The 115,343-nt window shown below is 31.6% G+C and carries 118 protein-coding genes and 3 riboswitches (2 of these 121 cut by a window edge); of the genes, 48 read left to right on the top strand and 70 right to left on the bottom strand.

Annotated features, from left to right (window positions below):
• The 5 genes from JOC47_RS07730 to splB form a co-directional block, all read left to right on the top strand.
• A protein-coding gene (locus JOC47_RS07730; RefSeq protein WP_204701485.1) for a hypothetical protein crosses the window boundary here: on the top strand, positions 1-971 show its 3' portion. The gene continues 67 nt to the left of window position 1, outside the view; the window shows 971 of its 1,038 coding nt (coding positions 68-1,038); the start codon falls outside the window, past its left edge; its stop codon occupies positions 969-971.
• Between the two features lie 35 nt (positions 972-1,006).
• Positions 1,007-2,062 carry a M42 family metallopeptidase gene (locus tag JOC47_RS07725; protein ID WP_204701484.1) on the top strand — a complete coding sequence of 352 codons (1,056 nt, stop codon included), beginning with the start codon at positions 1,007-1,009 and terminating at the stop codon, positions 2,060-2,062.
• Entirely contained in the window at positions 2,053-3,093 is a 1,041-nt protein-coding gene (locus tag JOC47_RS07720) for a M42 family metallopeptidase (protein WP_204701483.1), read from the top strand. Before JOC47_RS07725 ends, JOC47_RS07720 begins: the two co-directional genes overlap by 10 nt.
• A gap of 458 nt (positions 3,094-3,551) precedes the next feature.
• Positions 3,552-4,550, top strand: a complete 999-nt coding sequence (locus JOC47_RS07715; RefSeq protein ID WP_204701482.1) for a M42 family metallopeptidase — start codon at positions 3,552-3,554, stop codon at positions 4,548-4,550.
• Positions 4,551-4,738: 188 nt separating this feature from the next.
• Positions 4,739-5,752 carry a spore photoproduct lyase gene (gene splB / locus JOC47_RS07710; RefSeq protein WP_204701481.1) on the top strand — a complete coding sequence of 338 codons (1,014 nt, stop codon included), beginning with the start codon at positions 4,739-4,741 and terminating at the stop codon, positions 5,750-5,752.
• A 319-nt stretch (positions 5,753-6,071) separates the two neighbouring features.
• Here the strand turns inward: splB and JOC47_RS07705 are convergent, their stop codons facing one another.
• Entirely contained in the window at positions 6,072-6,638 is a 567-nt protein-coding gene (locus JOC47_RS07705) for an LNS2 domain-containing protein (protein ID WP_204701480.1), read from the bottom strand.
• 757 nt (positions 6,639-7,395) lie between these two features.
• On the opposite strand from JOC47_RS07705, the gene JOC47_RS07700 reads away from it, so the two are divergent.
• On the top strand, positions 7,396-9,318 hold the full coding sequence (locus tag JOC47_RS07700; RefSeq protein WP_239550984.1) for an SLC13 family permease: 1,923 nt from the start codon (positions 7,396-7,398) through the stop codon (positions 9,316-9,318).
• A 56-nt stretch (positions 9,319-9,374) separates the two neighbouring features.
• On the opposite strand, the gene JOC47_RS07695 is transcribed toward JOC47_RS07700, so the two are convergent.
• Positions 9,375-10,538 (bottom strand): dicarboxylate/amino acid:cation symporter, encoded by a 1,164-nt coding sequence (locus tag JOC47_RS07695; protein ID WP_204701478.1) that lies wholly within the window; start codon positions 10,536-10,538, stop codon positions 9,375-9,377.
• A 160-nt stretch (positions 10,539-10,698) separates the two neighbouring features.
• Between JOC47_RS07695 and JOC47_RS07690 the strand changes: the two genes are divergently transcribed.
• The gene (locus tag JOC47_RS07690) at positions 10,699-12,078 is read left to right on the top strand and encodes an MATE family efflux transporter (protein ID WP_204701477.1); all 1,380 of its coding nucleotides are present in this window, start codon (positions 10,699-10,701) and stop codon (positions 12,076-12,078) included.
• A 135-nt stretch (positions 12,079-12,213) separates the two neighbouring features.
• On the opposite strand, the gene JOC47_RS07685 is transcribed toward JOC47_RS07690, so the two are convergent.
• Complete coding sequence (locus JOC47_RS07685) at positions 12,214-12,972, bottom strand: DUF1385 domain-containing protein (RefSeq protein ID WP_204701476.1); 759 nt, start codon at positions 12,970-12,972, stop codon at positions 12,214-12,216.
• A 142-nt stretch (positions 12,973-13,114) separates the two neighbouring features.
• Between JOC47_RS07685 and JOC47_RS07680 the strand changes: the two genes are divergently transcribed.
• The 17 genes from JOC47_RS07680 (at position 13,115) to JOC47_RS07600 (ending at position 29,546) form a co-directional block, all read left to right on the top strand.
• Positions 13,115-14,737 (top strand): radical SAM protein, encoded by a 1,623-nt coding sequence (locus JOC47_RS07680; RefSeq protein ID WP_204701475.1) that lies wholly within the window; start codon positions 13,115-13,117, stop codon positions 14,735-14,737.
• Between the two features lie 204 nt (positions 14,738-14,941).
• On the top strand, positions 14,942-15,262 hold the full coding sequence (locus JOC47_RS07675) for an MTH1187 family thiamine-binding protein (protein ID WP_204701474.1): 321 nt from the start codon (positions 14,942-14,944) through the stop codon (positions 15,260-15,262).
• A gap of 22 nt (positions 15,263-15,284) precedes the next feature.
• Positions 15,285-16,427, top strand: a complete 1,143-nt coding sequence (locus tag JOC47_RS07670) for a cysteine desulfurase family protein (RefSeq protein ID WP_204701473.1) — start codon at positions 15,285-15,287, stop codon at positions 16,425-16,427.
• Positions 16,428-16,437: 10 nt separating this feature from the next.
• Positions 16,438-17,616 (top strand): tRNA uracil 4-sulfurtransferase ThiI, encoded by a 1,179-nt coding sequence (gene thiI, locus JOC47_RS07665; RefSeq protein ID WP_204701472.1) that lies wholly within the window; start codon positions 16,438-16,440, stop codon positions 17,614-17,616.
• Between the two features lie 26 nt (positions 17,617-17,642).
• The gene (locus JOC47_RS07660; RefSeq protein WP_204701471.1) at positions 17,643-18,107 is read left to right on the top strand and encodes a GIY-YIG nuclease family protein; all 465 of its coding nucleotides are present in this window, start codon (positions 17,643-17,645) and stop codon (positions 18,105-18,107) included.
• A 142-nt stretch (positions 18,108-18,249) separates the two neighbouring features.
• Positions 18,250-18,792 (top strand): phosphatase PAP2 family protein, encoded by a 543-nt coding sequence (locus JOC47_RS07655; protein ID WP_338035334.1) that lies wholly within the window; start codon positions 18,250-18,252, stop codon positions 18,790-18,792.
• A 33-nt stretch (positions 18,793-18,825) separates the two neighbouring features.
• Entirely contained in the window at positions 18,826-19,839 is a 1,014-nt protein-coding gene (locus JOC47_RS07650) for a lysylphosphatidylglycerol synthase transmembrane domain-containing protein (protein ID WP_204701470.1), read from the top strand.
• Between the two features lie 19 nt (positions 19,840-19,858).
• Positions 19,859-21,055, top strand: a complete 1,197-nt coding sequence (locus tag JOC47_RS07645; protein WP_204701469.1) for a glycosyltransferase family 4 protein — start codon at positions 19,859-19,861, stop codon at positions 21,053-21,055.
• Positions 21,056-21,071: 16 nt separating this feature from the next.
• Positions 21,072-21,989, top strand: a complete 918-nt coding sequence (locus tag JOC47_RS07640; RefSeq protein ID WP_204701535.1) for a sulfotransferase — start codon at positions 21,072-21,074, stop codon at positions 21,987-21,989.
• Between the two features lie 444 nt (positions 21,990-22,433).
• Positions 22,434-23,069, top strand: coding sequence for an LUD domain-containing protein (locus tag JOC47_RS07635; protein ID WP_204701468.1), 636 nt, complete (start codon positions 22,434-22,436; stop codon positions 23,067-23,069).
• Between the two features lie 202 nt (positions 23,070-23,271).
• The gene (locus JOC47_RS07630; RefSeq protein WP_204701467.1) at positions 23,272-24,285 is read left to right on the top strand and encodes a potassium channel family protein; all 1,014 of its coding nucleotides are present in this window, start codon (positions 23,272-23,274) and stop codon (positions 24,283-24,285) included.
• A gap of 28 nt (positions 24,286-24,313) precedes the next feature.
• Complete coding sequence (locus JOC47_RS07625; protein ID WP_204701466.1) at positions 24,314-24,832, top strand: DUF4178 domain-containing protein; 519 nt, start codon at positions 24,314-24,316, stop codon at positions 24,830-24,832.
• 2 nt (positions 24,833-24,834) lie between these two features.
• Positions 24,835-25,368 (top strand): DUF2617 family protein, encoded by a 534-nt coding sequence (locus JOC47_RS07620; RefSeq protein ID WP_204701465.1) that lies wholly within the window; start codon positions 24,835-24,837, stop codon positions 25,366-25,368.
• 19 nt (positions 25,369-25,387) lie between these two features.
• Complete coding sequence (locus tag JOC47_RS07615) at positions 25,388-25,837, top strand: DUF4247 domain-containing protein (RefSeq protein ID WP_204701464.1); 450 nt, start codon at positions 25,388-25,390, stop codon at positions 25,835-25,837.
• Between the two features lie 12 nt (positions 25,838-25,849).
• Positions 25,850-27,382 (top strand): polyamine aminopropyltransferase, encoded by a 1,533-nt coding sequence (locus tag JOC47_RS07610; RefSeq protein WP_239550982.1) that lies wholly within the window; start codon positions 25,850-25,852, stop codon positions 27,380-27,382.
• A gap of 21 nt (positions 27,383-27,403) precedes the next feature.
• On the top strand, positions 27,404-28,090 hold the full coding sequence (locus tag JOC47_RS07605) for a PspA/IM30 family protein (protein ID WP_204701463.1): 687 nt from the start codon (positions 27,404-27,406) through the stop codon (positions 28,088-28,090).
• A 59-nt stretch (positions 28,091-28,149) separates the two neighbouring features.
• A riboswitch (SAM riboswitch) is annotated at positions 28,150-28,264 on the top strand.
• Between the two features lie 85 nt (positions 28,265-28,349).
• Positions 28,350-29,546 (top strand): O-acetylhomoserine aminocarboxypropyltransferase/cysteine synthase family protein, encoded by a 1,197-nt coding sequence (locus tag JOC47_RS07600; protein ID WP_204701462.1) that lies wholly within the window; start codon positions 28,350-28,352, stop codon positions 29,544-29,546.
• A gap of 63 nt (positions 29,547-29,609) precedes the next feature.
• Here JOC47_RS07600 and JOC47_RS07595 read toward each other — a convergent pair whose 3' ends face one another.
• The gene (locus JOC47_RS07595; protein WP_204701461.1) at positions 29,610-30,587 is read right to left on the bottom strand and encodes a hypothetical protein; all 978 of its coding nucleotides are present in this window, start codon (positions 30,585-30,587) and stop codon (positions 29,610-29,612) included.
• Between the two features lie 324 nt (positions 30,588-30,911).
• Between JOC47_RS07595 and JOC47_RS07590 the strand changes: the two genes are divergently transcribed.
• The 3 genes from JOC47_RS07590 to JOC47_RS07580 are packed head-to-tail and all read left to right on the top strand — an operon-like array spanning position 30,912 to position 32,539.
• Entirely contained in the window at positions 30,912-31,097 is a 186-nt protein-coding gene (locus JOC47_RS07590) for a PspC domain-containing protein (RefSeq protein ID WP_204701460.1), read from the top strand.
• A gap of 17 nt (positions 31,098-31,114) precedes the next feature.
• Positions 31,115-31,438 carry a hypothetical protein gene (locus JOC47_RS07585; RefSeq protein WP_204701459.1) on the top strand — a complete coding sequence of 108 codons (324 nt, stop codon included), beginning with the start codon at positions 31,115-31,117 and terminating at the stop codon, positions 31,436-31,438.
• Positions 31,439-31,489: 51 nt separating this feature from the next.
• Complete coding sequence (locus JOC47_RS07580) at positions 31,490-32,539, top strand: type I phosphomannose isomerase catalytic subunit (RefSeq protein WP_204701458.1); 1,050 nt, start codon at positions 31,490-31,492, stop codon at positions 32,537-32,539.
• A 168-nt stretch (positions 32,540-32,707) separates the two neighbouring features.
• Here JOC47_RS07580 and JOC47_RS07575 read toward each other — a convergent pair whose 3' ends face one another.
• Positions 32,708-34,264: a putative polysaccharide biosynthesis protein gene (locus tag JOC47_RS07575; RefSeq protein WP_239550981.1), complete on the bottom strand. Its 1,557-nt coding sequence runs from the start codon at positions 34,262-34,264 to the stop codon at positions 32,708-32,710.
• Positions 34,265-34,619: 355 nt separating this feature from the next.
• On the opposite strand from JOC47_RS07575, the gene JOC47_RS15690 reads away from it, so the two are divergent.
• The 5 genes from JOC47_RS15690 to JOC47_RS15965 all read left to right on the top strand — a co-directional run bounded on the left by JOC47_RS15690 (position 34,620) and on the right by JOC47_RS15965 (position 36,791).
• The gene (locus JOC47_RS15690) at positions 34,620-34,745 is read left to right on the top strand and encodes a hypothetical protein (protein WP_275579367.1); all 126 of its coding nucleotides are present in this window, start codon (positions 34,620-34,622) and stop codon (positions 34,743-34,745) included.
• A gap of 258 nt (positions 34,746-35,003) precedes the next feature.
• Positions 35,004-35,462, top strand: coding sequence for a DUF5667 domain-containing protein (locus JOC47_RS07570; RefSeq protein WP_204701457.1), 459 nt, complete (start codon positions 35,004-35,006; stop codon positions 35,460-35,462).
• Positions 35,463-35,736: 274 nt separating this feature from the next.
• The gene (locus JOC47_RS07565) at positions 35,737-35,970 is read left to right on the top strand and encodes a hypothetical protein (RefSeq protein WP_204701456.1); all 234 of its coding nucleotides are present in this window, start codon (positions 35,737-35,739) and stop codon (positions 35,968-35,970) included.
• A 64-nt stretch (positions 35,971-36,034) separates the two neighbouring features.
• The gene (locus JOC47_RS07560) at positions 36,035-36,634 is read left to right on the top strand and encodes a prolipoprotein diacylglyceryl transferase (protein WP_204701455.1); all 600 of its coding nucleotides are present in this window, start codon (positions 36,035-36,037) and stop codon (positions 36,632-36,634) included.
• Positions 36,609-36,791, top strand: a complete 183-nt coding sequence (locus tag JOC47_RS15965) for a prolipoprotein diacylglyceryl transferase family protein (protein ID WP_204701532.1) — start codon at positions 36,609-36,611, stop codon at positions 36,789-36,791. Before JOC47_RS07560 ends, JOC47_RS15965 begins: the two co-directional genes overlap by 26 nt.
• A gap of 50 nt (positions 36,792-36,841) precedes the next feature.
• Here the strand turns inward: JOC47_RS15965 and JOC47_RS07550 are convergent, their stop codons facing one another.
• The 3 genes from JOC47_RS07550 to JOC47_RS07540 all read right to left on the bottom strand — a co-directional run bounded on the left by JOC47_RS07550 (position 36,842) and on the right by JOC47_RS07540 (position 41,213).
• Complete coding sequence (locus tag JOC47_RS07550; protein WP_239550980.1) at positions 36,842-37,057, bottom strand: DUF1540 domain-containing protein; 216 nt, start codon at positions 37,055-37,057, stop codon at positions 36,842-36,844.
• Positions 37,058-37,124: 67 nt separating this feature from the next.
• Positions 37,125-38,057 (bottom strand): site-specific tyrosine recombinase/integron integrase, encoded by a 933-nt coding sequence (gene xerA / locus JOC47_RS07545; protein WP_204701453.1) that lies wholly within the window; start codon positions 38,055-38,057, stop codon positions 37,125-37,127.
• A gap of 708 nt (positions 38,058-38,765) precedes the next feature.
• Positions 38,766-41,213 carry a U32 family peptidase gene (locus JOC47_RS07540; protein ID WP_204701452.1) on the bottom strand — a complete coding sequence of 816 codons (2,448 nt, stop codon included), beginning with the start codon at positions 41,211-41,213 and terminating at the stop codon, positions 38,766-38,768.
• 313 nt (positions 41,214-41,526) lie between these two features.
• Here JOC47_RS07540 and JOC47_RS07535 point away from each other — a divergent pair, with 313 nt between their 5' ends.
• Both JOC47_RS07535 and JOC47_RS07530 read left to right on the top strand, forming a co-directional pair.
• On the top strand, positions 41,527-41,760 hold the full coding sequence (locus JOC47_RS07535; RefSeq protein ID WP_204701451.1) for a hypothetical protein: 234 nt from the start codon (positions 41,527-41,529) through the stop codon (positions 41,758-41,760).
• Between the two features lie 88 nt (positions 41,761-41,848).
• Entirely contained in the window at positions 41,849-42,880 is a 1,032-nt protein-coding gene (locus tag JOC47_RS07530; RefSeq protein ID WP_204701450.1) for a DUF4382 domain-containing protein, read from the top strand.
• 77 nt (positions 42,881-42,957) lie between these two features.
• Here the strand turns inward: JOC47_RS07530 and JOC47_RS07525 are convergent, their stop codons facing one another.
• The 5 genes from JOC47_RS07525 to JOC47_RS07505 all read right to left on the bottom strand — a co-directional run bounded on the left by JOC47_RS07525 (position 42,958) and on the right by JOC47_RS07505 (position 47,730).
• Entirely contained in the window at positions 42,958-43,884 is a 927-nt protein-coding gene (locus JOC47_RS07525; RefSeq protein ID WP_204701449.1) for a hypothetical protein, read from the bottom strand.
• Positions 43,885-44,031: 147 nt separating this feature from the next.
• Positions 44,032-44,301 carry a cupin domain-containing protein gene (locus tag JOC47_RS07520; RefSeq protein WP_204701448.1) on the bottom strand — a complete coding sequence of 90 codons (270 nt, stop codon included), beginning with the start codon at positions 44,299-44,301 and terminating at the stop codon, positions 44,032-44,034.
• A 29-nt stretch (positions 44,302-44,330) separates the two neighbouring features.
• Positions 44,331-44,981: a Crp/Fnr family transcriptional regulator gene (locus tag JOC47_RS07515; RefSeq protein WP_204701447.1), complete on the bottom strand. Its 651-nt coding sequence runs from the start codon at positions 44,979-44,981 to the stop codon at positions 44,331-44,333.
• Positions 44,982-45,989: a FecR family protein gene (locus tag JOC47_RS07510; protein ID WP_204701446.1), complete on the bottom strand. Its 1,008-nt coding sequence runs from the start codon at positions 45,987-45,989 to the stop codon at positions 44,982-44,984. It abuts the gene before it with no gap.
• A gap of 16 nt (positions 45,990-46,005) precedes the next feature.
• Positions 46,006-47,730 carry a CHASE2 domain-containing protein gene (locus JOC47_RS07505; protein WP_204701445.1) on the bottom strand — a complete coding sequence of 575 codons (1,725 nt, stop codon included), beginning with the start codon at positions 47,728-47,730 and terminating at the stop codon, positions 46,006-46,008.
• 165 nt (positions 47,731-47,895) lie between these two features.
• On the opposite strand from JOC47_RS07505, the gene JOC47_RS07500 reads away from it, so the two are divergent.
• Positions 47,896-48,384, top strand: a complete 489-nt coding sequence (locus JOC47_RS07500) for an FxsA family protein (RefSeq protein WP_204701444.1) — start codon at positions 47,896-47,898, stop codon at positions 48,382-48,384.
• 232 nt (positions 48,385-48,616) lie between these two features.
• On the opposite strand, the gene JOC47_RS07495 is transcribed toward JOC47_RS07500, so the two are convergent.
• The 10 genes from JOC47_RS07495 to JOC47_RS07450 form a co-directional block, all read right to left on the bottom strand.
• Complete coding sequence (locus JOC47_RS07495; protein WP_204701443.1) at positions 48,617-49,786, bottom strand: methyl-accepting chemotaxis protein; 1,170 nt, start codon at positions 49,784-49,786, stop codon at positions 48,617-48,619.
• 104 nt (positions 49,787-49,890) lie between these two features.
• Complete coding sequence (locus tag JOC47_RS07490) at positions 49,891-51,006, bottom strand: aminopeptidase (protein ID WP_204701442.1); 1,116 nt, start codon at positions 51,004-51,006, stop codon at positions 49,891-49,893.
• A gap of 133 nt (positions 51,007-51,139) precedes the next feature.
• The gene (gene galT / locus JOC47_RS07485; protein WP_204701441.1) at positions 51,140-52,675 is read right to left on the bottom strand and encodes a UDP-glucose--hexose-1-phosphate uridylyltransferase; all 1,536 of its coding nucleotides are present in this window, start codon (positions 52,673-52,675) and stop codon (positions 51,140-51,142) included.
• 12 nt (positions 52,676-52,687) lie between these two features.
• Positions 52,688-54,925 (bottom strand): alpha-galactosidase, encoded by a 2,238-nt coding sequence (locus tag JOC47_RS07480; RefSeq protein ID WP_204701440.1) that lies wholly within the window; start codon positions 54,923-54,925, stop codon positions 52,688-52,690.
• Between the two features lie 68 nt (positions 54,926-54,993).
• Positions 54,994-56,190 (bottom strand): galactokinase, encoded by a 1,197-nt coding sequence (locus JOC47_RS07475; protein WP_204701439.1) that lies wholly within the window; start codon positions 56,188-56,190, stop codon positions 54,994-54,996.
• Between the two features lie 24 nt (positions 56,191-56,214).
• Positions 56,215-57,201 (bottom strand): UDP-glucose 4-epimerase GalE, encoded by a 987-nt coding sequence (gene galE, locus JOC47_RS07470; RefSeq protein ID WP_204701438.1) that lies wholly within the window; start codon positions 57,199-57,201, stop codon positions 56,215-56,217.
• A 168-nt stretch (positions 57,202-57,369) separates the two neighbouring features.
• On the bottom strand, positions 57,370-58,605 hold the full coding sequence (locus JOC47_RS07465; RefSeq protein WP_204701437.1) for an ROK family transcriptional regulator: 1,236 nt from the start codon (positions 58,603-58,605) through the stop codon (positions 57,370-57,372).
• 113 nt (positions 58,606-58,718) lie between these two features.
• The gene (locus JOC47_RS07460; protein ID WP_204701436.1) at positions 58,719-59,549 is read right to left on the bottom strand and encodes a carbohydrate ABC transporter permease; all 831 of its coding nucleotides are present in this window, start codon (positions 59,547-59,549) and stop codon (positions 58,719-58,721) included.
• Positions 59,549-60,427, bottom strand: a complete 879-nt coding sequence (locus JOC47_RS07455; protein WP_204701435.1) for a carbohydrate ABC transporter permease — start codon at positions 60,425-60,427, stop codon at positions 59,549-59,551. Before JOC47_RS07455 ends, JOC47_RS07460 begins: the two co-directional genes overlap by 1 nt.
• Before the next feature lie 116 nt (positions 60,428-60,543).
• Complete coding sequence (locus JOC47_RS07450) at positions 60,544-61,845, bottom strand: ABC transporter substrate-binding protein (RefSeq protein WP_204701434.1); 1,302 nt, start codon at positions 61,843-61,845, stop codon at positions 60,544-60,546.
• Between the two features lie 446 nt (positions 61,846-62,291).
• Positions 62,292-62,406, top strand: a riboswitch (SAM riboswitch).
• Between the two features lie 66 nt (positions 62,407-62,472).
• On the opposite strand from JOC47_RS07450, the gene JOC47_RS07445 reads away from it, so the two are divergent.
• The 3 genes from JOC47_RS07445 (at position 62,473) to JOC47_RS07435 (ending at position 66,869) form a co-directional block, all read left to right on the top strand.
• Entirely contained in the window at positions 62,473-63,147 is a 675-nt protein-coding gene (locus JOC47_RS07445; protein ID WP_204701433.1) for a hypothetical protein, read from the top strand.
• A 273-nt stretch (positions 63,148-63,420) separates the two neighbouring features.
• Entirely contained in the window at positions 63,421-65,826 is a 2,406-nt protein-coding gene (locus JOC47_RS07440) for a homocysteine S-methyltransferase family protein (RefSeq protein WP_204701432.1), read from the top strand.
• 182 nt (positions 65,827-66,008) lie between these two features.
• Positions 66,009-66,869: a methylenetetrahydrofolate reductase gene (locus JOC47_RS07435; RefSeq protein ID WP_204701431.1), complete on the top strand. Its 861-nt coding sequence runs from the start codon at positions 66,009-66,011 to the stop codon at positions 66,867-66,869.
• 75 nt (positions 66,870-66,944) lie between these two features.
• On the opposite strand, the gene JOC47_RS07430 is transcribed toward JOC47_RS07435, so the two are convergent.
• Positions 66,945-67,127: a hypothetical protein gene (locus JOC47_RS07430; protein ID WP_204701430.1), complete on the bottom strand. Its 183-nt coding sequence runs from the start codon at positions 67,125-67,127 to the stop codon at positions 66,945-66,947.
• Positions 67,112-67,603: an HD domain-containing protein gene (locus tag JOC47_RS07425; RefSeq protein ID WP_204701429.1), complete on the bottom strand. Its 492-nt coding sequence runs from the start codon at positions 67,601-67,603 to the stop codon at positions 67,112-67,114. Before JOC47_RS07425 ends, JOC47_RS07430 begins: the two co-directional genes overlap by 16 nt.
• A 243-nt stretch (positions 67,604-67,846) precedes the next feature.
• Between JOC47_RS07425 and JOC47_RS07420 the strand changes: the two genes are divergently transcribed.
• Positions 67,847-68,494, top strand: coding sequence for an undecaprenyl diphosphate synthase family protein (locus JOC47_RS07420; protein WP_204701428.1), 648 nt, complete (start codon positions 67,847-67,849; stop codon positions 68,492-68,494).
• Positions 68,495-68,637: 143 nt separating this feature from the next.
• On the opposite strand, the gene JOC47_RS07415 is transcribed toward JOC47_RS07420, so the two are convergent.
• From JOC47_RS07415 to JOC47_RS07370, 10 genes are read right to left on the bottom strand one after another with little or no spacing between them, the layout of a single operon-like run.
• Complete coding sequence (locus JOC47_RS07415; protein WP_204701427.1) at positions 68,638-70,206, bottom strand: proton-conducting transporter transmembrane domain-containing protein; 1,569 nt, start codon at positions 70,204-70,206, stop codon at positions 68,638-68,640.
• A gap of 2 nt (positions 70,207-70,208) precedes the next feature.
• A complete protein-coding gene (locus JOC47_RS07410) occupies positions 70,209-71,648 on the bottom strand; it encodes a complex I subunit 5 family protein (protein ID WP_204701426.1) in 1,440 nt (479 codons plus the stop codon).
• A 27-nt stretch (positions 71,649-71,675) separates the two neighbouring features.
• On the bottom strand, positions 71,676-73,148 hold the full coding sequence (locus JOC47_RS07405; protein ID WP_204701425.1) for a complex I subunit 5 family protein: 1,473 nt from the start codon (positions 73,146-73,148) through the stop codon (positions 71,676-71,678).
• On the bottom strand, positions 73,145-73,480 hold the full coding sequence (locus JOC47_RS07400) for an NADH-quinone oxidoreductase subunit K (RefSeq protein WP_204701424.1): 336 nt from the start codon (positions 73,478-73,480) through the stop codon (positions 73,145-73,147). Before JOC47_RS07400 ends, JOC47_RS07405 begins: the two co-directional genes overlap by 4 nt.
• A complete protein-coding gene (gene mbhE, locus JOC47_RS07395; RefSeq protein WP_204701423.1) occupies positions 73,481-74,191 on the bottom strand; it encodes a hydrogen gas-evolving membrane-bound hydrogenase subunit E in 711 nt (236 codons plus the stop codon).
• Positions 74,191-74,433, bottom strand: a complete 243-nt coding sequence (locus tag JOC47_RS07390; protein ID WP_204701422.1) for a Na(+)/H(+) antiporter subunit B — start codon at positions 74,431-74,433, stop codon at positions 74,191-74,193. Before JOC47_RS07390 ends, mbhE begins: the two co-directional genes overlap by 1 nt.
• Complete coding sequence (gene mnhG, locus JOC47_RS07385) at positions 74,433-74,765, bottom strand: monovalent cation/H(+) antiporter subunit G (RefSeq protein ID WP_239550979.1); 333 nt, start codon at positions 74,763-74,765, stop codon at positions 74,433-74,435. The genes JOC47_RS07390 and mnhG overlap by 1 nt, the downstream gene beginning before the upstream one ends.
• A gap of 28 nt (positions 74,766-74,793) precedes the next feature.
• Positions 74,794-75,036 (bottom strand): MrpF/PhaF family protein, encoded by a 243-nt coding sequence (locus JOC47_RS07380; RefSeq protein ID WP_204701421.1) that lies wholly within the window; start codon positions 75,034-75,036, stop codon positions 74,794-74,796.
• Positions 75,033-75,551 carry a Na+/H+ antiporter subunit E gene (locus tag JOC47_RS07375; protein ID WP_204701420.1) on the bottom strand — a complete coding sequence of 173 codons (519 nt, stop codon included), beginning with the start codon at positions 75,549-75,551 and terminating at the stop codon, positions 75,033-75,035. Before JOC47_RS07375 ends, JOC47_RS07380 begins: the two co-directional genes overlap by 4 nt.
• Positions 75,552-75,572: 21 nt before the next feature.
• Entirely contained in the window at positions 75,573-76,826 is a 1,254-nt protein-coding gene (locus tag JOC47_RS07370; protein WP_204701419.1) for a SpoIIE family protein phosphatase, read from the bottom strand.
• A gap of 186 nt (positions 76,827-77,012) precedes the next feature.
• On the opposite strand from JOC47_RS07370, the gene JOC47_RS07365 reads away from it, so the two are divergent.
• Positions 77,013-77,234, top strand: a complete 222-nt coding sequence (locus JOC47_RS07365) for an alpha/beta-type small acid-soluble spore protein (RefSeq protein WP_204701418.1) — start codon at positions 77,013-77,015, stop codon at positions 77,232-77,234.
• Positions 77,235-77,309: 75 nt separating this feature from the next.
• On the opposite strand, the gene JOC47_RS07360 is transcribed toward JOC47_RS07365, so the two are convergent.
• The 5 genes from JOC47_RS07360 to thiT all read right to left on the bottom strand — a co-directional run bounded on the left by JOC47_RS07360 (position 77,310) and on the right by thiT (position 80,541).
• Positions 77,310-77,567: a hypothetical protein gene (locus tag JOC47_RS07360; RefSeq protein WP_204701417.1), complete on the bottom strand. Its 258-nt coding sequence runs from the start codon at positions 77,565-77,567 to the stop codon at positions 77,310-77,312.
• 90 nt (positions 77,568-77,657) lie between these two features.
• Positions 77,658-79,007: an FAD-dependent oxidoreductase gene (locus tag JOC47_RS07355; protein ID WP_204701416.1), complete on the bottom strand. Its 1,350-nt coding sequence runs from the start codon at positions 79,005-79,007 to the stop codon at positions 77,658-77,660.
• 39 nt (positions 79,008-79,046) lie between these two features.
• Positions 79,047-79,250 carry a hypothetical protein gene (locus JOC47_RS07350; RefSeq protein ID WP_239550978.1) on the bottom strand — a complete coding sequence of 68 codons (204 nt, stop codon included), beginning with the start codon at positions 79,248-79,250 and terminating at the stop codon, positions 79,047-79,049.
• Between the two features lie 84 nt (positions 79,251-79,334).
• Positions 79,335-79,973, bottom strand: a complete 639-nt coding sequence (locus tag JOC47_RS07345) for a thiamine diphosphokinase (RefSeq protein WP_204701415.1) — start codon at positions 79,971-79,973, stop codon at positions 79,335-79,337.
• Between the two features lies 1 nt (position 79,974).
• Entirely contained in the window at positions 79,975-80,541 is a 567-nt protein-coding gene (thiT, locus tag JOC47_RS07340; RefSeq protein WP_204701414.1) for an energy-coupled thiamine transporter ThiT, read from the bottom strand.
• 83 nt (positions 80,542-80,624) lie between these two features.
• Positions 80,625-80,730, bottom strand: a riboswitch (TPP riboswitch).
• Positions 80,731-80,866: 136 nt separating this feature from the next.
• On the opposite strand from thiT, the gene JOC47_RS07335 reads away from it, so the two are divergent.
• On the top strand, positions 80,867-81,247 hold the full coding sequence (locus JOC47_RS07335) for a hypothetical protein (protein ID WP_204701413.1): 381 nt from the start codon (positions 80,867-80,869) through the stop codon (positions 81,245-81,247).
• A 51-nt stretch (positions 81,248-81,298) separates the two neighbouring features.
• Here the strand turns inward: JOC47_RS07335 and lnt are convergent, their stop codons facing one another.
• From lnt to JOC47_RS07300, 7 genes are all read right to left on the bottom strand, one after another.
• A complete protein-coding gene (gene lnt, locus JOC47_RS07330) occupies positions 81,299-82,777 on the bottom strand; it encodes an apolipoprotein N-acyltransferase (RefSeq protein WP_204701412.1) in 1,479 nt (492 codons plus the stop codon).
• 142 nt (positions 82,778-82,919) lie between these two features.
• The gene (locus JOC47_RS07325) at positions 82,920-83,582 is read right to left on the bottom strand and encodes a cell wall hydrolase (RefSeq protein WP_204701411.1); all 663 of its coding nucleotides are present in this window, start codon (positions 83,580-83,582) and stop codon (positions 82,920-82,922) included.
• A 211-nt stretch (positions 83,583-83,793) separates the two neighbouring features.
• On the bottom strand, positions 83,794-84,561 hold the full coding sequence (locus JOC47_RS07320; RefSeq protein ID WP_204701410.1) for a tRNA lysidine(34) synthetase: 768 nt from the start codon (positions 84,559-84,561) through the stop codon (positions 83,794-83,796).
• Between the two features lie 15 nt (positions 84,562-84,576).
• Complete coding sequence (locus JOC47_RS07315; RefSeq protein WP_204701409.1) at positions 84,577-85,566, bottom strand: AIR synthase related protein; 990 nt, start codon at positions 85,564-85,566, stop codon at positions 84,577-84,579.
• 48 nt (positions 85,567-85,614) lie between these two features.
• Positions 85,615-86,130 (bottom strand): ECF transporter S component, encoded by a 516-nt coding sequence (locus JOC47_RS07310; protein WP_204701408.1) that lies wholly within the window; start codon positions 86,128-86,130, stop codon positions 85,615-85,617.
• Positions 86,131-86,199: 69 nt separating this feature from the next.
• Positions 86,200-86,979, bottom strand: coding sequence for a ribonuclease H family protein (locus tag JOC47_RS07305; RefSeq protein WP_204701407.1), 780 nt, complete (start codon positions 86,977-86,979; stop codon positions 86,200-86,202).
• 153 nt (positions 86,980-87,132) lie between these two features.
• Positions 87,133-87,681, bottom strand: a complete 549-nt coding sequence (locus JOC47_RS07300) for a DJ-1 family glyoxalase III (protein WP_204701406.1) — start codon at positions 87,679-87,681, stop codon at positions 87,133-87,135.
• A 337-nt stretch (positions 87,682-88,018) separates the two neighbouring features.
• Here JOC47_RS07300 and JOC47_RS07295 point away from each other — a divergent pair, with 337 nt between their 5' ends.
• From JOC47_RS07295 to tnpB, 3 genes are read left to right on the top strand one after another with little or no spacing between them, the layout of a single operon-like run.
• Entirely contained in the window at positions 88,019-88,180 is a 162-nt protein-coding gene (locus JOC47_RS07295; protein WP_204701405.1) for a hypothetical protein, read from the top strand.
• Positions 88,170-88,580, top strand: coding sequence for an IS200/IS605 family transposase (tnpA, locus tag JOC47_RS07290; RefSeq protein WP_239550977.1), 411 nt, complete (start codon positions 88,170-88,172; stop codon positions 88,578-88,580). The genes JOC47_RS07295 and tnpA overlap by 11 nt, the downstream gene beginning before the upstream one ends.
• 17 nt (positions 88,581-88,597) lie before the next feature.
• Positions 88,598-89,719 (top strand): IS200/IS605 family element RNA-guided endonuclease TnpB, encoded by a 1,122-nt coding sequence (gene tnpB, locus JOC47_RS07285; RefSeq protein ID WP_204701404.1) that lies wholly within the window; start codon positions 88,598-88,600, stop codon positions 89,717-89,719.
• A gap of 666 nt (positions 89,720-90,385) precedes the next feature.
• On the opposite strand, the gene JOC47_RS07280 is transcribed toward tnpB, so the two are convergent.
• The 7 genes from JOC47_RS07280 to JOC47_RS07250 form a co-directional block, all read right to left on the bottom strand.
• Positions 90,386-91,192 carry a DUF3794 domain-containing protein gene (locus tag JOC47_RS07280; RefSeq protein WP_204701403.1) on the bottom strand — a complete coding sequence of 269 codons (807 nt, stop codon included), beginning with the start codon at positions 91,190-91,192 and terminating at the stop codon, positions 90,386-90,388.
• A gap of 35 nt (positions 91,193-91,227) precedes the next feature.
• Complete coding sequence (locus JOC47_RS07275; protein WP_204701402.1) at positions 91,228-91,740, bottom strand: DUF3794 domain-containing protein; 513 nt, start codon at positions 91,738-91,740, stop codon at positions 91,228-91,230.
• Between the two features lie 90 nt (positions 91,741-91,830).
• Positions 91,831-92,649: a DUF3794 domain-containing protein gene (locus JOC47_RS07270; RefSeq protein ID WP_204701401.1), complete on the bottom strand. Its 819-nt coding sequence runs from the start codon at positions 92,647-92,649 to the stop codon at positions 91,831-91,833.
• Between the two features lie 71 nt (positions 92,650-92,720).
• The gene (locus tag JOC47_RS07265) at positions 92,721-93,221 is read right to left on the bottom strand and encodes a DUF3794 domain-containing protein (RefSeq protein ID WP_204701400.1); all 501 of its coding nucleotides are present in this window, start codon (positions 93,219-93,221) and stop codon (positions 92,721-92,723) included.
• 140 nt (positions 93,222-93,361) lie between these two features.
• Positions 93,362-93,805, bottom strand: a complete 444-nt coding sequence (locus JOC47_RS07260; RefSeq protein WP_204701399.1) for a DUF3794 domain-containing protein — start codon at positions 93,803-93,805, stop codon at positions 93,362-93,364.
• A gap of 12 nt (positions 93,806-93,817) precedes the next feature.
• The gene (locus tag JOC47_RS07255) at positions 93,818-94,360 is read right to left on the bottom strand and encodes an SPOCS domain-containing protein (protein WP_204701398.1); all 543 of its coding nucleotides are present in this window, start codon (positions 94,358-94,360) and stop codon (positions 93,818-93,820) included.
• 17 nt (positions 94,361-94,377) lie between these two features.
• Positions 94,378-97,464: an Ig-like domain-containing protein gene (locus JOC47_RS07250; RefSeq protein WP_204701397.1), complete on the bottom strand. Its 3,087-nt coding sequence runs from the start codon at positions 97,462-97,464 to the stop codon at positions 94,378-94,380.
• Between the two features lie 133 nt (positions 97,465-97,597).
• Here JOC47_RS07250 and JOC47_RS07245 point away from each other — a divergent pair, with 133 nt between their 5' ends.
• Positions 97,598-98,041, top strand: a complete 444-nt coding sequence (locus tag JOC47_RS07245) for an SPOCS domain-containing protein (RefSeq protein WP_204701396.1) — start codon at positions 97,598-97,600, stop codon at positions 98,039-98,041.
• 73 nt (positions 98,042-98,114) lie between these two features.
• On the opposite strand, the gene JOC47_RS07240 is transcribed toward JOC47_RS07245, so the two are convergent.
• From JOC47_RS07240 to JOC47_RS07185, 12 genes are all read right to left on the bottom strand, one after another.
• Positions 98,115-98,723, bottom strand: coding sequence for a hypothetical protein (locus JOC47_RS07240; RefSeq protein WP_204701395.1), 609 nt, complete (start codon positions 98,721-98,723; stop codon positions 98,115-98,117).
• Positions 98,701-98,952, bottom strand: coding sequence for a hypothetical protein (locus JOC47_RS07235; RefSeq protein ID WP_204701394.1), 252 nt, complete (start codon positions 98,950-98,952; stop codon positions 98,701-98,703). The genes JOC47_RS07240 and JOC47_RS07235 overlap by 23 nt, the downstream gene beginning before the upstream one ends.
• A gap of 83 nt (positions 98,953-99,035) precedes the next feature.
• Positions 99,036-99,635 carry a hypothetical protein gene (locus JOC47_RS07230; protein WP_204701393.1) on the bottom strand — a complete coding sequence of 200 codons (600 nt, stop codon included), beginning with the start codon at positions 99,633-99,635 and terminating at the stop codon, positions 99,036-99,038.
• Positions 99,636-99,746: 111 nt separating this feature from the next.
• On the bottom strand, positions 99,747-99,950 hold the full coding sequence (locus JOC47_RS07225) for a hypothetical protein (RefSeq protein WP_204701392.1): 204 nt from the start codon (positions 99,948-99,950) through the stop codon (positions 99,747-99,749).
• 53 nt (positions 99,951-100,003) lie between these two features.
• Entirely contained in the window at positions 100,004-100,282 is a 279-nt protein-coding gene (locus tag JOC47_RS07220) for a hypothetical protein (RefSeq protein WP_204701391.1), read from the bottom strand.
• Between the two features lie 5 nt (positions 100,283-100,287).
• The gene (locus JOC47_RS07215; protein ID WP_204701390.1) at positions 100,288-100,620 is read right to left on the bottom strand and encodes a hypothetical protein; all 333 of its coding nucleotides are present in this window, start codon (positions 100,618-100,620) and stop codon (positions 100,288-100,290) included.
• A gap of 114 nt (positions 100,621-100,734) precedes the next feature.
• Positions 100,735-101,412, bottom strand: coding sequence for a hypothetical protein (locus JOC47_RS15685; protein ID WP_204701389.1), 678 nt, complete (start codon positions 101,410-101,412; stop codon positions 100,735-100,737).
• Positions 101,413-101,650: 238 nt separating this feature from the next.
• Positions 101,651-102,478, bottom strand: a complete 828-nt coding sequence (locus JOC47_RS07205) for a hypothetical protein (RefSeq protein ID WP_204701388.1) — start codon at positions 102,476-102,478, stop codon at positions 101,651-101,653.
• A gap of 114 nt (positions 102,479-102,592) precedes the next feature.
• The gene (locus JOC47_RS07200; RefSeq protein WP_204701387.1) at positions 102,593-103,807 is read right to left on the bottom strand and encodes an EAL and HDOD domain-containing protein; all 1,215 of its coding nucleotides are present in this window, start codon (positions 103,805-103,807) and stop codon (positions 102,593-102,595) included.
• A gap of 222 nt (positions 103,808-104,029) precedes the next feature.
• Complete coding sequence (locus JOC47_RS07195; protein ID WP_204701386.1) at positions 104,030-104,887, bottom strand: thiamine pyrophosphate-dependent enzyme; 858 nt, start codon at positions 104,885-104,887, stop codon at positions 104,030-104,032.
• The gene (locus JOC47_RS07190; RefSeq protein WP_204701385.1) at positions 104,887-106,581 is read right to left on the bottom strand and encodes a 2-oxoacid:acceptor oxidoreductase subunit alpha; all 1,695 of its coding nucleotides are present in this window, start codon (positions 106,579-106,581) and stop codon (positions 104,887-104,889) included. Before JOC47_RS07190 ends, JOC47_RS07195 begins: the two co-directional genes overlap by 1 nt.
• Before the next feature lie 109 nt (positions 106,582-106,690).
• Positions 106,691-106,993, bottom strand: a complete 303-nt coding sequence (locus JOC47_RS07185; RefSeq protein WP_204701384.1) for a hypothetical protein — start codon at positions 106,991-106,993, stop codon at positions 106,691-106,693.
• Positions 106,994-107,159: 166 nt separating this feature from the next.
• Here JOC47_RS07185 and JOC47_RS07180 point away from each other — a divergent pair, with 166 nt between their 5' ends.
• A complete protein-coding gene (locus JOC47_RS07180) occupies positions 107,160-108,233 on the top strand; it encodes a hypothetical protein (RefSeq protein ID WP_204701383.1) in 1,074 nt (357 codons plus the stop codon).
• On the opposite strand, the gene JOC47_RS07175 is transcribed toward JOC47_RS07180, so the two are convergent.
• On the bottom strand, positions 108,218-108,586 hold the full coding sequence (locus JOC47_RS07175) for a hypothetical protein (RefSeq protein WP_204701382.1): 369 nt from the start codon (positions 108,584-108,586) through the stop codon (positions 108,218-108,220). The genes JOC47_RS07180 and JOC47_RS07175 overlap by 16 nt on opposite strands.
• A gap of 160 nt (positions 108,587-108,746) precedes the next feature.
• On the opposite strand from JOC47_RS07175, the gene JOC47_RS07170 reads away from it, so the two are divergent.
• The gene (locus JOC47_RS07170) at positions 108,747-110,105 is read left to right on the top strand and encodes an MATE family efflux transporter (RefSeq protein ID WP_204701381.1); all 1,359 of its coding nucleotides are present in this window, start codon (positions 108,747-108,749) and stop codon (positions 110,103-110,105) included.
• Between the two features lie 30 nt (positions 110,106-110,135).
• Here JOC47_RS07170 and JOC47_RS07165 read toward each other — a convergent pair whose 3' ends face one another.
• Positions 110,136-112,385 carry a cell division protein FtsA gene (locus JOC47_RS07165; RefSeq protein WP_204701380.1) on the bottom strand — a complete coding sequence of 750 codons (2,250 nt, stop codon included), beginning with the start codon at positions 112,383-112,385 and terminating at the stop codon, positions 110,136-110,138.
• A 684-nt stretch (positions 112,386-113,069) separates the two neighbouring features.
• Here JOC47_RS07165 and JOC47_RS15420 point away from each other — a divergent pair.
• On the top strand, positions 113,070-113,696 hold the full coding sequence (locus JOC47_RS15420) for a CPBP family glutamic-type intramembrane protease (protein WP_204701528.1): 627 nt from the start codon (positions 113,070-113,072) through the stop codon (positions 113,694-113,696).
• 45 nt (positions 113,697-113,741) lie between these two features.
• On the opposite strand, the gene JOC47_RS07155 is transcribed toward JOC47_RS15420, so the two are convergent.
• Positions 113,742-114,224, bottom strand: coding sequence for a hypothetical protein (locus JOC47_RS07155; RefSeq protein ID WP_204701379.1), 483 nt, complete (start codon positions 114,222-114,224; stop codon positions 113,742-113,744).
• Positions 114,225-114,266: 42 nt separating this feature from the next.
• A protein-coding gene (locus tag JOC47_RS07150; RefSeq protein ID WP_204701378.1) for an alpha-amylase family glycosyl hydrolase crosses the window boundary here: on the bottom strand, positions 114,267-115,343 show its 3' end. It continues 1,182 nt past the right edge of the window; 1,077 of the gene's 2,259 nt are visible here — the last part of the coding sequence; its start codon lies beyond the right edge, outside the window; it ends in the stop codon at positions 114,267-114,269.

Below are 115,343 nucleotides of genomic sequence, written 5' to 3'. Positions count from 1 at the left end.
CTTTAAAGTTAGCAGAAGGTGATTTAGATAAGGCCTTAAAAATGGAACAATATGTTGATAAAAAATATTTAGTAATTCAAGGAAAGTTTAATTTTGGGGGCTATAATAAATATTATGGGTTATTCCTTTTAATTGCTGATGGCAAAGAAGGAGAAATTCTTAAAACTGAAGTAGTTATTAGTAACGAAGCTGAAGATACTAATATTAGTTTAAGAGTTGATAGTAATGTATTTTTAAAAACTATCAAACAAATAGATAATGATAACCCAAAGCAAGCTAGTAAATTAAGACTATTATTTACTGACCAAGTTAAAGCAGCAAAATTATTTGAGTTTCTAGATCAAGCTAAAAATAATGATATTAGTGGTATTACTCAAGCCCTTAAAGTTAGATTTGAAGATAAAGTAGAAGAAGAGGTAGAGTTGCGATTACGTGCTAAAGCAAAAACAGAAACGCAATTAAAGAAAATTCATCCTGAATTTTTTGAATCTGATGAAAACAATGAAGTGGAAGATGAGGAAGAGGATGGAGATGGTAAACTAGGGGTCAATATTACTCTTAACTGTATTCCTATTGTATCGCCTACTTTTGGTTATAAAATAACTGATTTAGATGTTGGTGATGAACTATTAGTTAAAGTAGTTGACCAAAGAGAAATGGGTCAATATCTAAATAAGTTATTAAGTAGTGACGTAGGAGCAGTAGCAGGCACAATTGAAGGAATTAACTATAAGGAAAAATCAGAACGCTATTCAGTCTTAATGCGTCTTAGTTCTAATGTTTATGGTAAGATCTATATTGAACCGGAAATTAAATTAGCCACTCCTAAATCTGAGCAAGAAAAAATGGAGCGACTACAAAAGGCTGATGAAAAAAAAGATGGAGTTTTTAGTAATGATTTAATAACGATTATGCTTTTAGGTGGATTAATTCTTGTTTTATTAATCATTATTGCTAAACTTTATTTTTAATAATCAATAATATTACATAGATAGAGGTGAAAAATATGAATGATAATGTTGAAATATTAAAGCAATTATCTGAAACAAATGGTGTTTCAGGTCATGAAAAGAACATAACTACGCAGGTAGAAGATATTTTGAAAGAATATACAGATGAAATTAAATATGATAATTTAGGTAATCTTATTGCCTGTAAAAAAGGTTCTGAACAAGATGGACCTAAGGTTATGTTTGCTGCTCATATGGATGAAATAGGATTAATGATTAGTGATATTGAAGATGAAGGTTTTTTACGATTTACTTCTGTGGGGGGAGTGGACCAAAGAACTTTAGTAGGCCAAGAAGTAACTGTGTTAGGTCAAGAAGAACTACAAGGAATCATTGGGGCCAAACCTCCTCATGTACAAAGCGCAAATGAACGAAGAAAAGCATATAAAATGGACGATATGTATATTGATTTAGGATTAGAAGCAGAAGAGGTTAAGGAAAAAGTTAGAATTGGAGATGTAGTTACTGTTAAACGTGAATTTGAAGAATTAAAAAATAATCGCGTAACTGGAAAAGCCTTAGATGATCGAGCAGGAATTTTAGTAATGCTAACTGCTTTACAAGAATTAAAAAATATTGACCACAAGGCTGATTTATATACTGTAGCAACTGTACAAGAAGAAGTAGGTGTGAGAGGAGCAACTACTAGTACCTATGGTATTGTACCTGATATTGGAATTGCAATAGATGTTTGCCATGGTACTATGCCAGGAGTTAGTTCAGAAGATGCTGCAGAATTAGGTGGGGGGAGCGCCATTGGATTTGGCCCGCATGTTCATCCCAAGATGTTTTCTAAATTAAAAGATATTGCAGAAAAGAATGAAATTAAATACCAAGTAGAACCATCTCATACTCCGCGGGGAACAGATGCTTTTGCTATTCAAGTTACTAGAGCAGGAATTCCTACTGCTTTAATTTCTATTCCTTTGCGTTATATGCATACATCAGTAGAAACAATTAGCATGAAGGATATTAAAAGATCAGGAAAATTATTAGCTCGTTTTATTAGAGAGTTAAATGATGAATTTGTGGAGGGATTGCAATGCTTTTAAAGAAATTAACAGAAGCAATTAGTGTTTCTAGTCAAGAAACAGAAGTACGAGATATAATCAAAGAAGAATTAGCAGATGATGTAGATCAAATAACAACTGACGCTTTAGGTAATTTAATCGCCTATCAGCCTGGAGATGAAAGCAAGCCAACTTTAATGTTAGCAGCCCATATGGATGAAATAGGATTGATGATTACTGATATAACCAGCGATGGTTTGTTAAGTTTTAAACCGATTGGAAGTATAGATAAAAGAATGTTAGTCTCTAAAAAAGTAGTTGTAGGAGAAGATAAAGTGACAGGGGTAATTGGGGCTAAAGCTATTCATCTCCAAAAGCCTCAAGAAAGAAAAAAAGTACTAGATTATAAAAAACTATATATTGATATTGGAGCTAAAAATAAAAAGCAAGCTAAAAAAGCTGTTAACATTGGGGATATGGTTGGATTCACTACTCAATATCAACAATTAGGTGATAATACTGCTAAAGCTAAAGCTGTTGACGATAGAGTAGGATGTGCTACTCTAATTCAAATTTTAAAGAACAATTATGATTTTCCACTATATGGTGTCTTTACAGTGCAGGAAGAAGTAGGAGCCAGAGGAGCTACAGCTGTAAGTTATGATATTAACCCTGATCTTTCTTTAGTATTAGAAGGAACTACAGCTTCTGATGTGCCTGATAGTGAAGAGCAGAGCTATTCTACTACTTTGGGCCAAGGACCTGCCCTAACAATGCGTGATGGCGCTATGATTGCTAATAAAGACTTGGTTCAGCAGATAATAGAAATTGCTGATCGAGAAGAGATTAGTTATCAATTCAGAAAATCTACTCGCGCTGGTACTGATGGAGGAACTATTCATCTAACTAAAGAAGGTATTCCAACAGCTACTATTTCAGTACCTAGTCGTTATATTCATTCACCAGCATCATTAATTAATTTAAATGATTTTCAAAATACAATTAAATTAGTTGATCAATTCTGTCAAGAATTGGCTACAGGAGGTTTAAGCAGTTGCAAAATAATGATGTAAAATTATTCAAATCAAGGCAAAATACTTTTTAATTTGTTGCTTAAATATAGGGTATCCTATATTTAAGAGGTGATAGAATGAAATATTTTAAAAGCTATAAAAAATCAATCTAAAATATTAAAAAGGAAGGTGGTGAAAATCCTGCTTATAGCAAAGACTATGCATATTCTAGATACAGGAAAAGGTTGTTGGAAATCGCTTAATAATTATAACCTGATTGAAAGAATTAATTTTCCAATAGTTTAGATAGGGCAAAGCACCACATAGAGAAAGGACTTTGCCTAGAATTTGAATTTTAGGGACGGGTAACACCTGTATCTTTCTAGTACCTTAATATTGTAAATATTAAGGGCAGTAGGGAAGATTATAATCAAGCGATTATACCTAACACAATCTAATCCTGTATGATTGTGGTCTATGTATAGTTTTGCATAGATTTTCATAAGCAGGTTTTAACTATGAAAAACTTGATTAAAAAATTAGTAGAAAGTTATGGACCATCTGGAGATGAAGAACAGATAAGAGAAATAATTAAAGCAGAAATAAAGGATGAAGTAGATAACATAGAAACTGATGCTTTAGGAAACTTAATTGCACTAAAAGAAGGCAAGAAAGATAAAAAAGTTATGCTTGCAGCTCATATGGATGAGATCGGATTAATCGCTAATCACATTGATGAAGATGGATTTATCAGGTTTGATAGAGTTGGAGGAATTAGTCCTTATATGTTATTAGGGGCTCGAGTTTTATTTAATGGTGAAACGCCAGGAGTAATTGATAAAGAAGGACAATTAGATGATATTAAAAAATTAAATTATGATAAGTTATATATTGATATTGGAGCTACAAATAAAGAAGAAGCAGAAGAAAAAGTTACTTTAGGTGATACTGCATCTTACTATCGAGAATTTCAAGATTTAGGTACAAGGGTAACAGCTAAATCTTTAGATGATAGAATTGGGTGTGTGACTTTAATTGAAACCTTAAAAGAAATTGACACTCCAGAATATGATACTTATTTTGTTTTCACTACGCAAGAAGAAGTGGGTACTAGAGGGTCTAAAGTAGCTGCTTATAATATTGAGCCTGATTTAGGATTAGCTGTAGATGTTACATTAACTGGTGATATGCCGGAAGCTAAAAGAATGTCTGTTTCTTTAGGTGAAGGACCTGCGATTAAAGTTAAGGATAGATCTGTTTTAGCTGATCCTAAAGTTAAGAACTTATTAATTGATTTAGCAAAAGAAAATGAGCTACCATATCAATTAGAAGTACTAAAGTATGGTGGTACTGATGCAGGTAGCATGCAGTTAACTAAAGATGGAGTATTAGCAGGAGCAGTTTCTATACCTTGCCGTTATGTTCATTCTCCATCAGAAATGGTTGATATTGATGATGTAGAAAATAGTGTCAAACTATTAGCTGCTTTGTTGGATAATGAAATTAGTTTTCTGTAATTGAATATTTAAATAAAGATAATATTTTAAAGGAGTGTTGGGATTTTCCCCTGACACTCCTTTTTTATCGTTTAAGAATTATATTTTGACTTACAATTAATTATTAAAACTGAATTAAAATGAATGTTAAGACTTTAAATTACATAATCTAATATTAAACAAGCTAATTAATATTGGAGGCAATAAAATTGAAAAAATTCTATCCTAAACGTTTATTAATAGAGAAAGAAGCACTTAAATATCCATTAGGAAAAAAACTAGAAAAGAAATTTTTAGATGATGAGTTAAGTGTCGAATATATCAAATCGCATAATAGAGTTGGCCCTGAGGAACAAATGTCTCCGCTGCAATTATTTAATTGGGCCAAGGAAACATTAGTAGTGGGAGTTAAAAAAACATTAAACTTTAAATCATGCCAACCTTCTGCAGATTATAGATTAGTAACGACAACTAGTTGTCCAGGAAAGTGTGAATATTGTTATCTGTCTACTAATTTAGGTTCAGCTGTTTATCCTAGAATTTATGTCAATATTAAAGAAATACTCAAAGCAGTTAAAAAGCATATCCGGAAGGGTAGAGGAGAAATAGTTACTTTTGAAGCTAGTAGTTCTTCAGATCCTTTAGCAGTTGAACATTTAACTGATTCATTACGTCAAACAATTGAATATTTTGCTACGCAGCCTAAAGGTAGATTAAGAGTAGTTACTAAATTTGGGTTTGTAGATAATTTATTAGATGTTAATCATCAAGGTCGTACTAAATTCAGATTTAGTATTAATCCTGAATATATAATTAAAAATTTTGAACATGGAACATCTTCTTTAGCTGAAAGAATTGCTGCTGCAGCTAAGATTCAAAAGGCAGACTATCCTCTAGGTTTTATTATAGCCCCCTTAATTATGTATCCAGAGTGGAAAGAAGGGTATGAAGAGTTATTAACAACTTTAAAAGACAAATTAGATAATCCCCAAGATCAGCGATTAAGTTTTGAATTGATTCAGTATCGTTTTTCTACGCGGGCCAAAAGATTAATTGAAGCTCGTTTTCCTAATACTAAACTAAAATTAAATAAAGAGGATTATCATCACAAAGGATTTGGGAAATATGTTTATCCCAAAGATCAAGAAGAGGAATTGAAATCATTTATGGAAGAAAGAATAAAAGAGAATTTTCCTCAAGCAGAAATAGAATATTTTGTTTAGCTTAGAAAGGGGGGGATTAAAATCGAGGATAGTTATAAGGCGTTAGAAATTATTTCTACTGCCTTTAAGGTGTTAGCAATAATATCGATTATTTTTACATCATTTATCACTTTTGTTAATGTAGTGAATCAACCTGAAAATATAAACAGACAGAATTCTGCCTTTATAATTTTTAATAATTTATTTCCTATTTTATTTGGGATGTTTCAAGCTCTATTTCTCTATGCTTGTGGAGAAATAATTCTTTTGCTAATTGATATGAAAAATGATTTAAACTCGATTAATAAAAAGACAGAAGTGGGTTAAAACCCACTTCTGTTTAATCTAAATAGTAACTTATTTTTTCTTTTACATCTAGCCAACTTTCTACTCGAGGTATGTCTCCTTTATAGTCTTGATTATGAGTCATAGTCATTAATAAAACTGGAATATTTAATCGTTCTTTAATTGGCAATAAATTTTGTAAGCGATCATCAATAAACAACTCTATATTTTTTTCCTCACAAACATCAGCCTTTTGCTCACTATGGATTAATTCATCATAAGGGATATCATGTTTAGCCAACCATTCTGCTGTTAAATCTTTAAGCTCTGCTTCTCGAGCAGTAACTAAAATTATATTATAATTTTTTTCTTTTAACTCCTTTAAAACAGAAATAGATTTAGGTCGTGGAGGGACTTTACGAAAAACTTTCATTCCCCGCGAAGCCATAAAATCTTTGATTTCATTTTCAGTGATATCATAAGCCTTGGTAAAATCATAATCATTACTTTTTCTACCATCTAAATTGAAATAATCACATAAATGACGGTGCCAGATATTTTCTTCTCCTGTTCCTTCCGCAGTTAATACTGCATCAATATCAACGCCAATTGTTTTCTTCATTTGCTATCACCTCATAATTTAATGCTATTCTAGATTATACCATAATAATCGCTTAAAGTTAAATAGTATCTATATAAAGTGTAGCTTCTGAGATGGCTGAGCAAGCATTTCTTCGTTAAAAAATTTAGGATGATTCGTCTAAAATTCATTCAAGTAAAATCAATTTCACTTCATTAAGACTCATTAACATCCTAAATTTAATGCCACTACGAAAAACTTGCTCAGCCATCTAATGATAGTTTTACTTTAATAGTGAGATCAGGGACTATCTTATCAAGTTAGTTTTGTTTTAATTGTAATCTTTTGATTTTGACTAGTTATTAGCTAAATGGAAAACAAAACCAAAAAGCATAACCAAAAAATAAGCAATCCCAAAATGGTATATCCCTGCTCCCACACTTAAAGTAAGACTGCCTTGGATTGAGATAAAATTATTTCGTAGCGTCTTTAAATCTAGTTTGTAGATGAGTCTTAATGAAGTATAATAAGCTGTAATTTTGAAAGTTTAATTTCTAATTTAATTAAACTAAATTGCAGCTTATTATACGAATTTAGCCGAATCAAACTAGATTTAGGAGCGAAGAAACTATTTTTATCTCAATCCAAAAGCTACACTTTATATAGATATTGACTAGCATTATATGATATGGTATTATTTAGATGGAGATTTTTGTGTTTTAGTAGCTAATAATGTAAAATGATATTTAAAATTATATTTGCTAAGAATAGATCTTTAAAGAAAGGGGGTTCTAAAATCTTGAATCAAAAAAGAAATATATACTTTATATTATTATTAACTATTATATTGATTAGCTTTAATTCAGGTATAATTAATGCTGCAAGTAATTCGAATCAGTTAAATCTTCAACCTCCTGCTTTTAATAGCAAAATTGCTGTAGTAAGCTTTTTAATTATATTAATTTTAGTATTATTTATTTGGGAGCCAATTCCTATAGGAATTATTTCATTATCAATTCCAGTCATGTTAGCATCATTACATAATTGGACTAAAGTTTCTACAGATCAGGCATTATCAGGATTTAGTAATAATGCTACTGTAACTGTTATGGCTATGTTTGTTTTAAGTAGAGGAATTCAAAATAGTGGAGCAGTGCAGATTTTAGGTAGTAAAATAGAAAGTTTTGTTGGTAATAATCAAAAGAAACAAGTAGGTACAATTGCAGGTTTAACAGGTCTGACTGCTAGTGCTATTAATAATACACCCGTAGTAGCAGCCTTTGTTCCAATGGTAACTAATCTTGCTCGTAGGACTAATGTATCTCCATCAAAGTTATTAATTCCTCTTTCTTATGCATCTATGTTAGGAGGGACTATGACTTTATTAGGAACATCGACTAATATTTTAGCTAGTGAAGTTTCAATGCGTTTAATTAATCATCCCTTTGGAATGTTTGAATTTACTAAATTAGGAATTATAGCATTTGGAGTAGGACTTATATATTTAATGACATTAGGATATTATTTAACTCCAGAAAGAATAACTTCTGAAGATCAAGATTTAATGGAAGGTTATGAAATGGAGAAGTTCTTAACTGAAGTAGAAATCAAAGAGAATTCTCCTTTATTAGGTCAAAGTATTGGAGAAGTATTTAAAGAAGCAGATGAAGATTTAGATATAGTACAAATAACTCGGGCCGAAGAGCAATTTATGGAACCTTTAAATGTTAAAACTATTCGTGCAGGAGATCATTTGGTGATTAGAGCTAATCGAACTACTTTATTAGACTTTGTAGACACAAAAGGAATTAAATTATTACCTGATATTCAAGTTAGTCAGAATAAATTAGAAGATTCAGTGCAGGGACAAAAAGTTGTCGAATTGGTTATATCTGATAATTCTTTTATAGCTGGACAAACCATTAATGATGTGCACTTCCTAGAACGCTATAATGCTAGTTTGCTTGCTATTCGTCATGGAGAAAGAATAACTCATAATCAATTAAAAGATTTTACTCTTAGGTCAGGTGATGTATTACTTCTTTTAGTTACAGAATCTACTTTAGATAGATTAGAAAATAATGAAAACTTTATTATTGAAGAAGAAAGCTCTGAACTACCAGATTATAAAAAATCTGATATTTTCCTTGGTTTAACTATTGTAGGAGCTGTAATCACTCTGGCTTCATTAAATATTGTTTCAATTTCGATTGCTACTTTAGGTGGAGTAATAGCAATGGTTGCTAGTAAATTAGTAGAACCTAAGGAGATTTATGAAGCAATAAATTGGGAAGTGTTTTTTCTTTTAGCCGGATTAATTCCTTTAGGAGTAGCAATTGAACAAACAGGAACTGCAAAATTTATAGCCCAGCAATTATTAAGGGCAACTGGAGTTTTTCCACCAGTATTTATTCTGAGTCTGTTTTACCTTTTTACAGCAGTATTGACTAGTGTCATAAGTAATAATGCCAGTGTTGTATTGATGATACCAGTTGCAGTAGGAGCTGCTAATCAAATAGGGGCTAATCCTTTTGCTTTTGTTTTAGCAGTAACTTTTGCAGCTAGTTCAGCCTTTTTAAGCCCCATTGGCTATCAAACTAACCTAATGATTTATGGACCAGGAGGTTATAAGTTCAAAGATTTTATAGTTGTAGGAACACCATTATTACTTATACTATCATTTATCATTCCTGTCTTTATTGCACTGTTTTGGGGAATATAATTCCATAAAGTAAAATAACAGAGGCCAAAAAGGCCTCTGTTATTTAATAGATATATTTATTCTTCATCATCAGATAAGCTATCCATGATAATTGAAATTGCACCATCACCCATAATATTTGAAGCTGTACCAAAACTATCTTGGGCCAAATGCAGTGCGATCATTAATGATTTCTGTGTGGCACCAAAGCCAAGCATACCTTCTAATAATCCTAAAGAAGCCATAACTCCGCCACCTGGAATACCAGGAGCAGCAACCATAGTAATTCCTAGCATTAAAATGAACGGCATCATAGCTCCAAATGTGACTGTTTGACCATGTAACATCATTACAGCCATAGAAGCTAAAGTTAAAGTAATTGTATCACCTGCTAAGTGAATTGTAGCTCCTAAAGGCACTACAAAATCAGCAATATCTTCTTTAACATCATTATCTAATACTGACTGCACTGTAACAGGAATTGTCGCAGCCGAAGATTGAGTTCCAATTGCTGTGAAATAAGCTGGTAACATATTTTTAATAGCTGTAATTGGATTGCGATTACCAATCTGACAAGCTATTAAATATTGTACAATCACATAAGAAATTTGTAGCCCTAAGATCAAAATAAAAACTTTTCCAAAGGCTGCCATAGTAGATGCTACCTTACCTACATAACTCATATTAGCAATAATACCTGCAATATGAACTGGTAATAAAGGAATAATTACTGTTTTAATCACCATTTGAATTATCTCTTGAAAATCTTTAATTACATTGTACAAGTAATCTTCTTCAGCATTAGCCATACCTAATCCAATCATAAAGGCTGTAACTAAGGCAGTCATAATTTTCATAAATGGTGGAATATTAATTTCAAATAATGGCTTAACTGCTTTATCTACCTTGTTTAATTCTTGACTGCCATTAAGCAAAATTGGTAGTAAAGACTTACCAATAAAAAAGGCAGAAGTTCCTGCAATAATCGTAGACAAATAAGCAATTCCTGTTGCTAGTCCTAATAGTTTACTTGCCTTTTTGCCTAATTCTGCAATTCCAGGCGCTACAAAAGCTAAAATAATAAATGGAATAATGTAATTTAAAAAGCTACCAAAAATACTGTTAAAAGTTTTGAATAATTCAATTGGCCATTCAATTTGTGCATTCATACAGATAGTTCCTACGATTAAACCAATAATAATACCTACAATTAATCTTGGTAATAAACCAAATTTCTTCATTTGTATTCATCCTCCTGACATATGTTTGTGATATGTAGACAACACTTGTAGATTATACAATCTAAACTACGTAATTGCAACAAAAATTTGATATTTAATCTAAATTTCGATAAAATCAAAGTGTTGACTACTTAGTCAAAGTAATAAAGGAGGATCTAGAATGGCTGAATTAGACAAAAGTAAATCTAGTAATATCGATGCAGAAAATGTGCTTGAAGGTTCAATTTTAAAAACACTCTGGAAATTAGCAGTACCAATTATGATAGGTAATAGTATGCAGGTGCTATATAACTTAGTCGATACTTTTTGGTTAGGTAAAGTAGGAGCAGATGCTGTTGCTTCGTTATCAGTTGGTTTCCCGATTATCTTTTTATTAATTTCTATTGGAGGAGGAATTACAGTAGCTGGGACTACTTTAGTTTCTCAGTACAAAGGAGCGGGAGATGAAGAACGAACTAATAAAGTTGCCAGTCAAATCTTAATTTTTGTAATGTTTATTTCAATTATACTTTCTATTGTGGGGGTTAGATTCAACCGTCAATTATTAGAATTGATTGGAACTCCTGATAAAATATTGACTACCGCTGAAGGTTATTTAGATATAATCATGGGTGGAGTTAGTTTTATGTTTCTTTTCTTTATCTTTTCAGCCTTATTAAGAGGTTATGGCGATACTAAAACTCCCATGCGGATGATGGTAGCTTCAACTATCTTAAATATAATTTTGGATCCCTTTTTGATTTTTGGCTGGGGATTTTTTCCGCGTTTAGAGGTTTTAGGAGCAGGCATAGCAACTATCTTTTCTAGAGCAGTAGCTGGATTAGTAGGTCTTTTTATTTTATTAACTGGTCAGAAAGGAATCCATTTACGACTTAAATATTTAAGACCCGATTGGAAGTACATAAAAAGAATTATTAAAATTGGTTTTCCATCGGCGGGAGAAATGTCAATTCGCGCTTTAGGAATGACAGCAATGATGGGGATTGTAACAAACTATGGTTCTGCAGTAGTAGCCGCCTATGGTATTGGGATGAGAGTATTATCAGTAATTATGATGCCTTCGCGGGGCTTTGCTCGTGCTGCGACTACAATGGTCGGCCAAAATTTAGGAGCAGATAAGATCGAACGGGCTGAAAAAAGTGTCTGGGTTAGTGCCGGATTAGTGTTTGGATTATTATCTATTTTAGGGATCTTATTTTTTAATTTTGCTACTCAAATTATTGCAATCTTTAATAATGATCCTGCAGTAATTGAAATAGGTAGTGATTTAGTGCGGGTGTTAAGTATTTCCTTTGGCTTTGTAGGAGTTAAGATTGTATTAGGAGGTTCCTTTAGAGGGGCAGGAAATACAGGAATTGCTATGGTTTTAGCTGGAGTATCATTATTTGGGCTGCGAATTCCAATCACTAAATTATTAACTGATATTTTACAGTGGCAGGCTGCAGGAATTTGGTGGGGTATTGCTATAGAAAGTTTTTTAAGTGCTCTGTTAGCAACTATCTGGTTTAAATTCGGCACTTGGAAAGAGAGTGCAATTTAGCAATTAGTGATTAGTAAAGAGTAAAAGAGTAAAATAAAAACCTAAAAATCAAATATATTTTGCAAGGTTTTACTAATAAAAAGTGCTGAGTTTAAAAACTCAGCACTTTAGAATATTTTTATTGATTTAATAATCTTATATTTCTTCGTTTTCATAAGCAAGTAACACTTCTAATGCTGTTTGAGCTGCTTTTAAATGTTTTTCATCAGGTTCAATAGTTGTAAATCGCTGTAATAAATATGGGATTTGCAATATTGTATCAGGGATAATCATTAATAGTTCATAGGCAACTCCTAATAATAGCAGTGTTTCTAATAGAAAATTAAAACCAAAGCCAAAACCTTCTAAAATTATCATTAAAATAAAGAAAATAACAATTAAATTAGTTCCACATCTCCTAGCCAAGCGCGAGTGATCATTTATTTGCCCATCTAAATCTGCTTGATAATAGTTAACTGCTTTATGTTCTGCCCCATGAAATTTAAATATTTCTTTTAATAAAGTGTTTCTTAAAAGAAATATTAGTCCGACTAAGGCGGCCCAATAGAATATAGGTGGCAGGAAAAAGATACTATTAACTACTTTAGTACTACTAGTAGGAAAAAATATAAAATAGAATTCTAGTGCAATATCGACTCCTAAAATAGTTAAAATAGGCCAAAACTTTTTAGGGTTCCCTGCAGCTTCTTTAAAGAAGTAATAAAGAGAGAGGAGTAATTTCATAATCCCTCTTAATATAGGTATTTTTTCTACTGTATTTATAAATTTATTATCCTGCAGTGTATTTTTACCTACAGTATAAGTTAAACGTCCATCTTGATAATAGGCTTTCACGGAATAATTTTCTCCAAATAAAATTAAACCATTACGATAAGCTCGTCCGCCAATTTTCATTTTTTCCACCTCCAACTATTAATAGTTTATTCTTTGAACTCTAATCTGTCAAATTATAATCTTGAGCAGTCCTTTAATTTTTTTCTAAGAGTTGATATAATATTAGTACTGTAAATTAGAGAATAAAGGAGAGTTATAGGTTATGGATGTTGCAATTTTAGATGGTTATTTAGATGAACCCTCCTGTTTAGGGGTGCCTCCTTATTTAGCTCCTCATCTGCGTTATACGTATGGGGCTTTAAAGGATAGTGGATTGGATAAAGAAGAAATTTATTATTTAACAATTGACCAATTTCGCAGTAACCAAGAACAGGAGTGGAATAAATTACAAGAAGCAGATTTAATAATTATTATGGCAGGAACTACTGTGCCAGGTAAATATTTTGGTGGTAAGCCTATTTCTTTAGAAGAGATAGAAGCATTGGGCCAAGATTTAAAGGAACAAGAAGTTATTTTGAGCGGTCCAATTACTAACTGTGATTTAGAAATTAATAACATCCAGGAGTTTGCATATGAAATTCCAGGACTTAAAGTCTATGAAAAATTAACCAGAGAAAATCCGTTAGAAAAAGAAGAAGCAGCTCAACTAATAGATAGATGGGCTCAGTTAGGAGCAGAATTAACTACTAAGCATCCTAATTTCCCTGAATTGATGTGTGAAATAGAAACATTCCGCGGCTGTCCGCGTGATAAAAACTGTTCATTTTGTAGTGAAGGGTTTAAAGATGTTACTTATCAACGCAGTATAAAGGGGATCATTAGTGAAATCGAGGCTCTCTATCAGCTCGGTAATCGCTACTTTAGATTAGGTGGTCAAACTGATTTATTATTATATCAAGCTGAAAATAAAGAAGGGCAACTAATTCCTAATCCTGATGCTATAGAAGAATTATATCAAGGAATTAGAGAAGTAGCGCCTAATTTAAAAGTATTACACATGGATAATATGAATCCTAGTAATATTGTTGATTATCCTCAGCGGGCTAAAAAAATATTAACTACAATTGCTAACTATAATACAGCAGGTGATATTGCTGCTTTTGGCTTAGAATCAGCAGATCCAAAAGTGCTTAAAGAGAATAAAATTGGTACTACTCCTGCTAAAACTAAAGAAGCTATTAAAATAATGAATCAAATTGGCGGCTTTAGAGAAGAGGGAGTTCCTAAATTATTACCAGGAATTAATCTATTACATGGACTGCAGGGCGAAAGAACTAAAACAATGGAATTGAATTATCAATTCTTAAAGGATATTTTAGAATCAGATTTATTAGTGAGACGAATTAATATTCGTCAGGTCAATCCTGTGGGGGATTATGAAGTTGCTGATTATAATCAACATCAATTTAAAGAATATAAAGAAAAAATAAATCAAGAAATAAATGAACCGCTATTAAAAAAAGTTTTTCCTAAAGGGACTATTTTACAAGAGGTAATTATTGAAGAAAATAAAGGCAAAGTAGCCTTCGGTCGTCAAATTGGTACTTATCCTATTTTGGTTGGTATTCCTGGTGACTATGAAATCGGAGAAAAATTAGATGTGAAAGTAATTGATCATGGCTATCGTTCAATTACTGCTTTACCGACACCATTTGATATCAATCAAGCTGGCATTTCTCAATTAGAATCTTTACCGGGAATTGGTAAAAACCGAGCAATCAAAATCTTTATGGCAGGGGAGATTAAGAGCTTAGCTGACTTAGAAGATCTATTAGATGGTTATGATGCCTCACAGTTGCAAGAAGTTGTAGATTTTTCTATATAAAGCTTCACTTTTGAGTGAAGCTTTATAGTAAAAAGTAATGAGTAAATAGTGATGAGTAGAAATTCAAAAGCAAAGTCAAAATCAAGTTCAAAACCCTTCGTTTCAAAAGGGTTCAACTGGCTTTTGAGGTTTTGACTTTACGGTTTTAACTCATCACTGATTACTCTTTACTCGTCACTATTAAGTAATTAGGGAGTGATAAATATGGCAATTGCAGAAGTAACTATAGTTCCAATTGGAACTGAAACAACTAGTTTAAGTCCTTATGTAGCTAAATATCAAGAGGTCTTAGAAAAAGATCAGAATGTAGAGTATGAATTAACTCCAATGGGTACAATCATTGAAGGAGATATAGATGATTTATTAGTAGCAATTAGGAAGTTACATGAAGTTCCTTTTACTAGCGGAGCGGAAAGAGTAACTACTAATGTTAAAATTGATGATCGGCGTGATAAAGAATCTAGTACCGAGCAAAAGTTAAATTCTGTAGCACGAGAGTTAGAAAAGATTAATAAATCGAATTAAGTTTTGATAAGGAGGATGGTTCATGGCAGAAATTTATTTAGATAATGCAGCAACTACTAAAGCCTTTCCTGAAGTAGCAACTGCTGTGCAGGAAGCTTTAACGACTAATTATGCTAATCCTTCTTCACTACATCAAAAGGGGTTAGCAGCAGAAAAAATAGTTAAGAAAGCACGAAAGAAATTAGCTCAACAATTAAAAGTGAAGGCTGATGAAATTTATTTTACTTCAGGAGGGACTGAAGCAAACAATCTAGCAATTAAAGGCACTGTTAAATCTTTAAGCAATTACGGTAACCGGATTATTACTACTAAAATTGAGCATCCTTCTGTTTTAAATGTTTATAAAAGTTTAGAAGCTGATTGGGATGTAAAGTACCTAGATGTAAATCAAAATGGGAAAATAGATTTAGAACAATTGCAAGAATATCTAAATAATGATACAATTTTAGTAAGTATTATGGCTGTCAATAATGAGTTAGGCACTATTCAGCCATTAAATAAGATCAGCAAATTAACAAAAGAATATCAAAATTTATATTTGCATGTTGACGGTATTCAAGCCTTGGGAAAAATTGATTTTTTTCCTGAACGTTTAGGAATTGATATTTGTTCTGTTAGTGCTCATAAAATTCATGGGCCAAAAGGTGTTGGTGCTTTATATGCCGCTGAAGATACAAGACTTAAAAATATTTTTTGTGGTAGTGGTCAAGAGGAAGGATTAAGGCCTGGTACAGAAAATGTGCCTGGGATTGCTGGTTTTGCTAAAGCTATTGATTTATTAGCCAGTAAAGAAGAGATAGAACAGATGTATCAATTAAAGGAAACTTTAGTTAATAGAATCTTAACTGAAATTGAAGGTAGTACTCTTAATGGACCAGCTATTAGAGATGGAGCACCGCATATTGCTAATATTTCTTTTGCTGGTATTCGGGGAGAAATTTTAGTACACAGTTTAGCTGAAGATGATATTTATGTTTCAACTGGAGCTGCTTGTTCTTCCCGACGTAAAGACAGTAATCATATTTTAGAAGCAATTGGAATAGCAGATGATTTAATTGATAAAACAATTCGTTTTAGTTTATCAACTACTAATACAGAAGCAGAAATAGAAACTGTAATTACTAAATTAAAAGAGAAAATAACTATGCTTAGAAAAATAATATAGAGGTGTGAACATGGATAATTTGTTTTTAATTAGATATGGAGAAATTGGTATTAAAGGGAACAATAGATATAAGTTTGAAGATAAATTGATAGAAAACATTGAAGAAAGTTTGAAAGAGTTAGGGGCTAAACCAATAGTATACAAAACTTTTGGTCGTATTTTTGTAGAAACTGATCTTGCAACTGAAGATGTTTTAAAGAAGCTGGGAGATGTATTTGGAATAGTTGGTATTTGTCCAGCGCAAAAGGCAGCTTTGGATGTAGAAAATATAAAAGAGGAAGCTCTAAAATTAGTTGAAGAAGAATTAGAAGCGACAGCTAAAGAACCATTATTATTTCGAATTACTACTAATCGTAGTAATAAGAGTTTTACTTTAGATACAATGGAGTTAAATAGAGAATTAGGAGCTTATCTTTTAGAAAACACTCCTGATGGAGCTCTAGGAGTAGATTTAGAAGACTTTGATTTAGAATTAACAGCTGAAATCCGCGATCAACAAGCCTATATATATAGTCAAGACAAGCAGGGGTTAGGTGGCTTACCTGTTGGTACTTCTGATAAAGCGGGATTGATGTTATCAGGAGGAATTGATAGTCCAGTTGCTGGTTGGTTAGCTATGAAACGTGGGGTAGAGATAACACCTATTTATTTTCACACACCACCATTTACTAGTGAACGGGCCAAGGAAAAAGTGATTGATTTAGCTGAACAGTTAGCCCGCTACCAACCTGAATTAAAGTTACATGTTGTTAATTTTACTGCTGTGCAAACAGCGATTAATGAACACTGTCACGCTGATTTAATTACTTTAGTGATGCGCAGACAGATGATTAAAATTGCGCAAAGAATTACTAAAAATAGAGGCGGCAAAGCTTTAGTGTCAGGAGAAAGTATTGCTCAAGTAGCAAGTCAAACTTTAGATTCGCTGCAAGTAACTAATCAAATAGCTGAGTTACCTATCTTGCGCCCATTAATTGCTTTTGACAAAGAAGAAATAATTAATAAGGCCCGAGAGATAGGCACTTATAAATTATCTACGAAGCCAGCTCAAGATTGCTGTACTGTATTTGTTCCTGATACACCTGAAACACATCCTGAAATGGAACAGATAACTGCTAGTGAAGAGAATTTAGAGGTAGAAGAATTAATTACTGAAGCTATTGAGAATGCTGAAATAATCGAACTCTAATTTTTATTAATCCGGGAGGAGAAAAGATGTCTGATAATCCTGTTGTAGCAACTATTGATAAAGAACCTGGCAATTACATTTTAGTATTATATAATGATGAAGAGCAAGAGGTTGAAGTTGGTAAATTAGCTACACTTGACTTACAACCAGGTTATTATCTTTATGTTGGTAGTGCACTTGGCCCCGGAGGAGTGCAGGCAAGAGTTAATAGACATAGTCAAAAAAACAAGAAAAACCACTGGCACATTGATTATTTGCGGGCTGTAACTAATTTAGTATCTATTTGGTATCTTTATAGTGAGGAACGTTATGAACATCACTTTGCAGAATTATTAAAAACTGATGATAATATGTCAGTTCCTTTGCTAGGTTTTGGTGCTAGTGATTGTAACTGTCAAGCACATTTGTTTTATAGTCGACAAAAACCTAATTTTAGTTATTATCAACAACAATTAGAAAATATTAGTTTATTACAATTAAGCGATAATTAATTATATAAAGCATCAGAATTTACGGATAGTTAATATTTTTTTAATCCTTTCGTAATATTAGCTTTATATAATTGAATTGTAATTTGCAGATAATACATTAAAGTGCTATTATTAAAGTTGAAGCCCCAGAGGAGGGATGCCAGTGGATAGATCACCTAAAGGAAGGATGGCGGGAACGCTATTGATTGGAGATCGCAGAATTTTAGAATTTATTTATAATAAAATTAGCTGTAGAATTTTAGACTTTTTAATGCCTTATATAACTAATTTGGGTGGGGCAAAATTTACCATTTTAACTGCAATAGCAGTTTTTCTATTTATCGATTATAAGCTGGGGTTAGAAATGGGATTATCATTAGGTGTTAGTCACTTGATTGTTCATGTGGTTAAAAGAATTACTAATCGCCCTCGTCCATACATTACATTAAAAAATATAGATCAAGTCAATATCCCTTTTGAACCTTATTCTTTTCCCTCTGGTCATACTACGGCAGCTTTTTCAGTAGCTGTTACTTTAAGTCTTTCTACTCCAATTTGGGGCTGGGAGTGTATATTATTAGCTTTAGCCTCATTAGTAGGTATTTCTCGAGTTTATTTAGGAGTTCATTATCCATCTGATGTATTAATGGGAGGCTTATTAGGTACTGCCTGTGCTTATTTAGTTCACTTTGGGATTTTCGTTTGAAGTTCATTCTAATATAATATATGGGGGGACACAATGAAACAGTTTAAAAATAAAATATTATTAGCTGTAGGAAGTAGTTTAGCAGTTTTAATAGCTATTACTTTCTTTACAGTTGATCAAAATACATGGTCAGCATTAACGGAATTAAATTTGATTTATTTAGTAATTGTTGCAGGAGCGATGTTGTTAACTTGGGTTTTAAATGGTTTAAAACTAAAAGTCTTAGCCTCGGGAGTAGATTTTAAGTTACCTTTACTTGCTGCGATTGAGATCGGATTAGTCGGTAAATTCTTTTCTAATGTGACTCCTTCAGGAATTGGGGGCCAACCGCTTAAAATAGTAGCTCTAAGTAAAGCAGATATTTCTTCTGGTGAGGCAAGTGCTATTGTGGTAGTAGAGTTGATTTTTAGGTTATTGTTTTTTGCTTTTAGTCTACCTTTAGTTTTAATCAATTTAACTGCTACTGTTACAAACTATGTGAGCCCAGTAATTTTATTGAGTAGTATTATTACATTTATCATCATTTTAATCTTTATTGTTTACTTTTTATTATATCATCCACGATATTTAGTAGCAGGATGGTTTTGGTTATTAAATACTTCTTTAGCCTGCAAACTGTTAGCTAAAGATCGTAGATATAGTTGGAAACGTGGAGTTGCTAGAGAAGTGCGCATCTTTTATCAAACTGTATGGTTGTATTTAAAAGACAGTAAATTACAATTGTTATCAGGTTTTTTACTGACAGCTTTAATGTGGATTACTCAATTTACAGTACTTTATTTTGTGATTAGTAGTTTTAATATAGAAACGACGCTTGGTTATGTGTTTTTATTACAGTTGTTAGTTTATACTATTGTATTATTTATCCCAATTCCAGGAGGTAGTGGAGTAGAAGCGGTGTTAGCTAGTTTATTAGGGCAAACATTAGATCCTTCTTTAGTAGGGATTATTGTTGCACTATGGCGTTTCTTCACTTATTACACTTACATTATTTTTGGGGGGCTAGTCAGTTTTAAAGTCTTTAATTTGGGACCAGAGTTAGATTAAAAGTTAGGAGGGATTTGAGATGAATATTGGAATTTTTATGGATACGTATGAGCCGCAGGTGAATGGAGTGGTAACGTCTACTAAAATGTTAAAAGATGAGTTAGAAAAATTAGGCCATCAAGTAACTATTATTACCATTAATGACCCTCGCTGTGAGAAAGAATCTGAAGAAGGGATTATTAGATTATCTAGTTTTTCGGTGCCTTTAATTCCTGAACAACGACTTGGGGTCTTAAAATCTTATAAAATTATCAAGAAGATAAAAGATCTTGATTTAGATTTGATCCATACACAGACTGAATTTTCTGTAGGATTATTAGGGCGATTTATAGCTAAGGTGTTGGATTTACCTGTAGTGCATACCTATCATACAATGTATGAAGACTATATGCATTATATCACTGGCGGTAAGTTTATGGAATCTGCTTCTAAGTTGGCCCAAAAGATAACTAAACTCTACTGTAAAAACTGTGACCAAATTATTGCCCCAACTGATAAAGTAAAAGAAGCCTTAACTAATTATGGTGTTGAAGATAAAATTCAAGTAGTACCTACTGGGATTAAATTGACTAAATTTAAAAAGGAAAATTATCAGGAGCAGGAAGTTATAAAACTAAAAGAAAGTTTAGGTATTGATAAAGATGACCCTGTTGTGTTATATATTGGTCGCTTAGCCGAAGAGAAGAGTATTGATGTAATTATCGAGCAATTCCCTCAACTTTTAGAGGAGTTACCAGAGGCAAAATTCTTAATTGTAGGTGATGGGCCAAGTAGAGATAAGTTAGAGCAATTAAGCCAAGAACTAGGAATTGCAGAGGCAGTTGTTTTTGCTGGTGAACAGCCATGGGAAGAAATCGGTAAGTACTATCAACTTGGTGATGCCTTTGTTAGTGCTTCGACTACTGAAACACAGGGGTTAACCTTTGTAGAAGCAATGGCGGCTGAAGTTCCTGTAGTAGCAAAATACGATAAGAATTTAGAAAATATGATTCAAGATGAAGTTAATGGGCGGGTCTTTAAAGAGGATAATGAATTGCCTGCGTTATTAGTGGAAACATTATCTAATGAGATTAAGACTAAACAATTAGTTAAGCAAGCTTATGAAGATGCACAAGAATTATCAGCTGAACAATTTGCTAAAAAAGTTGAATCTCTCTATTATAAAGTGATTGCAGGAGAAACATCTGAAACTGATGATAAGATTTGGGTGATGTAAGAGGAGGTTTTTAGTAATTAATTCTTTTAATCAACATTCTGTTTTTATATCTTCCACGGGGCGGACTGGGACTCAATTTTTAGCTTGGGTCATGTCAGAAATGATTACAGATTGTACCTCAATTCATGAACCAGGCACTCCGTGGTTAACTAAATTAAATAAATTACCAAAACAAATAAAACGTTATGGTCTCTATCACATGACATGGGGCCAACTACAGCCAAGCCATTCGATGTTTAAACTAAGTACAGACCGTTGTCGAGGAGTAGTGAGTGATAAGCAAGCTAAAGAATATATTCGTAATATGCGGGAAGGGTTAATGAAACAGCTGGATTCAGGGGTTTACGTGGAATCTAGTGGGCATATGTATGGCGCCCTTGATCTATTAGATGAAGTCTTCCCTAATAGTAAGATTGTATTTATTATTAGAGATCCTAGAAACTTCGTCCGTTCTGCTCTTAATACTTTAGAATATATACTTTACGGCCCTTTGGATATAGATTGCTTAGATTTGAGTTTAAAAGCTAGATATTTAGATGATGATCCCTATAGTGATAAGTGGAGTAGTATGAGTAAGTTTGAGAAATACTGTTGGTATTATAATTATCTAAATGAATTTGTATTCTCTAAGTTAGAAGGAGCAGATAACTTTAAGGTCTATCGCTTTGAAGATCTATTTAATCCAGAAACTCGTGATGATTACTTTACTGATATGTTGCAGTTTTCCAGTACTTTTCAAGATGGATATACTAAAGAAGTTAATTATCAACCGGAATTGATGGACCAAAAGGTACACTCGAATGCTAAAAAGAAAAAGTTTCCTAAATGGCTGGAATGGAGTCCAAAGCGAGCCCAAATATTACAAAAACACTGCGGGAAATGGATGGACAAGTTTGATTATGGGACGGAGAAAGAGTGGCAAGATAAATTATAAAAGTGTGGCTGGCGGGATTGAGATGAGATTGTTTCTTCGTTTATAAATTTAGTTTGATTCGTCTAAACTCGTAAAAGGGGAATAAATTTAGCTTAATTAAAATAAATTAAGCAAATCAAAATTTATTCCCCTTTTACTTTATTAAGACTCATTATCAAACCAAATTTAAAGTCACTCCGAAATAATTTCATCTCAATCTAAGGCAGTCTTACTTTTAGAGTGGGGGCAGGAATGGTCTTAAATTGAGGTTGTTACTATTAATTGCGATAAGACTCATTAATAACCTAAATTTGATACCACTCAGAAAAACTTGCTGGATTTACTTAATCTTAAACTTGGCCTTAGATTTATATAGATAATCATTAGCTTTAATAGCAGGAATTATATATGCAATACATAATATATTATTAATAGAAATCATAATACTTATAAGGAGGTTTTTTTGTGGAACCGGTAGAAGAATATTATCAAACTACAGCGCAAAACATAATTGCAGAATTTGAAAAAAGAAATATTGAAGGATATTATTGTTCTACGCGTCAAGAAGCTGTTGATAAGGCATTAGAATTAGCTGATTCTGGTACTAGTGTTTCTTGGGGTGGTTCAATGACTATTGAAGATATTGGCTTAGTGGAAGAATTAAATAATGGTGACTATGATACAATTGATCGTTCTGAAGCTGAGAATGATGCAGAAAAAGATAAAATGTATCATCAAGCTTTAAATACTGATTATTACTTTATGAGTTCCAATGCAATTACTTTAGATGGTAAATTAGTCAATATTGATGGACGGGGCAATAGAATTGCTGCTTTAATTTATGGTCCGAAAAATGTAATTATTGTTGCTGGAATGAATAAAGTAGTTAGTGATGAAGAGGCTGCATTAGATAGAGTTAGAAATCATGCTGCTCCAATTAATGCTATGCGCCTTGATCAAAATACTCCTTGTGCTGAAACTGGAGAGTGTCATGATTGTTTAGTTGATGATTGTATTTGCTGTCAAAAGTTGATCACAAGAAATTCAAAAACAGCAGGAAGAATTAAGGTAATTTTAGTAGGAGAAGAATTAGGATATTAATAGATTGGAAAACTTAATTTAAGTATGCGAAGTTACCTCATTGGCTGATGCAATTTGTTGCCAAGGGGGTAGCTTTTTTTATTTTTTTGCGAATTAATCTACTACTAGACACATGTTAAGAATAAATTAATTTATGGAAAAAGAAGGAAAACAACCAGCTGTATTGAAAGTAAAATAATGGTAGTGGAAAGGTGGGAGTAGAATGATTACAGTATTATTTAGTTATTTAGAAAATATTAAAACAGAAATCAATTTTAAAAAAGTGAGAAATCTAATTATTATTGTTGTGGCCATAATTTTATTATCTTCATTATTCATTTTAGAAGTAGAACCAAATCAACAGCTCAAAACTTTTGAAGATGCATTATGGTGGAGTATTGTGACATCGACTACAGTCGGTTATGGTGATATATTCCCAGTAACCTTTCGCGGACGAATCATTGCTATTTTATTAATGGTTTTAGGCATTGGAACTTTTGGGGCTTTTACTGCCGAATTTGCTAATTTGTTTATGAGATTAAAAAATAGAAAGGAGTTTGGAGAAATGAAAGCAAGTTATAATGATCATTTAGTAATCTGCGGCTGGTGTAAAATAGCCCAAGAAGTTATAGCTCAAGCTTTAAATGAAGAAGAGAAACAAAAAATAGTTTTAGTAGCAAATATAGAGAAAGACCCTTATCCTGACAAAGAAAATATTCATTTTGTCAGGGGGAATATAGATGATGAAGTTACACTAAAAAGAGCTGGAATTGATAAGGCTAGTAAAGCAATTGTTCTCAATGAAGATGCTAACGATAGCACTACTGTATTATCTGCCTTAACAATTGAAAGCCTCAATCCAGATATTTATACTGTTGTAGAAGTAGAAAATAGGCAGAACAAAAAACATTTTGTTAATGCTAATGTGGATGAAATTATTATTACTAATCAGTTAAATAGTCAATTATTAGTTAGAACAGCCTTTTATGAGGGCACTTCTAATTTTATTGAAGAACTACTATCTAATAAAAATGGCAATGAAATTTATATGTTGCCATTACCAGCAGACGATAGCGGTATCAAGTTTATTGATCTATTGAATAAGTATAAGCAGGAACAGGATATTATTATTTTAGGAATCAAACGAAAAGGTGAAATAATAACTAATCCAGCTAATGATGAAATAATTACTACTACTGATGATTTGATTTATATAAGCAAAGATAGTATAATGTAATTACAAAAAAAGGAAGGAGTTTAAAAAAATGGGTTTATTCGATCTGTTCAAAAGTAAAAAAGAGACAACAAATCATAAAAAGACGGTGCTTAATTTAGAAATAGGTGATATAGTCGAGTATGACTTAAATGAGTATAAAATTTTAGGCACCATTAAATATCAAGAAGGATGTTATGAGTGGTCTGATTATCATTTAGCTGATAAGCAGCAGAGTTTCTGGCTCTATGTAGAAGATGATGATAGTTTGGAGCTAGGATTATTTGAAAAACTACCGTCTGACCATCAATTATATAGTAGTTTTTCTCAAGGCTATCCTGCAGCAGTGGAATATGAGGGAGAGACTTTTAATTTAGTTGAAAAAGGGCAGGCTAATATTAGAACTAAAGGAAAAGTAGGAGCTAAAACAGGTCAGAAAATGAATTATGCTGATTATCAAGCAGGAGAAGCAATGATTTCAGTAGAAAGATGGGGATCGGCCTTAGAAATAAGTATTGGCTGCAGTATTGAAGAAAATTTACTAGAAATTTATCCTGTTGAGGAGAATTAAAGATGAGTGAACTAGATTATCAAGAACAATCTCTAACTGATTTAGAGTATAAATTATTCACAGCTAAAAATTTCGATCATCAATTAAATGTTTTAGATACTCTAGCTATTACTTGGCAGGATTATTTATTTTCTTTTTCTATTATTGGAAGCAGTCATTTAGTAGAAATAGAATTATCTAATAAAAAATTAATTGAAATCTTAGCTTGTGTGAAGGTTGAAGAAAAATTTGATTTTTTGTACAACAAAGGTTTAAAAATCAATTTAGGATTTGAACATAGTAGACTGCTGGAAGATTCTATTAAATATAATTTCACTTTAAGGATTATTAATTTTGAGAATCAAAATAAGTATCAAGATTTTAATTATTCCCTCCAGCAAGAAGAGGAAAACAAATTATATTATATCTTTCCAGGTGATAATGCTGTAACTAGTATTGAAATTATGAATACTGATGAAGAATTAAAATGGATTACTTATCATAGTTACACTAAAGAGAAGCAAGTTGTAAAAACGATTACTACTTTAAGTGTATAAAAATCTAAGGAGGAAAAATATGAAATTTTTTAATCAAGAGATAAGTGTATTTTTATTTCTATTAATAATTGTACCTATAATAATAGGTTGTTCCTATGTGGTTTTTTCATATAATGATATAGAAGATGAAATTGAGGATAATTTCACCTTAAAAGAAAAAATTAATGATGATGTAAAAATATTTAAATCAAAACAGGATGTAGATAAGACAGTAGATGAAATTACTACTTTAGTTAAACCATATGACCAAGCTGATGAACCTAGTGGAAAAACTGTATTACTTTATCAAGATGAAGTGGTAATTGTCAAACCAAGTCCTGATGGTAACTCACTTATAGAAGTTTGTGAACATGATGACGCTCATCGGAGGCATACTAATATAATTACTACGCATTGGGGAAGTAGAATGAGAAATGGAAATATCGGTAATCCACCATCTCGCAGCGGTGGGTTTGGATTCGGTAAATAAAGGAGTAAGATAATGGAAGAAAAAGTTAAAGATATTAAAACAGTATTACCGTTAATTTTTAGTACTTTTTTTGTAGCTATTGCTAGTATAGTTTATGAGTTGGTGATTGGAGGTATTTCTTCTTATTTATTGGGAAATAGTGTGTGGCAATTTTCAATTACAATTGGTCTGTTTATGACTGCTATGGGGGTTGGATCATTATTATCTAAATATATCACTCAAGAGCTAATGACTAAGTTTATATTAATTGAAATTGCTTTAGGGTTGATTGGTGGTTTTGCTGCTGTCTTATTATTTACTAGTTTTGCCCTTAGTAACTCTTATAAATTGGTAATGTATATTTTAATCTTAATTATTGGCTCTTTGACTGGTTTAGAAATTCCACTGTTAACAAGGTTAGTTAGAAGGTATGAAGATATAAAAGTGGTGTTAGCAAATCTAATGTCTATAGATTATGTTGGAGGTCTAGTTGGCTCAATTTTATTTCCTATTATTTTATTACCTAATTTAGGTTTTATTATGACAAGTTATTTAATGGGGCTTTTAAATTTAGCAGTAGCAGTTGTGATTTATTTTAAATACCAAGAACAATTTAACAGGGCCAAAGTAATCCTAAGCTTATTAATAATAGCAATTTTAGCTTTAACTTATGGAACTACTCAAGCTCAGCAGACTCAGAACTATTTAGAACAAAGATTATACCGAGATAAGGTAGTTTATTCTCAGCAAAGTAAGTATCAAAAGATAGTAATTACTAAAGATAATCAGGATTTACGTATGTTTCTTAATGGGAATATTCAGTTTTCCTCCCAAGATGAATATCGTTACCATGAAAGTTTGGTGCATCCAGTGATGAGTTTAGTCAAAGAGCACCATCAGATTTTGGTTTTAGGCGGGGGCGATGGCTTAGTAGTTAAGCAATTGCTGCAATATCCAGAAGTAGAAAAGATAGACTTAGTTGATTTAGATCGAGCTGTAACTACTTTGGCCCAACATAACAAGTATCTTTTAGCTATTAATGATAATGCCTTAGCAAATAAAAAAGTAACTATTTATAATCAAGATGCATATCAATTTTTAGAGCAAAGTAAGGAAAAATATGATGTGATTATTTCTGACTTGCCTGATCCAAATAATGAAAGCTTAAATAAATTATATACCATTAATTTTTATAACTTAGCTTATAATCGTTTACACTCACAAGGAGGTTTAGCAGTTCAGTCAACTTCTAGTTATTTTGCTCCGCGATCTTTCTGGACGATCAATCAAACTATTAAAAATTCTTATTTTAACTTTGTTAAACCTTATCATTGTTATGTGCCTTCCTTTGGAGACTGGGGCTTTAATTTAGCACTTAAAGGGAGGAAAATCAAAGTTGGGAATATTAATTTAAAAGTCAACACTAAATATTTAACTGAAGAAAATTTATCTACTTTATTTCATTTTGCTAAAGATGTAGCTAAATTCAAAGATCAAGTGCAGGAGAATACTTTAATTGAACCTGTTTTAATTGGTCAATATTATCGAGAATGGGAGAATTATTAAAATTTAAGAGGGGGGATTTAAATGGGTTTTTTTAAAAAGATAAAAAAAGTAATGGCTGGTAAGGCTAATCAGGTGGCTGATAAATTAGAAGAGAATAATATTGAAGCAGTAGTTAGACAGACAATTAAGGAGATGGAAGATGAATATAGGCAAGTTAAGCAGGCGGTTAATCAATCTATTACACTTAAGAAAAAGGTGGAGAAGAAATATAATAATGCTAAAAGTGAAGTCAAACATTGGGAAGAAAGGGCCAAAACTGCTGTCGATAATGATAAAGATGGTTTAGCTAAAGAGGCATTGGAGAAAAAACAAGATCAGCTTAGATTAGCTCAAAAGTATCAAAAACAATTAGAAGAAAGAAAAGCTGCAGTTGAAAGTCATAAAGCTAAGATGAAGGAGTTGAAAGAAAAACTAGATCAAGCTAAAGACAAACAAGAAGAATTAATTGCTGAAGCTAAGACTGCTCAAGCAACTAAAGAGATTAATAATTCATTAAGTGGGATTGATGAGACTAATGCCTTTAGTGAATTAGAGGAATTAGAAGATAAAGTTGATGGACTGCAAGCTGAAGCAGAAGCTAGTGATGAAATCTACGCCGAAGAAACTGAAGCTGATTTGGAATCTAAATTCGAAAAACTTGAAGCAGATAGCGATAATCAATCTATAGAAGATGAATTGGCCCAATTAAAAAAAGACATGAACAATTAAATTAAATCTTGCAAGATTTAAAAATCTATGTTATGATTTTAACTAACAATTAAAAATTGTTCTTATCGAGAGTGGTGGAGGGACTGGCCCAACGAAGCCCGGCAACCGATAGTCTTTGAAACTATGCGGTGCCAATTCCTGCAATGTTCAATCAAGAACATTGAAAGATAAGAAGAGTGATTTCCTGTAACCTCTTCTTATCAGAAGAGGTTTTTTTATTTTTGATAAGAACAATAAATAAAATTTAGGAGTGATAAAAATGAGTACAAGAGAAGAAGAGTATAATTTTGAAACCTTAGCCTTACATGCTGGTTATGAACCGAAAGATGATAGCAATAATTCCAGAGCAGTACCGATTTATCAAAGTACTTCTTATGTTTTTGATGATGCTGATCATGCAGCTGACCTATTTGCCTTAGAAGAGGAAGGGAATATTTATACGCGCATTGGAAATCCAACTAATGATGTTTTAGAACAGCGAGTAGCTAAATTAGAAGGAGCAGAGGCAGGATTAGCTACTTCTTCTGGAATGTCGGCGATTCATTTAACTGCAGTAACTTTAGCTGATGGTCCAGGTGAGATAGTTTCTTCAAAATATGTGTATGGAGGCACTTATCATCTCTTTGCTGAATCGTTACCTAAATATGGAATAGAAACTACTTTTGTTGAACCTAATGATGCTCAAGCTTGGGAGGAGGCTATTACTGAAGAAACTAAATTTTTATATTTAGAATCACCAGGTAACCCAACTTTAGATGTAGTAGATATTGAGCAGGTAGCTGAAATTGCTCATCAATATGATCTTAAACTAGTTGTAGACAATACATTTAACTCACCTTATCTATCTAACCCAATTGAGTTTGGTGCAGATATAGTTCTTCACTCTACGACTAAATATATTGGCGGGCATGGTAGTTCAATTGGTGGGATTATAGTTGGCCCAGAAGAGTTTTTACTTAAAGCAAGAACCGAAGGATATCGTGACCTTGGCCCAAGTCAAAGTCCATTTAATTCTTGGTTATTTATTCAAGGTTTAGAAACATTATCTTTAAGGATGGAAAAACACTCTGATAATGCTTTAAGAGTAGCTCAGTGGTTAGAAGAACAGCCACAGGTAGAATGGGTTAAATATCCTGGTTTAGAGAGTCACCCGCAGCACGAATTAGCTAAGAAACAACAAAAGCATTTTGGAGGTATGATTTGCTTTGGCATCAAAGGTGGTTTTGAAGCAGGAAAAGAACTAATTAACAATGTGGAATTATGTTCCTTGTTAGCTAATATAGGTGATACTAGAACCTTAATTATTCATCCTGCATCAACAACTCATGAACAGTTATCTAAAGAAGAACAAGAAGAGGCAGGAATTACTGATAATCTAATTAGACTGTCAGTAGGAATTGAAAATGTAGATGATATTATTGATGATTTAGAAAATGCCTTTACAGCATTAAAATAGTAGTGAATAATATAATCCCTCCTATGAAATACTTGGTATAGGAGGGATTATAATTTAAATATATTAAGGAGTGCTTAGTGTAACTGTACCAGTAAATAAGACTTCTCTTGCATTTTCGCCACAAGGTGTGTCTACAACACTAAGATCAGTAATTTCAACTTGTAGATCATCACATGGACATTCTGCTTGATCTTCGCAGATAGCAGAAATAATATTATTAATACAAATACAAGTATTACAGCAAACAACTACATTACCTGAACCATCTGGTCTCGGTATTTTTTGATTATTAGCAAGGGGAAAAGCAATTAATCCTAATTCTATACATCCCACTGCTTTTCCGATACAGACTCTTTTTTCGCATTCAAATTCATCGATAACGTCTCGTTGTTCTACACAGCAATCTACTTTATTTAACTGATAATTAATTTCTGGGAGTCCAATATCATCTGCTCCTAATTGCTCTTCATCAAAAAAGTTTTCGGGAACACAGCTCACACAACAAAATTCTATTTCATCATCAATCTCTATTGTTTGTGGATATTCTATTACTGGAACTTCACAACCACAACATCCGGGATCACCAAATGCTTGTGATTCTACACAACCACAATCTTCTATTTCTTCAGTCATTTTATTGTCACCTCCTTTCAAAAAATTTTTGGTTATTTCTAAATTAAAAGAACCAGTTTGCAAAGGTTCTAGGTTTTGATATTCGTTTAATAGATCTTTAAAATTTATTAATTCTTCTTTTACTTCAGCTAACTCATCAATTAATTTTGGGGTTGCATTATTTATTGTTGTAATTTCTTCTTCAGTTGCTTCATCTTCATTAATTTCTTCTTCCTTATAATCTATTTTATCTTCATTAATTTCGGGCAAAATTATATTTTTTTCATTTTCTTCATTCATTAGCAGTTCTACCTCCTCTCTTTGATTTAAATTTAATAAGCCCTCTAAATAATGATGGAGTCTTTTTAAATCTTCTTCAGTCATATTAAGTAACTCATTAATGAAATTAATCAATAATATTAACTTCATTGTGATACTCCTTTCTATTAAATTAAAGCAGATTATATATTATATTATTTAGAAGGGATCAGATTTGGAACTAGTGTTATAATTCACCTTTGGTATATAGTATTAAATTAAAGCTTAAATGTGATTGATTTTTTAATAAATGTGTTGGCATCATTTAGCTGTAAGCTATAACTAATCAGTGTTCAGCAATTTTTTTATGAACGCCTATTATCTTTCAAGTATAAATAAATAAAATTTATTACAAATTAAGATTTAAGGTAGGAACTAATCTGTTTTTCGTGAATAATAAAATAATAGACTATTATTAATAAGGAGTGAAAATAGATGAGAAAACGTCTTTATCGTGCTAAAGATGATCGAATGATTGCTGGAGTATGTGCAGGAATAGGACACTATTTTGATATTGATCCGACTCTAGTGCGCTTAATTTGGGTATTTTTATTCTTTGGAGCTGGTTTTGGTCTTTTAGCCTATATTATTTGTGTCATAATCATACCAGAAGAATATTAGACTTGAGGTGTTAAGCAATGAAAGAAAGAATTAAAACTTTATTAATAACTGGACTTGTAATTACTATAATAACTAGCTTAATTACAGGAATTATTCCCTTATTCAGTAATCAACAATTTAAAATAATTCGGATTAGTAACATTTTATTTGTAGAATTCCTAATTTTACTTTCCTTGTCAATTTTGATATTATTTAAAGAGCAGTTTGTATTTAAAAAACCTAAGAAAAAGAATCAGGATGAAACAAAGCAAAATCCTAATAGATTGAATAGTAGTTTGGAGTTAATATTAGTTTCTCTACCGATCTTAATTACAAGTTGTATCATACTATTATTTATCTAAACTTTTTAATGTAAATAATATCTCAATAATAATTTTAGAAGGGATGATAGAATGGAAGTGCTAAAGTTTAAAGCTGTTTATAAGAAGAAAATCTGGGGTGGGAGAAAATTAGCCACTAAATTCAACCGCCAAATTCCAGAAGGGAATGTAGGTGAAAGCTGGGAGTTAGCTGCTCATGAGCACGGCAGTAGTACTATTGCTAATGGCCAATATCAGGGCCAAGAACTAATGGAGGTAGTTGCTAAAGAGGGGAAAAATCTATTAGGAACTGCTATCTCTGTAGAGGCCTTCGACAAATTCCCACTCTTAATTAAATTCTTAGATATTAATGATAAATTATCAGTGCAGGTACATCCTGATGATCAATACGCTCAAGAACATGCAGCAGGAGAATTAGGTAAGACGGAAATGTGGTATATCATGGATGCTGAAGAGGACGCTAAGTTAATCTATGGTATTGATAAAGAAGTAAATAGAGATGAATTTGCTGCAGCTATTGAAGCAGGGGAGTTACGTCAACATTTAGAAGAACTAAGTGTGGAAGCAGGAGATGTAGTCTTTATTCCTTCAGGTACAGTGCATTCTACTTTAGGAGGAGTCTTAATTGCTGAAATTCAACAGAATTCTGACACTACTTATCGTGTTTATGATTGGAATCGAGTAGGAGATGATGGTAAACCACGTGATTTACATATAGAATCAGCTTTAGATGTAATTGACTTTGGCTCTGAACCACGTGATAAAGTAGAAGGTTTAACTATAGAAAAAGAAGGCTATACTCGTGAAATTCAAGTAGCTTGTCCTTATTTTACTACTGAGACTTTAGATATTACCACTACATATCAGGGCCAAGCTAATGGCGAACGTTTTTATGTATTAATGGGCTTAGAAGGTAGTGTCACTATCAATTATAAAGATGGAAGTACAGAGTTAACTGCAGGAGAAACTGCTTTAATTCCAGCTGACTTAGGCAGTTATGAATTAAAGGGAGACTCTAAAGTGATTGTTTCTTATATTAAAGATCCAGCTCAAGTAAAAGAAGAATTAAAAAATGATGGCTATAACGAAGAAGAGTTAGCTAAGATTGCGGGATTGAGTTAGCTATCAGTTCTAAATTCTCAACTTTCAGTTAAAATATAAGGTAAAACATTTAAACTTGGCCCTGAAATGATGGTTGTAATTAGTCACTTTAATTATAAGGGCCAAGTTATTTTAGTTTTAGTTTATGTTTCGCTATTCATGATCAATAGCTGATAAAATATCCTGCGCTCATTTTTTTACTAGCTGTTGCCAATCTTTTTTGCTAATTCCCCCAGTAATAATTAACACCACTAAGTATATTAAGCTACTCATTAGCATTGCAGTTAATAAACTAAACCATCGGTTATCAAACATAGTATATAATGAATGATTAATTAATGGTAATGTAATTATTACTAATGCACCTGCTATTAATGGTTTAATAAATAAATGATACACATCTAAATTTAATTTGACTTGACGGTTAATAGTTAGATAGTTTAAAATTGCTGTAATAATAAAACGTAATCCAATAGCTCCACAGATAATAGGAATTGCTAATTCGGAGGGACAGTAAACTATAGCTTGAATGATTAATAGCTCTATTATTAAGGCAATAATTGAATTACGGACTACTTTTGTTGGTTGGCCCAGACCTTGGAGAATACTAGAAAAGATCTGTGCTAAATAAAGAAATATGGCAGCACTAGCTAAAACTCTTAAAATCGTTCCTGCTTCTTGACAAGCAAAGAGCATTTCACAAATTTGATAAGGTACTAGGCACAGAATAACTGCTGCTAAAAGACCAAAGTAAAATGTTAATCTAATTGATTTTTGAGCTTGATTGCGAATATTGCCTTGATTATCAGCAGCTAAAGATTCTGAAATTGCTGGTACTAAATTTGAATTAAGGGCAATAGTCAAGATTGTAGGTAACATAATTAATTGTTGAACCATACCTGATAGTTGCCCATAAAATGAAGTAGCTGCGGTAGTGCTAAACCCAACTTCTTGTAATTGGCCCGGGATAGTAATTGCTTCTAGAGTATACATTAAAGAAGCAACTAATTTACCACAAGTAATCGGCATCCCAAATTTCAAAAGTTCCTTTAGCATTTGAGATTTACTTTGGTCTACTTTTTGATATCCTTTATTCTGTATCTGAGGTAAGTAATAAAAGAAAATAGCCACTAAAATAATAAAAGAAATGATTTCTCCAATACTAACCCCTATAGCTACACCGGTTACTTTAAATTCTAAAGCTGCTGTGCTTAATTTAAATAAAATGAGGATTGTTCCTATCAAGCGGGCTACTTGTTCAATAACTCTAGAAATAGCTGTTGGAGTCATAATTCTTAAACCTTGAAAAAAGCCGCGTATAATTGAGGCTAAACCAGTAAAAAATAATGCGGGACTAATAGCTAATAAGATATAATAAGTACGTTTATCATCTAAGAGAATTTCTGATATCAATTCTGCTTGTTTAATAAAGATGAAAGTAATTATTAGGCTACTAAATAAAACAGTTATAAGCGAAAGTTCAAAGACCTGTAAAGCTTTATTATATTCTTCTTTTGAAGTATTACGAGCAACAAACTTAGATACAGCAATCGGTAAACCTACAGTCATAATAATAGAAGCAGTAACAAAGATAGGAAAGACCATTTGAAATAATCCTAAACCTTCATCTCCTATAACTCGAACTAAATACATACGTAAACCAAAACCTAATATTTTAGTGATTATACCTGCAACCATTAAAATGACTGTTCCTTTAATTAATGATTGACTCTTTATGTTAATCAACTCCTTCTTTTTAGTAATTTACTTAATCAAATCTATCTTACTAGCGAGATGGATTGACCCTAATTATTGCTCACTATTTATTTAATATATAGTTTAAGTAGTGATAAATTATAATCATTTTATTTAAAATAGTGAAGGACTAGTAGCTAATAATAAAGCAAGCTAAGGGGGAAGTATGTATTTAGAATCAAAGTATGATATAATCAAGTATGAATAAGGCTAAAATTAATTTATAACTTTAGTAAGGAGGTTGAAGCAGTTGCAAAATAGTAATGTAAAATTATTCAAATCAAGGTAAAACCTTTTTTAATTTATTACCTAAATATAGGGCATCCTATACTTAGGAGGTGATATAATGAAATATTTTAAAAGCTATAAAAAATCAATCCCAAATATTAAAAAGGAAGGTGGTGAAAATCCTGCTTATAGCAAAGATTATGCATATTCTAGATACAGGAAAAGGTTGTTGGCAATTGCTTAATAATTATAACCTGATAAAAAGAATCAATTTTCAAATAGCTTATATAGGGCAAAACACCACGTAGAGAAAGGACTTTGCCTAGAATGTAAATTTAGGGACAGGTAACACCTGTATCTTTCTAGTACCTTGATATTTTAGATATTAAGGGCAGTAGGGAAGATTATAATCAAGCGATTATACCTAACACGATCTAATCCTGTATGATTGTGGTCTATGTATAGTTTTGCATAGGTTTTTATAAGCAGGATTTAATTAAATATGAAGAAAATTATTATAGTTGGGTTATTGCTTATGCTTTTGGCCCCGAGCATTTTAGCAGCAGAAGAGGGGAGTGCCAAAGAAAAAGGGAGTGGTATAGAAGCTGACTCTAAGTTTTATTTTTTAGATAAAGCTAAAGAAAAAATTGATCTGTTTTTAGCTTCTGATGAAGAAAAGGCTAAGTTAAAGTTGAAACATGGTTATGAAAGATTAGCTGAAGCTAAAAATATGTTGGAAAAAGATAAACTGGATAAGGCTAAGCAGTTAATGAAAGAAGGAGTTAATGACCTTGCCCAAGCCACTAAAATGGCAACTGATGATTTAATGTCTCAAGAAGAATGGAAGCAAATAAAAAGAGATTTCACTAAATTATTAACAGAATTAAAAGTAAAAATAACAAGTGGGGAATTCACTCAACAAATCAAAGACTTTTTTAATCCAAGCGAAGAAGAAAAGTAAGTCAGATATTTTAGATGTCCCTCTAGGCAGCAAAATAAAATATTTAAAATTATCATTTTTTTGCAGGAGATATAATTATTATATTTAATTATATCTATGTAAGATTATTTTAAGGAGTGGAAAAATGTCTAAAAAAAGAGGGACATCAAATGCACCAATGATTTTAGGGGTTATAGGCGGAGTTCTGGGATTACCTGGAGCTTTATGTTCATGTGTTTGTGCTGGAATGTTTGTTTGAGCTAATAATGCAAATAGTGCTAGTTTGTTAGAGGTCATGTTAAACCCACTATCTCTAATGTTTTTTCTAGCTCCAATAGCTGGAATGGTAGCTGGTATATTATCAAGAGAATATCCTAAGAAAGCTGGTATTACAATGATTATTTCAGCTTTAGTTTATTTTTTAAGTATAATATACGGAAGTTGGCTTCTCGGATTAGTAATTGTAATTTTATTTTTGATTGGTGGAGTATTATCTATTATTCAAGAAACTAAAATATTGGAAGCCTAATCTTTAACTGAGGTAGTCTAAAAACTGCCTCAGTTTGCTATTTTTAAGTAAAAGAGGTGTGAAGATGCTGCAAAATATTATAATTGCTGATGATTTTATTATTTCTACTTACAATATAATGTGGGGCCTTGCTTTAATATGTGGATTTATTTATTTGGAAAAAGAGTTTGAAAGCAATGCTATTAATTATAATTCTAGAAAAAATATTAAGTTATATATTATTATAGCTTTATTATTTGCTGTAATTGGAGCTCGTTTATTTGATTACTTTGTTCATAGGGGAGAGATCGAATCTTTATTTGCAGCTGGTTTTACTTTTTATGGGGGATTGCTTTTTGGAGGAGTTATATTGGTAGTTTTGTTAGCTAGTTCTGATTTATTGATATTTAAAACACTTAATTTACTAATTCCATCATTAGTCATAGGTCATGCTTTGGGAAGAGTGGGCTGTTTTTTAGGTGGATGCTGCTATGGTAAGCCAACTGTTTCTCCTTTAGGGGTTATTTTCCCAGAAAATAATCTAGCAAGTTTAGAGTATGGTGTTAGAACTGCTGTCCATCCCACGCAATTATATGAGGCATTATTTTTATTTATTTTGTTCTTTATTTTAATTAAGACTATTTCTTTTAAAAAAAAGAATTGCAATCTATCTTATTTCTTATAGTATTTTTAGATTCATTATAGAGAATTTTAGGGGGGATAACAGGGGAGTAGTTATCAAAATTTTAAATTTGTCTCCTTCGCAAGTTGTCAGTATTTTTTTGCTGATACTTGGAGTTTTAATCTTTATCAGAGCCAGAATAAATTCATACCCTAGATAGAATAAACAAAAAACAAACCAAAAATTTTGGCTTGTTTTTTGTTTAAAAGTTTATTTAGACTTGTTTTTATTAGGGCGGAAAGAAACACATTGAGTTTGATGAGAACTAGCAGAAGTAGCAGGCTCTTCAAAACTTCCCATTTCCATATCCTCACCACAATCAGTGCTACTAACTTGAATTTGGTCAGCAGTGCAAATGTTTCCCTGCTGCCAGTAAGTGCAGTTGTTAACGTTGCATTTAACTTCGAGCTGATGGTTGTTGGCCAAAAAATCCACCTCCTGAGTTGATTCAAGTATATTTTTTGCATTTATATCTGATTTTATACACTTGAATTTAAAAATCAGGTAGTTGATTAACAGCATCTTTGCGCTGTTCTTTATCAGTGTGAGTATAAATTTGAGTTGTAGAAATATTACTATGACCTAATAGTTCCTGAATTATACGCAAATCTTTAGTTGTTTTATAGACCATTGTTGCAAAAGAGTGACGTAACTTATGGGGCGTAATTCGGTCAGGATTCTTAATTCCCGATTTTTTAGCATATTTTTTAACCATAATTTGAATCGTCCGCTGTGAAATACGATTCCCACGATTAGAAAGAAAGAGGGCTTTTTCGGCATCTTTATCATTAGGAGTAATTTGATTCCGGTCCGGTAAATATTTATCAATTGCCTGTAAAGCTTCTTGATGTAAAGGGACATAGCGTTCTTTGTTACCTTTACCATAAAACTTAATAGAGTTATCTTCATAATTAATATCTTCAAGATCTAAATTGACTAATTCTGAAATTCTTAAACCACAGTATAAGAAAACTTTAGTGATTGCTAAGTCACGACTTTGGTTTTTAGAATCATAATTTTTAATCGCTTGGAGAAAGGAATTAATTTCTTTCTCTCTTAAATAGATTGGTTCTGATTTTGTACTAGTTTTAGTAGCATCAATTAAATTTGAAGGATCATCATTTAGAATATCTTTTTTCATTAAAAACTTAAAGAAAGATCTAATACTATAGAGTTTCCGGTTTCTAGTACTAGGAGAATTATCTTGGATTAAAACTAAGTCATTTAAAAAACTACTTAAATGGAACTGATTTATTTCATCAACTGTAGTATTTTCAATCTCTTTATCAAATTCTTCTTCTAGGTATGTAGCAAATAAATTAAGATCATATTTATATTCCTGCGCAGTTAATTCTGAATAACCACGCTCTGCAATTAAATATTTAGAAAAACTCTTTACAGCAGTTTTATATGTTAATGATTGCAATTTTAATTTCCTCCTTACATTGATAAGTTAATCATATTATATTAAAATTATATTAAGAAGCATATATAATTGCAAATTCTTTAGCAAAATATAATAAAAAAGAAGGTGAAACCAATCAATATATTAATCATCGACGACCAACGCACAATCCGAGTGCTATTAGCTGATATACTAAAACAGATGGGTTACAAAAATGTAGATCTTGCCAGTACATCAGAAGAAGGCTTTAAAATCATCCAGAATAGATTAGAAAGAGGTAAAGAAATAGATTTAATTGACAGTCTGATATCTTTATATTATTTCGCAAAAGATATGTTTTGCGAAATAAAGGGGTTAAAATTAATAACCAGAGCAAAAAACCTGGTTTAATAAACAAAAATATAGCAATTTTGAGTCTAGCTTTATTTTTTTAATTATTAATCAATATCTATCTCACATCTAATAAAAATATTTCACACTAAATACAATTAAGTTAAATTCAATAAAATATATAAAGTTTCATTTAATAATACCTTATTCTGTGAAAATTATAATAAAATTCAAAAAAATACCCCAAAACACTGATTGAAATAATTGTAAAACAAGACGCTCATATCGTCCGAGTATATTTTAAACTGTAGTAATATACATCGGCGAAACGATATGGACGTCTTGTTATTTTACCTCTTTTTACCTTATAAAAGTAATTTTTAACACTGTCTTTATTGATTACTTAACTCCACGGAAAAAATGTCCGGTAGTATAATCTTGAATTGCAGAAGAAACTTTTTGCTGTGGATTTTTTAATTTATATTGATAATTTTCAATAATTTCTTCAATTTCTTCTTTTTCTTCAATCGTGAAATTCAAACGTAAACTATCACAGTTAGAGTTCTTAATTTCTTTAAGATAATTTAATAGATGCAATGGCTGACTATTATAAATGATTGAATGACAATTTTTAGGATCTGTTTCAACTGCTTCAACCATTCCTTTACGATCTAATAATCCATAATTGCGATTTTGGCAATCAACACTACAACTTTGTGAAAAATCGAACTTTCTCTCAACTGCACCTATTGGACAATATTTACTAACCATCATTGCTAAATAACCATAAACTATTATTTCTTTATTTAATTCTTGCGAGCTAGTTATAGTTTCAATCTCATTTAAAGTCAGTTCAGGTGAAACAGTAGCATTTCTAAACCCTAATTCCTCTAGCCATTCTAAACTATAACTGTTGAATATATTAAGTGGGAAATCTGCTGCCAAAGCTTTATTCGTGTCTGCTACTAATTCTATTTCCCCTAATTGAGAAATCAAATAACCATCTAAGTTACTATTTTCTAGTTCTTTAACCTTCGTTCCAAACTCATTTAATTCCTCTTGATTAGCTATTCTTGGCAACTTTAGAAATACTTCTGTATCTCCCTTATTACTTATTATTTTTTCAACTTGGGCCAAATCTAAATTACGCAGCGGATAATAAACACGGTTTACATTCATTTGCAATAAAACTTCTAATTGTTCCAGATTATTAACTGCTGCATTTAGTTTAATCTGAGAAGTTTGAGTTTTATTATTTGATCTTTTTAACTCCCCTTCTTGATACTTATTGCGTCTTTGCGTTGGTTTATAACCTTTAATTCTCTCTTGATTTAACATTTCTACAGTTTCTCGGCGTAATTGATTTAATTTTGAAATAGGAATGAATATATCATTATCGCTATCTAAATTCAGCTGCGCTAATGTATACGGGGTATTACCTAATTTCTCTAATTGTTCTTCTATCTCTTTATTTCTAACAGGTTGATTTTTAGCTTCTTCTACTATAAAATCTAATTCTGCAGTTACAAAGTAACCATCTTGGTCCCATAAATCAATCTTTAAAGCTTGGTTTATTTTAGCAGTTACTTTAGCATAAACTTCTAGCTTTCGTAATGTATTAGGTTGTTGATAACTTTCTGCTAATTCAGATAACAATTCTTCATCAGATGTTTTATAAACTGCAGCTCCCTGTTGGACACTACGTTTTACTTCTATTGTAATCATATTTTCTTCATTAGACTCAAACTCAGATAACTTTAAACCGATATTATCTTCCTGGGGATTCCAAATTTCAATTCCATCGCCTGGATTAACTTCTCTTTCTAATTTTATGTGGCACTCCTTTGTTTGAGGGGTATAATCAACTACCTCTCCAATTTTAATCCCCCAATTTTTAGGACGTTGATAGCTAATTAGATCTAACTCTTCTTGTCCTTGATAGTAACCAGGAATAAAGCCATTACGATTAAAGATTTGGGCCAACTTTCTCTGGTCTGCAGTACTGACTTGATAATCATCTCTATCATGACTAAACTGATCAATATACTTACGATACATCTTAGTTACTAATGCAGTATACTCTGGCCTTTTCATCCGCCCTTCTATCTTAAAGGAATCAATACCAGCTTCAATTAAGTCAGGAAGTATCTCTAAAGTATTAATATCTTTAGGACTTAATAAATGATCTTTTTTAAACTCTTCAGCAATTACTTCTCCACTATCACGATCTATTAAAGTATAAGGCATACGGCATGGTTGTGCACAGCGTCCCCTATTGCCACTGCGCCCGCCAATTAAACTACTCATTAAGCATTGACCGGAATAAGAAATACATAGTGCTCCATGAACAAAAGTTTCTACTTTTAAATCAGTCTGTTGATTAATTTCTTTAATTTCTTCTAAGTTAAGTTCCCGGGCCAAAATAACCCTATCGAATCCTAGTTCTTCTAATAATTGCGCCCCCTTGACATTATGAATATTCATTTGAGTACTAGCATGTAACTCTATATCAGGGAAATACTGATGGATCAATTTTGCTATTCCTAAATCCTGTACTATTATTGCATCAGCACCATAATCATAGACTTGACTTATGAATTCTAAAACTTCTTTCATTTCCCCTTCTTTATAGAGAATATTGGCTGTAATATAGACTTTTACTCCCCTTAAATGTGCATATTCAATAACTTCTTTTAATTCTGCAGTTGAGAAATTATCGGCACGATTACGGGCATTAAAATCAGTACCACCAACATAAATAGCATCACATCCATTTTGGACTGCAGCATATAAACTTTCCCAATTTCCTACTGGAGATAAAAGTTCTGGTTGCTTAAAATAATTCATAGATTAAATCCCTTTCTTTATTCAAAATATAATGATTGTTATGGACTTTTTAACAATTGCAAACTTAATTGTATCTAATTTAAGAGAAGATTGCAATTTTTAATTTTCTTTAATAACTACATAATATCTTTAAACTATCAGTAAAATATAATATAATGTAAATAGTTCTTTTTAAATTATCAAAATTATTGTATATTTTGTGTTTGACTATACATTATTTATATTAATATAATGTTATTATAATATATTAGAATAATTCTTTATTATAAATAATTTATCCTGATTATTTTTTAATATCTTTTGGGGGGATTATATGTCATTAAAGAAATGTAAGAAATGTGGGATTTTATTTGCCGATAATAATAGTAGTAACAATCGCAATCTATGTCCCCAATGTTTTAAAGAAGAGAGAAAAGAATTCGTGAAGGTCCGTGATTATTTATGGTCTAATCCAGGTGCTGACTTAAATGAATTACATCAAAAAACAGGGGTTTCTAAAAAGTTAATTCAAAAGTTTATTCGTGAAGGAAGATTTGAACAAAGGTAATATTTAGTATGCTCTAACACATATATATTCGCCTCTTAGTTGTATAATATAATTAGATAATAATGAAAATCAAGGGAGGCGAATAACCATGACTAAGAAACAGCTTTTTTCAGTAATTGCGATTTTGACTTTAGTGTTAGTAATTGCTGGTTGTTCTTCAACTAGTGATGATAGTTTAACTACTAGTAATAATGGAGAATTAGCTCTTTCTCTAGCTGATGCCCCAGTCAATAATGTCGAGAGTGTATATGTTACTTTCAAGGAAGTACAAGTTCATAATGCTGATAAAGATGAATGGCAGGTAGTTAATGACTTTTCTGATGAACCTAATGGTGAAAAGGAATTTGATCTTTTAAAATTAAGATTTGGTGAAGCACTTTTAGGTCAAAAAGAATTGCCTACTGGTAGTTATGATCAAATTCGACTAATTGTAGCAGCTACAGAAAATAGCAAAGGTAATGGTCCTGATAGTGGTAAGAGTTATGTAAAATTTAAGGATGGTTCTACTACTAACTTATTTATCCCTAGCGGAGTTCAGACTGGTTTAAAAATACCTCATGAATTTACTATTGAAGAAGGAGTAATCACTCATTTAATTGCTGATATAAGTGTTAAAGAGATTATGCATAGTGCAGGCAAATCAGGTAAAATAATCTTAAATCCTACTCAAGCCATTGATATTATCCCGACTATTGTTTCTGGTGACGTAACAGGTAGAGTTTTTGCAGATGTAGATGGGGATGGCGTATTTGATGAAGATAAAGATGGTAGCTTAGATGAAGTTTTAACTGACCCTAACTATGATGTAACAGTAGAAGCATATCAAGGTGGAGAATTAGTTAAATCTACAGTAACTACAATTGGAGATTTAGACACTGATGAGGATGGAACTATCAATAAAAAAGCAGGATCTTATTTGCTAAGAGGATTAGAACAAGGTGATTATACAATTAAAGCTAAAGTAATGACGGAAAACAGCAATGAAGAAATGGTCGAAGTATTAAACAGTAATGATGAACCATTATATGAACTTGAAACTGCTCAACCTGTAACTGTTAAAGCTGAAAAAGAAGTAACTGTTGATCTTAAATTAAATAAAAATACAGCCACAGCCCAATAATCCTTGTTGATTAATAAATTACTAATTTTATATCCTTAAAGGTCGGATGAAAAGCCGGCCTTTTTTATATGATGATCTTAAGTTAAAAAATAGATTAATGTAATGAATAAGAGTACTAATCCGACTATCGACATTGTAAATACACTATCTCCAGTTCCCGTTTCATTTATTGTTGCCTTATTTATCTTTCTATTTTCTTTTGCTTTTGGTACAGCTAATTTAATTCCTGTCTGCCTAGCATCCTCGCCTAAAGTAATAACTCCATAAACCTCAGGTATAAACTGCACAATAATATTTTCTTCTTCCCTCTTTAAATCTATATTATTAATCAAAGCTTTAGTTTTTTTACTATTATCTTCCTGTAATTCCTCAAGCTCTTTTTTAAAATATAAACTACGGCTGTCATTGATATTAGCTATAATTTCATCACCCGGACTTAAATCACTAACTTTCTTACCATTTATAGGAGCAATAATAGGTTCACAATTTAATTTAACCTCTTCTTCTTCAGTCTCATTATCTGATTGTTGATTAAATAATTTAGGATATATTTGCTTCATTTCTTGTTTGCTTCTTAAATTATATTCTAACTTTAATTTTATTTTTTCCTGCACAGTATCTTCAATAATCTCTTGCATTAATTCTTCAAAATCCTCCCGACTATATTCTAATAAATCAGCAATTCCAATAGCCTCAAATCTTCTTTGTAAATTTTGCTTAATATCAACTGCTTGACTTCTATCTTTTAAAGAAACATTCTTAAAAAACTCAATAAAAAATTTATTATCGGAATTATATTCTATCTTTCTTAATTTATGGGCAGTGCTTAAAGCCAAATTCAATCTAATAATTTCTGCATTTTGAATATGTACTATCCCCAATAAAATCCCATGTTCTTTACTACGATTACCATAGAAAAATTTACCTTGGAAAATCAAATACTCTTTCTTTTCTTCTAGTTCTTGATTTATTTTATTAGCTATTGCTTTTGCATTATCCATCATATTAATCCCCTCCACCCTAACTCTATTTAAATAAAGTTTCTCTTTAATAAATATTTCTTCTAAAAATGACATTTTCCTGCTTTTATTTACCATTAATACCGGAAATTTTGAAATTAAAACGACAGGGGTGTTATCCCCTGTCGTTGTTTAACCTAATTTATAGTGTTTTTTAACATCTTCTTTAATTTTCCAAACACAATCTAATCCCGCAGGAAAAGTTACTAAATCACCTGCTCCAAATTCAACCTGTTCACCATCTTCGGTAGTTACTTCTACTTCTCCTTTTAAAAGATAACAGACTTCTTGCTCGTCATAATGCCAGTCAAATTCAGATGCTTCCTTTTCCCAAACAGCCCATGACTTAATTCCTAATTCTTTTAATTTTTCTTCACTCGGTTCTTCAACTTTAATTTTCATTTTATCCCCCCATGTAATTATTATAAAATTTATTTCTTAAGAATCAAATATCGATTTTTAATTTCTACTTTATCTTCTTCAATCAGTTCACCCAATAATTTAGTGATTGTAGCTCGAGTAGTTCCCACTAAATTAGCTAATTCTTGATGAGTTATTTTTTTGTTAATCAATATCCCATTCTCTTGTTCAACACCATACTTATCAGCTAACTGCTTTAAGCTATCTAACAATCTTCCTTTCACCTGTTTAAAAGTTAAATTCTGTATTTGTTGATTAGAGTTTCTAAGTCGTTGTGATAGAGTAGCTATTATTTTTAATGAAATCTCAGGATATTCTGTAACTAATCTTTTAAATTTTTTACGCGAAATTTTAAAAATCTTACTTTCATCAATTGCTTGGACTGAAGCAGAACGAGAATTATTATCTAATAAAGCCATTTCTCCAAAAAAATCTTTATTTCCTAATAAACTAAGGGTTTTTTCTCTGCCTTGTTCATCAGTCTTAAATACTTTTACTAAACCAGTTAAAATAATATAGAAATTATTCGCTTCAGCACCTTCCATAAAAATCATTTCATTTTTAGCATAGTTTTTCTCCTGCATAATTGCTTTAATTTCTTGCAACTCTTCTGTAGATAATCCATTAAATAATTCTAATTTTTTTAAAAATTGAATAGGCATTTATTTCCCCCTACCTCTACCATTATTTGAATTACTATTAGAAGAATTAGAATTGCTACTATTACTAGAAGAATTATTTGAATTTGAATTATTGCTAGAACTAGAGTTTGAACTATTATTGGAAGAATTAGAATTACTGTTAGAACTATTATTACCAGGATGATCATCATCTTTATCATTACCTACCCCTGGGTGATCATCATCTTTATTTGAATCTTTTCCGTTTCCAGGATGATCATCTTTATCTTTGCCATTTTCTTTTGCTTCTTCAGCTTTTTTCTTGGCTTCTTTTTTAGCTTCTTGGGCCCATTCTTTATTTTCTTCTAGCCACTCTTCTTCTGGTTTTCCTTTACCTTTTTCTTTACCTCTAGCTCTACCTTGTCCTTCATTTTTCTGCTGCTTTTCTGCCTCTATCTTTCCAGCCGGTACAACTTCTGGTTTTTCTTTCTTTTCTCTAACTATAGCTCCTTCCCCTTTTTCAATAACTACTGCTCCACCATCAGAACTAACTTCTACTCTTCCTTCCGATACTGCTACTTGAGTTTCTTGCTTGTCATTAACTACTACTCTAAATAATGTCCCTCTTACTCCTGCTACAGCAGAAGGCGTTTCTACTTCAAATCGCTGCCCTGACTTAACTGTATTAACAAATTTAGTTAGTACTTCACCTAAGCTTAATTTTACTTTAGTTATTCCTAATTCTTCATCATGTTCAACTATTTTTAATTTAGAATTCGATTTAATTAATGTACGGGCTTGATTAGCAAACGTTAATTGAGCTTGGCCCTCAGATCCAGTCTTTATAACATCACCTTTACTTAAATAAGTACTCTCTTTTAAATCTTTCCAACGACTAGAAAAGAATAACCAGCTAGCTGACTTATATTGAACTTCTCCTGATAGATGTTGCAAAACTATATCACCATTAGCTGCTTGGATTGGAGAAGGTGATATTAACAAGATACTACTAACTAATATTAATAACAATAAAGCAAATATTTTTCTCATTTTCATCTACCTCCCATTAATAAAATATCCTGTAAATAGATTGATTCTGACTTTTCCCCTTTAAGTGAACTTTAGATTTTAATTGTACTTCAAATTTATTGCCTAACTTCTGCCAAGTACCATCGCCTATATAAATTTCATTTCCAGGAGTTATTCCTTCAATTCTTGCTGCAGTATTAACTACATCTCCTATAGCAGTATAATCACTACGTTTGGTAGAACCAATATTACCAATTACGGCTGGACCAGTATTAATGCCAATTGAAATGCTTAATGGTAGCTCTGGATCATCCTGTATTTTATTTTGCAAGTCAATAGCTAAGTTGACTGCTTTAATAGCATGATTTGTCTGTTTAGTAGGAGCATTAAAGAAAATCATCACTCCATCTCCTAAAAATTTATCCAATGTACCAGCATGGGCAAAAGTTTCTTCGGTAATTAAGGTCAAATACTTATTCAATAATGTAACTACTTCTTGTGAAGAATGTTTTTCAGAAAACTTAGTAAATGAATTAATATCAACAAAGAGAACTGTGATATTTTTTCTTTGCCCTTGTAAATAATTTTCTTCTGATAATTGCAGTACTTCTTTTATTACCTCTGGTGCCAAATAACGACCTAATGTGGTTTTTAACTTACTTCTTCGTTTTTCAATTTTTAGATACCAGCTTAATAGACTGATTATCAAATTAATTATAACAGCTAATGCAAAAGGAAGTAAAGGTACAAAGAAATTGAAATAAACAAATATAGCTAAGTTGATGATTACTACACTAATTAAAATCAATATAGAAGTCACTAAACTATAAATTGGCGATAACTGATAATAAATCCAAGCTATTAAGGTACTAAATAGAATAGTCAATAAATATATTACTGGCGTCTCTAATTGCTGCATAAAGCTATCTTCTAAATAATTATCAATGATAGTAGCATGAATCATTACACCTGGCAAGTAACCTTTAATTGCAGCTAAAGGAGTAGCTAAATAGTCTTGAAAACTATTCCCTTTAGCTCCGATTAGTACAATTTTATCTTGGAAAAGTTCTGGATTGAAATTATTATTTAATACTTGATAATAAGAAATCTCTTTAAAATATCCTTGCGCAGCCTTAAAATCTAATAATAACTCATCATTTTGAAATACCTTACTTTGCTTGCTATAATCTTCGGCTATACTGATAGCAAAGGGCTTACTCCCTTCATGATTTAATAGATGTAAGCGTCTAATAGTTCCTTCATGATCAGTCAACAAATTCAGATATCCCATCTCAGCTGTATTTTTTCTAAATTCATCTACAGGATATTTAATGTCATTAACCCTATATTCAGTATCTGAGAAATCAAAAGTATTTCTATAAGCACTTATATCTAATTTATAAGGTAAAATAACATTATTAGCTTCAGCTATAGCTTGGGCCAAGACTTCATCGTCATCTCTAATGTTTTGAAATAAAATATCAAAGGCAATTGTTTTAGCTCCTGCTTGATTAAGTTTTGTAATCAACTGCGCATGATATCTTCTCGCCCAGGGCCAAGTACCTAACTTCTCAATTGATTGGTCATCAATAGTGACTACTACAATTTCTTCTTGAGTGTTAAACTGAAATTGACTTTTAAGAACCATTCTATAATCATAAGTTATCAATTCTAGATTTTGGATCCAATTAAACGAAAATAATATGATAATTAATAATCCAATTAAAATTCCTATAGTATAATAATTAATATAGCGGCGCAATTTATACACCCCCTGTCAGTCAGGCTAGCCCAAAATAAAACAGCTATACTCTTTAATTCTATAGTTACTTTAATAACTCCTTGTTAATTGAAAAATATTTTCCCCTTCTAAAACACTATCCCTAATTAATAAACATATTATAGACTACTACAGGAGGTGGAAATAATGGCAAAATTAATTATTTTGTTTACAATAATTCCGTTATTTGAATTATGGGCTTTAATTCATCTCAGCAATTATTTAGGAGGGCTTTTTACAGTTTTATTAGTTGCTTGTACAGGATTATTAGGGGCAATACTAACTAAAAAACAGAGTACTTCAGTGTTGAAGAAAATCAATGATTCCTTGGCCCAGGGCCAAATTCCTGCAGATAAATTAATTGATGGTCTATTGATCTTTATTGGCGGAATTATGTTAATTACCCCTGGGATTTTAACTGATATAATAGGTTTTTGCTGTGTTTTGCCCTTTACTCGACCTAAAGTAAAATATTTTACCAAAGACAAATTAGGCAAATTAGTTGAAACAGGACGGGTTCAATTCTTTGGTGGCAGTCAAGAAGATGAAACAAAAAATAAAGAAGTAAAGACTGGCCTTCTTTATTTAAGTTACTATATGTGTCTTCTCTGCCTATGGGTCATAAATTACATTTGAACCCGAATGTAAATATCGAATTTTTCCCTACGAGTTTTTTAAAAAACAAAAAAACTCTCCGTGATGCCGGTGGTATAATACCTTTTAAAAAATATATTCTGAGATCGTTATTCATATCTGGGCTAGACATCGAATTTTTCCCTACAAGTTTTTAAAGAACAAAAAACTTTTCGTGATGTGGTAGTATTCTCTTTGTTCAAATTGCTACTTAGGATCGCTAGTCATATCTTTTCTAGACATCGAATTTTTCCACCCAAGCATTTAGTTCTTTAGCCATATTAGCTAATTCTTGTGATGAAGTACTTATATCAGTAGACATTTTATCTATTTCTTTAGCTGCTTCAGTAATTTCATCACTATTTTGAGCTAAACTCTGTGCTACTTCAGATGTATCTTCAATTTCAGTAGCTGTCCTATCAATACCTTCATTAATCTCTTCAAAAATAACTCCAGTTTCTTGGGCCAATTCTTTACCTTCTTCGGCTTCTTCTTCAACTAATTGTACTGCTTCTAGTCCTTCTTCTGATTTTTCTTGTGTTTTTTGTACTAAACCGCTTATTTTGTCAGTTGCTTGACTAGTTTCTTCAGCTAATTCTTTAATCTCATTTGCTACAACAGCAAAGCCCTGGCCATGCTCTCCGGCTCGAGCAGCCTCTATCGATGCATTAAGAGCTAATAAATTAGTCTGCTCTGCTATATCAGTAATCAATTCAATAATTTCTTCTATCCGCTGTGAGTGATTAGCTAATTCATTAATAGTTTCTAATGCTGTATCTACTGATTGGTTAATGCTTTTTATTTTTTTAATTGTTTGCTGTATGTTTTTATTTCCTACTTCAGTCTTAGAATCTGATTCTTGAGCAATAGCAGTTACTTCTTGACTGCTAGCAGAAATTTGTTGAATTCCAGTAGCGATTTGTTCAATATTATTATTAGTTGTTTCTATTGTTGCACTACCTTCTTCGGCTGAAGCAGATAACTCTTGACTATAAGAAGAAACATTTTCACTAACATCAACTATCTTTTCTAACATCTCTTCTAGTTCTCGTTTGGTATCATTTACTTCTCTTTGAATATATCCAATTTCATCATTACGCTTCACCTCTAATTCTTCTACATCAAAATTACCATCTTTTAATTCATCTAACATAGCCGTAACTTTTTTCAATGGGTCTAAAATTAAGTGTTGAGCAATATAGGTTAAAATATAGATTAAAATTACAGCATCAGTCACTAAAGCAAAGTAATGACTAATATTTCCTAACTCAAAAAAAGTTTCTAACATCCAATTAAATCCTAAGTTTAAAGGAAAAAACAATAATAAAGCAACAATAACTCCGGCAGCAAATTTAGATTTTAAATTTAAACTTGATTTTTCTTCTAGTGCTACATCTTCTGGCATGAAATCCCCCCTGAAAACAATAAGTAGTTATTTTTCGACATTATATGCCCTTAATATTGTACTAAGGATTTAAACATTTGTCAAAATCATTAATTGTCGATTAATTATTTCAAATTAGCCGGATTTAAATCCTTTAAGCTATCTAAAACAAATTTACCATCTTTTCTAACTAATTGTCCGTCAAAATAAATCTCTCCGCCACCATATTCAGGGGTTTGGATACAGACTAAATCCCAATGAATAGAAGATTGGTTATCATTATTAGCCTCATCATAACATTTACCAGGCGTAAAGTGAAAGCTACCTTTGATTTTTTCATCAAATAATGTATCTTTCATTGCCTCTTCAATGTAAGGATTGACTCCTAAAGCAAATTCACCAACATAGCGTGCTCCTTCATCAGTATCTAAAACTTGGTTGATCTTATCTGTATTATTAGCTTCAGCAGAAACTATTTTACCATTTTCAAACTTTAGTTTAATATCATGATAAGTATAGCCTTGATACACTGCAGGAGTATTATAACTAATTTCACCTTCTACCGATTCTTTCACTGGAGCAGTAAAAACTTCACCATCAGGAATATTCATCTTCCCATCACACTTAATCACTGGGATATTTTTAATAGAAAACTTCAAATCAGTCCCTGGTCCTACAATATGTACTTCATCTGTTTCTTCCATCAATTCAACTAAAGGATCCATTGCCTGAGACATTTGCGCATAATCAAGATTACAGACATCAAAATAAAAGTCTTCAAAGGCTTCAGTGCTCATATTAGCTAATTGAGCCATCGAATGATTAGGATATCTCATTACACACCATTTAGTATTAGGTACTCTAATATCTCCGTGGACTGGCTTAGAAAAGTGTTCCATGTATAACTGCATCTTATCTCCAGCTACATCAGAATTTTGCGTTATATTGTCACTAGCCCTAATGCCTATATAAGCATCCATCTCTTTCATCCTCTGCTTTTGATGGGCAGCCATGATTTCTAACTGTTCTTGGCTCACCTCCTTTAATAAATCCCGAGTTAAGACTTCATCATTGACCTCTATAAAAGGTAGAGCTCCTTTTTGATAAGACTTTTTTACTAACTGTCGGGCTAATTGATTTTCTGTACCTGTTACTTCAATTAAGATTTTTTCATCTTCTTCTAAATCAACTGAATAATCTAATAAATTACTAGCTAACTTTTCTATTCTTGGATCTAACACAACTAACAGCTCCTTTATTATAATTATTCTTTTTTCTCTATTAAAAATATTTCTTGATTAAAAAAACATTTCCTGCCCCATAAAAAAATTCAGGTTAAGACAGAATCTCAACCTGAAATGATAAATCTATAAATTAGCTAATATCAATTTGGGCCAAGAATTCCTTAAAACCTGCTTGACCATCCTTGCTTCGCTTATAAACTCCAGCATCTTCTAAAACATTTTTAAATATAAGACCTACTTCTGATTTTATTTTTTTACGAGCCTGCTCTTCTTCTAAATTACTTCCATATTCATCTAACATTTCCTCTATCCATTGGCTGTGCTTAACTAAATCTGGGCTTAAATTATCTCTATTATATTTTTTACTTCCAGTTAAGAAATCTTCAATTGCTGCTAGTTCTTCTTTTAATCTCCCTGGTAAAATAGCACGCCCCATTACCTCTATCAAACCTATATTTTCTTTCTTAATATGATGTAACTCTTGATGAGGATGAAAAATGCCTGCTGGATGTTCTTCAGATTTGCGATTATTTCGCAACACCAAATCTAATTCATAGCTTTCATCATTTTTGCGAGCAATTGGAGTAGTTGTATTGTGTCTTTGGCCCTCAGTATAAGCTTTAATATTTCTATCTAAATCACTATATTCTTTCCAATTACGATGAATGATTCCACCTAATGCCGACAATTTTTCTTTATCTTTGGCCCTTAGTCTAATTACTGACATTGGCCAATCAACTATCCCTACTGTTACTCCAGGAAAGTCCGGATGAGTAAACTCTTCTTTTATATCTGCCTTTTCCATTGGGAAAGTATGATGTCCCCCTTGGAAATGATCGTGATTTAAAATTGATCCTCCTACTAAAGGTAAATCTGCATTAGAACCTAAAAAATAGTGAGGAATTTGTTCTACAAAGTCAAGAACTGTATTAAATGTTTGCTCATTAATATTCATTGGACTGTGTTCCTCATAAAAGACAATACAGTGCTCATTATAATAAACATAGGGCGAATACTGTAAAAACCACTGTTCTTCTTGTAACTCAATAGGTATTACCCGATGAGTTTGCCGCGCTGGATGATCTAAACGCCCCGGATAGCCTACATTTTCTAAACATAAATAACATTGCGGATAATTAGTTTCTGCTTCATTTTTAGCATCTGCAATTGCTTCAGGATCTTTTTCTGGTTTCGAAAGATTAATAGTAATTTCTAAATCTCCGTATTCTGTGGTAGTAGTCCATGACATATTTTTAGCGATTCTATCTTGGCGAATATAATTTGAGTATTGTGATAAAGCATAATAGTCATTAGTTGCCTGTTTAATAGATTCATTCTCTGCAGTCTGCCAAAAATCTGCTGCAACTTCTGACTGCCTAGGCATTAATTGAGCCATTAATTTTGTATCAAATAAATCACGATAAGTGACTGTATCTTTCTCTAATATTCCTTTGTCTGCAGCATAATCAAGCATTTCATCTAATATTTCCTGTGGGGATTCAGGCACTTGATAATTTAATTCAGCACACTTTTGTTCTGCTGGTTCTTTGATATTAAGTAAGTCCATCAAACTATTTCTTGCTGGAACTACATCCCATTTTTTAAGGAGATCGTGTTCTAAACCGTATTTAAGTAACTTTTCAATAGCTAATTTGATGTTTTCCATTTTATCCTCTCCTTATATTACTTTTAGTCTCCACACATAACTTTGAAAGTCACCTTTCATATTAGACAAATCAATTCCATTAAACATAGCTGGTAAATTCAATCCAGCATACATCAACTCATCACCGCCGTGGATTTCATCAGAACCTACTATCTGATATTTCTGTTCTGGGTCTAATCCTTTCAGTTTTAAATTATAAAACTTAGGATTTGGTTTAGCTAATACTCTATAACATCCCACATAGGCTTCGCTCTTATCTTCAGCTACTATCATCCAAGCTGTCATATTTCCTTCACCACTAAAAGGACTAATTAACCTATAAAATTCTCCTGTTTGAATTAATTCTCTAATTTCTTTATAGTCAGCTATTTGTTCTTTAATTATATCCTTTTCTTCATCTGTCATTTCAGTTAAGTCTAACTCATAACCAAACATACCAAATTTAGCTACATCCCCTCTCATATCTAGAGAAGTTATTCTCCCTGTCTGATGATTTGGTACTGCTGATACATGAGCACCCATTGAACTTAAAGGATAAACTATACTTGTTCCATACTGAATTTTTAGTCTTTCAACTGCATCTGTATCATCACTAGTCCAAGTTTGCGGCATATAATATAACATTCCAGGATCAAATCTTCCTCCACCACTGGCACAACTTTCAAACAAAATATCAGAGAATTTTGTCGTCAATTCTTCTAAAATTCTATATAATCCCAAAATATAGCGGTGTGGTAGTTCCTTTTGTCTCTCTGGAGGTAAATCTGCTGAACCTATTTCTGTCATATGACGATTCATATCCCATTTCACATAACTAATAGGAGCATTTTTTAAAATATCAGATAACATTGTAATCAATTTATCTTGTACTTCTTTTCTTGATAAATCTAAAATTAATTGATGCCTACCCCTTGATCTTCCCCGCTCAGGTACATGAATACACCAATCTGGATGAGCTCGATATAATTCACTATCTGGTGAAATCATTTCTGGTTCGAACCACAAGCCAAAATCCATATCTAATTCTTCAATTTTATTTCCTAAACTATCTAATCCATTAGGCAGTTTTCGTTGATCTACAAACCAATCTCCTAAAGATGACCGATCATCATCTCGCTTACCAAACCAACCATCATCTAAGACAAATAATTCAACCCCTAATTCACTAGCAGTTTCTGCTAAATCCAACAATTTATCTTCATTAAAATCAAAATAAGTTGCTTCCCAGTTATTTACTAAAATTGGTCTTACTTTATCTCGGTATTTACCTCGGGCCAAGCGGGTCCGATATAACTTGTGATAAGTTTGCGACATTTGATTTAACCCTTGATTAGCATAGACCATTACTACTTCGGGAGTTTGAAAACTATCTGTTGGTTCTAATAACCAATTGAAATCAAAGGGATTAATTCCTAAATTAACTCTAGTCTGATCAAAATGGTTAACCTGCACTTGTCCTAAAAAATTACCGCTGTAAACTAGACTAAAACCATAAGCTTCGCCTTGTTCTTCTGTAGTATTTTTATTTACTAAAGCTAAAAATGGATTCTGATAAGGACTACTAGCACCTCTAGTACTCTCAATTGATTGAATCCCCTGTTCCAATTCTCTTCTTTTTAGATGTCTTTCACGCGACCAAGAACCTGATAATTGCAACAATTCAAAATCAGCTTCATTAAAATCAACACTGGCACTTAATACCCGATTTAAATTTATATTTTCTTGGCCCTTGTTAATAAATTTAGCTGATCTAGTAATAGCTGAAAATTTTTCATAAACAGTATAGCTAAGAACAACTTCTAAATTAGTTACTTCATCTTTTAATTTTATTTTTAAAGTTTCAGCTTCATTTTTATCTTCTACATAAGTAGCAGGTAATCCAGCTAGTTCTTCTTTTCCTTGCTTGATTTCATAAGATTGATATCTCAAATCACTAATGCGAGATCCATTTTCTAATTCAACATGATAAGCAGGCTGCCGATAATCAGTATGTCCATAAGCAGGATATTCCTGCGGAATCATATCTAAAGAATAACTTTCATCATGAAATTCTTCATCCTCAGGTGATAAATAAGGTTCTAAAATCCTTTCTTCATGCCTAATCAGATGAGATAAATCTCTATCTTTTTTTATCTGTGCTCCCCAATAAACATGTCCTAAATGACCACTTTTTAATATTTTAATGACATAACTACTATCTTTAGCTTGCAGATGAAAAATATTTTGACTTTCATTATAAAAAACACCCATAGATTTTCCTCCCATATCTATCTGTTTTAAGTAACTAAATTAATTTAATTAATAAAGTACCATTATTTTTAAATTACTGAATCATAGACCTGCCCTGTCAAACTAATCTCATGAGCTCCATCTTCAATATTACAGACATAAACGTCTGGTTCTATACCTGTTTGCTCTTGATACTGTTGGGCTACTTTGTTTTTAAATTCAGCCACAGCCTCTTCTTTAACTAGATTAACAGTCGAACCACCAAAACCTGCTCCTGTCATTCGAGCACCAAGTACTCCGTCAATATCTAAGGCTAGATCAACCATTAAATCTAATTCTTGACAACTTACTTCATATAAATTCTTAAGACTTTGATGTGAAGCAGTAATTAATTCCCCTACTTGGGCCAAATCACCAGCTTGCAACGATTCTTTAGCCTGCAGCACTCGTTCATTTTCATAAATTACATGTTCACACCTTTTTCGCACTACTGGCGGTAATTCTGGTTTATATTTTTCAAATTCTGCCGGAGAAACATCTCGTAATGCTTTAATTTTTTTATCTAATAATTGATTAAACTTATCTACTCCCCTGTGTGACTCTTCTAACCTTTGATTATAAGCTGAATCAACTAAACTATGTTCTACATTAGTATTAGCTACTACTATTTTAATTTCACTATTTTCAATTGGAGTTAATTGATATTCATTAGTACGGCAATCTACAAACAATGTATTATCTTTCTTTCCTAATGCAGAAATAAATTGATCCATGATTCCACAGCTAACACCAACAAATTCATTTTCAGCCCTTTGACATATTTTAGCCATCTTAACTCTATCTAAAGTAAACTCATTAACTAATTCAAATATTAAAGCTGTAGCAACTTCTAAAGCTGCTGAAGAACTAAGCCCTGCCCCTTGGGGAACATTACCTGTAATCACTAAATTCATGCCCTGCAGTTGATAGCCGTCCTCCATTAAAAATTTAGCTACTCCCTGTAGATAATTAATCCAACCTTCCTGTTGATTATAGCTAATTTCTGTTAAAGAGAAGGATACTTCTTTATCAAAATCTAAAGAATAAGCTTTCACTTCTTTATCATTTCTAGCTTGAGCAGCAATAGTAACTTCTCTATTAATTGCTACTGGTAACACAAAGCCATCATTATAATCTGTATGTCCACCAATTAAATTGACTCTACCTGGAGCCTGAGCAATTTTAATTTTATTTTTATTATTCCCAAAATTATTAAATAATTCTTCTGTTAGTTCTTTACTTTTCATGCTACCCCCCCTATCTGATTTTAATTACTCTTCAAAACCTTGTGGATTATTTTGATGCCAGTTCCAAGCAGTAGCAATAATAGTTTTTAGGTCACCATATTGAGGGGTCCATCCTAATTCTTCCTTTATTTTATTTGAACTAGCAATTAACTTTGCTGGATCTCCTGCTCTTCTTTCCCCTTCAACAGCATCAATATTATTGCCGACAACTTCACTAGCAGTTTCAATTACTTCTTTAACTGAATATCCATCTCCATTACCTAAATTATAGGCAGTACTTTCTTGGCCCTCATTTAATGCTTCAACTGCTAAAATATGAGCTTGGGCCAAATCAGTAACATGAATATAATCTCTAACACAAGTACCATCACGAGTTGGATAATCAGTTCCAAAAATAGCTAATTCATCTCTTTGACCTAGTACTTTCTGTAAAACAATTGGAATTAAATGAGTTTCAGGGTCATGATCTTCGCCAATTTCCCCTGATTCATCTGCTCCACTAGCATTAAAATATCTTAAAGAAATATGTTTTAAATCATAAGCTTGTTGATAATCTTTCATTACTTGTTCAAAAGCTAATTTAGTTCTACCATAAACATTAGTCGGTTCTTTCTCTATTTCTTCAGTAATTGGCATCTCTTCAACTTCACCATAAACTGCTGCAGTAGAAGAGAAAACAATCTTATCAACATCATGTTCAATCATTACATCTAATAAATTAATCCCATTGATCAAATTATTATGATAGTACTTAGCTGGATTTTCCATCGATTCACCAACTAAACTATCAGCAGCCAAATGAATTACAGCATCTATATCATACTTCTTAAAAGTATCAGCTAGCAATTGCTTATCTGCTAGATCTCCTGTTACAAATTCACCACCGAAAACTGCATCTTGATGTCCTTTTTGCAAATTATCATAAGTTACGACTTGGTGTTCAGTAGCTAATAATTCTTTAACTACATGACTACCAATATAACCTGCTCCTCCAGTAACTAAAATATTCATCGAAATCACTCCTTTATTTGAATTCATTTATGTTAATAGAGATTAGTTCAAAGATTAAATGGGAGGCTAGACTTTGTTTGGAGGGCAAAGCCTAGCCTAACTTAATCCAATTGTAACGACAATTTTTGGGTATATATAAAACCTTTTCAGGTTTGTTAACTATACTAATCAGGTCTTTGTTTCAGATTTATCTTCTAATAATTCTGGACCTGTAAACAATTCTCTTAATACTAATGTTACTCCACCAATAGTAGCAGCCTGCTCTCCTAAAGCAGTTGCCACAATATTAACTCTCTTAGCTGGAACCTCTAGTGCTTTAGACTCTATAACCTCTTCAATATATTGAAAAATATTATCTTTACTTTTAACTATTTTACCAACTATAATTATTAGTTCTGGATTTAAAATATTAATTAAATAAGCCAAGCCCATACCTAAGTAACGACCAGTTTCTTTTAATACCTCTAGTGCGACTTCATCTTCTTCATTAGCTGCTTTACAAATATCTGTCACTGTAATTTCATCCAAATTATTATCTACTAAGGTAGAAATTTTACTTTGCGCCCCCTGCTTAATTAATTTACGAGCCCTCTTTACAATTTTTGGATTAGATGCTAAGCTCTCTAAACAGCCATAATTTCCACAACTACACTGAGGTCCGTCATTGTCAACTACAATATGTCCAATCTCACCTGCACTATAATTAGTTCCTTGATAAAGCTCACCATCAATTACTATACCTGAACCGATACCATTGCTAACATTGACTGTAATAAAATTATCTGATTTTTGCGCTCTACCAAACCACCGTTCTCCTAATGCCATCGCTCGAACATCATTATCAATAAAAGTAGGTAGCCCAAATTCATCTTCAATAATCTCTTTAATCGGCACTTCTTTCCAATGATAATGAGGTGCAAAAATCGAAATACCAGTCTCACTATTTACCAAACCATGAACTGCCATTCCAATTCCAATCACTTCTTTTTTATCAATCTTACTTGCTTCCATAGTCAGATGAATCAAATTCATTAGTTCATCTAAAACAAAATTTTGCTCTAAATTTTCTAAATCTTCATTATTACTAATTAACACATTAGCTTCTAAATCAGTAATGCTGACTTCTAATATTTCTGGACCTAAATCTACTCCAATAATATAACCAGCAGCTGCATTTAATTCTAATAACACGGGAGGACGCCCCCCACTAGATTGCCCATAACCATGTTCTTTAATATAATCATTACTGATTAAGTTTTTAGTAATTTTAGAAACACTAGCAGGGGTTAATCCAGTTATTTGAGCTATATCTGCTCTAGAAATTGGCCCTTTTTCTCTAATACATTCCATAATCAAGGACACATTAGCTTGTTTCATTAATTCAAAACTTACTTTATGGTTCATACTTTGTCCTCCCTGCTTATAATTGAGTTTATTAATCTAATCAACTAAGTCTTAAACTCATTATAACAGAACTTTTAGCAATTTCTCAACTATTTTACAGTTAAAATACCTAATTACCCTTTAACTGCTCCACTAGCTAACCCTTCTACAATCCATTTTTGTAGGACTGAGAATAATATGATTGTAGGAATAATTGTAATTACAACAGCAGCATTAATAGAACCCCATTGGATTTGAGAGGAACCAAAGAATTTATTAAGCCCAATTGGTAATGTTTGAGTACTTAAAGACTGAGAAATTACTGAAGAAAATAAGTAATCCCCCCAAGAGACCATAAAGGCATAAAACCCTGCTACTACCATCCCTGGTGCAGTAATTGGAACAATGATTTTAAATAAAATTCCAATTGGCCCTAATCCATCTATTTTAGCTGCTTCATCTAATTCTTTTGGTACACTATCAAAGTATCCTTTGACCAGCCATAGCCCAAAAGGTAATCCTAAGATTATATGAGTTATAATAATCCCAATATAAGAATCAATTAATTGCAGATCAAAGAGAACACCAAATAAAGGGATCAAAAGTAATACTCTAGGAAACATATTGGCTGATAATAATGACAAAATAATCCCATCTTTAAACTTCATTTTAAAACGTGATAAAGCATAAGCTCCCAGCAAAGACAAAATAACTACTACTACTGTAGAAATTGAAGCTATAATAAAGGAATTAAGAAAATAAGTTTTAAATTGCCCAGTTTGTCCAGCTCCAAGTACATTGCTATAATGTTTTAATGTCAAACCTCCAGCAAAGAACTGACCCGAAAAAAGGCTAGCTTCAGTTCTAAATGATGAGTAAAGAATCCACATAAATGGTGTAATAATAAATAGCAAGAACATAATCAAAGCTATATATTTTCCGATTAAAATTTTACGATCACTCATTAGCTATCACTCCTTACTAACTTAATATAAATCGTAGAGAAAGCTAACATAGCTAACATCATAACTATTCCTAAAGCAGATGCTTTGCCATATTCATAATTAGTCCACGCCATTTGGTATACCTGAGTAGCTAAAACTTCTGTTTTACCTACTGGTCCACCACCAGTTGATAAATAAATTACATCAAAGTTATTAAAGGTCCATAAAACGTGTAGAACTATTACAATCATTGATGGGTATTTAATATTAGGTAATGTAATATGCTTAAATTTCTGCCAAGCATTAGCCCCATCAATATTTGCTGCTTCATATTGAATCTTAGGAACTGCTTTCAAAGCTGCATAAAGCATCATTGCATAAAAAGGCATATTTCTCCATACATGCATCAAAACTACCATTGCAAAGGCAAATGCTTTATCACCTAACCAATACCGCGTCATTTCTTCTAATCCTATCGAACTCAAAATCATATTAAAGAGCCCATAGTCAGGTGTAGACATCCAATTAAACATAACAACCATTGCTGCTACTGGTATAACCCACGGGATCATAATTATTGATTTGGCCCATTTTAATCCTGGTAATTCTTCATTTAACAATAGTGCTAAGGCTAAACCTAATACATACTGTAAACCTACTGCTAAGAAGACTAAAACAAAAGTACGCACTACATATTGCCAAAATGCCGAATTCGTAAATAAACCAACATAATTTTTTAACCCTATAAAAGCAGGATTTTGTTTATTATATAAACTTAAATTACTAAAACTATCTAGCAAAGCTTTAATAGTCGGAAAAAAGATTACTAAAGCAAAGGTTAAAAATACAGGTAATAAAATCAAATATCCTAACCTTGCTTCTTTCTCATCTGCATTCATAAAAGTCCCTCCTTTATTTATAAGTAACAATTAAATATATTTCTGATTATAACCTATGTGCTGCAAGGCAATTATTTTGAAACTCACAGCACATAGGTATTAAACTGTTATTTTAATTATAAAGTATTTGCAATTTCAGCTAATTTACCATGTAACCAATCTGCTGCTTCTTCTGGACTTTCTTCTTTATAAATCGTTCTTTGAATTGCTTTGATAATTACGTTTTGCTGTCTTTCCCAGCTAATTGGATCTAATGCTACTCCAGTATCCATATGCTCAGCAAATCCAGATAACCACCAATTATCCATTGCCTCTGAATTCATTACATCTTTTCTAGGAGATAAAACCCCTCGTTTAGAATCAATAGTAGTTTGCATTCCTTTAGAAGTAACAGTCTTTAATAATTCCCATGCCTTATCTGGTTGATCACTATACTTATTAATCATAATTGGTTTTACTTCCATATACGTGCCTGGCTTTCCATTTTTAGCAACTGGTACTGCTGCAATTCCAGTATCATCTAAGATCTCAGCTCGGTCTTGATTACCATTACGATGTCCCCAAATCCAAGGGCCAACTGTAACCATAGCATATTTGCCAGAGGTATAACCATAATCTAATGCCTTCCAATCAGCACCCCGTTCATCTAAATTAATACCGCCTTCAAAGAACATATCTTTATATAGATTTAAGACTTGAGCTAATTGATCTTCAGTTGCAACTAACTCTACTCCACTGTCAGAAACATCAAACATATTACGATTTAACTGCAAGTAAAAAGACATAAATTCTTGAAAAGCTCTAACTTCTCTACTTTTTGTAGTGAACATAAATCCTTGCATATTAGATTCTAGTTTATTAATTTTAGCAGCTGTTTGAACTAATTCATCCCAATTTTTTGGTACATCTAAATTATGCTCTTCGAAAATTGATTTGCGGTATAATAGTAACCTTACATTAGTATTATAAGGAATACCGTATAATTTTCCATCTACAGTTAATGCGTCCAATGCATTTTTTAAATAAGTATCTTTAGCTTCATAATCCTTAAAATATTTATCTAAATGCATAATTAATTCCGCCTTTTGATAAGAGAACATTTGTCCTAATACCCCTTCAACTACATCTGGATCACCAGTATTAGCTTGAATCGCCATCTTTTGCGCTATATCTCTATAATTTGCTGGTCCATAATCTTTCTTTACATTTAAATCATTATTTTTCTCAAAATAATCAATAACATCTGCTCGACCCGGCCATTCAGTTACAAATTCAGTATGCCATAATGTTAATGCTTTATCCTCGTCATCATCGTCACCAAAACCAAAGAATGCATGTGCTTGACTATCTAAGACGATTACTGTTCCGGCCAATAAAAATAAAACTAACGCTAGAGACATTACTTTTTTCTTTAACATTAATAAAACCCCCTTTTAATTTTAAGACCTCAGGAAAATAACCATTCTTTATTAATCAAATAAATTAAGTGGTTTAAAAAAAGACTAAATTAGCAATTAAAATTAATCTTAGCTATATTTAACAGTTTATTAATAGAGACTTAATTAATTTAAAAAATAAAGTCCCAAAAAATAAAAACCACTAGCACTTGAGAAATATACTTTTCCCTGAGTACAGTGGAGGCTTATGAGGATTATATTATCTTATAACCACTTCTAATTTATAAATTATTTTTTATCTTATATTTATAGTATAGGTAATTATCGTATCATTGTCAATAGCTTTTTTATTTTTTTGTTTTTTTATGTCGGAATTATTGTTTTGCTCTACTCAAGTTATTTCTCTGCTCTCTCTTTTGACAAAATATAAAATTAATGTTAAAATAGAAGACAATAATTAAATACTTACCTTATTCAGAGTGGTGGAGGGACTGGCCCGATGAAGCCCGGCAACCAGTAGGGATTTGTACAACTACAGTGGTGCCAACTCCTGCAGAAGAGAGATCTTCTGAGAGATAAGGGGAAATTTGCCCTCTTCTTCTCAGAGAATGAGGGTTTTTTTATTGTTTATTTTAAGGAGAGATTAGCATGGAGCAGTTAAATCCAACCATTTCAAAACCTGAAGTCAAACGACAATTAGGTTATCAAGAACATACAGTATCTAATCCACAGATAGAAGAACTAATAACTGAAGCTATTAATGAAGCACAAGAAATTATTAAACCACGTGGTAATTATTTAAGATTTGAAAATATAACTATTCAAGCAGATAAACTTAGTTTGGGTCAAAATGATTTATCCTTTTATAGTCAAGATATTGCTGAATTATTAGCTAATCAAAAACAAGTAGTCATCTTAGCAGTAACTATTGGCCCTCAATTAGAAGAAAGAGTTAATCAGTTATTTGCTGATGATCAATTAACTAAAGCTACTATTTTAGATGCAGTAGGTTCTATAGCCGTTGAAGAGACAGCTAATAAATTGCAAACACAAATTGAAGCAGAAGCAGAAGAAATTGGCCTCCCCTCTTTAACTATGCGCTACAGCCCCGGCTATGGTGATTTAGATTTAGATATTCAACCACAGTTATTAAAGCTGGTTCAGGGCCAAGAACTGGGGATTAAATGCAATGATAGTTTTTTATTAATTCCACAAAAATCAATCACTGCCCTAATTGGTTTGGGTACAGAAGAAAGCACAGTTCAACCGCAGTGTGATTTTGATTGTGCTAATTGTGATTATGATACTTGTATTTATAAATAATAAATATTAGTGATCAGTAACAAGTGATCAGTGAAGAGTAAAGATTAATTAGTAATGAGTAACAAGTGATCAGTAAAGAGCTCAAATAAAACACAGAAAACCCAAAATATAGTAAATAAGAAAAAGACTTATTTAGTAATAAAAGGAGCTCAAGTTTAAAACTATTTTTTATTTTGTAGTTTATGGTTATTTACTACTGTTTTTCTGATTTTTTACTCTTCACTTGTCACTAATTACTAGTTACTATTCTTACTAGAAGGGAGTATTGAGCAGATGAATAGATTTTTAGAGAGATTAGAAGAAGAAATATTAGTTCTCGATGGTGCAATGGGAACTGAATTACATAATAAAGGATTAGAGGTAGGAGAATGTCCCGAAAAATTAAACCTCGATCAGCCTGAAATTGTGCAGTCAGTTCATCAATCTTATGTTGAGGCTGGTAGTGATATTATCCAAACTAATACTTTTGGTGGGACGAGAATTAAACTTAATGAGTATGATTTAGGAAATCAAGTAAAAGAGATTAATACGCAAGCCGTGAAGTTGGCCCAAGGTGCTGCCAAAGAAGATACATTAGTTGCTGCTTCGATGGGACCAACAGGAAAATTAATTGAACCAATGGGGGACTTTCCCTTTCAAGCAGCTTATACTGCTTTTGCTGAACAGGCACAAATCTTAGAAGCTGCCGGCGTAGATTTAATTAATATAGAAACAATGACTGATCTACAGGAAGCTAGAGCAGCTTTAATTGCTGTTAAAGAAACAACTGACCTTCCAGTTATCTGTCATTTAACTTATGAAGATAGTCTAAAAACAATGACTGGGACTGATCCAGTAACTGCTATTGAAGTACTTGATGCTATTGGTGCTGATGTGATTGGGGCTAATTGTAGTATGGGGCCGGAAGGTTTATTGGAAGTTATTCAGAAAATGAATCAAGACACTTCTGCTCGGTTATCTGTTGAACCAAATGCTGGTTTACCAGAACTTGATGAAAATAATGAAACAATTTTTCCAATGCAGGCTCAAGAAATGGTCTCTTATGCCCCGCAGTTTATTGCAGCAGGAATTAATGTAATTGGCGGTTGTTGTGGTTCTACTCCAGAATATATCAGACAATTACAAGATAAAGTTAAAGGATTAAAACCACAGCCAAAAGAAAAAGATTCTACTACAGTTTTAGCAAGTCGGTCGCAAAGAGTTACAATCAGTGATCAACATCCTACACGGATGATTGGAGAACGGATCAATCCCAGCGGTCGCGATAAATTTTCCGAACAACTTAAAAATGGATCACTAGAGTTAGTTAGTACTGAAGCCAGTAAACAAGCTCAAGCTGGAGCCGATATTCTTGATGTTAATATGGGAGTTCCAGAAGTTGATCAGGCTCAATTAATGAAACAAGCTGTTACTACAGTACAAAATGCTACTGATTTGCCAATTACTATTGATACTACTAATCAGGAAGCATTAGAAGCTGGACTGCAAAATGTAGTTGGTAAACCATTAATTAATTCTGTAACTGGAGAAGATTCTAGTTTGAATAAAGTACTTCCCTTAGCAAAAAAATATGGTGCGGCAGTTCTTGGTTTAACTTTAGATGAAGATGGCATTCCCGATACTGCCCAGCAAAGATTAGAAGTTGCTAAAAAAATTGTAGCTACTGCTGAAGATTACGGGATTAGTAAAGAAAATATTCTAATTGATACCTTAACTCTAGCAGCTAGTGCAGAACAAGAAAAAGTTTTAGAAACAATTAAAGCCATTCGGTTAATCAAAGAAGAACTTGGGTTAGCGACAGTTTTAGGAGTTAGTAATATCTCTTATGGACTTCCTGAACGTCATCAAGTTAATACTTCCTTTTTAGCAATGGCTATTGAAGCAGGTTTAAATGCTCCAATTATGGATCCCACTGATGAAAATATGAAATCTGCACTTCTAGCTAGTGATTTCTTAGTAAATCGTGATCCAGCAGGAAGTAGATATTTAGATGAATTTGCCGGCCAAGAAGATAATTCTAAACCAGAAGAAACTACTACTGCACAAGAAGATGAATCTCAAGATCCATTAGATAAAATACATGCTACAGTTTTAAATGGTGATCAAGAAAATATATTAAATCATATTGAATTGGCCCTTGAAAATTATCCAGCTTTAGATATCATTAACGAAGGTTTGATTCCCGGTATTAAAGAAGTAGGCGATAAATATGATGAAGGGACTTATTTCTTACCACAATTAATGATGGCTGCTGAAGTAATGAAAAAAGCTTTTTCTAAATTACGCCCTATTTTAGAAGAACAACAATCCCAAGAAAGTGCAGGAAAAATTATTATGGCTACAGTTAAAGGAGATGTGCATGATATTGGTAAGAATATAGTTAAAGTCATGCTTGAAAATAACGGCTTTGCTATTGTTGATTTAGGTAAAGATGTAAGTAATGATCAAATCATCTCCTCTGCCCTAGATGAAAATGCAGATATTATTTGTTTAAGTGCTTTAATGACAACTACAATGCCGCGGATGAAAGAAATAACGCAAAAGTTAAAAGAAGTTGGCCCTGATATAAAAGTTATGGTTGGAGGAGCAGTAGTAACTGAAGAATATGCTAATAATATCGGAGCCCACTATTCTGATAATGCAGTTCAAGCAGTAAAAAAAGCGCAAAAGCTAGTTTAGCTAGTACGCATTTACAAAAAAGAGCTGCATCCAGCTTGACTGCCTAATTTAGCAATAAATGAAGTGTTTTTCGTACTGGGCTTGCCACGAAGGGTTCTACTAATGAACCCGTAGGTAAAAACACGGAAGTATAGAAACAATTATAACTAATAAACAATGAGTAGTGAGGAAGGGAGATTACTATGAACTTAAAAGAAAAATTACAACATAAAGATTTTATTATTACAGGTGAAATTACGCCACCTAAGGGAACTGATTTAACAGAGATTTATCAAATTGCAGAAGAATTGACAGGTACAGTAGATGCAATCAATGTCTGTGATTCCCCTATGGCTAAAATGAAGATGAGTTCTATTATGGCTGCCCATCTAATTGAAGATAAAACCGGAATGGAAACTATTCCTCATATCACTTGTAGAGATAAAAATATTATTGCTCTGCAGGGTGATTTATTAGGTGCTTCACAGCTCGGAATAAAAAATATATTAGCTATTACTGGTGATGATCCTACTGCTGGGGATCATCCTGAAGCCAGCCCTGTTTTTGATACCAATTCTATTGGAATTATTGAAATAGTACAAAATTTAAATCAAGGTTATGATCATAATAATAATCAATTAACTGGAGATACTGATCTAACTGTTGCTACAGCAGCTAACTTAGGTGCAGATGATTTAGATGAAGAAATTGCTAGATTAGAAACAAAAGTTTCTGCTGGAGCAGATTTTATTCAAACCCAGCCTGCTTATGATTTAGAAACTATGGATAACTTTTTATCCAAAACAGAGCATTTAGATGTACCAATTCTTATTGGTATTTTACCATTAACAAGTTTTAAAATGGCTAATTATTTAGACTCTAATGTCCCTGGTATTAAAATCCCTGATAGTATAATTACACGAATGAAAGATCAAGGAGCTGAAGAAGGAGTTAAAATAGCACAAGAATTCCTAAAAAAAGCCCACTCTAAAATCGATGGTATTCATATTATGTCTGCTAAAAGATCGGATGTATTACTGCATATTTTAGAAGGGATTAAATAAGCTGTCAGAATTAAGTATTCAGCTTTCATCACAAAGACTATAAAGATAAAAAAGTGGGCTCAATGCCCACTTTTTTTATATTTCAATTTCTTTCTTTTGAATTAAAGACTTAAATAAACTTTTAAATTTATTCTTCTGGGCCAAAGTTCTCTGGGCCCTTTTTATTTCTTCAGCAAATAACTCCTTAGTCTCCTTTAAATAAAGAGACTGATAAGCATAACCTTTCTTCCCATATTTACTAATTAAATGTTGATACATATTATCATAAAGTTCTGATATTGATTTATCTTCATAATTTTCCAAGCTCGAATAATCATCCGCTCAATTGTTAACCCATCCATACTATCAGCATCGGCTACAATTTGACTAGTCAATCTTTCTGCTTTTTCCTCTGAACTAGAGCGGTGGTGATAGCAAGCATCACTTATAATCTCAATCTCCTGCTCGCTAAAATACTTTTGTAATTGTTGATCTTCTTTAACTATTTGGGCTGAATACTGATGATGTTTCTCTCTACTATGACTCAATCCCAAATCATGATAAGCTGCTGCAGTATACACTATATCCTGATTTATCTCTTCAAACTCACTTCCTAATTCAAGAGCATAATCAATTACATTTTTTACATGTGATAGATCATGTGCTTTATCAAAGTCATGATAAGAAGTTAAAATTTCTCTTTCAATATATTCTTCTAATTCTTCTGGTCTTTGTTTTCTTAAAATAAAAACCACTCTCCTGTTTTGATAATCTACTATTATTATTTATTAGATTATATGCTACAAAATATAATTACTTTCTAAATTAATTAAATATCTTTGTCTATTTTCTACTAGGTCTATATTATATCTACTCAATGCTGGTTTGTCTAATTATCTTATCAATTAATTTATTAAAGCAAATTATTTGCTATTAGAGGAATTATTATGCGTAATTAAGTTAATAATAATTAACAACTTACTAAATGAGGTGGTAAAATGAGTTTTCCCCAACATATCGGAGTTATTCCTGATGGCAATCGCAGATGGGCTGAAAAAAATGGATTAAATAAAGAAGATGGCTATATCTATGGACTAGCTCCCAGTCTACAATTATTAAAACTATGTCAAAAGACAGGCGTAGAGGAATTAACTTATTATGGTTTTACAATGGATAATACTAAAAGAAAAAATGTGCAGACACAGGCTTTTACTAAAGCTTGTGTAGAAGCAGTTAAAATGATTGCAGAAGAAGATGCAGATTTATTAGTGGTCGGCAATACCGAATCTCCTAAATTCCCTCAAGAATTATTACCTTATACAGAAAAAAGAACTACTTTTGGTAGTGGTGGAATCAAAGTTAACTTTTTAGTTAATTACGGTTGGCATTGGGATTTAAGTAATTTAGAAGAAAATGAAAAGCAATCTAAAAAAGGAATAATTTCAACTTTGAAATCAAAACAAATCTCTCGAATTGATCTAATTATACGCTGGGGGAGTCGACGGAGATTGAGTGGGTTCTTACCAGCTCAATCAGTTTATGCAGATTTTTATGTTGTTGATAAATATTGGCCCGACTTTGCCCCAGAAGATTTTTATAAGGCCTTAGAATGGTATAAGCAACAGGATATTACTTTAGGAGGGTAAAAAAAACAGTAAGAATAGTAATTAGTGAAGAGTAAAGAGTGACCAGAAAAAATAAAAAAGAATTTAATCTTTTGATTTTGACTTTAACTGTCATACTGTTTTCTTTTTCTTCACTCTTCACTTCTTACTCTTTACTATCCTTACTATATTAGCGCCTGTCCCCACAACAATACTAATGCCGTTAAAATCCATAATATATAACGCTGTAAATTACCATTATGCCACTGGCTTAATTTACTACCAAAATAATTAAAACCTCTCCCTAATAATTTATATAAATCAAAGGGATGACTTTTATGGGGTTGAGGTTTAACCCACTGATAAGCTAGTTTTAATAAGATTGCTGCTAATAGAGTTGGCTGTAGTCCTACCCATAAATAATGTAATGAAAAATAATTAACTTCCTTTTTAACTCCACCTAATATTTGTAATAAAAGTTGTGGTCTAAGACCAATGATTAAACAAGCAGCAGCTAACAAACCCATCCCCACTAGCATTCCTTTTGTTGGCCGTTGTTTGGTCTCTATTTCTTGCTCTGCTGATTTAAAAAAACCAAAATAAAGTATTTTTAAAAAGGATAATGAAGTTCCAATTGCAGCTATATACATCCCCCACACTAATATTGGATCATTAGTTCCTTTTTTCAGTAACAATTTACTGATGTGACCGTTAAAAAATGGAATTCCTGCGATAGAAACAGCAGCTATAATAACGTATACAGTTGTATACGGTAATTTTTTAAATAAACTACCTAAATTGATTAAATCCTCTTCTCCTTTTGTAGAATAAATTACTGCTCCAATTATCATAAATAATAATCCTTTATACAAAATATTATTTGCTAAATGCAGTAATCCTCCCTTTTTTCCAATAGCTGTTCCTACGCTTAAACCAACAATCATATATCCAATTTGGCTGATAATATGATAAGATAATAATTTTCGCACTTTGGTTTGGCTTAATGCTAATAAAACACCAATTACTGCCGTTACTATCCCAGCATAAGCCAAATATTGTCTACTTCCTAATAATTTATAAAAACTATAAACCCCAACTTTAGTAGTATAGGCTGATAATATCACACTAATATAAAATGGAGTTTCAGCATAAGTTTTAGGTAACCAAGTATGAAAGCCAATAAAAGCTAATTTAATAGCCACTGCTAAGATAAAGAAAGGTAGCCCTACTTTAACTGTAGTTAGAGCCATAGTTCCTACTGCACTATAATGTAACAAGATTCCCCATAACAGACTAATTGCTCCTACTAAATGCATCACAAAATAATAATAGCTAGTCTCTCTTGTGACTGGTTTCTGATTATTGAAAATTAGAAAATAAGAACTAATCGTCATTAGTTCCCAGCAAATATAGAAAGAGAAAAAATCACCAACAAAAATAATAGCTAAAGAACTACCGATATAAAAATAAGTCAAGCAATAATCCTTACGGCTAAATAAATTAATCCCATAAATCACAGCAGCAATACTAAAGAATACAAATATAAATCCTATGAAACGATTAACAGCTGTAACTTCTAATAGAATCATTTCAAAATCTAGAAACGGCAGCTGTAGATATTGGCCCTGGGGCAAAGCAAATAATATTATCCCCGTACTTACTGCAGTAATTAAAGCAAAATATTTACGCCATTCTTCTTTACTCATATATAAAATTATGCTAGCAATTAAATATATTATCCCTGGATTGATCATTTTTACCCCCCTAAAATACTAATCGTTTTATTAATTAGTTCCAGCATTGGCCCTGGTATAATACCTAACACCAAACAAGAACCTGCTAAAACTGTAGTTACTGCGGTTAATCGTTTAGATTCTTTATAATTATTATCAAACTCTTCTTCCCAGTTTTTTCTTCTACTATATAAAACTTTAATTATCCTCAAATAATAGACTAAGGATAAAATAGTACCAATTAAAATAGTAAATGCAATATTCACATAGCCGGCATCGATAATTGCCTGTACCATTAACCATTTACTAACAAAACCATTAAAAGGCGGTAACCCAATTATAGCTAACGATACTCCTGTAAATAGCAAAGTAGAATAAGGAAATTTATAGCCCAGCCCCTGCCAATCCCGGATTAAATAACTCTTAATTCGCAGAGATAAAATTCCACTTAATAAAAACAAAGCACTCTTCATTAACGCATGATTTAAGAGATGAAAATTAGCTGCTATTAACCCCTTCTCTGTTCCTAAGCTAAAGACCATGATTAGATATCCTAAATGAGCAATACTTGAATAGGCTAATAACCGCTTAATATTTTGTTGTTGATAAGCTAATAAATGAGCAACTAAAAAAGTAATTACTCCCCACATCATAACTATTATCTGTAATTTACTACTAAAGAATGCGCCCCCAAATAGATTGTGCAGTACTTTAATTAAACTATATAAAACCGTTTTAAGAATCAAAGCTGAAGATAAAGCATTAAAAGTCACATTAGCATTAGTATATACATCAGGCAGCCAAGCATGTAACGGTACTAAAGCTATTTTACTGCCAAAACCAACTAACAATAATATTTTAATAGTAGCCTGTTGGAAATCTGAGATATTTTGGCTTCTAATCGCTATTTCTGCTAAATCAAGAGTTCCAGTTAATTTATAACTTAATATAATTGCTAATAAAACTAGCATGCCCCCAATAGATCCCACTACTATATATTTTAATACTCCTTCAAAATTATTCCGATTTTGATTTATCGCTGCTAGCGAATAGGAAACAATTGAGGCTATTTCAAACCAAACATATAAATTGAAAAAATCTGCTGTTAAAACTAATCCCATCAAAGAAGCAGTTAGCACATAAATTAATATATAATATTTAGCTTTATTCTCTTGTATATAACTACTACAATAAATTAAAATCAAATAAGTTAATAGAGCAATTAACCACACCATAAATACACCATCAGCCGCAAGATGCAGTCGAATTCCTAACAGTTTCTCCCAACTGCCCAGAAAATATTCTATCCCATTGCTTCCTATACTGCTAGTGATTTTAAATACAATCAGTAAATATCCACTAAAAATACTGAGAGTTATAAAATCTAAATAATCTGCAATAATCCTCTTTATAATTCCCAAAATAAAAGCTGTTAATAAAGGATAAATAATTAACCAGACCATAAATCATTTCTCTCCTTTATTGATAAATTATCCAGTAAATAAAATTTGATAATATTCTTTGGATTTTAATAAATATCTTACTGCCTGCCCTAATTTAGGTAATAATATATTAGGAGCTAAACCAATTATTAAACATAATGAAGTTAATGTAATAACAGGAATTTTAAGTCGCCAATTTATATTAATGATTTTATAGTTTTCTTTCTTTTTGGTATAAATTGCTTTAATCACTTTCAAATAATAACTTAACGCTAGGATACTCCCTAATAAAATTGCTCCGGCAGGAATTATAAATCCTGCTTTAATGGCTGCTAAAGCTATCAGCCATTTACTAATAAAAATATTAAACGGTGGTAATCCAATTAAAGTTATAGCAGCAATAGTAAATCCTAAGGCTACTAGTGGTGTTTTATATCCGATGCCCACTAGACTTTTGATCTTTTTAGCTTTTATTTTTTCACTAAAAATTCCTGCTGCTAAAAAGAGAGCAGATTTAACTAAAGCATGATTAATAATATGAAAAATTCCGCCACTCATCCCCTGTTTAGTTAAAGTTCCAATTCCAATCATAATATATCCGATTTGAGAAATACTTGAATAAGCTAATAATCGTTTTAAACTTTGCTGCTGATAAGCTAAAAAATGTCCGACTAGTAAGGTAATTACTCCAGAATAAATTAAAATTAAATTTAAATTAGAAGCTATTATTTCGCTGGGATTACTTAAAATCAATAATGTTCTCAACCAAGCATATAAGTATCCTTTAATTACTATACCTGACAACAAAGCACTGATTGAAGCAGGAGCAGCTGGATGAGCATCAGGTAACCAAGTATGTAATGGAACTAAAGCAAACTTACTGCCAAAACCAATCAAAAACAGACTAATAATTCCTGATTTAACTACTTTAGAAATATCACTAGACCTAACTACTAACTGAGCTAAATTTAAAGTTCCAGTCTGATGATATGTTAAAATAATAGCTAATAAGACAAAAAAACCACCAACAGTTCCAATAATAATATATTTAAAACTTGCTTCATAAGCCTTATGATTGCGCCTAAAAGCTACTAATGCATAAGAAACAATGGAGACAATCTCTACACAAACAAATAAATTAAACAAATCCCCTGTTAAAATCATCCCATTTAAAGCAGCAGTTAGAACAAATAATAAAGTATAATATTTTGATATGTTCTTTTCAATATAAGCTAAAGAATAAATAATAATTAATAAGTTTAGCAAAGCAACTGTAACAATTAAGATCCCAGCTAAAGGATCAGCTACTAGATTAATCCCTTTAGTCATTTCCCAACTGCCTAAACTATATGCTAGAGGTTTAATCAGTACTTTTCTAAATAAACTGCAGCTTAAAATAAATGTTAAAATACTACTACTGATGATTATCCAATTATAAATTTTCTTTAAATATAAATTAATTGCTAATAAACTGAAAGCAATTAATAATGGCCCTATTATTAGCCAAATCATCTCATTCATCCTCGTAACCTCCTGATTTCACTTATATCTAAAGTACCATATTCTTTATAAAGTTTAATAGCTAAAAATAGCATTACGGCAGTTGTACTAGCACCAATCACTATTGCTGTTAAAGCTAAAGCTTGTGGTAAAGGATCTACAATTAGTTCATATTCTTTATCTAAAATAGGAGCTGTACCTCCATCTTTATAACTTAATTGAATTAAAAATAAAATTAATGATGCCTCCATAATATTAATGCCCATAATTATTTTAATCACATTTTTTCGATTTAAAATTGTATAAATTCCCAAAATGAATAATATTGCAATTACTATTTGAACTGCTAGCACTTATTCCACCTCCCGAACTAAGCAATTAAAGATAATTGATAAACTTGCTCCTACTTTAATTCCCGTCATTAAATTAAGCCAAGGAATAGTTCCGGCACTAATTAATTTTCCTGCTTCTCCTAAATAAAATCCTGCCTGTCCATTAGCTAAAAAATTATATCCACTAACCATTCCTAATAAACCAATAATCACAAATCCTGCCATGCCTAAATTTTCTAATAAGGATTTGGCCCTTAATACATCTTCTTCTCTTGTTCTGCGCACTCCAAAAGTAATTGTCAATAGCACAAAAATAGTAGCTATTACTACTCCCCCGGCAAAACCACCGCCCGGAGATAAATGACCATAAAAGATCAAATAAAATCCGAATATATATAAGAATGGTACAATGAAACTTATGTTTTGGTATACTAAAGGGGAAAAATTATTATAAACTAAAGAACTGGTACTTCGTTTAGTTAATAAACTGATAATTAACGCAGCAATAAATATTACTGTAGCTTCTCCTAATGTATCAAACCCACGATAATCAAATAAAATAGCTGTTACTAAATTAATTGATTTTGTATCCTGTACTCCTTGATTAATATAATATTCACTAAGGTCATAATTATTATTAAAATTATTTTGATTGAAATTCATAAAAGTAACAACTAATAATATACCTAGCAGGAATATTAATCCTAAACTATAAACCTTTTTGAAGGTCATTACTCTTTTCCCCCTCCTGTCTTATCAATTGTAATAATAAATAATCCAGTTGTAATCCCACTCCCAATTACAATTTCTGTTAAAGCTACATCAGGCGCTTGAAAAATCACAAAAATAACTACTAAACTAGAACTAAAAATTGATAGTCCAATTACTGAACTAACTAAATTATCAGCAAAAACTACTACAAGAGCCGCAACAACAGTCAATAATAATAATATATATAATATTATTTCAATCATTATTCATCACCTGTCTTTCTATATTGCAAATCATCTCTACTTAATTTTAAATGTTGGAAATGATCTTTTTCATCACTATAATAAGCTGCCCAAGCAATAGCATGACTAGTTGCAGGATTAGTAATAATTAATAATAAAATTATTACTAATAATTTTAAAGAAAAGAAGGAGAACCCGGTTAAAAAGATAATCCCCAACAAAATTGAAATTGCTCCTCCAGTTACTGCTTTAGATAAAATATGTAAGCGAATATAAAAATCAGTAAAACGAATCATTCCAATTCCCGTAATTAAAAAGAAGAATGTTCCGTTAATAATTAAAAAATATGCCAATATCTCAATAATTCTAATCCCCTCCTGTTTAATTACTAAAATATTTAGCCATAATTAGTGTATCAGTAAATAACAATAATGCAAATACAATTGCTACATCAATAAAGATCTCTCTTTCAAAATAGAGACTTAATAATACTAAAATCAATAAAAACATAATCCCTATTGTATCTGCAGCAGCAATCCGGTCAAAGACAGTTGGCCCTTTAAGGACACGATAAAAAGTCATAGCAATTGCTAATAAAATAGCAATCATAATAATTTCTATCATGCAAATAGCCTCCTTACAATTTCATCGAAATTACTGACCATTTTTTCTTTCATCTCCTCTTCTGTACCACCTTCCATATCAATCCAGTGGATATATAATTGATTATTATTAATATTAGCTGAAACTGCTACTGTACCTGGAGTTAAAGTGATTATATTAGCCAAAATAGTTAATTTCATAATATTATTTTTTTCACCTAAATCTATATCAGTCTTAATAATAGCTGGATTAAATTTCTTATAAGGATTTAAAACAAACCAAGCAACTTTATAACTAGCAATAAAAACTTGGATAGCAATTATTACACCATAATAAGCAAATAAAAAGAAATTCCTAATAAATTTTTCAGCTACTTTAATAGTAAAAGAACTATAACTAATAACTAAATTAACACTTAAAGAAATAAATAACCCTAATATTAATGATGGTAAAGATAGATTAGATGAAATAACAATCCAGACTATATATAATAATAGGATAATATATATCTTTTTTTTATTTTTTATTATCTTCATTATTCTGACCTCCTGATAAAATTAATTTTGATACTTAATAATTAAAAAAGTAATATCGTCTTGACTCTCTAAATCCCCTGTAAAATCTTTAAAATCTCTTTTAATTTCTTGGCTTATTTCTTGAGCAGATAAATTGGCGTATTCTTCAAATAGCCAAGCTAATCTTTCTCTTCCATATAATTCTTCACCATGTACTTCTTCAATTAAACCATCTGTAGTAACTAACAAACTATTATTAGGTTCTAGTTTGATACTATCTTCTGCAATTTCTAAAGATTGAATATCAAAAGCACTAGAAATAGGTAAAGAAGAAGCAGTTAAAGAGCTAATCTCATTTTCTGCTGTACTTAATAATGGCGGAATATGAATTCCAGCATTACTATAAGTTAATTCCATAGTATCTTTGTTTAATATTCCTAACATAATACATAAAAAATAATCATCAGGAAAACCTTCTTCACGATATTTTCTAGATAAAAACCTAAGTATTTGAGCAGAAGATAAATTATTACCAGAGTGTGAATGTAAAAAACTATTAATAGTTTCTCTGACAAAAACATTTAATAACGCCCCATCAATTCCATGTCCAGTAATATCAACTACATAAAATAATAAATAACCTTCAATTTCAATTAAATTATAAAAATCTCCACCTAATTGTTGGGCTGGTTTATAGTAAACATCAATATCTAAATTATCTATTTTAGGTAATTTTTTCGGTAATAAATTCTTATGTAATTTCTTTGCCTTAGCTATATTTTCATTTAATTTCTGATTCTTTTTCATTATTTCTTCTTGTTTTTCTTCTAATTCTTGATTCATAGCCTTAATTTCTTCTGTACTCTCTTGTAATTCAGAATATTTTTCTTGTAGTTCCCATTCAAATTTTTTCTTTTCAGTAATATCAATTACATATGTTACTTTTCTTGCTTCACAATCTTGCCCAAGTATTTTAGCAGCATTAGCTAAAATAACCATATGCTTTCCTTCTTTATCTATAACTTCCCATTCTCCTTCTATTTCAGTTGAATCATTAATGAATTTATCATGTAAGTCGGTTAATTTCTTTTTATTTCTTTTAGTAGTCACTAGTGAAAAATGTTCACCTAGTAATTCTTCTTTATTATAACCATATAATTCACAATATTTAGGATTTACATATTCAAAAAACCCATTTTTATCCGTAATACAGATTCCAATGGGAGAATTTTTGATTATATTAATATATGCTTCTAAATTATATTCAATTAAATCTAAATTACAGTTGGAGCTCATATTAGCTACCTCCATAATAAATTATTTGTACTAGTTAATAATTTCGATAAGAAATGAAAATTACCTTTTTTCAACAAGATTTTATTCCTATCTATAAATAAAAACAATTTTTTTAAAACTTAACTTGTATTAAAAATAAAATATAGTAGATAATAATAATAGAAAATATTTAAGGAGGTGAGAATCATGTCTATCAGAAATAATAACAATCGCTTAGTTAATCCTGCTGCTGCAGCTGCTTTGGATAAATTTAAATTAGAAGTAGCTCAAGAACTAAATATTTCAAATGATTATCAATCTGGCTATTGGGGTAATATGACCTCTCGTGAATGTGGCTCTGTGGGCGGTGAAATGGTAAAAAGAATGATTCAACACTATGAAGATAATGTGGCTAGTCAACAACAATAATTCTCTCCCCACCTGTTATAAAAATAAAAAATTAAATATAAAATATAAAAGCCCTGGAAACCCAGGGCTTTTAACTTATTTTGATTCTTTTTGTAAAAGACTAAGTAAATAACTGATAAACGATAATTTTCTCCAATTTAAACTTGATAAATCAAAATCATTGAAGCGCCTTAAACAATTTTGAGAAGAACTAGATTCATTACTAACTACATCTCGTAATGACCTTAAATATTCTGACTCCCAACTTATTTGATCCTCTGTTTTTTCTCTGATAATTTCTGAAGAATATATTTTCTCAAAAACTTGCAAATGATTTCTTGATGCTTTTTTCATCAGAGGGCCCCTTTCATAGAGCAATAATTGAAATCATTATATCAAAGACTTCAATTTTCTACAAAAGAAAGTTTTGTCAGTAGAGTTAATTTATTGACGCTTCTTGTCTGCTACTATACCGGCAACCATTAATCCATCTTTAGGAATAGAAAATGGCGGCGCATATGATAAATCAAGCTCAATTAATTCATCAGCTTTCATTTCATTATAAATTGCTGTAGCTAAAACATCTATCTTCTTATCTGCATCTTCTTCTCCGATTACCTGTGCTCCTAATATTAATCCAGTTTCTTCTTCTACTACTAGTTTAATTGTAAGTATTTTAGCATTAGGATAGTATCCAGCATGATTTCTAGTTTTTATTTGAGAAGATACTACCTGATAACCTGCGTCTTCAGCTTCTTTAACTGTTAAACCAGTTCTAGCAACCCCTAAATCACAGACTTTACTAATTGCTGTACCTAATACACCTTTAAATTCATCGTCAAGATTTGCTAGATTACTACCAGCTACTCTACCTTGTTTATTAGCAGTTGATCCTAGTGGAATCCAAACTGCTTCATCCGTAATCATATGTTTTGTTTCTACACAATCACCAGCTGCATAAACATCTGGCGCAGAAGTTTCTAGTTTTGAATTAACTTTAATTGCACCAGTTTCACCAAGCTCTATACCTGCTTCTTGGGCCAATTCAACATTGGGTTTAACTCCAATCGATAATAGAACAAAATCTGTTTCTATCTCTTCCCCAGAAGCAGTTATTACTTTTTCAACTGTTTCTTCTCCAACAAATTTTTCTACACCATCATTAGTTACTACATCAACACCTTTATCAACTAAATGGTCTTCTACAATATTGGCCATATCTTCATCAAAGTTCGTTAATATTTGTTTAGCTTGTTCAACTACTGTTACATCTATATTACTCTCTAATAAGTTCTCTGCCATTTCTAATCCAATATAGCCTCCACCAATTACTACAGCTTGTTGAGGATTATTTGTTGCAATAAAATCTTTAATTTTATCAGCACTATTGACATTTCTTAAAGTAAAGATGTTTTCTAATTCTGAACCGTCGATAGGAGGTTCGATTGGACTAGCACCAGTAGAAATTAATAGTTTATCATAATCTACTTCTTGAATTTTATCGTTCTTTAAATCTTTTACGATTATTTTCTTGGCTTGGGGTTTGATTTCTTGTACCTGATGTTGAGATTTAACTACTACTTCTTTTTTTTCAGCAAAACGTTGTGGTGTATAAATAATCACATCTTCTCGGTCTTCAATTAAATCAGAAATATAATAAGGTAAACCACAACCAGAATAAGAAATATCTGTATCTTGTTCAAAGATCGTTATTTCTGCTTCCGGCATTTTTCGTTTGGCCCGGGCTGCTGCACTTGTCCCAGCAGCTACTCCACCGATGACTGCTATTTTCATGATAAGACCCCCTTGTAATTATTTAGCTACTATGCTCTTTTAAAGATTCATTCCTTCCTCACTATCATAATCTACTCCTGAAATTCCAACAGCATTAAAACCTTCCATATCTACACATTCCATACAGTTATCACACTTTTTACTTTCATCTAAATCGCAAATTAAACATTCTCCACAATTAGTGCAAGGTACACTTCCCGCAGCTAAAATACATTCATCCCTATCAATATCTTCTTTATTCAAAAAAGATCCCTCCTTAGGTAATCTTTAGTTTAACATAAAAGCAAAAAAAAATAAAGTCTGACTATTTTTAAGTCAGACTTAAGATCAATTATTAATTATCATCAATAAAGTACCAGTTATAATTTTTATTTGCGCTTCATTTTCTTCAATAATATTACTTAGTCCTAAAGTTTCCCCTCGCTTTAAGTTGCCATTTTCTAATTCATATTTGAATCCAATTAAGTTAACACCTGTGACTTCATTACTAAGAGGTAAAAAAGAAACAGTCTTCTGAGCTTTCTCTTCTATAGTTTTTCTGCCTTTTATTACTTCAATATGATTATTAGGGGTAATAATTTTAACATCTACATTTTCTCTAAAAACCCCTTCTAATAAATATAGATTAGCTAAAGCATGATCAAATCTTTTACCCAAAGCTGCAAATAAAATAACTTCTTCATAACCTTCGTCTATGACCAGTTCTAATAGCAGCTGAGTATCACTTTTATCCTTCTCAATCGGGAATCTTTTAAATTTTATATTATGCTGCTGGTAAAATTGAATCACTTCTTCAGAAATAGAATCTAAATCTCCTAGAATCAATTCTGGTATTAAGTCTAATTGATAAGTATATTCTGCTCCCCCGTCAGCACAAAAAATAGTATCATCATCTTTAATATGATTTTGATAAAATTCTTTATCCCCTTTTAACTCGCCATTTAGAAATATAACCGCCCGACTCATATTAATATTCCTGGCCTACTTGACTTAAAGAATAATTACTAACTAAGACTTTATTAAGCATAACCATAACTACTAAAGTAATAATTGTTTCAGGAATCATATAACTTCCATTATACACCAAAGAATAAAGCCACACTGGTTGCCCTTCTGGAGCATATTCTGCAAAGAATATCATACCAGATAAAAAGTGAATAATAAATCTTGTACTTCCAGCTAAAATAACTCCTAAACTAATAATCCGACTTTTTTCTGCTAAAGAATCCTTTTGAGCCAAGTTACCAACTATTCCTGCCAATCCTAATAAGGCAAAAGCAACTGGATAATCTAAAATCACCTGGGCCCAATGGAAAATAGAATTACTAAACATAATTTGCATCACTCCATAAGCTGTTCCCAACATTACTCCATCTTTCCAACTCCAGCGTAAAGCAATAAAAATAATCGGCAACATTTCTAAAGATACTGATCCACCTTGAGGCATTTTATAGATAGTAAAAAAACCTAACACTACTGCTAAAGCTAAAGAAACTCCTGATTCCGCTAATTTTTTAATCTGTTGACTATTCATAGTAATCCCCCCTAATTAAATTTATTTCTCTACATTCAAAAAAATAAATAAACACAACCCCCAGCCTAGGAATTGTGTTCTCAAAGTTATAAACTCAACTTTCCTACGCTGGTATTAACCAGTTCAGGTTCAAAGGGTCAAGGATTAAAATCCTTTCTCAGTTCTAATTGAACTCCCCTAGTGCAAATATTTAATTTTTATCTATTAACAATTATAACAAACCTACCAATAGTTTGCAACTAATTGTCGAATATAAAATTGATTTATTAATTGCTAATATGTTAAAATAAAGATAATACAACATTTTAATTTAGGAGTGATCCCTATGAATTTAGAATTAATTGTAGCAGGAGCATTTATGATTGCAGTTATTTTACAATCAATTTTATTATTAAAAGAATTCTTTTCTGGAGCAAAAAAGTTCCTTATTATTCTATTTAGTTATATCACTAGTTCATTCATTTATTTATCTGCATTGCTAATCTTTACTGCTAATTTTTATAATCAAAGCAAAATAGAATTAATCAAGATTAAAAATATCCATTCTTTAACTTCAATTAAAGCAATTTTATGGATGATTATTATTACTCTAGCTACTACTTTATTTGTGCTTATATTTTCTTTTTTAAAAAAGAAAATCACAGGAGCTAAGCACAGTACTTCTAGTAAATATATAGATCAAGACCAAGCTAAAAAACTTGAATAAACCTGGGATGATATTCAGTTAAATTAAATCCCAGCTTAAGCAGCGATTTAATTATTCTTTGCTATTGTATCTTTGATAAGCAGCAATTAATAATAGAAGTATAATTGCTATTAAACTTCCGCGGCCTATAATATCACCGATAAGATAATAAATTGTTTCTTCTCTTTTTGGTAATTCTACTTTAACTGTTAGAGTTTCAGTAGTTAATAATTCAGTTTTTTTAAGTATTTTTCCCTGAGGACTAATTAAGCCACTGATTCCTGTATTACCAATTTTAACTACTGGAACTTGATGTTCAACTGCTCTGAATATAGCAGCCTGTAAGACCTGTCTTGGAGCACTACTATCCCCAAACCAAGCTTCATTAGAAATATTAATAATAAAATCATTTTGATTATATGCGTCTCTAATATAATCTGGATTTAAAATTTCTGAACAAATTGCTCCTATCCAACTAACATTTTTTAAATTAAATTCCGTTTTCTCTTTACCAGGAGTAATATGATTAAGATTAGTTTCAATAAAATCTGGTACAATATTAGGAAAAGGAACATACTCTCCCCACGGAACAAGAATATTCTTACTATATCTATTAACTATTTCCCCTTGGTCATTAACTAATAAAGCACTATTTAAAGGTCCATTTCCCTGCCGCACAAAGCCACCAACATATAATGGAGTTCTATAATCCTTCAAATATGGAAACTTTCTATCTAAGTTATAGCTTCTTAAAATAGCAGTTTCAGGCCAGACTAAGAGGTCAGGCTTATTTTTTTGTATTTCGGTTTCTGATAATCTCACTAACTTTTTTTCTAATTGGCTATAATAATCTGAATCTAGTTTTTTATGCTGCGGAATATTCGGCTGCACAATCCCGACTCTAAAATTAGTTTTAGTAGATGAAATTTGATTTAACTCCCATCGACCGTAAGCAAAAACTCCTCCTATAATTAAAATAGCAATTAGCCCATAAATCATACTTGTTTTTTGTTTATCTGTTTGCCAGGCTACATAAAAAATTGTGTTAACTAATACAATAATAAATGTAACTAAATAAACTCCCCCTACTTGAGCAAATTGAATCATTTCTGGTATAAAACTCTGGGTATATCCTAAGAAAGCAAATAGAAATTGAAAAGAATATATGCTACGTAAAAACTCTACCCCTGTCCAAACAATAGGGACTAAAATTAATAGTGCTACGTTAAATTGTTTTTGTAAAAAATTCAAAATAACCGCAAATAAAGCAAAGTATAATGCTAAAATTGCAGCACAAATAAAAAATATTAAGGCTGATACTATCAAGGGATAACCGCTAAATTTAATAATCGGCTCCATTAACCAATTACTGCTAATTGTTAAAAAAGTAATCCCAAATAGCCATCCTAATTTTAGACTCTGCTGCCAAGATCTATTCTCCAATCCTTTTAACATTGGTATTAAACCAATCCAAGCTAATAAAGCAAATTGCGGTATTACAAATGGAAGTCCTAACATCAATCCTGATAAAATAATTAAATAGTAACTCATTGTTTAATCCTTTCTGATATGTATTTAATTAACTGTACTTAATACTATTCTTTAGCACTAAATATTTTCCTGCTAAAAATAAAGAAAACAAAAATCTTTTTAATAAATAAAGAGGCAGCCACATAGTAGCCACCTCTAAAATTCAAGCTTTTAATCTAGCAAAAACATGATTACCGATTGTTCTAATTTCCTCAGTGTTATCAAAAATCCAGCCATCTGTAGCAGTTACTGGATTATAATAATATAACGAACCGCGGCTTGGATCAAAACCATTTAAAGCATAATCTACTGCTTCATAGGCATTCTCATCTGCTTCTAAATAGATTTGTCCATCCCAAACTGCTGAAAAAGCATATTTCCCATTGTGTTTTTGATAAATAACATCAGTAATATTATTAGGAAAATGAGAATCTAACACTCGGTTGATTACTACTGCCGCTACTCCTACTTGTCCCATAAATGGTTCCCCTCTTGCTTCTGCATGGACTATTTTAGCAAAAGTATCAACCTCTGATTGCGTTAAGTCCAACCTTAATGATGAACCACTAGAATTAGAGTCTTCTTCTTTAGCCGCTGGTTGATAAGTATCATCAATGGTATCTTCACTTACTCTATCAGATAGAAAAGAAAACCCCAATAGCATAAGTAAACCTTTTAGTAACGACCATAAGCTATTTGTAGTACCATCATCTGCATAAACTGGTTCAATAAATAATAGTCCTGCACATACAGGAAATAGTAAAGTAAAAATTAAAAAGTATGTGAGTAACTTACATAATAAATTACCCCTATAATTAGTACCCATAATGACTAGTCCTTTCTAGTGGTTTGATAATCTTAACTTACTATATTATTTTCTATTATTATTGCTTAAATGTCAAAGGTAAGTTTTAGCTGTAGCACTAAATATTTTACTATCTCATTGTTATTATTTTTTATTTATATTTATGTTCATAAGTGACTAAGTAATAATTGTACTTTATCGTAAAAATAAAATCCTGAGCCAAAACCCAGGATTATTGCCATAAATTATTTACTTCATCTTTTAGTTCTTCTCTACTTAACTCTTCTGGCCATAATTCAATCTCATTACCTTCCCTCATTGCAGCTACTAAATTATAAAAGACTTGTTTTTTGTCTGCAAAACTTTGGATTAACTCTTTTATCTCTTCCCGCTTAGTATCCCCATCGTAAGGACATGGACTTTCTACTGCTTCATACTCCATAATATTTTGAGCAGTTACTATCTCTTTTTCTCGCAAATAAACTAATGGTCTAATTACATTTACTTCACTTTCAGACAAATAAGTATTCGGCCGAAAAGTCTTTATTTGCCCTGAATATAAAATACTCATTAAAAATGTTTCTACAGCATCATCATAGTGATGGCCAAAAGCTATTTTATTAAAATCATTATCTTGACAGTAATTAGTCATTACTCCTTTACGAAAATAAGAGCATTTAGCACAAGGTTGATTAGCTTGTCGTACACTTCTAGCTATTTCAGTCTCTTTGACCTCGTATTCGACCTCTAATTTATTACAAAACTGTTCTAATTTCGTATAATCAGCCTCTTCATCAAAACCTAAATCCACTGTTAATACTCTTAAATCAAAATCTAAACTTAAATGTTCTTGTAAAACTGCCAATGAATAGACTAAAAAAGCACTATCTTTCCCACCTGAAAAACCAACTAAAATTCTATCACCATCATCTATTAAATCAAATTCTGCTATCGCTCTAGCTATTCTTCTATTATAATGTTTAGGTAATGACCACTTCATAATCTATTTATCCCCCTATGCATCAGCTAAAACACGCCATAATTCATCTTCAGGAATTGATTCTAATTTCTTACTTTGCTCATTACTATGTATGACTTTATCTTGAGGACTAATCTTGCCTATTTTAGTACTTTTAATTCCATCATTTTTTAATGTATTTATCAGTTCTTCTCCTTTAGAAGTAGTTAAAATCATCATTCCTGATCCAATTAAATGATACGGATTAATCTCTAATGCTTGAGCAATAGCCTCAGTACTTGGATGAACTGGCACTTTTTCTTCCCAAATTTCAAATCCTACTTCTGCTGCATCAGTTAGCTCATAAAGTGCACCATAAAGTCCACCTTCAGTCACATCATGCATAGAATTAACTTCTAATTCAGCTCCAATCATACCTTCAGGAATCACACTAATATCTGCAGCTAAATCACGGGCCAACCGCAGGTCTTCTTCACTCACCCCTAAGTCTAATAATTTCTCTTCAAAATCACTAGCTAGGATAGAAGTTCCTTCGAGACCTGTCCATTTAGTAATTACTATATCATCACCCACTTCTGCATCAGATGAAGTTACAAATTTGTCCTTAGTAGTTTTCCCAATCGCTGTGCAGGAAACCAAAGGTTGTTTTACAATATCTGTGATTTCTGTATGCCCCCCCAACACATCAATTCCTAACTTTTGTGCTGCATCATTAATATCTTCTACAATTGCTATAATCTCTTCTTGTTCTATTTCCGGCGGAACTAATAAAGCCTGCTGAATTCCAATTGGATGAGCCCCATTAGCGGCAATATCATTACAAGCAACATTGACTGCTAAACTGCCCATTCCTTCTTGAACTCCTGTGATAGGATCAGTTGACATTACTGCTACAAATTCACCAAAGTCAATCACCGCTGAATCTTCGCCGGCTTTAGGTCCTACTAATACATCAGGATTATTACTACTAATTTGGTCTAAAACTAATCCCTTTAATTCATCAATTTTAATTTTACCTGCTTCCACAATAATCACCCTTTTTATATCAAATTACAAGTAAATATGAATTTATTATTATTCATTTATTATTTCAACGATATCAGTCTTTAAAATAGCATAAATCAATGGTAAAGCGATTACAGCACTACCAATAGCTTGACCAATATTTGGCACTATCTCTGCAGCTGGAGCAACTAAACTTTTAAACAAAATGGCTTCTCCACAATAATATCCAATCACCATTACTGCTCCCCCAACTAAAATAGCTACTATGTCTTTTATATTTAGCTCTGCTCTTTTAGCAGTTTGTAGGGCTATTTTACCTACTACCCAACCTTCTAAACCTTTAACAACTAATGTAATAGGAGCATATTGAGCGTAACCTGCTAATAGGTCAGCTAATGCTGATCCCAATCCTCCTGCAATCAAACCAACCTGCGGGCCAAAAACAATACTAGCCAAAAAAATCATACTATCTCCAGCATTGATATATCCACTTGTAGCAGGAATTGGAATCCTAATCAAATAAGTTGCTACTGTTACCAGAGCTATCATTAATCCTCTTAAAGCTAATTTTTTATTTTGATTCATCATTTCTCACTCCCTAAGTAATATTCACCAATTATTAATCTTACCACAGAAACGATTTCTTTGCAATTTCTAAGAATCTAAAGCAGTTTCTTTAGCCATCAAATCACATAACTCATTTTCAAAATGATCAGAATGAGCCTCAACCCAAGCAAATTCTATATATTTTCCTGCAGTTAATTGGTCAAATTCTTTCCAATATTCTATATTCTTAACTTTATCGCCATTAACCGTCCGCCAATTATTAAGTTTCCAATTAACAATCCATTCTGTTAAACCCTTTCTTACATACTGGCTATCAGTGACTATTCTAACTCTATCCTTATTGTCTAAAAGTTCTACTCCCTTCATAGCAGCTAATAATTCTATTAACCCACTATTTCTGACATCTACCTGTTGTGTATAATAGTCATAAGAATCATCAGCAGTTTTAATTATTACAGCATAGGCTCCTTTATCAAACTTTTCTAAAAAACTACCATCAGTATAAATTTTGGGAATAGTCGATTCATAATTATCTTTTACATAACTTTTCGTTTCTGAATTTCTTTTATCAAGCACTACCAATTTATTTTTATTATTGAATCCTATGACATCTTTATCATAGCGAAAAGAAAACGTTAGCTCAAATCCTATATAATAACTATCAGGACGTTTAGTATGTAAAACTTTTCTAAGTTGTTGTTCATGGTCCCGCAATAATTCAGTCACTTCATTTTGACTACAATATTTTAAATCTTTAGTTTCAGGAGTGAACATAATTTCTGTACTTTGATTATTCCGACTGATTTGAATTAAATAACTATCTTCTGATTCATCTATTATTTTCATTTTAAATACAAGCATTTTCATTTCTTTTCACTCCCTCGGGGTAAGTTAAGGCTAAGGTTAAGCTTAAGGTAGCAAACTTTTAGTTATTTATTTATACTTAAACTTAATAAGGGCCAACTCCTTGAATAGAAGCCAGCCCCTTAAACTCAAGCTTATACTTAAACTACTGCTAAATTAAAAGTTAGTGATCATTGCTGCCTTTAATTCTTCTGCCTTATCTTGACCTACAATTAATTCTACAATTTTAATTGCAAATTCTAAAGCAACACCAGGGCCACGTCCTGTAACTAAATTATCATCAACTACTACTCTGTCCTGTTGATAACGACAAGAAGGCATCTGTTCATCAAAACCAGGATAACTTGTCGCCGGCCGATCCTCTATCACACCTGCTTCTTCTAAAACCATCGGTGCTGCACAAATGGCTGCTACTAATCCATCCTCTTCATCTAATTTTTCTACTAATTCTACAACTCGTTTATCTTCCTTTAAATGCTTAGCTCCTGGCATACCTCCTGGTAAAACTATGCCTTCTACTTGATCTAAATCAAGATCAGAAATATTCTGATCAGCTTGTACATCAATACCATGATCACCATGGACAGTTAAACTACCTAAAGAAACAGTTACTACATTCAAACCAGCTCTTCTTAACACATCAATATTTGTAATTGCTTCTGTTTCTTCAAATCCATCTGCTAATGGAATTACAATCTGTCCCATTGTTAATTTCCTCCTTAAAATTAAATTATTTTCAAGATTCAATTGCTATATGCTATATTTTATTAATCTTCATTCTAATTATAACAAAATATAATCTCTGCTTAAAGATTAAGATTTAATCAAAATCATTATTGTAGTATAATTTAGTTTTTTTCTGTTATAGATTTTATCGGCAGAAAACCAGATGGGCTTGCCCTCTGGCTGAATGCCGATATTTTTTAATGCAATTAAATATTGCTTAAAAAATATAATATCCTCCCAACTTTCTATAAAACTACTTTTCTATTTACATATATATAATATATTTTGATATAATATATATGTAAGGGGGTATCTAATGAGCAAAACACAAATTAATATTTCTATTCTAGAAGAATGGAAAGATGAACTTGAGAATTTAGCACGAATATACTCTGTGGAAGAAGAAAAGACATTAACCTATTTAGATTTAATGCGTAGAGCTATACAAGAGAAATACGAGTTGACTAATGATGAATAATAACTATAAGAGTTTAAGTCATTGTAAATATTTAGTACAATATCATCTTGTATGGTGTCCTAAATTTAGATTTGAAGTAATAAATGGTAATATAAAAAAATCATTAAAAAATATTTTTGCTGATATATGTAACAAATATCAATATGGAATTTTAGAATTAGAAGTAATGCCAGACCATATACACATTTTTTTATCAGCTAAACCAACAGTAGCACCTACTGACATAGTTAGGACTTTAAAAAGTATTTCTGCAATAAAATTATTTAAAGAATATCCAAAACTAAAGAAATTCTATGCTCGTTGTGGTTCGCTTTGGAGTAAGGGATATTTTGTTAGTACGATTGGTAATGTAAGCTCTCAAACTATTAAGAGATATATTCAAAATCAAAATTCTAATTAGAAAGCGAGGTGAAGATAGTGATTAAGAAATTCAAAGCAATTAATAAAGCATATAAGTTTAGGATTTATCCTAATCAAGAACAACAGGAGTTAATTGATAAGACTATAGGTTGTTCTAGATTCATCTATAATGATTTTTTAGCCAAAGCTAAAGATAATGAATATAAATCATATACTAAATATTCTAGACAATTACCTCAACTAAAAAAAGAATATGAGTGGTTAAAAGAAGTAGATAGTATAGCTTTACAACAATCTCTTAAAGACCTAGATAGAGCATTTAAAAATTTCTTTAGTGGCAAATATAATTATCCCAAATTTAAATCTAAAAGAAAAGCTAGACAGTCTTATAGAACACAAAAATTCATTAGACCTAGTGGTAGCACTAATATTGAAATAAAAGATAATTGCATCAAATTGCCTAAGCTATCTTGGGTTAAGTTTGCTAAATCTAAAGAAATTAAGGGCAAAATAAATAATGTTACAGTTTCTAAATCTAAAACAGGTAAGTATTATATCTCTATTAATGTTAGACAGATTCTAAAAACAATTGTTAATAATAATCAAGGAGAACTAGGATTAGATTTAGGAATTAAAGATTTTTTAACTACCTCTGATGGAGAACATATCTCAAATCCTGGACATCTATCTAAATACGAAGATAAATTAGCCAAACTACAAAAGAAACTAGCTCGTAAAGAAGAAGGTAGTAATAATTGGCATGAACTTAAAAAGAAAATTGCTAAAGTTCATACTAAAATCAAGAATATTCGTAAAGACTTCCTTCATAAATTGTCCACTAGATTAACGAAGGAGAATCAACTTCTAGTCATAGAGGATTTGAATGTGAAGGGGATGCTAAAAAATTCTAAACTAGCTAAACACATCTCTGATTGTGCTTGGAATATGTTTACTACTATGCTTGAATATAAAAGTAAATGGTATGATTGTATCTTACACAAAGCAGATAGATTTTTTGCTAGTAGCCAAACTTGTTCAGAATGTGGTAATAAAAATCCTAAAGTAAAAGACTTATCAATTCGTAGTTGGACTTGTAAATGTGGAGCTACTCACGATAGAGATGTAAATGCTAGTTTAAATCTTTTACAACAAGGTAAATTAGAGAGAGGTATAAATTAGTTTCATTAGGGTAGGGCTTACCCGAATTACGCCTTTGGAGAGAGCATAAGACCTAACTTGATCTACCATTTGGTATGCTTTGAGTAGGCAATTCTCTACGAATAAGGAATCTGCGTGGGCTTGCCCCGCAGAGTGTCAATAATTACTTTATTTATTATTTTATGTTCATAAGTGACTAAGTAAAAACTGTACTTAACAATAAAAAAACAATACATAAAATAGATTAAAAATCAAATACTATAAATATTAATTACCACTTACTTCAGATGATCTTTTATTAAAGAAGTCAACAATATGTTACAATTACTAGATAAATTTACACTTTTGCTTTTTAAATTAGTTTTTTATATTCTATTTGCCCTATTTTTATTTAGCAGTTTTAAATTCATAATCAGACTAATCGATAATCCAGCAACAATTAAACAATTAATCTATATATTTAAAACTTTCCCCTCTTTAAGTAGCTTACATTTATCAAATTTGCTTATAATTTGAAATCTTTCTATTTTGTGAAACAATTCTCCCAACATATAAATTAATATTAATTACTTTTTTCTTAAACTACAAACTATATTTTTAATCATTAGTTAGCAGTAATTATTTTAATATAGATTTTACCCAAAATAAAAAAGTGCCCAGAATTGGACACTTTTTAAACAGTATATATTATGTTAAAGTCACAGTTTCTGTACTAAAAGTTTCATTCCCTGCACAGTCATAAACTGTCGCTTCAACTGTGTACTCTCCTGGATCTAAAATAGCTGTATCCCAAATATGAGTAACTTCAGCACTATTTTCCCCTTGTAAAGATTGACCATAATTATCTACTAGATTATCATCTTCATCAATAATGTCTATTTCTATTCTATCTAATAAACAATTGTCAGCAACGTCAACTCTAATAATTATATTATCTCCTGGGGCAGCTGAAGTAGGTTCTACATCTAATGCTAAAGTTGGTGCAATTTGTTCGGGGGGAAAGATAGCATTAATAAATAACAAACTACTTTTAATCACTTCTCGAGGGTTAATTTCTTCAATAAATACATCTTCAATACAAACTTGAACATTAATATCATCTTCTTTACCCGGCTTTACAGTTCCAATATAACAATCAGGCACAACAATAAAAGTACTAAATGGAATATCAAACTCTGCTGAATGAACTGGTTGGTCTCCCTCTTCAGTTTTTGCTACATAAACAATCTTTTGATGTACTTTACCTTCAATCACCAATTTTTCTCCCGTTAAATACTCACCTTCAACAGAATCGCCGACTGGAGTTTGAATTAGTTTTAAATTAGTTACTATGCCTTCAACTAAAACTTGAATAATCTGTTCAATATCTGGTTTTTGCTCCGGAATCTCTACTATTTCTGGAACTTTCAACTGTGTAAAAGCCCCTTGACAATTATTAGGGAAATCTTCGCAGATCCCTACAATTTCGATTGAATCACTCAACACACAAGCCATATTTCTACCTCCTTTTTTTATCTGTTTCTAATTATTTATTTTTCTTTAGCTACAAATAAAACAATCAAATTTTTAAATATTTCTCGGGGACTCAACATTTTAACAAAAACATCTTCAACACAAATTTTTACATTAAAACGAGCTTCTAGCGGAGTATCTTCTGGTAATACAATAAAAGTGCTAAATGGAATATCTTCAAATTCTGCAGAATGAACTGGCTGGCTCCCCCCTTCTACATCTGCCACATAAACAATCTTTTCACGCAATTTTCCTTCAATAATTAATTTTCTTCCTGTTAATTCTTGCCCACCAGCAGAAGGAATTATATTTTCTGCACTATCTTTACGAACTGGAGTTTTAATTACTTTCGTTCTAGTTATTTCTCCACTTACAACAACTTTTAAAATTTGCTCTATATCTGGCTTTTGATCTGGAATAGTTACCGTTTCTTCAATAGCAATTTGTTTGAAAGTTTGATCACTCAAATCAACCGCATCAACTTCACACACACCTACTACTTCAATAAAATCACTTACCATACACGCCATGCTTTTACCTCCTTTTGAAATCTATATTTATTTCTCTTTTATCTTTGTTTTTTTATTCTCTAGCTAAAAACCTCTTAATATTACTTTGCTCTAAACTAAAGCAATAGTAATTGTATCATTAGTTTCATTAGCAGGATCAGCACAATCATAAACTGTAGCTATTACGGTAAAATCATTTGGAGCACGACCTGTCGTATCCCAATTAAAATCAGTTAATAATTCTGTTTTACCATTCGCCACGACACTTTCTTCAAATACTAAATTATCAGCTGGATTTAAAACAACTAACTCCACCCGGTCTATACATTCACAATCAGATGCTTCAACTTTAATTGGAATTTCTGTTCCCACAGAAAACTCTGGTGGATTAGCTGGGTCTAAAAAAACAGGTTCTAAAATAGTTATTTCTGGCTCATTTTCGGGAACAATTGCATTTACCAAAATAGTCACATTTTTAAAAATAGTTCTTTGATCAAGCATTTCTACATAAACATCTTCAATGCAAACTTCTACATCAATTTGATCTTCAGAACCTGGTAGTAAACAAGTATTAATTGGAATGAATGTGCTAAAAGGAATATTAAATTCTGCAGAATGAACCGGTTGGTCACCTTCATCAGTCTCGGCTACATAAACTACTTTCTGATGAAGTTTACCTTCTACCACTAACCCCTTACCAGTTTTTTTAATTCCACTAGCACTTTCACCTTCTGGAGTCGCTACTAATCTTACACTAGTTACTTTCCCCTCTAGCATTACTTTCAGAACTTGTTCTACATCCGGTTTCTGTTCTGGAATTTCTAAAGTCTCTGGGACTGCTACTTGAGTAAAGTTCCCTTGGCTTAAATCAATATCCTCAATATCACACTCACCAATAATCTTCACAAAATCTGTTGATTTATTGCCCATCATTTTCCCTCCTTATTTTTGCTTACACTCATAACTTATTATTTTAAAAAAAACTTTGTGCAAGTTGATTTTTAGCAGCATTGGCAATCTGTGGGAATTACGTGTAAAAATAGTGTAATATTCTTAAAAATTTCACGGTTGTTATTCATTTTAATAAATATATCTTCTACATAGGGATCAACCCTGAATTTAGAATATAAACTAGTAGTTTTTGGAATAACCACGAAAGTAGAAAATGGCACTTTGAAATGAGCTACATGAAGCGATTGTTCAGGTACATCTGCTACATAAAACACTTTCTGTCGTAAATATCCTTCTAGAATCAATTTTTTCCCTGTTAATTTATTGCCCGCTAAATTATCGCAATACGAAACTGGAGTTTTCACTACCCGCTGTGAAATAAGTTCTACTTCTACTACTACTTTAGCAATCTGTTCCATATCTGGTTTCTGCTCAGGAATTTCTAAAGTTTCTGCTACTGACAACTGAGTCCAATGATCTTCTTCTCCTTCTAAACAAGGAAATTCATCTGCTACACCTACAAACTCTACTAAGTCATTCAAATTCGCCATCGATATCCCTCCTATCTTATTAATACTTATGAAACAATTTCAATTGATTTTACATAAAAAAACAAACATTTTTGGATATTTTTACTGCTACCCATTAAAAATACCAGGGCCAAGTTTTATTGGCCCTGGTATAGATATAACTATTTTTTAAAAACATCTAATTTTACAACTAAAACTTTAAACAAATGTCTTTCATCAAGAGGATCTATCTGAAAATGTTCTGCAGTTGCACAAACACAAACGGGGGTTCCTGCTGGTGGGCCTCCCGGCCATTCAATTAAAGCATCAAAAGGAACATTAAAATGTGCTGCATGTACTGGTTGATCCCCTTCTTCAGTATCTCCTACATATTTAACAAATATCTGTGCTTTTCCCATTACAATTACCTTTTGCAATTGCTGTGGTGGATCCCCTACTGTTACATTAGTAGAAATTACTTTTGTTTTAGTAAATTTAAATTCCACAAAATAATCTAAAATACATTCCTGCGGCGGCTTTTCTTCTGGTATTACTAAGGGATGATCAATTGTTATTTGTTTAGAAGCATCAGGAGGTCCCGGACAAGAACTTTGCCGACAATCCATAATTTTCACCTCCTAACAATCTTCTTTTGGCTGCAACCAAATCAAAAGAACAACTGCCCTATCAATTGTTCGTTCATCAATCTGCTCTACTTGTAAATCTTCCACACAGACATGAACTAAATAATTTTCTAAATTAAAATCAACTGGGAAAAGTCGCTCTTCACCCTCAACTTTTTGAAATACAATTGCTTGAAAAGGAAAAGAACAATGAAAAAAATGAACCCTTTGGTCTGGAGTTTTAGCTGAATATTCAATTCCTAAATTAAATATACCAGCTACTATAACTTTCTTCCCTCGAATTTCATTACCATCTATTACTTCCGATGAATCTATAGTCTCAACTTTTTTTACTTTAATATTATGGTGAGTAGCTATAATTTTTTCTTTATCTGGTTTAGTCTCTGGTATACTACATTGTCCATCTAATATTATTTGCGTTGAATAGGCTATTATATCATTAGGTTGAGGACATTTTTCATCGCCTTGCTTTAACAAATCTTTTTTACTACAAAAGGTCGGGCTTCTTTTACTTTCTTTTCTTTTTCCTTTTGTCATAATTTCACCCCTTTCTATTATGATTCTCTAACACCAATCAAGAAGACAATAGCTTTTTTAATTGTTCGAGAATCTATCAAATGATGCTGCACATGTTCTAAAATAACTACTGGATCTAATGAAACACAAGCATCTACTGGCAAACCAGTAATTAAGCTTTTAAAAGGGATTGTAAAATGAGCAGAATTAACTGGTTGACTATTATCTTCTACATCTGCCACATAAGAAATAGTAATCTTTATTCTACCCTTCACCTTAATTTTAGTTTCTTGAATAGCATCAATAGTAAACAATTCATCAATTTTTATTGCTACATTAAAATCTATTATCTGTTCAATATCTGGTTTCTGTTCTGGTAAAGTTAAATTACCATCTACTAACTCTTCTACAAAGTTATCAGGAATATTATCTACAATATAAATGTTAGTTGTATCAGCAGTATTGCCAACACAATCAATAGCTATTGCTGTTACTTCATGGGGGCCTTCTAAATATTGAGTAGTGTCCCAATCAAAGAAAAAAGTGGTTTCCATTCCCGGGGCTACTGATTCCGTAGCTACTAACTCACCATCAATATATAACTCTACTCGGTCTAAACATTCATTATCTGATCCAGTTACCTCAATTGGAGTTACCCCTTCTACTGTAGAGCCATCCGGTGGATCTATAATATCTACTACTGGTGGTGTATTATCTACTCTATAAATATTTTGATCATCAGTTTGATTGCCCACACAATCTATTGCTCTTGCAATGATTACATGTTCCCCATCTGCTACAGCAGTCGTATCCCAGTCAAAAATAAATTTGATCTCATTAGGATCTGGATCATTATCTCCTGGGCCATTATCTGCTACTGTCTCTACTAAATCCCCATCTATATATAATTCTACTCGATCTAGACAAATATTATCTGAAGCAGTTACTTCTATTGGGGTTATCCCAGTTACTAATGAACCACTAGGCGGCGTTTTATCCACATCAGGCGGCGTATTATCTACTATTAACTGAATTTGATCAACTGCTTCATTACCAGCACAATCAATAGCTACTGCTCTGATATTATACAAACCATCTGCTATTACTATAGTATCCCAATCAAAAGTAAAGGCTGTATTAGTCCCTGGTGCTACCGACTGCGTAAATACTAAGTTCCCATCAATATACAATTCCACTCGATCTAAACATTCATTGTCAGAACCAGTCACATCTATTTCTGTAATTCCGCTCACTAATGAACCATCAGGCGGATCTACAATATCAACTACTGGCGGGGTATTATCTACTGTATAAATATTTTCATCTTCTGTTTCTTGCCTTACACAGTCAATTGCTCTTGCTATCACTGTGTGGTCGCCTTCCGTTTCTGCTGTAGTATCCCAGTTAAAAGTAAAATTAATTTGATTTAGATCTGGATCATCATCTCCGGGACCATTATCCTCAACTGTTTCTACTATACTTCCATCAATTAATAGCTCCACTCGATCTAAACAAATATCATCAGAAGCTGTTACTTCTATCGGGGTTAGCCCGCTGACAATTGATCCTGCAGGCGGCGTCTTATCGACTATCGGCGGCGTATTATCAACTATATACTCATTTCTATCATCTGTTTGGTTCCCAGTACAATCTATAGCACGGGCAATTACTATATGATCTCCATCTGTTTCCACTGTTGTATCCCAATCAAAAGTAAAGTTTATTTCATTAGGGGCTGGATCATTATCTCCTGGTCCATTATCCTCTACTGTCTCTACTAAATTTCCATCTATATATAACTCTACTCGATCTAAACATTCAGCATCTGATGCTGTTACTTCTATTGGAGTTATTCCCGTTACAAATGAACCACTAGGCGGTGTCTTATCTACTATCGGCGGCGTATTATCTACTATATATTGATTTAAATCATTGCTCTGATTATCATCACAATCTATTGCTCGGGCTAAGACTAAATTAAGTCCATCAGTTTCAGCAGTTGTATCCCAGTTAAAAACAAAATTAATTTCATTGGGATCAGGGTCCAGGTCTCCTGGTCCATTATCAACTACCGTCTGCACCAATACCTCATTTATATATAATTCCACGCGATCTAAACATTCAGCATCTGAAGCTGTTACATTTATTTGAGTTATTTCATTAACTATTGTTCCACTTGACGGAGTCTTATCTACCACTGGTGGAGTTCCTACAATAGTAGCTGGGTTGGGAGAAACATAAACCCCACTGGTCCCCGAAGTCATACTAAAAGCAGTAGTTATCGTATACCATCCACCAACAAAGATACCATTACTAAGAGATTGAGTTTCTCCTTGAATAAGATCAGTTTCTGGAGGAAAAGGAGTATCAGGTTCTCCTGTTGTCAACCAGTAACCTGTAAAAAAACCACCACCGCTAAAATCACTACCACCATTAATCAAAGCACCCTGTCCATCATCAAAACGTGGTCCTTGCGGATATGGCGGAGCTGGAGTACTCCCTCCTCCTGAAGAATTAATATCGCCAGCTACATGAATAAAATTACCTGGTTCTAATCCTCCAGCAGGAATAATTGCGCCACCACTTTGAAATTTCACCTGTCCCTGATAACCATTCGTTGGGTCTGCATCAGTATCCCAACGAAGAATAAAAACATCACTAGCATCTCCTGTTATAGTTATCGGACTAGAAACAGTAAAACCTGATGTAACGTTAATAACCGTAACATTTGCTCCGCCTCCGGTAGTATCTAATCCATCAAGAGAACCAGATGAACGATTTTCAAAGCCAGGTGTAGCAGCAAGAGCATTAATTTGTAGAAAGGCACTTATTAAATCAGCTTCTAAATTGCTAATAAGTGCTAGTTCATTCAATGCACTAGCAGATTGAAGAGGATTATCATCAATTATATCTTGCCAAGCATCTAAAGTAGTATCATTAGTAGAGATTATTCCTGCATAAGGAACAGTACCTGCAGTACGTTCATCAGCTTGGAGACCATCAACTGCTACATCACCAACAAATCCTTTACTAGCTCCCTGCCAATTAGCATCTTGATTAGCATCTGCAAAGAAAAATAAATAATTAACCAATTCTCCTAAATCAATACCTCCAATTATTGCCATCTAATAAAACCTCCTTTCTATTCCTTATTACAATATATTCCACATAAAGAATAATTGTGTTATGAAATTAGCTATAAAAAAGTCTGTTAAAGAATATATATATACTGATTAAATCTATAAAGGAGGTAAAAAAATGGGTGCATCATTACAAAACAATAATTTATACCAATTAGTTACAATTGAAGATGTGATTAATGAGCTCCCTGATAATACTATCTATAAAGAAATAATTAACGAACAATCTATTAAAAAACCCAATACAAAACCACCAATTCAACAATTATCTAAAATTGTTTTAAAACCAACTATTACTTCCTATAAAAAAATATCTACTCCTCATGGGCCAAAGTTAATAATTAAAGGCACAATAACTGAACGTGTCTTTTATGTAGCAGATAATGAATCTCAAACAGTCCACTGTATTAATTTCACCTTTCCCATTTGCACTTTCATAAAAGTAAAAAATAAAGTTAAAAGTAAAAAAATAAAAATCAAAACTGAAGAAATTGTAGTTCAACTACAAACAAAAGAAAAATTCTACCAATGTATTCTACTTTGTCTCTATGCAATTCCTTAAAGAATTAATCTGCAAAATATTCCATCCAAAAAATAAATAAAGGAGAGAATATATCTCTCCTTGGGCTTTACTATTATTCAATTAGATTAACATAATTTTTTTCAAACTTTTTACACTCTACTTCATTATTAAAATCAATTGGATTATTGTTTTGAGTAAAATCATGTTCTTGGTGGGCATTTTTTAACTTGTTGTTTTTATCTTCATAATTATTACATTTTGCTTTATTATAGTTTCCAATTTTATTTTGAACAGCTACTATTGTATCTAATTTGACATATATTTTATAATCTTGTTCTAAAACAATAACGAAATCTTGCTCAATTTTGCAAATGATTCCTGTTATAGTACAACAATCTTCAGCAGTATTCAGATTTAAAATTATTCTTTTCCCTATTTTCTTTTCTAAAGATTTCTTTATTAGAGTAGTTGCAGTTGTTTTGTCTGTTGATGATTGTAACATCAATTGGTTTTTTTCTCTTACTGGGTCATCTTTTTTATCCTTACTTATTCTATTATTCTTAATTTTTTGTAACTGTTCTTTTAAGAAATTCCTTAACTCTTTTTCTAAATCTGCTACTTCTTCTTGCTCCTTATTATTTAATATTCCTAATAAAAAATCTATTTCTTCATTAGTCAAACTAAAATTAAACTTGCCCTCAACATCCGTCATAGCAATCATCCTTATTGTTTTTACCACCCGAAATTTTCTTTTTGACTGCAACAATTGCTTGTAATGGTATTTCAGTTTTGATCCCATCTCCAATTAAAACTAAAAAATCTTCTTCAATATTACAGAGAACTCCTTGATGTTTACAGCAATCTGCCCCCGACTTAATATATATAACTATAAACTCCCCAATTTGTGCCTTTAACTGTTCAGTAAAAGTTACTTTATCACAGTGACCCAATTTTTTCCCTCCTTTGTATAAATTATAAAAAAACCTTTTATATAAAACTTAATCTAAGCACAATTAAATTATTACAATATAATTTATGAGTGGAGGGTAGCAATCACTTTTTCTTTTACCTTTTCTAAAATTTCATCTTGCTTTAATTCAATATGTTCTTTTGTTTCTAATTCTTCTAGCCTTGCTTGAATATTGTTTTTTATTTTTTCTTTTAATTTTTGGGCTTCTTTTTTTTCTTTAATATCAGTTTCTGCTTCAGAGTCAGAATAATCACAACTCAATTGACTATAAGCCGTTAATGCTCTCTGCTTAATTTCTTGTGGTTCACTAATCCAATCAGTCCAATTTTTATCAACAATATTATTTAAAAACGCCAACCACTCTTCATAGTTAAAATTACTTTTTTCAGACTCAATATTTTCTGGATTTAAATCAATTTCGGCCCAAGGTAGCGGTTTGTCTAAAAATAATATCCCCTGCTGACAAGACGTGAAACAAGCCCATAACACTGTCAAAGCCAAAAAGTTAGGTTGTTTTTTACTTTGATTTTTTTGTTCGCTATTTGAATTATTAGTATTGATATCTACTTCAATATCATCAGGATTGATTTCTTCTGCTTGATCATTATTAACTTTAAAATAACTTTTATATCTTACTGTTATAACTTCAGAATTTTCATCCATAATTCATCTCTCCTTTTTTTATAGTTATATGCTAACTTCAATAGTGCTTTCCCAATCTTGATATTGAAAAAGCACTATTATTATTATTAATTCAATTTAGCATCCTTCTGATCATTCTTCCTCATTCTCTAAATCAGGACAATCAGGGCATTCATCTCCTTCATCACAAACTACTTTACCTAAACATTTTACTGGCACTACATTAATATTTTTAGGATTTTTAACATTAACTTGATACTCTACATCAAACTCTACACATAATAATTGAGCTACACTAGTAGTAGTTCTTCCTGGACCTCCTCCACAATCAGACATGGCATAATCTCTCCTTTCATTTGCTTTACAATATAATATGAGCTCAACCAGTATTATGTGACAACCTCTTCTTCTAACACCAAAGCATTTAAACCATTCTCCAATTTTTTTATTTGCATTGCTTTATTATTTAATCTAACCTCTCCGCGCTCATTAATCTCTAATTTAAACTTTTCTCCTAATATATCTTCTAATTGCTCTGACTCTAAATTAGTTTCATTAAAAATATCACTACAAATAATAATAATATTTTTTTGTTGAATTGAAACACCAGCATCATTATTTTGGGTAATATCTTTAATCAAACCCTGCTTATCACAATCTTCTTTCATTATCTTCACTCCTTTCTTTTACAAGTTTTATCTAAATTATTATTCTGATTAATTGTTGCACCAGTTACTTCCCACACATTATTTTCTGGCTGCTCAGTACTTTGCTGCGAATTAGCCTGTTGTATTATTTGCTCTTCAGATTTCTGATTATTTATGTTATCTATTTCATCTGTTTTAGAATTTTCATTTTTCCTATCATTTTGATGAGTATTAACATCCTGGGAAGCTACTACATTATTATTCGGCTGTTGCACATCTATATCACAATTTTGCGTCTGTTTAATATCTCCACTAACATAACAATCAAGCTCTTTTAAACCTACTTTGTTTTTTCTCATTTATAATCTAATCCTCCTTTAACCTAATATACTGATACTAATTTATAAAAGATTCGGCCTAGAACACTAGACCGAATCTTTTTATTTATCACTTATAGTAATTGCAGTTCGAATTCATTGGCAACAGTCATCGTCATCTTCTCTTTCATTTTCTACCTCTATTTCCGTATTACTAGTTTGATTAATTGTAACGCAATCTTCACTAGTTACACAAGCCTGCGGTTGCTTATTATCTTGCGCAATTTGCGCAGTTTGATCACAGCGCGGTGGCGCATCTACTTCAGCTACTGCCTTAGACATGGAATCAGCATTGGCTTCACCGTCTGCATCGGCGTTAGCATCACTATCTGAGTTGGAATCACTATTAGACTCTGTATCTGCATCTGCATTGGCATCACTATCTGAGTCTGAATCACTGTTAGACTCTGTATCTGCATCTGCATTGGCGTCACTATCTGAATCAGAGTCACTATTAGACTCTGTATCTGCATCTGCGTTAGCGTCACTATCTGAGTCAGAATCACTGTTAGATTCTGTATCTGCATCTGCATTAGCGTCACTATCTGAGTCTGAATCAGAACCACTATCAGAATCGGAATCAGAATCTGAATTGCTTTCTGAATCACTATCTGAATTTGAATCAGAATCACTATCTACATCTACATCTGTTTCTACATCTGCATTCGCATCAGAGCCAGAATCACTTTCTGAATCTGCTAATGCTTCTGCTAAAGCTCCCGCTATTGCAGATGATAATACATCAATATCAAGATCATCAATAGTATTTGACATTAATATTCCCCTTTCTTTTTTTGGTTTGCTATATAATATGTGGGACAAGGGGTTTTTGTTACAATTAATCTATATAAAGTGGCACTATCGTGCCACTAGCTAGTAGATAAAAGCTAGTAGCTAGTAGTAAATTCAAAACCATAAAACAGTTCACAGCTTTGAATTTGATTTTATGTTTTTAACTACTAGCTCCTAGCTACTTACTTCTAGCTATAAAGCTTCACTGTACAGTGAAACTTTATATAGAAAATGGTTTATTCTCTTGTTCACAAACTCCTACCAATTCTTTATCATGGCGTTCTAAGACCTCATTTCCTTCAATTATCTTAATCAATGCCCTATTTTTAGTTACTAATAACTTAAATTCGCACTCTCCTTTATTTTCTGAATCAATATGAACTATTCCCTGACCCTTAATTATTGCTTTGGTTTTAGCCCGATTAGTAATGATTTCTTCAATCTTTCCTGGACTTGATGGTGATACTAATAACTCTATTGCCCGATCATTAATACCATCTTTATGGAAATAATAGATAAAACTCTTTTCTATTTCTAAAGAATACGTTGATAGAGATAATTCTGTGATATTTATTTCTGTAACAATAAAATCATTTTTTTTCTTTAAAAAATCAATATTTATCTTGCGACCATATCCATATACTCTTCTTTCACTAATTAAATCATCACTCACTTCAACTTCTTCTTCCTGAGAAATATCTGTATCCTGCTGTTCTTTAGAATCTTTAATTTCAGCATTATCTTTATCAATTTCATTTTCACTATTCTTATCAGTATTATTTTCTTCTTGAGTAGTACATTCTTCAGAGATAATAATTGCCGCTACTGCATCTAAGGGGATATAAATTTTACTATTTTTTTCTTTATTAAATAATTGAATAAGATTATGATTCAATTTACAAAAATACCCCCTCTGGACACAACAACAATTTTCGGAATTACGACTTCCTCCTGCCTTAATAATTATAGTAAGAAATTCAGATTTTAAATTTCTTATAAAATCAGCTAATTTAGAACAATTATAATTAATTTCAATACATTTACTCATTTTTTTCCCTCCTTTTTTACTATCATATGGGTCAAGGCTTTAGTCTGCTAATTTAAATTCATTAAAAAAAGACCACCTTTGAAGGTGGTCTGGTAGCAATTTAATTATTCATACTTAAGCTGTGTGTGCTAAAACATTATTACACCACTCAATTGATTTTTGATAAAAATTAGCTATTTTATCCTCTTCTATTTCTAGTTCTCTAGCATTTTGAGATAGTTTTTGCCATTCTGCCTTTTCATATGCTAATACTAATTTAAGTACATTAGCAAAGATACCATCTTCTTTTAATAGAGCACTTTTTATTTCTTCAGGAATTGGTAACTCAGATAATAAATTTTCAAATCTATCATTCATTAGCACATCTAATAAAGAAAACATGCCCATCATAAAGAATTTAGATTTATCCTCTCTCCCTATTTCTTGAGCTATTAACTCAGAAAATTTAGCTCTAATAATAGATAAGCGAATTATTTCTTTTGGCTTCTGTTCACATAATTCTTTTAAAATAATTAGATTGATCCATTTTTCAAATTCATCTATTCCTAACATAGTAACGGCTTTTTTAATAGAATCAATTCGTCCTCTAATTGGAAAAGCTGCTGAATTAATTAATTTTAATAGTTTATATGATAGAGATAAATCTCTTTCTAAGATAACTGCTACTTTATCTAAATCAGGTTCTGCAATATGTAATTCCTCTAAAATTCTAAAATAATTAGATGGAGAAATTGGCAAATCTTTCCCACTCATAACAACTGGTTTACTAAAAAAATAGCCCTGGAAATAAGAAAAACCTAACTCAACAGCTTCTTCAAATTCTTCTTGCGTCTCTACTTTTTCGGCTAAAATAGAAATACCTTTTGCTAAAGCAATATTAGCTATTTGTTCTCTCTCTTTACGAGTAGTAGCTAAAAAATCCACTTTGATCATATCAGCTAAGTCTAGTAAAGATAAATATTTAGGTTTAAATATAAAATCGTCTAAAGCAATCATATAGCCTTCTTCTTTTAACTTTTGACAAGAATTAATAATTTCAAAATTCAAATTTATATCTTCTAGTATTTCAATTACAATTAATTGATTATCAAAGATAGTAGGGACTTCACTTTGAATTAAATTAGTAGTGAAATTAATAAATGCTCTTTTACAATTAGTCAAACTTTTTAATCCAATTAGAAAAAAACTACTATTTAAAACTTCAGATGTTGCTACATCACCATCAATATGCTTATAATAATTATCAATTCCATCTCGATATAGCAATTCATAACCATATACATTCTTATTAATATCAAAAATTGGTTGTCTAGCTACAAATACATCCATTTTCACATCTCCCCATTACAATTTATCTTTATTTTTATAAATTATACTAATTTTAACAAAAATACATATCTTATCTTATTATTTCTGATTTAATTTACATATCCCTTCTTTTAATTTGAATAAATTATATTTTATTGGAAAAATAAATATAATGATATGGGGATGAGAAAATAATTAGCTTAAACATTAAAAATCAGCCCTATATAGGGCTGATTTTTAATGTTATTTAAATTCTTTTAATAAATATTCTTTATCTTGAGGAGTGCTTTCTTTTTCAACTAATGGTTTGTCATCTACTTGTGGCAATTTATCATGAAAAATTGCTTTATCTTCATTTTTATAAATGATACCTAATGGAATATCATCGCCCCATTCTTCTGCTTTCTTCATTGCTGCATCATAATTAGTCGGGTCATACTCTTCACCAATTTCATAGACTCTTTTCGCATACCATTGATAAGTATTCACCTTATTAAAGGAAACACATGGCTGTAAAATATCGATTAACGCATATCCCCTGTGCTTAAGTGCTTCCTGCATCAACATCTTTAGATGGTCTCTATTACCGACAAATCCTCGTGCTACAAAACTAGCTTCCATACTCACAGCTAATTTGATAGGATTTAAAGGTTGAGCAGTAATTCCATTCGGCTGCACTGCAGTTTCAATCTCTTCGCCTGTAGTTGGTGAAGCTTGACCTTTAGTCAGACCATAAATTTGATTATCATGAACAAAATGGGCCAAATCAGGATTACGGCGAATATTATGGAGCAAATGATTGCCCCCTTCACCATAAGCATTACCATCACCAGTTTCTACAATTACTTTCATATCTTTATTAGCAACTCGCATTCCTAATGCCGGCGGTAAAGCTCGACCATGTAAACCATTAAACCCATTCACTTTCATATAATGAGGCATCTTCGGCGCTTGTCCGATTCCTGTAAACATTGCAACTTGAGATGGTTTTAAATCTAAATCTGCTAATGCATCAACTAATACTTGTCGCAGCGGAAAGTTTCCACAACCAGGACACCAAGCAGTCTCTCTATTGCCTTCATACATAGCTTTATCTACCATTACTTAATCACCTCATCTTGAATTCGATTATAAATTTCTGCTCCAGTAAACGGTCTTCCATCATATTTCAAGATATTATGCTGGGCATTAATACCTGTTTCTGTTCTCAATAATTTAGCAAATTGCCCTGTATAATTATTTTCTACTACTATCAATTCAGTATCATCTTCTGCTAACTCTTCTATTTTTTGAGTTGGTAATGGCCATAGATCATTAAAGGATAATAATCCTACTTCAGCTCCATCTTCTTGTAGCAATTCTTGTGCTTCTAAAGCAGGTCCATAAGTAGAACCCCAACTCACAAGCACATAATCTGCTTCCTCCGGACCACAATATTCAGGCTCAGTTATTTCTTCGGAAGCTAACTTTTGTAATTTAGCATCTCTCTTTTCTACCATTTTATTTCTTGTTTCAGCATCTTCAATAATATGACCATATTCATCATGCTCATCACTATCAACTAACACTACATCATCTTCTAGCTGACCTGGATAAGCTAATGGTGAAATACCATCTTCAGTTAATTCATAACGTTTATAGTCTTCAACTTCTGCTGCTTCTTCATCAGACATAAATCCAGATTCAATTTCCACCTGCTCAATATCAAGTTCAGAAATATTCTTCTTAGAATCAGCTAAGAAGGTATCACTTAAAATAATCACTGGAATTTGGTAGTTTTCAGCTAAATTAAAGGCACGCATAGTTTGATAAAAGGCATCTTCAGCAGTCCGCGGTGCCATCACCATTAATGGAAATTCACCTTGTGAAGCATTAATTACAAAAGATAAGTCACCCTGTCCCGTTCTAGTTGGTAATCCAGTTGCTGGACCTGGGCGCTGAACTTCAGCAATTACTAATGGAGTTTCAGTTATTCCAGCTAAACCTAATCCTTCATTCATCAAAGAAAATCCTCCACCGGAAGTTCCTGTCATAGCTCTAATACCACTATAAGATGCCCCAACTGCCATATTAATAGCAGCAATTTCATCTTCAGCTTGTTCAACTACAATTCCTAATTCATTCTCTTTACTAGCTATATAATTCATAATTCCCGTCGATGGAGTCATTGGATAAGCAGAATAAAACTTAACTCCTGCCATCACTGCTCCTAAACCTACTGCTTGATTTCCACTAATCAGCATTTCTTCCTCTTCTTTGTCTACTTCAGGTAAAGAAAATTGATTATTGACTGCCTCATAACCCTGCTCTAGAGCTTCAGCATTAACTTTAGCAATTTCTTCACCTTTATCAGCAAAATAATCTTTCAAAACTTTTTTAGCTATATCTAAATCTAAGTCTAATAATTTCAATAATGCTCCTACGAAAACTGTATTAGCAACTTTAGAGTTTCCAATTCCTTTGGCAATATCTCCAGCATCTACTGTCACAATATCAGCATCTACATCAATTTCACCATCATATACAATTACACCATCATCAGTTACATTATCCTGATGTCGCTCAATTGTTTCCTCATTGAGGGCCAATAAAATATCTTCATCAGTTGTTGGCCCTGTTAATTCTTCAGTTCCTACTCTAATACTCATAAAATTATGTCCCCCGCGAACTCGGGACATATAGTCTTTGCTAGAATAAATCTTAAATCCCATCTTGAAAAAAGTTTTGCTTAAAATATTACTTAGGGTTTTCAATCCCTGTCCCGCTTCTCCACCAATTACTATGTTCAAATTCATATTTTTTACCCTCCTCGATAAATTGTTACAAAATAACTCTCATAATTACTTTTTCTAGAGAAATTTTATTATTCCTTGTTAAAAATGATAACTATTCTTTTTAATTGGATTATAAATTTAAATCTTTTTTAGCAGTTATTTCTTTTATCTGTTCTAATAATTTTGACAATTGTTCTTGATTATTAATATTATTCTGCTTTACATTAGGTAAATTATTTAAAATTCCTTCAAGTCCTGTTTCTTTAACTAAATTGCTTAAAGCTTCTTGATCATTAGAATGTAAATCAATTACAGTATGCAACATTTGTAGCTGTTCAGCAGTTAATTTTTTTATTCCCATCTGCTCCATCAATTCTTCACTGAATCCTAACTTTTTAGCTAATTCCTCACTAGACAAACTCTCTTTATCCATGCTAAACCCTCCTTTTAATGCTCTACTCTTATAATTATGATAGTCAACTTTAAATGTTACCCTAAACTTTTTTACTTTTTTAGCAATATTATCCGTGGACAGTAATTTAAAATCTATACTTTACATAATAATATACTGATTACTTTTAATTAAAAGGAGGAAAAACATGAAATTAAAAACTTATTTGCATAATGTAGACCACAAGCGCATTAAAGAATTGACTGAGCAACATGGAATTTATTATAATCCAGATTTTTCGCGTCGTTGGATTAGTAATCAAGTTACAAATAAATTAGCCCAAGGGGATTATCTAAAAAAATTAATTAACAATCAATTCAATAAGTCCGAGCAACAAGTACTCAAAAAACTATTAACAACTGAATCTATTAATAAGAATAGCCTAGATTTAACTAGTTATCATAAATTATTAGATTATGGATCGATTTATAAACAAAGTGATTTTTGCTATCTGTTTTCTGAATTAAAGCCACTACTTAAAAATATTTTATCTACTTCAACTTTTAATAAAGATAATTCAACTCCTAAAAAATTTAAATTTGGAACAGAAGTAAAAGTTAAAAATAATAAATCCAATCTATCATTTTTCCACTATTTAGTTTTAATCCTATCCCAAATTAAATATTTTTCTAAAACTAAAGAAAAACTATTAACTGAAAAACAATTGCTTTCATTTCTAAAAAAAATTAATTTTACTAAACTTCATACTAATACTCTATATCATAAACTATTAAACTATAGTTATAATTATAATCTCATTTCAAAACAATTTAAAATCAAGCCTGAATTTAAATCTTGGCTGCAAAGTTCTCAACAACAAAAGATATTATCAGCCATTGATACTTTTTTCCCAAAGTCTGAATCAGCTTTAAGAAAAATAATTGCTGTACTCAGTCATTACCCATTATCTAAAAAAATCCCTTTAGACTTTGCCCAACAAGAATTACACTTACAAAAGATTAATACAGAGAATAAAGAACTACTAAAATTATTAACTATAATGGAAATTAAAGAGCAAGAAATTTCTTTAAGCAAAGAAGCTTGGCATTATTTCAATCCTCAAGTTAAATTCAAATTTAAAGTTCCAGTAACTAAAGAAGAAAAAATAATCGTTTCCCCCCAAGCTAAGCTGGAAGAAGTATGGAAAGTGGCTATTAATCACCGATTAATTTCAATTAATAAACAACTTATTTTTGAAGATAATAGCTATAACACTAAATAAACAACACTAACTACAAATAGAAAAAATCCCGTAATTGTCAGTCTTTCACCTAACTTTCTATAACCTAAATTAGTAATGATTAATAAAGCAAATAGACTTCCTTCTAATAATAACGGCGTAATTAATCTTAATAACAATAATTCATTAACAATTATGAATTCCATCAGCCATACATAAAGTCCTAATCCTATAATTAAATATTTTATATTTTTCTTAGCTAATGAGAATATAATTTGATTATCTTGTCCTTTAATTAAAATAGTTTCTGGTAATTTTGTAGTCATAAATCTAATTATCACTATTATTCCAACCGTTAAAAGAGCAAAAATTAAATCTATTCCAGCAAAATTCATAATTTCACATCCTTTTTTGACATTCTAAATTGATATTACTTTCTATTTTATATATAATTAAGTTATTATTCTTAATTTTAGTGACGAGTAAAACAATATCTACTCGTCACTTATTTTAATAATTAATTTTATAGTATTATTTTCAGTAGGAGGAACAATAATGGAACTAACTAAAAAATCTGACCGTTTAGGTACAGAAAAGATATTACCGTTACTATTTAAACTCTCCGTACCATCGATTATTGGGATGATGATTCAAGCTTTATACAATGTAGTTGACAGTATTTATATTGGTCGCTATAGTAAACAAGCCTTATCGGCCCTTTCTTTATCTTTTCCTATTCAAATACTCTTAATTGCTATTGCCGTAGGAACAGGTGTTGGCAGTAGTTCTTTGATTTCACGACTATTAGGCTCAGGGCAAGATCAGCAAGCTGATAATGCAGCTGAACATACTATTGCCATCACTCTAATTTATGGAGTGCTTTTTTTCTTAATTGGATATTTTTATTCGCGCGAATTATTTCAACTATTAACTAATGATATCGATTTAATTAACATTGGCAGCGAATATATTAGAATCATTATGTTAGGGTCAATAGCTATGTTTTTCCCGATGATTGCTAACAATATTCTTCGCGGGGAAGGCAATACTTTTGCTCCCATGCTCACCATGTTAATTGGAGCAGTTATTAATATTATTTTAGATCCATTCTTCATTTTTGGTTTTGGCTTTTTTCCCACTTTAGGAGTTGCTGGAGCAGCTTATGCTACAGTATTAGCTAGGTTTATTAGTGGGATTTTCATTGCTTTTATTTTATTTAGTGACAATAATCAACTTAAATTGAAAATGAAAGACTTTAAATTTGAAGCTACAATCATCTATAAAATCTATAAAGTCGGTTTACCAGCAATGATGATGCAATTATTAGCTAGTATTATGATTTTAGGCGTTAATTGGATTTTAAGCCAATACCATCCCTTAGCTATAGCTGCTATGGGTATTTATTTCCGTCTCCAATCTTTTGTTTTTATGCCCGTTTTTGGATTAACTCAAGGCTATATGCCCATCATTGGCTATAATTACGGACATAATAAACCACAGCGGATGAAAAAGACAATTAAATATGGCTTTATTGTAGCAATTAGCTTTACTACAGCAGGTTTAGTATTATTTCAGATTTTTGCTGAAGAATTAATTCTGCTCTTTAACTCTGATCCACAATTAGTATCAATTGGAGCCAGCGCTTTAAAGAAAATTAGTATTGCTTTTCCGATTATTGGTCCAGCAATTATTGGCTCTACCACTTTTCAAGCCATCGGAAAAGGAATGCCTAGCTTATTATTATCATTTTTACGTCAAATCATTTTATTACTTCCAATTATGTATTTTCTAGGAGAATTCTATGGTTTATCTAATTTATGGTACGCCTTTCCTATTTCTGAGACTATTGCTACTATAATCATGATCTTTTGGCTATCACTAACTTTACGTAAAGTTTTTAGCAAAATCAATTAAAGCAACCCCCAATCTGGGGGTTTTTTATTATCAGTTATTTATCTTTTGATTCAACTTCCTCTTTAATTGTACTAATGAATCAGTCTTATTAATTTCTTTCTTTACTTCTTCTCGCTGATCTTGAGCACTATTTTCAATATAGAGTTCAACTTCATCACCATCAATTAACTGTTCAGTGAAATTAATCTCCTCTCCATTCTTCTTCACCTTCAATTTTCCTGCTGATATATTAGAAATATCATAATTAATATGATTTAACAACTGATTTAATCTAATTCCTCCAGCTTTATATTCTATCTCATCTCCTGAGCCAACTAAATCATCTTTAGTAGCTGTCTGACCATTCTTCAATAGCTTCTGGTTTAGATTAGGTACTTCTATTTTTCGACCATTAAATATAATCTCTAAGTCATTATCTATATCCTGCTGTTCTATTACATCAGCAATAGTTAATAATTCAGCTTCATTCTCTTCAATTACTAACTCATCTCCTTCATCAACTTCGGCTCTCAAGTCAACATCTTCCCCATTCAGTACAATCTGATAATTCTGACGCTGATACTGCTTTTCTTCTCCATTCAAAGTATAAGTAATAGTTTTAGTCCTTATTTTACTAGTAGGAAGTTCTAATATTTCTTCAATTATTTCACCTACAGTCTGTAATATATCATATGTTACTTCTGCTCTATCTTCTAATTCAGTTTCAGCACCTACTTTTTTACCATTCATATAATAAATTGGCTCTATCTCCACAGCAGTACCATTAATAGTTACTTCTCGAGTTGGAAGTTCAGGTACAACATCCCTAATCTCTCCTGTTGCAGCCTTCCCTTGTTCTCCTAATTCAACTACTAATTGATCCCCTTGTGTAATTGTAGTTTCAATATCAACCTCTTCACCATTTAATAAGATCCTACCTTTTTCACCCATCGTTCCTCGAATCATTTTCAGCTCACCATTAACTTCAACAGATAAAGCCATCCCTGGTTCAGCTTTTAAAGCTTTAAGATCAATTTCTGCTGCTAATAATGCATCTGCAACTCGTGGTTCTGTTAAAGTAAATAAATGGACTCGATCTCCATTTACTTCTACATCAAGGAAATTAGCTCGATTCATATTTTCATAACAGCTAACAGCAATTCCAAAAGGAGTTACAGCTTGACTACCGGCTAGTTCTTCAATTTCACCTGTCACTCGGTCAATATTCTCTATATCTTTAACCCCAATTCTAGCTTGCGGCAGATCTAAATTTTCAGCCAATTTTTCTTCTAATAATGGAGTTAAACTACCTCCTCCAATACACATAACAGCCTGCGGCTGACTACCATTTAAATTGATTATCTCTTCTCCAATTAAACGAGCTAATTCATCAACTGTAGCCTCAATTTTATCAATTACATTACTACTAGGAATCTCTTCTTCTTGGTCTAATATATTAGTCATCGTTACCGCATCTTCAGTCTGCAATTGACGTTTAATCTTTTCAGCATGATGATAATCTACCATATAATTTTCACAAATTGCTTCTGTTATTTCATCACCAGCTACTGGTACCATCGCATAACCAATAATTGAACCATCTTCAGTGATCGCAATATCAGATGTCCCAGCCCCAATATCAATTAAAGCTAAATTAAAATTATACATCTGTTTAGGAACCACTAATTGAGAAGCAGCAATCGGTTCTAAGGTTAAATGCTCTACCTCCAATTCAGCTTCTCTAATTACAGTTAATAAAGAATCAACTACAATCCGCGGTAAAAAAGTAGCAATCACCTCAACTTCTATTCCTTTACCGCTTTGACCTAATAAACTCTCTACTTTAATTCCATCTAAATTACTCTCTAAAACTGTATAACCCACAAAATGGTACCCATTAGCAGTATTTTGATTTTCATGAGAAGCTAATTCTTGTTGGGCATTTTGTACTGCCCCAAATTCTAACATTCTGATATCTTCTTGTTTTATTTCTTTTTTAGACTTAAAGTCAATTTGATGCGAACTTTTAACAGTTTTTAAAGCTCGTCCAGCTGCAGCAATTCCTACTTTATTTAAAGTAGTAGCACATTCTTCTTCTAAATTCTTTTTTATCTTCTTCACTTGCTCAGCAACTTCCATCACATTATGAATTTGACCGTCAAGCATTGATCTATTTTGGTGTTCAATTACTTGCGAAGCTTTTAAATTCAATTGTTGATCTTCATCTCTTTCTAAAATTGCTCCCACAATTGTTCTCGTTCCGATATCTAATGCGAATATATTATCATTTTTTTGATTCATTTTTTCATTAATTCCTCCTTCCTAATTAAATTATTTAAACTTTTCTAGTCAAATTCCTGCTTTATAATTAATAAAATCAGTAATTAGTAACAAGTTATGAGTAAAGAGTAACTAGTTAAAACCTTTCCTATGAATTTATCTATAATTTATCACAATACATATTTCTCATAGGTTCAAATATAATTTGACTCTATTCAAATCAATAACAACAGAGAAACTGAGTATTATATGATTTTTAATTTTCTTACATTAGGTTCTATCTTTACTTATTAATCTTTCTTATTGTTCTTTTATTTTTTTTCACTATCTTACTCTTTTCTCGTTACTCGTCACTTTTTACTCTTTACTTCTTCACTGCCTTACTGTTCTTACTGCCTTCCCCTCTTTACTCTTCACTCATTACTTCTTTACTCCTTACTCTTTACTTGTTGCTAATTAATTTATATAATATAATTGTCAAAGGAGGAATTTTCCATGTCAGATAAAAACTTAGAATTTAGTATATCTAATCTATTTTTTATGTTATTTATTTTTATTTTAGCGCAATTTATACTCTTTAATCTATTTAATTTTATTAGTAATCTGTTTTCATTCCCCCTACGAAACCCCTCATTATTTTTTGCATTATTATCTACTCCTTTAATATTTGTCCTAATGATCTTATGAACCAAAAATTATAAAGATATTACTCTTAGCACCACTATTACAAATTGGAATACTAACACTTACAAAGTAATTGCTATATTCTTAAGCACCTGTGGATTAAATATCATCTTATCAGAAGTAAATAATATTTCACATCATTTTTTCCCACTATCTAAAAAAATAATAACTACTTTAAATCAAATTATTTTTACTGATTCTCGCAGCCTAATCATTATCTTTTTAGTCAGTACTACAATCAATATTGTTCTAAAAGAGATTTTAATCCGGGGCATAGTTCTTAAGGGAATGTTAAATAAATACCGCCCTGAAATAGCTATTTTGTCCATTGCCTTCTTTCAAATTTTAATTAACTTTAGTCTATATAACTTACTAACAACTTTAACTATCAGTATTCTATTAAGTTGGCTTTATATTCAGACGAAATCTATTTTAGACTGTATTTTAGCTAGTTTATTTTTTAACTTATTACCGTATCTTTCAATTTATTTTAGTCCTTTCAAAATTCAAGGCTTCAATACTAAATTTAGTGCTACTGTAGAATTTCAGCCTTTATGGTTTAATCTATTAGGTATCATCTTACTAACCGGCGGTAGTTGGTTATTCTTCAAATATATCACTTCTAAAAATAATAAACCTCTAAAATAATTGAAACAGGAGGATAATCCTCCTGTTTCTTATTTGATTTATTATTTATTTTAAGTTCAACAAATCATCTTTAGTTCCTATTTCTTCTACACCATTAATCCACTTTAATAAATACAACAAAAATATATGGCTAAATAAAGCAAACATTAATGTAGTAGAAGGACTCCAATTTTTAGCGATAAATATTCCTGACCGCTGGGGAATATAATTAGCTAATGTAGTCCACCCGACAAATAAAAACAAAATATAAAGTTGATACTTAGAATATTTCATCAATAAATACCCATATAATAAAGTTACTCCAAACCAGCTCATGACAAAAAAGAACGGAATCTCCTGCCAAGTTAATAAATCAGATTTATATTCCCATAATTCAAAAATTTGTACTGCCATATACTGTACAACCCAAGTATAAATAAAACCACCTACAAAAGAAAATAATAATAACTTTTTAATATATTCCTTAGGAACAACAAACAATGTCAGGCTCCAATATCCTAGTGCTTGAATTAACCAATAATAATTCATACACTACCTTCTTTCTCATTGATTATTGATAAAATTTTGCAGTTACTTAACTCTTTTATATATAAATCCGCTATAAGCTGGCAACTTGAATTCTGAACTTCCTTCCGTTACTTGCAGCAAATTAGCAGTTTTTAATAGTTTTTCTGTTTTAGCATCAGTTATCTTATTTAAATCAGCTATTTGAGACCAGGTAGAATTTTTTTCTTCAAATTCTAAACTAAACTGTAGTTCTTTATTAGCAAAGTTCAAGAGTACAAACATTTCTGTACCTTCATCTTTATCCTTTGTCTGCCATCCAATTACTTTTTCTCCTTGCCCCTGTTCTGCTTTTAACCACGGGCCAAGTAACCAGCGAAATTGCTCTGTTTCAATCGGATTAAATCCTGAAATACGCAGCGCTTTATACTTCTTACGCAGATTAATCAGCTGCTGTGACCATTGATAAAATGGATTATAAAAATCACCTGGATTAGGACAATTAGGGTCAGGAGTCAACTTTTCTACATTAATATCATTAGCATCGCGATTAATCCCAAACTCTTGGCCCATATAAATCATCGGTTGTCCTAAAGCAGTCATTGTAGCCATCATCGCTAATCTTGCTTTCTTATCTTTAATTTCACAATCAGCAATCTGGTTAGTTTCTACTTCATATTTAACACTTGTTTCATCATGACTTTCACTATAATTAACTACATTATTTGTATGAGCAGCAAATTGATTACGGCAGAAATAAAATATATCCCCTAACTTATCAGGTGTATCTGTACACCAGTCTCTAAATCTTCCTTCTCGTAACAAGGCTTTCATTTTATCATGGAATAAGTCACACCACTGCGCATAACCATCAACCCCCGAAAAATTTAAATCTCTTTGATTAGGCAAATTTTCTGCAATCATAATCGCATCTTCTTTAATCCCCTGTTTAATCTCTTGATGCAACTCATAAAGTAATTTATGATCCAGATAGTAACTATGAGTCGCATCAAATCTAAATCCATCAACATGATATTCTTCAATAAATAACTTACAAGAATCAATTAGCATATTATCTACTTCATCTTTACCAGTTGCCAAACGATTCCCCCACTGTGTAGACCCAGAAAAATAAAATCCACC

The organism is Halanaerobacter jeridensis (genome assembly GCF_016908315.1).
Taxonomy (GTDB): domain Bacteria; phylum Bacillota; class Halanaerobiia; order Halobacteroidales; family Halobacteroidaceae; genus Halanaerobacter; species Halanaerobacter jeridensis.
This window is presented reverse-complemented; position numbering and strand designations above follow the sequence as displayed.

Bases quoted from the DNA above. Each gene is read 5' to 3' on its own strand.
- JOC47_RS07185 (WP_204701384.1), bottom strand. From the start codon at position 106,993: ATGGATAAAGAGAGTTTGTCTAGTGAGGAATTAGCTAAAAAGTTAGGA.
- JOC47_RS07525 (WP_204701449.1), bottom strand. From the start codon at position 43,884: ATGATGGATAATGCAAAAGCAATAGCTAATAAAATAAATCAAGAACTA.
- JOC47_RS07565 (WP_204701456.1), top strand. From the start codon at position 35,737: ATGTTAAACCCACTATCTCTAATGTTTTTTCTAGCTCCAATAGCTGGA.
- JOC47_RS07570 (WP_204701457.1), top strand. From the start codon at position 35,004: ATGAAGAAAATTATTATAGTTGGGTTATTGCTTATGCTTTTGGCCCCG.
- JOC47_RS07265 (WP_204701400.1), bottom strand. From the start codon at position 93,221: ATGGCGAATTTGAATGACTTAGTAGAGTTTGTAGGTGTAGCAGATGAA.
- JOC47_RS07175 (WP_204701382.1), bottom strand. From the start codon at position 108,586: ATGAATTTTGCTGGAATAGATTTAATTTTTGCTCTTTTAACGGTTGGA.
- JOC47_RS07515 (WP_204701447.1), bottom strand. From the start codon at position 44,981: ATGCCTATTCAATTTTTAAAAAAATTAGAATTATTTAATGGATTATCT.
- JOC47_RS07190 (WP_204701385.1), bottom strand. From the start codon at position 106,581: ATGAATTTGAACATAGTAATTGGTGGAGAAGCGGGACAGGGATTGAAA.
- lnt (WP_204701412.1), bottom strand. From the start codon at position 82,777: ATGAGTTACTATTTAATTATTTTATCAGGATTGATGTTAGGACTTCCA.
- JOC47_RS07720 (WP_204701483.1), top strand. From the start codon at position 2,053: ATGCTTTTAAAGAAATTAACAGAAGCAATTAGTGTTTCTAGTCAAGAA.
- JOC47_RS07280 (WP_204701403.1), bottom strand. From the start codon at position 91,192: ATGGCTTGTGTGTTGAGTGATTCAATCGAAATTGTAGGGATCTGCGAA.
- JOC47_RS07305 (WP_204701407.1), bottom strand. From the start codon at position 86,979: ATGAAAATGCTTGTATTTAAAATGAAAATAATAGATGAATCAGAAGAT.
- JOC47_RS07585 (WP_204701459.1), top strand. From the start codon at position 31,115: ATGAAAGAAAGAATTAAAACTTTATTAATAACTGGACTTGTAATTACT.
- mbhE (WP_204701423.1), bottom strand. From the start codon at position 74,191: ATGACCTTCAAAAAGGTTTATAGTTTAGGATTAATATTCCTGCTAGGT.
- JOC47_RS07410 (WP_204701426.1), bottom strand. From the start codon at position 71,648: ATGGTCTGGTTAATTATTTATCCTTTATTAACAGCTTTTATTTTGGGA.
- JOC47_RS07205 (WP_204701388.1), bottom strand. From the start codon at position 102,478: ATGAGTAAATGTATTGAAATTAATTATAATTGTTCTAAATTAGCTGAT.
- JOC47_RS07705 (WP_204701480.1), bottom strand. From the start codon at position 6,638: ATGAAGAAAACAATTGGCGTTGATATTGATGCAGTATTAACTGCGGAA.
- JOC47_RS07600 (WP_204701462.1), top strand. From the start codon at position 28,350: ATGAGTACAAGAGAAGAAGAGTATAATTTTGAAACCTTAGCCTTACAT.
- JOC47_RS07440 (WP_204701432.1), top strand. From the start codon at position 63,421: ATGAATAGATTTTTAGAGAGATTAGAAGAAGAAATATTAGTTCTCGAT.
- JOC47_RS07325 (WP_204701411.1), bottom strand. From the start codon at position 83,582: ATGGGTACTAATTATAGGGGTAATTTATTATGTAAGTTACTCACATAC.
- JOC47_RS07180 (WP_204701383.1), top strand. From the start codon at position 107,160: ATGAAATTAAAAACTTATTTGCATAATGTAGACCACAAGCGCATTAAA.
- JOC47_RS07270 (WP_204701401.1), bottom strand. From the start codon at position 92,649: ATGGGCAATAAATCAACAGATTTTGTGAAGATTATTGGTGAGTGTGAT.
- JOC47_RS07500 (WP_204701444.1), top strand. From the start codon at position 47,896: ATGGCAAAATTAATTATTTTGTTTACAATAATTCCGTTATTTGAATTA.
- JOC47_RS07610 (WP_239550982.1), top strand. From the start codon at position 25,850: ATGGAAGAAAAAGTTAAAGATATTAAAACAGTATTACCGTTAATTTTT.
- JOC47_RS07300 (WP_204701406.1), bottom strand. From the start codon at position 87,681: ATGGGACAGATTGTAATTCCATTAGCAGATGGATTTGAAGAAACAGAA.
- JOC47_RS07275 (WP_204701402.1), bottom strand. From the start codon at position 91,740: ATGGCGTGTATGGTAAGTGATTTTATTGAAGTAGTAGGTGTGTGTGAA.
- JOC47_RS07295 (WP_204701405.1), top strand. From the start codon at position 88,019: ATGAGCAAAACACAAATTAATATTTCTATTCTAGAAGAATGGAAAGAT.
- JOC47_RS07220 (WP_204701391.1), bottom strand. From the start codon at position 100,282: ATGAAAGAAGATTGTGATAAGCAGGGTTTGATTAAAGATATTACCCAA.
- JOC47_RS07615 (WP_204701464.1), top strand. From the start codon at position 25,388: ATGAAATTTTTTAATCAAGAGATAAGTGTATTTTTATTTCTATTAATA.
- JOC47_RS07345 (WP_204701415.1), bottom strand. From the start codon at position 79,973: ATGAGTCGGGCGGTTATATTTCTAAATGGCGAGTTAAAAGGGGATAAA.
- JOC47_RS07405 (WP_204701425.1), bottom strand. From the start codon at position 73,148: ATGAATGAGATGATTTGGCTAATAATAGGGCCATTATTAATTGCTTTC.
- JOC47_RS07595 (WP_204701461.1), bottom strand. From the start codon at position 30,587: ATGAAGTTAATATTATTGATTAATTTCATTAATGAGTTACTTAATATG.
- JOC47_RS07355 (WP_204701416.1), bottom strand. From the start codon at position 79,007: ATGAAAATAGCAGTCATCGGTGGAGTAGCTGCTGGGACAAGTGCAGCA.
- JOC47_RS07620 (WP_204701465.1), top strand. From the start codon at position 24,835: ATGAGTGAACTAGATTATCAAGAACAATCTCTAACTGATTTAGAGTAT.
- JOC47_RS07310 (WP_204701408.1), bottom strand. From the start codon at position 86,130: ATGAATCAAAATAAAAAATTAGCTTTAAGAGGATTAATGATAGCTCTG.
- JOC47_RS07680 (WP_204701475.1), top strand. From the start codon at position 13,115: ATGGATGTTGCAATTTTAGATGGTTATTTAGATGAACCCTCCTGTTTA.
- JOC47_RS07660 (WP_204701471.1), top strand. From the start codon at position 17,643: ATGTCTGATAATCCTGTTGTAGCAACTATTGATAAAGAACCTGGCAAT.
- JOC47_RS15690 (WP_275579367.1), top strand. From the start codon at position 34,620: ATGAAATATTTTAAAAGCTATAAAAAATCAATCCCAAATATTAAAAAG.
- galE (WP_204701438.1), bottom strand. From the start codon at position 57,201: ATGAATATTTTAGTTACTGGAGGAGCAGGTTATATTGGTAGTCATGTA.
- JOC47_RS07255 (WP_204701398.1), bottom strand. From the start codon at position 94,360: ATGACAAAAGGAAAAAGAAAAGAAAGTAAAAGAAGCCCGACCTTTTGT.
- JOC47_RS07250 (WP_204701397.1), bottom strand. From the start codon at position 97,464: ATGGCAATAATTGGAGGTATTGATTTAGGAGAATTGGTTAATTATTTA.
- JOC47_RS15685 (WP_204701389.1), bottom strand. From the start codon at position 101,412: ATGTCAAATACTATTGATGATCTTGATATTGATGTATTATCATCTGCA.
- JOC47_RS07155 (WP_204701379.1), bottom strand. From the start codon at position 114,224: ATGAATTATTATTGGTTAATTCAAGCACTAGGATATTGGAGCCTGACA.
- JOC47_RS07195 (WP_204701386.1), bottom strand. From the start codon at position 104,887: ATGGTAGATAAAGCTATGTATGAAGGCAATAGAGAGACTGCTTGGTGT.
- tnpA (WP_239550977.1), top strand. From the start codon at position 88,170: ATGATGAATAATAACTATAAGAGTTTAAGTCATTGTAAATATTTAGTA.
- JOC47_RS07455 (WP_204701435.1), bottom strand. From the start codon at position 60,427: ATGAATGCAGATGAGAAAGAAGCAAGGTTAGGATATTTGATTTTATTA.
- JOC47_RS07260 (WP_204701399.1), bottom strand. From the start codon at position 93,805: ATGGATTGTCGGCAAAGTTCTTGTCCGGGACCTCCTGATGCTTCTAAA.
- JOC47_RS07645 (WP_204701469.1), top strand. From the start codon at position 19,859: ATGAATATTGGAATTTTTATGGATACGTATGAGCCGCAGGTGAATGGA.
- JOC47_RS07605 (WP_204701463.1), top strand. From the start codon at position 27,404: ATGGGTTTTTTTAAAAAGATAAAAAAAGTAATGGCTGGTAAGGCTAAT.
- JOC47_RS07420 (WP_204701428.1), top strand. From the start codon at position 67,847: ATGAGTTTTCCCCAACATATCGGAGTTATTCCTGATGGCAATCGCAGA.
- JOC47_RS07580 (WP_204701458.1), top strand. From the start codon at position 31,490: ATGGAAGTGCTAAAGTTTAAAGCTGTTTATAAGAAGAAAATCTGGGGT.
- JOC47_RS07465 (WP_204701437.1), bottom strand. From the start codon at position 58,605: ATGAACCATAAAGTAAGTTTTGAATTAATGAAACAAGCTAATGTGTCC.
- JOC47_RS07725 (WP_204701484.1), top strand. From the start codon at position 1,007: ATGAATGATAATGTTGAAATATTAAAGCAATTATCTGAAACAAATGGT.
- JOC47_RS07650 (WP_204701470.1), top strand. From the start codon at position 18,826: ATGAAACAGTTTAAAAATAAAATATTATTAGCTGTAGGAAGTAGTTTA.
- JOC47_RS07510 (WP_204701446.1), bottom strand. From the start codon at position 45,989: ATGAGAAAAATATTTGCTTTATTGTTATTAATATTAGTTAGTAGTATC.
- JOC47_RS07200 (WP_204701387.1), bottom strand. From the start codon at position 103,807: ATGGATGTATTTGTAGCTAGACAACCAATTTTTGATATTAATAAGAAT.
- JOC47_RS07320 (WP_204701410.1), bottom strand. From the start codon at position 84,561: ATGAAGTGGTCATTACCTAAACATTATAATAGAAGAATAGCTAGAGCG.
- JOC47_RS07715 (WP_204701482.1), top strand. From the start codon at position 3,552: ATGAAAAACTTGATTAAAAAATTAGTAGAAAGTTATGGACCATCTGGA.
- JOC47_RS07430 (WP_204701430.1), bottom strand. From the start codon at position 67,127: ATGTATCAACATTTAATTAGTAAATATGGGAAGAAAGGTTATGCTTAT.
- JOC47_RS07690 (WP_204701477.1), top strand. From the start codon at position 10,699: ATGGCTGAATTAGACAAAAGTAAATCTAGTAATATCGATGCAGAAAAT.
- JOC47_RS07685 (WP_204701476.1), bottom strand. From the start codon at position 12,972: ATGAAAATTGGCGGACGAGCTTATCGTAATGGTTTAATTTTATTTGGA.
- JOC47_RS07695 (WP_204701478.1), bottom strand. From the start codon at position 10,538: ATGAAGAAATTTGGTTTATTACCAAGATTAATTGTAGGTATTATTATT.
- JOC47_RS07230 (WP_204701393.1), bottom strand. From the start codon at position 99,635: ATGGATGAAAATTCTGAAGTTATAACAGTAAGATATAAAAGTTATTTT.
- JOC47_RS07535 (WP_204701451.1), top strand. From the start codon at position 41,527: ATGTCATTAAAGAAATGTAAGAAATGTGGGATTTTATTTGCCGATAAT.
- JOC47_RS07165 (WP_204701380.1), bottom strand. From the start codon at position 112,385: ATGAATCAAAAAAATGATAATATATTCGCATTAGATATCGGAACGAGA.
- JOC47_RS07450 (WP_204701434.1), bottom strand. From the start codon at position 61,845: ATGTTAAAGAAAAAAGTAATGTCTCTAGCGTTAGTTTTATTTTTATTG.
- JOC47_RS07380 (WP_204701421.1), bottom strand. From the start codon at position 75,036: ATGATAGAAATTATTATGATTGCTATTTTATTAGCAATTGCTATGACT.
- JOC47_RS07540 (WP_204701452.1), bottom strand. From the start codon at position 41,213: ATGAATTATTTTAAGCAACCAGAACTTTTATCTCCAGTAGGAAATTGG.
- thiT (WP_204701414.1), bottom strand. From the start codon at position 80,541: ATGAATAGTCAACAGATTAAAAAATTAGCGGAATCAGGAGTTTCTTTA.
- JOC47_RS07225 (WP_204701392.1), bottom strand. From the start codon at position 99,950: ATGTCTGATTGTGGAGGAGGTCCAGGAAGAACTACTACTAGTGTAGCT.
- JOC47_RS07590 (WP_204701460.1), top strand. From the start codon at position 30,912: ATGAGAAAACGTCTTTATCGTGCTAAAGATGATCGAATGATTGCTGGA.
- JOC47_RS07630 (WP_204701467.1), top strand. From the start codon at position 23,272: ATGATTACAGTATTATTTAGTTATTTAGAAAATATTAAAACAGAAATC.
- JOC47_RS07530 (WP_204701450.1), top strand. From the start codon at position 41,849: ATGACTAAGAAACAGCTTTTTTCAGTAATTGCGATTTTGACTTTAGTG.
- JOC47_RS07215 (WP_204701390.1), bottom strand. From the start codon at position 100,620: ATGAGAAAAAACAAAGTAGGTTTAAAAGAGCTTGATTGTTATGTTAGT.
- JOC47_RS07560 (WP_204701455.1), top strand. From the start codon at position 36,035: ATGCTGCAAAATATTATAATTGCTGATGATTTTATTATTTCTACTTAC.
- JOC47_RS07475 (WP_204701439.1), bottom strand. From the start codon at position 56,190: ATGAAAAGTAAAGAACTAACAGAAGAATTATTTAATAATTTTGGGAAT.
- JOC47_RS07670 (WP_204701473.1), top strand. From the start codon at position 15,285: ATGGCAGAAATTTATTTAGATAATGCAGCAACTACTAAAGCCTTTCCT.
- JOC47_RS07375 (WP_204701420.1), bottom strand. From the start codon at position 75,551: ATGAAGATAATAAAAAATAAAAAAAAGATATATATTATCCTATTATTA.
- JOC47_RS07480 (WP_204701440.1), bottom strand. From the start codon at position 54,925: ATGGGTGTTTTTTATAATGAAAGTCAAAATATTTTTCATCTGCAAGCT.
- JOC47_RS07370 (WP_204701419.1), bottom strand. From the start codon at position 76,826: ATGAGCTCCAACTGTAATTTAGATTTAATTGAATATAATTTAGAAGCA.
- JOC47_RS07520 (WP_204701448.1), bottom strand. From the start codon at position 44,301: ATGAAAATTAAAGTTGAAGAACCGAGTGAAGAAAAATTAAAAGAATTA.
- galT (WP_204701441.1), bottom strand. From the start codon at position 52,675: ATGGAAAACATCAAATTAGCTATTGAAAAGTTACTTAAATACGGTTTA.
- JOC47_RS07415 (WP_204701427.1), bottom strand. From the start codon at position 70,206: ATGATCAATCCAGGGATAATATATTTAATTGCTAGCATAATTTTATAT.
- thiI (WP_204701472.1), top strand. From the start codon at position 16,438: ATGGATAATTTGTTTTTAATTAGATATGGAGAAATTGGTATTAAAGGG.
- JOC47_RS07495 (WP_204701443.1), bottom strand. From the start codon at position 49,786: ATGCCAGAAGATGTAGCACTAGAAGAAAAATCAAGTTTAAATTTAAAA.
- JOC47_RS07365 (WP_204701418.1), top strand. From the start codon at position 77,013: ATGTCTATCAGAAATAATAACAATCGCTTAGTTAATCCTGCTGCTGCA.
- JOC47_RS07675 (WP_204701474.1), top strand. From the start codon at position 14,942: ATGGCAATTGCAGAAGTAACTATAGTTCCAATTGGAACTGAAACAACT.
- JOC47_RS07170 (WP_204701381.1), top strand. From the start codon at position 108,747: ATGGAACTAACTAAAAAATCTGACCGTTTAGGTACAGAAAAGATATTA.
- JOC47_RS07445 (WP_204701433.1), top strand. From the start codon at position 62,473: ATGGAGCAGTTAAATCCAACCATTTCAAAACCTGAAGTCAAACGACAA.
- JOC47_RS07335 (WP_204701413.1), top strand. From the start codon at position 80,867: ATGAATTTAGAATTAATTGTAGCAGGAGCATTTATGATTGCAGTTATT.
- JOC47_RS07240 (WP_204701395.1), bottom strand. From the start codon at position 98,723: ATGATTGCTATGACGGATGTTGAGGGCAAGTTTAATTTTAGTTTGACT.
- JOC47_RS07435 (WP_204701431.1), top strand. From the start codon at position 66,009: ATGAACTTAAAAGAAAAATTACAACATAAAGATTTTATTATTACAGGT.
- JOC47_RS07390 (WP_204701422.1), bottom strand. From the start codon at position 74,433: ATGATTGAAATAATATTATATATATTATTATTATTGACTGTTGTTGCG.
- JOC47_RS07625 (WP_204701466.1), top strand. From the start codon at position 24,314: ATGGGTTTATTCGATCTGTTCAAAAGTAAAAAAGAGACAACAAATCAT.
- JOC47_RS07360 (WP_204701417.1), bottom strand. From the start codon at position 77,567: ATGAAAAAAGCATCAAGAAATCATTTGCAAGTTTTTGAGAAAATATAT.
- JOC47_RS07245 (WP_204701396.1), top strand. From the start codon at position 97,598: ATGGGTGCATCATTACAAAACAATAATTTATACCAATTAGTTACAATT.
- JOC47_RS07460 (WP_204701436.1), bottom strand. From the start codon at position 59,549: ATGAGTGATCGTAAAATTTTAATCGGAAAATATATAGCTTTGATTATG.